This is a genomic window from Streptomyces sp. NPDC021212 (genome assembly GCF_044332925.1).
GTDB lineage: Bacteria > Actinomycetota > Actinomycetes > Streptomycetales > Streptomycetaceae > Streptomyces.
Genome location: NZ_JBIRPZ010000013.1, coordinates 1 through 115,343, shown reverse-complemented (window position 1 = coordinate 115,343; position 115,343 = coordinate 1). Strand labels below are relative to the sequence as shown.

Sequence of the window (115,343 nt, the reverse complement as noted above, 5' to 3'; positions counted from 1 at the left end):
CGCCGCGATCCGCACCGGGCGTGCGCACCCGGCGATGTTCAACAAGATCGTGGCGGACTACTACGGTGCGCTGACGCCGATCAACCAGCTCGCGTCGTTCTCGGTGCCCGAGCCGCGCATGGCTGTGATCACCCCGTTCGACAAGAGCGCGCTGCGCAACATCGAGCAGGCGATCCGCGACTCGGACCTGGGCGTCAACCCCAGCAACGACGGCAACATCATCCGGGTGGTGTTCCCCGAGCTGACCGAACAGCGCCGCAAGGAGTTCATCAAGGTCGCCAAGGGCAAGGGCGAGGACGCGAAGATCTCGATCCGCAGCATCCGGCGCAAGGCCAAGGAATCGATCGACAAGCTGATCAAGGACGGCGAGGTCGGCGAGGACGAGGGCCGGCGTGCGGAGAAGGAGCTCGACGATCTCACCGCGAAGTACGTCGCGCAGGTGGATGAGCTGCTCAAGCACAAGGAAGCCGAGCTGCTCGAGGTCTGATGAACGACTCTTCCTGGGGGGCCCCACCACGCGCCGGACTCTGGGGACCGACTGATCAGGGCACCTCCCCCGGCTACGGCTGGGAGGTGCCCCCTTCTTCGGCGGGTCCCGCGCACGAGGTGGCCGAAGCGGCGCAGACTCGCCCCATGCCCACCGTGCCGCACGCAGGCGGCGACCCCGGCGACGCCGCCGGCCGTGACCGGGGGGCCGCCCGGCCGGGCGGCCCCTTGTTCCGCGATGAGCACAAGCCGCGGCCGGGGCCCCGGCAGCCCCCGGGGCAGCCGCCGACGCCCCCCGCCCCCGGCCCCGAGTCCGCGGCCGGCGCGCCCGGCGACGGCGGCGGTCAGGGGACGAAGAAGAAGAGCGCGGGCCGTGATCTGCGCGCCGCGATAGGGGTGGGCGTCGGACTCGGCGTGATCATCGTCGCCTCGCTCTTCATCTACAAGCCGGTGTTCGTCGGCGTGATAGCGGTCGCCGTGGTGGTCGGGCTGTGGGAGCTGACCTCCCGGCTGGCCGAGCGGAAGGACATCCGGGTCCCCCTGGTGCCGCTCGCCGTCGGCGGCGTCGCCATGGTCGTCGCGGGCTATGTGCGCGGGGCGCAGGGCGCGTGGGTGGCGGTGTCGCTCACGGCGCTCGCCGTGCTCGTGTGGCGGATGACCGAGCCGCCCGACAACTACCTCAGAGATGTCACCGCGGGCGTCTTCGCCGCCTTCTACGTGCCGTTTCTCGCCACCTTCGTGGCGCTCATACTGGCCGCGCCCGACGGCGCGCAGCGGGTGCTGACCTTCCTGCTGCTGACCGTGGTGAGCGACACCGGTGCGTACGCGGTGGGCTGGCGCTTCGGCAAGCATCCGCTCGCGCCCCGCATCAGCCCCGGCAAGACCCGCGAGGGGTTGCTCGGCGCGGTGGCGTTCGCGATGGTCGTGGGGGCGCTGTGCATGCAGTACCTCATCGAGGGCGGCGTGTGGTGGCAGGGGCTCATCCTGGGCCTGGCCGTCGCGGTCAGCGCGACCCTGGGGGACCTCGGCGAGTCCATGATCAAGCGTGACCTCGGCATCAAGGACATGGGCAAGCTGCTGCCCGGCCACGGCGGGATCATGGACCGGCTCGACTCGCTGCTGCCCACCGCGCCCGTGGCGTGGCTGCTGATGGTGATCTTCGTGGGCGGCGGCTGAGCCGCCCGACCCGTACCTCTCGGGCCCCGCGCCGCCCGTGGCGCGGGGCCTTCCGCGCGTCTGCGACACTGGTACGGCCATGCCTAAGCCCGGAGAACTCACTTTCGCCGTGCCGCGTGGGGCCAAGAAGCCCCCGCGGCATCTCGCCGACCTCACTCCCGCCGAGCGCCGCGAGGCCGTCGCCGCCCTCGGGGAGAAGCCCTTCCGGGCCGGTCAGGTGTCGCGTCACTACTTCGCCCGCTACACCGACGACCCCGCCCAGTGGACCGACGTACCGGCCGCCGCGCGGGAGAAGCTCGCGGCCGGGCTGCTGCCGGACCTGATGAGCGTGGTGCGGCACATCAGCTGCGACGACGACACCACCCGCAAGACCCTCTGGCGGCTCTTCGACGGCACGCTGGTGGAGTCCGTGCTGATGCGGTACCCGGACCGGGTCACCATGTGCATCAGCTCCCAGGCGGGCTGCGGCATGAACTGCCCGTTCTGCGCCACCGGCCAGGCGGGTCTGGACCGCAACCTGTCCACCGCCGAGATCGTGCACCAGATCGTCGACGGGATGCGGGCGCTGCGCGACGGGGAGATCCCGGGCGGACCGGCCCGCTTGTCCAACATCGTCTTCATGGGCATGGGCGAGCCGCTGGCCAACTACAACCGGGTCATCGGCGCCATCCGTCGGCTCACCGACCCCGAGCCGGACGGCCTCGGCCTGTCCCAGCGCGGTATCACCGTCTCGACCGTGGGTCTGGTCCCGGCGATGCTGAGGTTCGCCGACGAGGGCTTCAAGTGCCGGCTCGCGGTCTCCCTGCACGCGCCCGACGACGAGCTGCGCGACACCCTCGTGCCGGTCAACACCCGCTGGAAGGTGCGCGAGGTCCTGGACGCGGCGTGGGAGTACGCGGAGAAGTCCGGCCGCCGGATCTCGATCGAGTACGCCCTCATCAAGGACATCAACGACCAGGCGTGGCGCGCCGACCTGCTCGGCCGGCTGCTCAAGGGCCACCGGGTGCACGTCAACCTCATCCCGCTCAACCCGACGCCCGGCTCGAAGTGGACGGCGTCGCGGCCCGAGGACGAGCGGGCGTTCGTGGCGGCCCTGGAGGCGCACGGGGTGCCGGTGACCGTCCGGGACACCCGGGGGCAGGAGATCGACGGGGCGTGCGGCCAGTTGGCGGCCACGGAGCGCTGAGCACCGGCTGATACGGTGCCTTCGCGCGATCGTCGTACAAGTGAACATTCCGACAGGGGAGCGCGACAGCGCTGAGAGTGCGGCACGGCCGCAGACCCTCCAACCTGATCCGGGTCATACCGGCGTAGGGAGTCAGCCTCACCATGAACAGCCATCTTCGGCGTGCCGTCACCGCCGTCCTCGTGGTCTCCCTCGGCACCGGCGTCCTCGCGGGCTGCGGTGGGGGCGCGGCCGACGGCAAGGACTCCAAGACCGTCACCCTGGTCTCGCACGACTCGTTCGCGGCGTCCAAGGCCGTCCTCAAGGAGTTCACGCGCAGATCCGGCTACAAGGTGCGGGTGCAGGCGGGCGGTGACGCGGGGGCGGCCGTCAACCAGGCGATCCTGTCCAAGGGCCACCCGCAGGGCGATGTGTTCTTCGGCGTCGACAACACCCTCCTCTCCCGCGCGCTCGCGGGCGGCCTGTTCACGCCGTACGAGGCGAAGGGCCTGGACAAGGTCCCCGCGGCCTTCCAGGCCGACCCGGCGAAGCACCGCGTCACACCGGTCGACTACGGCGACATCTGCGTCAACTACGACCGCGCCTACTTCGCGCGCAAGAAGCTCGCGCCGCCGAAGACGTTCGCCGATCTGACCAAGCCCGCGTACAAGAACCTTCTGGTCACCGAGAACGCCGCCACCTCGTCCCCCGGCCTGGCCTTTCTGCTCGGCACCGCCGCCCGCTACGGCGACGACGGCTGGAAGGGCTACTGGAAGAAGCTGAAGGCCAACGGCGTCGAGGTGGTCGACGGCTGGGAGCAGGCGTACTACGACCGCTTCTCCGGCTCGGCGGGCGGCGCCAAGGGCGACAAGCCGCTCGTCGTCTCGTACGCCTCCAGCCCGCCCGCCGAGGTGGCCGACGCGAAGGCGAAGCCCGCGAAGGCCCCGACCGGGGTGGCGGACGGCACCTGCTTCCGGCAGACGGAGTTCGCCGGGCTGCTGAACGGCGCGGGCAACACCAAGGGGGGCAAGGCGCTGCTGGACTTCCTGCTGACCAAGCGCTTCCAGGAGGACGTACCGCTGAACATGTACGTCAATCCGGTGCGCGAGGACGCCAAGTTGCCGGAGGTCTTCACCCGGTACGGGGTCAAGGTCACCGACTCGGCCACCCTGCCGCCGCGGAAGATCGCCGAGAACCGTGAGCCCTGGGTCAAGGCATGGTCCTCGCTCGTTCCGTAAAGCCCGCTGCCGACCGCGGCGGGTCGCGCGGCACCGTGCTGCGGCTCGCCCTGATGGCCGTGCCGCTGGCCTTCTTCGCCGTCTTCTTCGCGTATCCGGTGGGCGCGATCGTCACCCGCGGGCTGCGCGTCGACGGCCGGTGGCAGCTGGGGCGGATACCCGAGGTGCTGGGCGACCCGTCCGTCCTGCACACCCTGTGGTTCACCGGCTGGCAGGCGGCCGCCTCGACCGGCCTGACGCTGGCGGTCGCGCTGCCCGGCGCGTACGTCTTCGCCCGCTTCGCCTTCCCCGGCAAGGGGTTGCTGCGCGCCGTGGTGACCGTGCCGTTCGTCCTGCCGACCGTCGTCGCCGGGTCGGCGTTCCTGGGGCTGCTCGGGCGCGGCGGGCTGCTGGACGAGCTGTGGGGGATACGGCTCGACACCAGCGTCTGGGCGATCCTGCTGGCCCACGTCTTCTTCAACTACGCGGTCGTGATCCGCACCGTCGGCGGGCTGTGGGCGCAGCTCGACCCGCGCCAGGAGGAGGCCGCCCGGGTGCTCGGCGCGAGCCGCCTCGCGGCCTGGCGCCGCGTCACCCTGCCCGCGCTGGGCCCCGCCGTGGCCGCCGCCGCGCTGATGGTCTTCCTGTTCACCTTCACCTCCTTCGGCGTGATCCAGATCCTCGGCGGCCCGCGCTACGCCACCCTGGAGGTGGCCATCTACCGGCAGACCGCGCAGCTGCTCGACCTGCCCACGGCCGCGGTGCTGACCCTCGTCCAGTTCGCGGCGGTCGCGGCCGTCCTCGCCCTGCACGCCTGGACGGTGCGCCGCCGGGAGGGCGCCCTGCGGCTCGTCGACGCCGCCCGGACCGCGCGCCGCCCCCAGGGCCCGGCGCAGTGGGGGCTGCTCGCGGGGGTGCTGGCCGTCGTCGCGCTGCTGATCGTGCTGCCGCTCGCGGTGCTGGTGGAACGCTCGCTCCACGGGCCGGACGGCTACGGATTCGCGTACTACCGGGCGCTTGAATCCGCGGCCGACAGCGGCGGCACCTTCTTCGTGGCCCCCGTGGACGCCATCGGGAACTCCCTCCAGTACGCGGCCGTCGCCACCGGTTTCGCCGTCCTCGTCGGCGGGCTCGCCGCCGCCGCGCTCACCCGCCGGGCCGGGCGTCTGGTCCGCGGCTTCGACGCGCTGCTGATGCTGCCGCTGGGCACCTCAGCCGTCACCGTCGGCTTCGGCTTCCTCATCGCGCTCGACGAACCCCCGCTGGACCTGCGCTCCTCCTGGGTCATCGTCCCGCTCGCGCAGGCACTGGTGGGCGTGCCCTTCGTCGTCCGTACCCTGCTGCCCGTCCTGCGGGCCGTGGACCACCGGCTGCGGGAGGCCGCCGCCGTGCTCGGCGCCTCGCCGCTGCGCGCCTGGCGCGAGGTGGACCTGCCGCTGGTGGGGCGGGCGCTGGCGGTCGCGGCGGGGTTCGCGTTCGCCGTCTCGCTCGGCGAGTTCGGGGCCACGGTGTTCATCGCCCGCCCCGACCTCCCCACCCTGCCGGTGGCCGTCGCGCGTTTCCTGGGCCGCGCGGGGCAGCTCAACTACGGGCAGGCGATGGCCTTGAGCACGATCCTGATGCTGGTGTGCGCCTGCTCCCTGCTGGTGCTCGAACGCGTCCGCACCAACCGCCTGGGCGAGTTCTGACATGGTCGAGTCCGAAGTGGGGGAGTTCCGATGACGCTGCTGAAGCTGGACGAGGTGACGGTCCGGTACGGCCGCCACGACGCGCTCGACGCCGTCGATCTGGACGTCGCCGAGCACGAGACGGTCTGTGTGCTGGGCCCCAGCGGCAGCGGCAAGTCCACCCTGCTGCGCGTGGTGGCCGGGCTCCAGCGCGCTGCCTCCGGCCGGGTGTGGCTCGCGGGCCGGGACCAGAGCGGCATACCCACCCACCGGCGCGGGGTGGGGCTGATGTTCCAGGACCATCAGCTCTTCCCGCAGCGCGACGTGGGCGGCAACGTCGCCTTCGGGCTGCGGATGCGGGGGGCCGGGCGTGCGGAGGCGGAGCGCCGGGTCGCCGAACTGCTGGACCTGGTCGGGCTGCCCGGCGCGCAGCGGCGGCCGGTCGACTCGCTGTCCGGTGGTGAGCAGCAGCGCGTCGCGCTCGCCCGCGCGCTGGCGCCCCGGCCGCGGCTGCTCATGCTGGACGAGCCGCTGGGCCAGCTCGACCGCGGGCTGCGGGAGCGGCTGGTCATGGAGCTGCGGGAGCTGTTCGCCCGGCTGGGCACCACGGTTCTCGCCGTCACCCACGATCAGGGCGAGGCCTTCGCGCTCGCCGACCGGGTCGTGGTCATGGAGGACGGCGGGATCGCGCAGTCCGGCACCCCGCTGGAGGTGTGGCAGCACCCCGCGAACGAGTTCGTCGCCCGCTTCCTCGGCTTCGACAACGTGGTCGAGGCGACCGTGCACGGCGAGATCGCCGACACCGTGTGGGGCAAGCTGCCGGTGCCGCCCGGCTCCCGGCCGGGATCGGTCCGGCTGCTCGTCCGCCCCGCAGGGGTACGGCTCACGGCGCCCGAGGACGGGCTGCCCTGCGAGGTCGCGGCCCGTACCTTCCGCGGCGACCATGTGGCGGTCGTCCTCCAGCCGGAGCACGGGCCCCGCCTGGAGGCGTCCTGCGCGCTGCGGGACGCCCCGGAGGCGGGAGACAGGGTCGGGGCGGCCTTCGACGCCGCGGACGTGGTGGTGCTGGGGACGGCGTAGCCCGGCAGGCCGCTGGGGAAGTTCAGCCCGTCAGGGCGGCGAGGGCGTCCGGGGCCTCGTCCACCGAGTCCACCAGCGCGATGCGGGCCTTCATCGACCGGCCCTCCGCGAGCGCTTCGAGCAGCGGCCAGGCCGGGAGCCGGCGCGTCCAGTGGTCGCGGTCCACGAGCACCATCGGGGTCGGCTCGCCGCGCGACTCGTAGTAGTTGGGCGTGGCGTTGTCGAAGATCTCCTGAAGGGTTCCGGCGGCGCCGGGCAGGAAGACGACGCCCGCGTTCGAGCGGGCCAGCAGCCCGTCCTCGCGGGTCGCGTTGGCGAAGTACTTGGCGATGTGCGAGGCGAAGGCGTTCGGCGGCTCGTGCCCGTAGAACCAGGTCGGTATCCCGACCGACGCGCCGCCGTCCGGCCACCGCTCCCGCACTGTGAACGCGGCCCCGGCCCAGGCGCCGACCGACGGGCGGAACGAGGGTGTCCGGCCGAGGAGTTCCAGCGCCTCCTTCAGCGCCGCGTCCGGAAGGGGTGCCGTGTACGCGCCCAGGTTGGCGGCCTCCATCGCGCCCGGGCCGCCGCCCGTCGCGACCGTCAGCCCGGACCGCGCCAGCGCCTGCCCGAGCCGCGCGGCGCCCGCGTACCCCTCGGAGCCGCGCTCCAGCGCGTGCCCGCCCATCACGCCCACCACCCGGGCGCCGGTGAGCAGTTCGTCCAGCGCGTCGGAGACCGCGTCGTCGTGGATCGAGCGCAGCATCGAGGAGAAGATGTCGCCGTCCGCCTTGGTCCGCTGGAACCAGGCGTACGCGAGGGCGTCCGGGGTGCCCGCGTACCCGTCCACCCCGTCGTCCAGGCCCTCGAACAGCTCGGCCGCGGTGTAGAGGCCGCCGCGGTACGGGTCGAACGGCAGGTCCGGCACGGGCGGGAAGACCAGCGCCCCCCGCGCCCGCACCCGGGCGGCGGCCTCCGGCTCCATCGGGCAGCCGAGGAAGACCGCCCGGTCGGTGTCGGTGGACAGCAGCGCGGACGTACGGGCCGTCAGGTCGACGGACTGGACCCGGTATCCGGCCAGGGTGCCGCGGGCGACGACCTGGTCGAACTCCTCCAGGGACTCTATTTCGACGTCGGGTGCGGTGGGCGCGTCGGGCGCGGTGGTGTCTGCGTCATCGGTCTGCACGGCGTCATGCTAATCACATCGAACGCCGGTGCGGTCAGCGATGGGTGAACGGCATGGTGGTCAGCTGGGCCACGCCCCAGGTCACCGGCGCCAGGACGAGCAGCAGGGCCGCGCCGCGCAGCGCGGCCGCGCCCCGCAGCAGACGGGCCGACGCGCCGAGGCGCAGCAGCGCGGCCGTGGTGCGCCGGCGCCCGCTCCGCGCCTCCAGCACCGCGTTGAGCACCGTGGTGAACGCGCACATCAGGACCAGGGCCACGCCCAGGTCGGTGAGCGGACCGAAGGAGTGGGCGCCGGGGCGCCCGTGGGCCGCTTCGTGCAGCCGCAGCGCTCCGTACAACCCGGCGGCGACCGCGCACAGCACCCCCACCGGACGCCCGATCAGCCCCGCCTCCTGCTGCAGCATGCGCCCCGCCAGCAGCCGCAACGGGCCCGGCCGCCCCACGGCCAGCAGCCTGCCGCAGCCGTGCACGAGCCCGGGCCCGGCCAGGACCAACCCGGCGACCGTCAGCACCCAGCCGCCCACCACCTCGGGCACGCTGCCGCCGAACCCCCCGGACAGCGACACCAGGGCGCCGGGGGACGGATGCGCTCCGCGCCCCGCGTACGCCTCCAGCGCGAGCCCCGCCGCGGCGAGCGCTACGCCCCACGGCAGGGTGGACGCCGCGCGGTGCGGTGGCGGGGTGAGCGGGCCGGTCGCCACGGTGGGGAGGGCCGGCCGCTGCGCCCCGGCGGCCGGAGGGCGGGGCCACCGGCCCGCCGCGCTCGCCGCACCCGCCACCACCGGGACGACGGCCACCAGCGTGACGGCCCCCACCAGCGGCAACGGCCGATCCCCGCCGAGTGCGCGGCCCGCCGCACCGCTGCCCGCCCACAGCAGCCACGAGCCGCCCACATCACCGCGCAGATGAAGGAAGGTCAGCAGCGCCAGCGCGCTCCCGGCCGCGCAGACCGTCGCCGTCGCGACGCCCGCCAGCAGCGCCAGCCGGGCCGGGCCGAGCCCGGCCGCGGCGAACCCCGCGCCCGGGCGGGTGCTGGGGTCGGCGCGGGCGACGGACATGGCCAGCTGCACGGTCGCGGCCAGCGGGACGACGCACCACAGCAGCCGCGCGAGCGCCCCGTCGGGGTCGGCGGGGTGGCTCGCCGCGAACCCCAGGGCGGACAGCAGCAGGAAGCTCGCGCCCGCCGCCGCGACGCCCACCAGCGACCGTCGCAGCAGGACCAGCGGATGGGAGCCGCGGGCTAGGCGGAGGCTGAGCACGCCGCGATGCCCTCCGCGTCGGGGGACGCCGCCGGGTCCACCAGGCGGCCGTCCAGCAGGGTCACGGTGCGGTCGGCGAGCGTGGCCACCTCCGGGTCCTGGGTGGCCAGTACGACGGTGATGCCGTGGGTACGCGCCGCAGAGGTGAGCGCGCGCAGCACCTGGGCCCGGTCGGCGCGGTGCAGCGGCGCGGTGGGCTCGTCCGCGAACAGCACGCTGGGCGTGGAGGCCAGCGCCCGCGCGATCGCGACCCGCTGACGCTGCGACTGCAGCAGCGCGCCGGGGCGTACCCCCGCGCACTCGGCGACGTCGAGCCGCTCCAGCCACTCGCGCGCCGCGCTCTTCGCGGCGCGCCGCCCGGTGCCGCGCAGCATCAGCGGCAGCGCGGCGTTCTCCCACCCGGTCAGCTCGGGCACGAGCTGCGGCTCGGTGTCGATCCAGCCGAAGTGGTCGGCCCACAGCCGCTCGCGGCTCAGCGGCGTGAGGGAGTGCACGGCGGTGTCGTTGAACCACACCTCGCCGTCATCCGGGACGAACTGGCCCGACAGACATTTGAGGAGCGTGGTCTTTCCGCAGCCCCGGGGGCCGGTCACCGCCAGGATCTCGCCCTCGCGGGCGCCGACGGAGACACCGGCGAGGGCGGGCGAGCCGTCATGGGCGTACGACAGGGCGCGTGCCCGGAGCACGTCGTCTTCCGGCGGAGCCACCATCCAGAGCACCTCGCCTTACCTGCGATCGTCCCGTTCCCCCGACGGGGTGAACGAGTCCGGAACCAATGGGTCACTGGCACGGTAAGGACTCCGGCCGGGGCCCGCGCCTGAGGCTCGGCCGGGGCGCGGGCCCAGTTCCTCCGATCAGCCCTCCTCCGAGGTGCGGTCCGTGTGGGTGGGCGCGAACATGCGCAGGCGGGCGGGGAGGACGACGACCGAGGGGCCCGGGGCGGCCAGCGCCGCCGCGAGGTCGGTGCGCAGCCGGTCGGGTGCGGTCCGTACGGCGGCCACGCCGAAGGACTCGGCGAGCGCGACGAAGTCCGGGCGGTCCAGTTCGGTGGCGGCCGCCTCGCCGAAGGCGTCCGTCATGTACTCGCGCAGGATCCCGTAGCCGCCGTCGTCCACGATCAGCCAGGTCACCGGCAGGTCGTACTGGCGGGCGGTGGCGAGTTCGGCGATCGAGTACATGGCCCCGCCGTCGCCCGACACGGCCAGCACGGGCCCCCGCCGCGTACGGTCGGCCGCGGCGGCGCCCAGCGCGGCGGGCAGCCCGTAGCCGAGGCCGCCCGCGCCCTGTGCGGAGTGCAGCGCGCCCGCGCGCGGGTCGAACGCGGACCAGGCCCAGTACGCGAGGATCGTCATGTCCCAGAAGCTGGGCGCGTCATCGGGCAGCGCCTCCCGTACCGCGCCCAGGACCCGCTGCTCCAGGTTCAGGTCCTGGGCCGCGAGCCGTTGCCGTACGCGGGTCAGCAGGGTGGCCGCCGTCTCGGCGCCGGTGGTTTCCGGGCGGGGGGAGACGGCGCCGGCCAGGGCGGCCAGGGCGGGTTTCGCGTCGGCGTGGACGGCGAGGGCCGGGTGGTTGGACTCCAGCTTGCCGAGGTCGGCCTCGATCTGGACGACCTGACCGCGGGGCCGGAACGTGTGGTAGTTGGACGAGAGTTCGCCGAGGCCCGAGCCGACCACGAGCAGGACGTCGGCGTCCTCCAGCAGGTCGGTCGTGTGCCGGTCCTCCAGCCAGGACTGGAGGGAGAGGGGATGCTCCCAGGGGAACGCGCCCTTCCCGCCGAACGTCGTGGCCACAGGGGCGTCCAGGCGCTCGGCCAGCGTGCGCAGTTCCTCGCACGCCCCCGCGCGCACGACCCCGCCTCCGGCGAGGATCACGGGGCGTTCCGCGGTGCTCAGGAGGTGTGCGGCCCGTTCCGTGAGTTCGGGACGGGGCGGCAGCGGGCGCGGTGTGGCCTCCAGAGTGGTGACGGGCGGTACGGAGGTGGGGGCCAGCAGGACGTCCTGCGGTATCTCCAGCCACACCGGGCCCGCCGGTGCCTCCAGGGCGGAGGCCCAGGCGGCGGCGAGGGCGGACGGGATCTGCGAGGCCGCGCGGACCGTGTGGACGGACTTCACGATGTCGCGGAACGACGCCTTCTGGTCGGTCAGTTCGTGCAGATACCCCTTGCGGCCGCCGCCGAGCCCCGGGGTGGGCACCTGGCTGCCGATCCCCAGCACCGGCGCGGACGCCGCGGCCGACTCCTGCAGCGCGGCCAGCGTCAGGAGCGCGCCGGGGCCGGTGGACACCAGCAGCGGGGCGACGGAGCCGGTGACGCGGGCGAAGGCATCGGCCGCGAACCCCGCGTTGTTCTCCACGCGCAGGCCCACGTAGTCGAGGCCGGAGCGGCGCAGCGCGTCGAACGCGCCGAGCGCGTGCTGTCCGGGGAGCCCGAAGACGGTGGTCGCGCCGAGCGCGGTGAGGGATTCGACGACGAGATCGCCGCCGTGGCGCTCGCGCTGTGCGGTGCGCAATGGAGTGCCCTTCCTGGTGGTGATGTGGGGATTACGCGTTCGCCGGGGTGGGGGCCGGTTCGGGGACCGGGTCGCCGGCCAGGCGGCGCTGCCAGGCGTTCAGGACCGCCGCGTCCGTCGGCTTGGTGGACAGGCTCACCGCCACGTACGCCATGAGCGAGGCCAGCAGGCCGATGTAGATGGGCTCGCTGGCGAGGATGCCCTTCCAGAACATCAGCCCGATCACCGTCAGGCCGCCCACGGCCACCGAGGCCAGCGCTCCCGCACCCGTGCCGCGCTTCCACAACAGGCCGCCCAGGATCGGCACCAGCAGCCCGCCGACCAGCAGGTTGTAGGCGACGGTCAGCGCCTCGACGACATCGTTGAGCGCGATGGAGATCCCGACCACCGTGAGGCCCATGACGAGGATGAAGAGGCGGTTCCCCGCGACCTCGTCGTGCGAGGCGGTGGCGGGGCGGCCCCGGAGGCGGGCCCAGATGTCGTTGTTCGCGACCGTGGCGCAGGCGATGAGCGCGCCGGAGGAGGTCGACATCACCGCTGACAGGGCCGCGGCCAGGACCAGGCCCTTGACGCCGATGGGAAGGGCGTCCTTGACGATGGTCGCGAACGCGTCGTCGGGGGCGCCGAGGTGGGGGTAGAGGACCTTCGCCGCCGTGCCGATGGCGGCTCCGGCGACCGCGTACGCCAGACAGTACGTACCGGCCGCGGTGCCGCCGAGGCGGGCGACCTTGTCGTCGCGGGCGGTGAAGACGCGCTGCCAGATGTCCTGGCCGATGAGCATGCCGAAGGAGTAGATGAGCACGTAGGTGAAGACCGTCTGGGCGCCGATGCCCATCGGGGAGAAGTAGCCGGCCGGCAGCTCGGCCTTCATCGCGGCGAAGCCGCCCGCTTTGACGACGGCGATCGGGAGCAGGAGGAGGAGCACGCCGACGGTCTTCACGACGAACTGCACCATGTCGGTGAGCGTGATCGACCACATGCCGCCGAGCGTGGAGTAGCAGATGACGATGGCCCCGCCGAGCACGATCGCCACGACCCGGTCGAGACCGAAGATCACGTCGAAGATGGTGGCGTACGCGATGGTCGAGGTGACCGCGAGCATGAGGGTGTACGCCCACATGACGATGCCCGAGATCAGCCCGGAGGACCCGCCGTAGCGCAGGTCGAGCATCTGGCTGACCGTGTAGACCTTGAGCCGGGCTATGCGCGCGGAGAAGAAGACGGACAGGGCGAGCAGGCCGAGGCCGATGGCGAGGACCATCCAGGCGCCCGAGAGCCCGTACTGGTAGCCGAGGCCGACGCCGCCGATGGTGGAGGCGCCGCCGAGGACGATCGCGGCCATCGTCCCGGAGTACATGGCGGGGCCCAGGCGGCGGCCCGCGACCAGGAAATCGCTGGTGGACGTGGTGCGGCGCATCCCCCACCAGCCGAGCGCGAGCATGCCCGCGAGATAGACGACGATCACCGTGTAGTCGACAGCGGTCATGGTGGGGCTCCTCACGGGGGACGGTGACCGCGACATTAGGGTGTCGCCGAAGAGGCCGGGAAGTGTACGTTTCCTCCACTCGTGGTTCCCGGGATGGAGGAAAAGGCCATGCCGCCGACGGTGCCCGTGCCTCTGGCCGTCCTGCTGGACCACCCCGGTCTGGGGTTGCGGCAGGTCGCCGGGCCGCGCGGGGACGCGCCGGTGTACCTGGTGCACACGAGCGAGATGGAGGACCCCGTTCCGTATCTGCTGGGTGGGGAACTGCTGCTCAGCGCCGGGGTGCACGGTCCGGCGGCGACGGATGCGTACTGGGACCGCTATGTGGCCCGCACGGTCGAGGCGGGCGCCACGGCGCTGGGGTTCGGCATCGCGCCCGTGCACGAGGAGGTGCCGCGGGCGCTGGCCGAGGCGTGCGACCGGCATGGGCTGCCGCTGGTGGAAGTGCCACGGGAGACCACCTTCACGGCTGTCGCGAGCGCCGTGTGGGACGCGATGGCCGAGCGCCGCCACCAGGAGCTGCGGCGGATCACGGAGGTGCAGCAGTCGCTCGCGGCCGCCGCCGCGCGGCCCCATCCCGTACCGGCCGTGCTGCGCCAACTGGCGCGGCATCTGGGCGGGTGGGTGGTGCTGTACGGGCCGGACGGGGCGGAGCTGGCGGCGGCGGGGCCCCGGCCGGCCGGAGAGGTGCGCGCGGCGCTCGGCTCGCTGGCCGCCCGGCTGCGGGCGGGGCCCGCCTCGGCCGCGGGCACGCTGGACGGGGTCGCCTTGAGCGCGTACGGCCTGGGCGGGCCGGAACGGCCGCTCGCCCTGGGCGTGTGCGCGCCGCGGCGCGATGCGACGGAGAGCGCGGTGGTGGGCGTGGCCATGGTGCTGCTCGCCCTGCTGACGGGGCGGCGCACGGCCGACGCCGGGGCCGAGCGCACCGCGCTGGTGCGGCTGATGCTGGGCGCCGAACCTGCCGATGTCGCCGGGCTGTTGAGCGGTACGGACGCGTGGACCGTGGTGCGCGGGCGGCGCCGCGGCCGGGGCGGGGACGACGGGCTGTTGGCCGCGGCCGCGCTCGCCGCCGGGCTCGGTACGCCGCTGGTCGACCTGGACGGGGACGACCTGTGCGCCCTGGTGCCCGGCGACGCGGAGGTACGGGCGCAGCCCGGCTGGACGCTGGGCGCCGGTGCGCCGGTGCCCGCCGACGGCCTGGCGCACGGCGGCGCCGAAGCGGCCCGCGCGCTGCGCCGGGCGGTCGCGGAGCGGCTGCCCGTGGTGCGGCACGCCCCGGAGCGGGGCGGCGTCGCCTCCCTGGTCGACCCGGCCGAGGCCGAAGCGCTGGGCCGGACCCGGCTGGCGCCGCTGAACGACGCGCCCGCGCTGCGCGAGACGCTGCGGATGTGGCTGTCGCTGCACGGCAGCTGGGACCGTACGGCGGTGGCCCTGGACATTCACCGCAATACGGTCCGCCAGCGCATCGCCCGCGCCGCGGCGCTGCTGGAGGCGGACCTGAACGACGCGGACGTGCGGATGGAGTTGTGGTTCGCCCTCAAGTGGCAGTGAACCCGCGCCCCGGCCCCCAGTCCGCGGCTCTTCCGCGTATGACGACACCTCGACGCGGCCCCGGGCACAAGCCACCCGACGCCGGGACGGACGGCCCCGGCCCGTCGGCGAGGCGGGCACTGCCGACCGCGTACCGCCTCTACCTCTACGGCGGGCCCGGCGCGCCCTGGGGCAGGGGCCGCGCCGACGATCGAACAGCGGGCCGAAACCTGGCGGCGCCGCGGCCGCGCGTGGGCGGCGGGCCCCGGGGTGCCGGAAGCCCCATTCGGGAAGCGGCAGGCTTGGCGCGCCCTGGGGCCAGGACCCGCGCCGAGGCGGAACAGGCGGCCGGAGCCCGGCGGCGCCGCGGCCGTGCGTGGGTCGCGACCGCCTCTGCGGCAGGCCCGGGAACGCGGCGGGCGCCGGAGGCCCGTCGTGTGCCGCTCCGGGGCCCATACCCCGGGGACAGGGGCCGCGCCGACGGTGGAACAGGCGGCCGGAGCCCGGCGGCGGGGCTGGTGGGGCCCAGGCCCGCCGCTGCCGAGGGGTGACGCCGCCTCGGAGCCCGGGCCGCTGCCTCGCGCCTGCGCCGGGTCCAGGGGCGGAGCCCCTGGGTCGGGGAGGGGCGGGGTGGGGGAGAGCCACCCCGCCGCGGGGTCAGAGCTTCGCCCACGCCTCCGTGAGCACACCCCTGAGCACCTGCTCGATCTCGTCGAACAGCGCCTGGTCCGCGATCAGCGGCGGGGCCAGCTGGACGACCGGGTCGCCGCGGTCGTCGGCCCGGCAGTAGAGGCCGTTGTCGTACAGCGCCTTGGAGAGGAAGCCGTACAGGATCCGCTCGGTCTCGTCGGCGTCGAAGGACTCCTTCGTGGCCTTGTCCTTCACCAGCTCGATGCCGTAGAAGAAGCCGTTCCCCCGGACGTCGCCGACGATCGGCAGGTCGTGCAGCCGCTCCAGGGTCGACCGGAACGCCGCCTCGGTGTCGAGGACATGCTGGTTCAGCCCCTCGCGCTCGAAGATGTCGAGGTTGGTGAGGGCCACCGCGGCCGAGACCGGGTGGCCGCCGAAGGTGTAGCCGTGCAGGAACGTGTTGCCGTCCCGGTAGAAGGGCTCGGCGAGCCGGTCGGAGACGAGGCACGCGCCGATCGGGGAGTAGCCGGACGTCATGCCCTTCGCGCAGGTGATCATGTCCGGGACGTAGCCGAACTTGTCGCACGCGAACATCGTGCCCAGCCGCCCGAACGCGCAGATGACCTCGTCCGAGACGAGCAGGACGTCGTACTGGTCGCAGATCTCGCGCACCCGCCGGAAGTACCCGGGCGGCGGCGGGAAACAGCCGCCCGCGTTCTGCACCGGCTCCAGGAAGACCGCGGCGACGGTGTCCGCGCCCTCGAAGAGGATCTGCTGCTCGATCTGGTCGGCGCACCAGCGGCCGAACGCCTCGGGGTCGTCGCCGTGGATCGGCGCCCGGTAGATGTTGGTGTTGGGCACCTTGTGCGCGCCGGGGACCAGCGGCTCGAAGGGCGCCTTGAGCCCGGGCAGGCCGGTGATCGACAGGGCGCCCTGGGGGGTGCCGTGGTAGGCGACGGCCCGGGATATGACCTTGTGCTTGGTGGGCTTGCCGGTGAGCTTGAAGTACTGCTTGGCCAGCTTCCAGGCGGTCTCGACCGCCTCGCCGCCGCCGGTGGTGAAGAAGACCTTGTTGAGGTCGCCCGGTGCGTAACCCGCGAGTCGTTCGGCCAGTTCGACGGCCTTGGGGTGGGCGTAGCTCCACACCGGGAAGAAGGCCAGCTCCTGCGCCTGCTTGTACGCGGTCTCCGCGAGCTCGGCGCGCCCGTGGCCGGCCTGCACCACGAACAGCCCGGCGAGGCCGTCGATGTAGCGCTTGCCCTTGTCGTCGTATATGTACGTGCCCTCGCCGCGCACGATCGTCGGCACGGGGGCGTTCTCGTACGACGACATGCGGGTGAAGTGCATCCACAGGTGGTCGTACGCCGTCTTGGAGAGGTCCGCGCTCATGGCTATCTCGTTCCCCAGGTGTAGGTCTGCTTGCGGAGCTTGAGGTAGACGAAGCTCTCGGTGGAGCGCACGCCGGGCAGCGTGCGGATCCGCTTGTTGATCGTTTCAAGGAGGTGGTCGTCGTCCTCGCAGACGATCTCGATGAGGAGATCGAAGGAGCCCGCGGTGACGACCACGTACTCGACCTCGTCCATGGCGGTCAGCGCGTCCGCGACCGGGTCGAGATCGCCCTCGACGTTGATGCCGATCATCGCCTGGCGCCGGAACCCCACGGTGAGCGGGTCGGTGACGGCGACGATCTGCATCGCGCCCTGGTCGAGGAGCTTCTGCACGCGCTGCCGTACGGCCGCCTCGGACAGGCCCACGGCCTTGCCGATGGCGGCGTAGGGCCGACGGCCGTCCTCCTGGAGCTGCTCGATGATCGCCAGGGATACGGAGTCGATCGACGGCGTGCCGTTCTTGTCAGGTGTGGCCACGACCCTCACTGTGCACGAGCCTCGATGGTCTGGCAACCCTCGATCGATGAATTCCGTTGTTCGAGGGGTTTGAAATCACCGATTCCGTTGTTCTGGTGTGGCGGGTATGTTGAAAACGTCGTCCTCGCGGCTAGGGTGGTGTCTCACCCATCGGACAGCAGACAGGAGGGGTGGCAACGTGACCACCGAGCTGCGTCGTTTGCGCAACTACATCGACGGTGAGTTCCGGGACGCCGCGGACGGGCGCACCACGGAGGTGGTCAACCCGGCCACGGGCGAGCCCTACGCCACGGCGCCGCTGTCGGGAGCGGCGGACGTGGACGCGGCGATGAACGCGGCCGCCGCCGCGTTCCCCGCCTGGCGGGACCTGGTGCCCGGCGAGCGGCAGAAGGCCCTGCTGAAGATCGCCGACGCCTTCGAGGCGCGGGCGGAGGAGCTGATCGCGGCCGAGTCGGAGAACACCGGCAAGCCGATCGGGCTCACGCGGGACGAGGAGATCCCGCCGATGATCGACCAGATCCGGTTCTTCGCGGGCGCGGCGCGGATGCTGGAGGGCCGGTCGGCCGGTGAGTACATGGAGGGGCTGACCTCGATCATCCGGCGCGAGCCGATCGGGGTGTGCGCGCAGGTCGCGCCGTGGAACTACCCGATGATGATGGCCGTGTGGAAGTTCGCGCCGGCGCTGGCGGCGGGCAACACGGTCGTCATCAAGCCCTCCGACACCACCCCGGCCTCCACCGTGCTCTTCGCCGAGATCATCGGCGGGGTGCTGGCGGAACTGGGCCATCCGCAGGGCGTCTTCAACGTCATCTGCGGCGACCGTGACACCGGGCGGCTGATGGTCGAGCACGACGTGCCCGCCATGGCGTCCATCACCGGTTCGGTGCGGGCCGGTATGCAGGTCGCGGAGAGCGCGTCGAAGGACCTCAAGCGGGTCCACCTGGAGCTGGGCGGCAAGGCGCCGGTCGTGGTCTTCGAGGACAGCGACATCGCCAAGGCCGTCGAGGACATCTCGGTCGCGGGCTTCTTCAACGCGGGCCAGGACTGTACGGCGGCCACCCGCGTGCTCGTCCACGAGTCGATCCACGACGAGTTCGTGACCGCCCTGGCCAAGGCCGCGGCGGACACCAAGACCGGTGCCCCGGACGACGAGGACGTGCTGTTCGGCCCGCTCAACAACGCCCATCAGCTGGCCCAGGTCAGCGGCTTCATCGAGCGGCTTCCCGCACACGCCAAGGTCGAGGCGGGCGGCCACCGGGTGGGGGAGAAGGGCTTCTTCTACGCGCCCACCGTGGTCTCCGGGCTCAAGCAGGACGACGAGATCGTCCAGCACGAGGTCTTCGGCCCGGTCATCACCGTCCAGTCGTTCTCCGACGAGGCCCAGGCGGTCAGTTACGCCAACGGCGTGGAGTACGCGCTCGCCTCGTCGGTGTGGACCAAGGACCACGGCCGCGCGATGCGGATGTCCAAGGCCCTGGACTTCGGCTGCGTCTGGATCAACACCCATATCCCGCTGGTCGCGGAGATGCCGCACGGTGGATTCAAGAAGTCCGGCTACGGCAAGGACCTGTCGGCGTACGGCTTCGAGGACTACACCCGCATCAAGCACGTGATGACGTCGCTGGGCTGACCCCGCGTGGGGTCGGTCAGCGGCGGCTGAGCAGGGCGCAGAGGGTGCCGATGCGGTTCGTGGTGATCGCGTCGGCACCCGCGCGCAGCAGCCGCGCCATCGAGCGGCGGGTGTCGGCGGTCCAGGCGGAGACCAGCAGGCCGTCGGCGTGGGCGCGTTCGACGAGGCCGGGGGAGACCAGGCCGAAGCGGTAGTTGAGCCAGCGGGGCCGCAGATCGGCCAGCAGGGTCGGCCGGGGCGGCGCGAGGGTGGTCCAGGTCAGGGAGATCTCGGCGCCGGGCTCCGCGCGGCGCACCCGGCGCAGCGCGGACAGCTCGCCGCAGTAGTACACACGGTCGGCGGCCCCGGCCTCGCGCACCTCGGCGACGGCCGCGAGGGCGGCCGACGCGTCGGGCAGGTCGATCAGCAGCCGGGCCCGGCCGGTCGCGGCGAGCGCGTCGCGCAGCGTGGGTATGCCCCCGCCGGACAGCTGCCGCACCTCCTCGGCGGTCAGCGCGGACAGCGGCCGGTCGTGGCCCCACAGCCGTTTGAGGGTGGCGTCGTGCAGGAGCACCGGGACGCCGTCGCGGGTCAGCCGGACGTCGACCTCCACGGCGCTCGCCCCGGCGCGTATCGCCGAGCCGATGGAGGCCAAGGTGTTCTCGCGGTGGGTGTACGGGTCACCGCGGTGGCCGACCGGGACGAAGGCCGTGCCCGCCGTCGTCATCGAGCCGCGACCGCCGTGTAGGCGTCGATCTCCGCGGTCAGCCGCGCCTTGCCCGGCGCGTCGAGGAAGGACGCCTCGACGGCGTTCTTCGCGAGGGCCGCGACGCCCGCCGCGTCCAGGCCGAGCAGCCGGGCGGCGACCGCGTACTCGGTGTTGAGGTCGGTGCCGAACATCGGCGGGTCGTCGCTGTTGATGGTGACGAGCACTCCGGCCTCGACCATCTGCCTGATGGGGTGCTCGTCGAGGGTGGCGACCGCGCGGGTGGCGATGTTGGAGGTAGGGCAGACCTCCAGCGGGATGCGGGCTTCCGCGAGATGGGCGAGCAGCTTCGGGTCCTGGACGGCGCTGGTGCCGTGGCCGATCCGTTCGGCGCGCAGCTCGGTGAGGGCGTCCCAGATCGTCTGCGGCCCGGTGGTCTCGCCCGCGTGCGGAACGCTGTGCAGCCCGGCGGCGATGGCGCGGTCGAAGTACGGCTTGAACTGCGGGCGCGGCACGCCGATCTCGGGTCCTCCGAGACCGAAGGAGACCAGCCCCTCGGGGTGCAGGTCGCAGGCGATGCGGACGGTCTCCTCGGCGGACGGCAGCCCGGCCTCGCCGGGGATGTCGAAGCACCAGCGCAGCACGGTGCCGAAGTCGGCCTCGGCGGTCTTGCGGGCGTCCTCGATCGCCTCGGTGAAGGCGGTGTCCGGGATGCCACGCCGGGTCGAGCTGTAGGGGGTGACGGTCAGCTCGGCGTAGCGGATGTTCTGCCGGGCCATGTCGCGGGCGATCTCGTAGGTGAGCAGTCGCACGTCCTCGGCGTCCCGGATCAGGTCCACCACGGAGAGGTAGACGTCGATGAAGTGGGCGAAGTCACGGAAGACGAAGTAGTCGGCCAGCGCCTCCGGATCGGTGGGCACCTTGGAGTCCGGATGGCGCGCGGCCAGTTCGGCCACGATGCGCGGGGATGCCGAGCCGACGTGGTGGACGTGCAGCTCCGCCTTGGGCAGTCCGGCGATGAACGCGGTGAGATCGGTCAACGAAACCTCCGGGTGACGGCCGCATGCGGCGGGCTCCGGTCATCGTAGATGTGCCCGCACGGGGCGGTGTTCGCAGGCCGTAGCATGGGCGGACATCGCTGTGGGGGAGATACATGGCTGACCAGCCCGACCAGCACGACCAACCGCGGCAGCCGGAGCCGCGCGACCACGACCCCTGGGCCCCGCCGGCCTCGCACACGCCTCTGGATAAATCGGACAAGCCGCCGTCCCGGCCCTCGGTGGCCGAGCAGCAGACGCTCACCTCCCTGCCCACCGGGCCGCCCGCCCCGCCCCCGCCGCCCGTGCCGGGACCCCCGCCTCCCGCCCCCGGGCCGCCACCTGCCGCACCGGGCCCGCCGCCGGGCGGCGCGACGCTGCCGAGCGGCCCGACGCTGCCGGGCGGTGCGCCCCAGCCGGGCGCGGTGCCCCCGCCGCCGCCCGCCCCGACGGGCCCGGGCACCCCGAGCGCGTACCAGGGCTCGCCCTACGGCACCGGCGGCTACGGTCAGTCGGCCCCGCCGTACGGCGGCCAGGCTCCATACGGCGGTCAGGCCCCGTACGGCGGACCGGGGTACGGCTATCCCGGCGCGGCGTACCCCGCCTACCCCGGCACCGCCTACCCGGGGGCGGGCTACGCCCAGGGCTGGCAGCCGGGCGGCGCCTATCTGCCGAGCAACGGCACCGGCACGGCCGCCCTGGTGCTCGGCATCATCGGCGCCGTGTTCTTCTTCAGCGTCGTGTTCAGCATCATCCTCGGCGTGCTCGCGATCATCTTCGGGGTGCTCGGCCGCGCCAAGGCGAGCCGGGGCGAGGCGACCAACGGCGGCATGGCCCTCGCCGGACTCATCCTCGGGTCCACCGCCGTGGTGGCGAGCGTGGTGATGATCTTCGTCTATGTCGCGGCCGAGAAGCGTGACAGCTCGGAGGAATATGACGGATCCCGCTACGCGGATATGTCGGTGGTGCGGGTGGTCCCGCCCGCCGACATGAGCCGCTGACGCGCCTCCATCAGCGCGAAGCCCAGCAGATTGAGCCCGCGCCAGCGGGCCGGGTCCGCCGCCCGCTCGTCGTCCGCCGCCAGCCCGATGCCCCAAATCCGGTCCACCGGGCTGGCCTCCACCAGCACCCGGGAGTTGGTCCCCAGCAGATAGTCGCGCAGCGGCGGGTGCTGCCCGAACTTGTGCACGCTGCCCTCGACGACCAGCGCGAAGCGGTGCTCCCGCCACCGCGCCTCGTCGAAGCCGCGCACCGAACGCCCTGCGTCCTTGGCCTGCTTGGGGTGCGAGGCGGTGAGCGCCCGCCGCTCGGCGTCCGCGTCGCCGAACAGCCGCGCCTTCCCGGCCATCATCCAGTGCTCGGCGGTCGGGTAGGTCACGCCGTCCACCTCGAACGGAGCGGGCCACCACTGGCTGAAGCACTCGGCGCCCACGCCGCCGTCGCGCCGCGGCCGATGGCCCCAGAAGAACACGTACTTGATGGCCTCGCCGCGCGCCGCCCGTCGCACCAGCTCCTCGACCGAGCGCGGGCCGCCGTCCGCCCCGGCCGATGCCGTCACCCCGTTGGTTTCCATACCCGGGATTCTCGCACCGGCCACCGACAGCGCCCCGGGCAGCGCCCCGCGCGGCGAGACCGGTGAACCTCGGGTGTTGTCACCGAATCCGTCGAGAAACCAAAAAGCAACAACGGAATCCCTTGTTGAAGCAGGGGGTCTCTGCCAGGATCGGCATCCGATTCCGGTTGGAGCTACGCCGCCCTCCCGCGGGGAGAGCGGTCCGGCGGAGGAGATCAGGCGATGGATCAGCGATGCGGTCCGACGGAGCGGCGGTCCGCCGAGGGGACACAGCGTATGGAGTCACGGCACGAGGCCGAGAGCCTGTCCGCCCCGCAGCTCGCCGCGATCCGGCGCAGCATGACCGGCGGCCGCATGGCGCTGAGCCGCCGTGCGCTGCTCCGCGCGAGCGGCGCCGGAGCGCTCGCCACCGGCGGGCTCGGGGCGCTCAGCGGCTGCGGGATCCCGCCCGCCGGGCGCACCGGCGCCGGCAGCGCCGCCGACGACCACTCCGCCGAGGAGAAGCGGGTCGACTTCTCCAACTGGACGGAGTACATGGACGAGGCCAAGGGAGGCCGCCGGCCGACCCTGGAGGAGTTCCGGCGCCGCACCGGCATCACGGTGAAGTACACCGAGGACATCAACGACAACGTGGAGTTCTTCGGCAAGATCAAGCCGCAGCTCGCCGCGGGCCAGGACACCGGACGCGACCTCATCTGCGTCACCGACTGGCTCGCCGCCCGGATGATCCGGCTCGGCTGGGTGCAGACCCTGGACGCGGCCAACCTGCCCCACGCCTATACGCACCTGGCCGCGGAATTCCGCGATCCGGACTGGGACCCGGGCCGCGCCCACTCCTACCCCTGGACCGGCATCCCCGCCGTCATCGCGTACAACAAGAAGGCCACCGGCGGCCGCAGCGTCACCTCCGTCTCCCAGCTCCTGGAGGACCCCCGGCTGAAGGGCCGGGTCGGCCTGCTCACCGAGATGCGCGACACCGTCGGGCTGACCCTTCTCGACATGGGCAAACGGCCCGAGAGCGTCACCGCCGACGACTTCGACGCGGCGATCGCCCGCATCCAGAAGGCATCCGACCGCGGCCAGATCCGCCGCTTCACCGGCAACGACTACACCGGCGACCTCACCCGTGGCGACCTCGCCGCCTGCATGGCCTGGGCCGGAGACCTCGTCCAGCTCCAGGCCGACAATCCGGAGCTGGAGCTGGTCGTCCCGGACGCCGGCTACATGACCGCCACCGACAACCTCCTGATCCCGGCCAAGGCGCGCCACAAGAAGAACGCCGAACGGCTCATCGACTACTACTACGAGCCCAAGGTCGCCGCGAAGATCGCCGCCTACATCAACTACGTCTGCCCGGTCGACGGCGTACGCGCCGAACTCGCGAAGATCGACAAGAAGCTGGCGGACAACCCGATGATCCTCCCGGACGAGGAGATGGCCGCCAAGTCCCACGCCTTCCGCTCCCTGTCGAGCAAGGAAGAGACGGCGTTCGAGGACGCGTTCGCCAAGCTCACCGGCGCCTGACGGCCTGACACGCGAGGAAGTCCACCCATGACCCAGCCCACCACCACCGGCGGCGACGTCCGGCTCGACGGGATCGGCAAGACCTACGGGTCCTTCGCCGCCGTCCACCCGCTCGACCTGCACATACCCGCCGGCTCCTTCTTCGCCCTGCTCGGCGCCTCCGGCTGCGGCAAGACCACCACCCTGCGCATGATCGCCGGTCTTGAGGAGCCCACCACCGGCACCATCCGGCTCGCCGGGGACGACATCACCGCCCTCCCGCCGCACCGGCGGCCCGTCAACACCGTCTTCCAGAGCTACGCGCTCTTCCCGCACCTCGACATCTACGAGAACGTCGCCTTCGGGCTGCGCCGACGCGGCATCAAGTCCGTCAAGAAGCAGGTCGGGGAGATGCTGGACCTCGTCCAGCTCGGCGACTTCGCCCGCCGCAAGCCGCAGCAGCTCTCCGGCGGCCAGCAGCAGCGCGTCGCCCTCGCCCGCGCGCTGATCAACCACCCCCAGGTGCTGCTCCTCGACGAGCCGCTGGGCGCCCTCGACCTCAAGCTGCGCCGTCAGATGCAGCTGGAACTGAAGCGCATCCAGACCGAGGTCGGCATCACCTTCGTCCACGTCACCCACGACCAGGAAGAGGCCATGACGATGGCCGACACGGTCGCGGTCATGAACGGCGGCCGCGTCGAGCAACGCGGCGCCCCGGCCGAGCTGTACGAGAGCCCGGGCACCACCTTCGTCGCCAACTTCCTCGGCACCTCCAACCTCATCGAGGCCGAGATCACCGACAAGAGCGGCGGCGAACTCCTCCTCACGGCCGCCGGCGGCCGCCTCACCCTGCCCGCCGGGCGGTGCGCCGCCCCCGCCCGCACCGGCGCCGCGGTGCTGGTCGGGGTGCGCCCCGAGAAGATCTCCCTCACCCCCGCCGAGGACACCGACGCCGTCCCCGCGGCCCGCAACCGGATGACCGGCCGCATCGCGGACTCCAGCTTCATCGGCGTCTCCACGCAGTACGTCGTGACCACCCCGGACGGCGCCGAGGTCGCCGTCTACGAGCAGAACATCGAGCGCGACCCCCGGCTCGTCCCCGGCGCCGAGGTCGTCCTGCACTGGAACCCCGCCCACGCCTTCGGCCTCGACCCGGCCCAGGACGTCGACGCGGGCACCGACTCCGGCACGGGCGGGGAGGCGGCGTGACGGCCACGGAGACGCGCGAGGCGTCCTCCGTAGCCGGTGCCGCGCCCCGCAGAACCGCCGTACGCAAGCGGCTCGTGCCCTACTGGCTGCTGCTCCCCGGCATCCTGTGGCTGCTGGTCTTCTTCGCCGCCCCGCTCGTCTACCAGGCGTCGACCTCCGTCCAGACCGGCTCCCTCGAAGAGGGCTTCAAGGTCACCTGGCACGTCCAGACCTACTGGGACGCGCTCACCGAGTACTACCCGCAGTTCCTGCGCTCGGTGCTGTACGCGGCCACCGCCACCGTGCTGTGCCTGCTGCTCGGCTATCCGCTCGCGTACCTCATCGCCTTCCGGGCGGGCCGCTGGCGCAATCTGCTCATGATCCTGGTCATCGCGCCGTTCTTCACCAGCTTCCTGATCCGCACCCTCGCCTGGAAGACGATCCTCGCCGACGGCGGCCCGGTGGTGGGGGCGCTGAACTTCCTGCACATCCTGGACGTGACCAGCGGTCTGGGCATCACCGAGGGGCAGCGGGTGCTGGCCACCCCGCTCGCCGTGGTCTGCGGGCTGACGTACAACTTCCTGCCCTTCATGATCCTGCCGCTCTACACCTCCCTGGAACGCATCGACCCCCGGCTCCACGAGGCCGCCCGCGACCTCTACGCCCGCCCCGCCACGGTCTTCCGCAAGGTCACCTTCCCGCTGTCCATGCCGGGCGTCGTCGCGGGCACCCTGCTCACCTTCATCCCGGCCGCGGGCGACTACATCAACGCCGAGCTGCTGGGCTCCACCGACCAGAAAATGATCGGCAACGTCATCCAGTCGCAGTTCCTGCGGGTACTCGACTACCCGACGGCCGCGGCGCTGTCCTTCCTCCTCATGGCGGCGATCCTCGCGATGGTCACCGTCTACATCCGCAAGGCAGGGACGGAGGATCTCGTCTGATGGCCCTCATTCGCTGGACGCGGCGCAACCTGGTGGTCCTCGCGGGCCTCGCCACCCTCGCGTATCTGATCCTGCCGAACGTCGTCGTCCTGGTGTTCTCGTTCAACAAGCCGAACGGCCGCTTCAACTACGCGTGGCAGCGGTTCTCCACCGACGCCTGGACCGATCCGTGCGGCGTCCCCGACCTGTGCGGCTCGCTCTCCCTGAGCCTGCGGCTCGCGGTGTGGGCCACCCTCGGCGCGACCGTCCTCGGCACGCTGATCGCCTTCGCGCTGGCCCGCTACCGCTTCCGGGCCCGGCCCGCGGTCAACAGCCTGATCTTCCTCCCGATGGCGATGCCCGAGGTCGTCATGGCCGCCTCGCTCGCCACGCTGTTCCTCAACATGGGCGTCGGGTTCGGCTTCTGGACGATCCTCATCGCCCACATCATGTTCTGCCTGAGCTTCGTCGTCACCGCCGTCAAGGCGCGCGTCATGAGCATGGACCCCCGGCTGGAACAGGCCGCACAGGACCTCTACGCCTCCCCGGCGCAGACGTTCCTGCGCGTCACCCTGCCGATCGCCGCCCCCGGCATCGCCGCCGGTGCGCTGTTGTCCTTCGCGCTCTCCTTCGACGACTTCATCATCACCAACTTCAACGCCGGATCCACCGTGACCTTCCCCATGTTCGTGTGGGGATCCGCGCAGCGCGGCACCCCCGTCCAGATCAATGTGATCGGAACGGCGATGTTCGCCCTCGCGGTGCTGTGCGTCCTCGCCGGTCAGCTGGCCGGCGCCCGCCGCAAGAGGAGCTGACACCCCATGGCCGCAGACGCCATGCCTGGCCCTCCCGGAGGCGACTCTCAAGGAGGCGGCGACGCTCCCGGACCGCCCGTCCTGGAGGCCCTCGCCGACGTCGCCTACACCCCGTACTGGCTGGACGACCCCGGACGGCCGCGCCCGCACCCCGCCCTGGTCGGCGACGAGCGCTGCGACCTGCTCGTCATCGGCGGCGGCTACAGCGGATTGTGGACCGCCCTGATCACCAAGGAACGCGACCCCGGCCGCGACGTGGTCCTGGTCGAGGCCCAGGAGGCCGGCTGGGCCGCCTCGGGGCGCAACGGCGGCTTCTGCGCCGCCTCCCTCACCCATGGCCTCGGCAACGGCGCCGCCCGCTGGCCCCGTGAACTGCCCGAACTGGAACGGCTCGGCAACCGCAACCTGGACGCGATCGAAACCGCCGTCGCCCGCCACGCCATCGACTGCGACTTCGAGCGCACCGGGGAGATCGACGTCGCCACCCGGCCCCACCAGGTCGGCGAACTGCGCGAAGCCGCGGCCCAGGCCGCCGCGCTCGGCGTCACCGAGCCCGAGTTCCTGGACCGTGACGCGGTGCGCGCCGAGGTCGACTCGCCCACCTTCCTCGCCGGGCTGTGGGACCGCCGGGGCGTGGCCATGCTGCACCCCGCCAAGCTCGCCTGGGGCCTCAAGCGGGCCTGCGCCGAACTGGGCGTACGGATCTACGAACACACCCCGGCCGAACGACTGGCGAGCGCCGGGGCGGGGATGACCGTCCGCACCCCGTACGGCCGGGTACGGGCACGACAGGTCGCGCTGGCCACCAACGCCTTCCCGGCCCTGATCCGCCGCGTCCGCCCGTACATCGTCCCCGTCTACGACCACGCCCTGATGACCGAGCCGCTGAACCGTGCGCAGCTCGCCGCGATCGGCTGGCGGCGGCGGCAGGGCCTCAGCGACACCGCCAACCACTTCCACTACTTCCGCATCACCGCCGACCACCGCATCCTGTGGGGCGGCTACGACATCGTCTACCGCTACGGCGGCGGGGTGCGCGCCGAATACGACCACCACCCGGCCACCTACCGCACCCTCGCCCAGCACTTCTTCCGCTGCTTCCCGCAGTTGGAGGGCGTGCGGTTCAGCCACGCCTGGGGCGGCGCGATCGACACCTGCTCCCGCTTCTCCGCGTTCTTCGGCAGCGCGCACGGCGGGCGCGTCGCCTACGCCCTCGGCTACACCGGCCTCGGCGTCGGCGCGAGCCGTTTCGGCGCGGAGGTGATGCTCGACCTGCTGGCCGGCGAGCACACCGAGCGGACCCGGCTGGAGATGGTGCGCAGCAAGCCGCTGCCGTTCCCGCCGGAGCCGGTCCGCTGGGCGGGGATCGGCCTCACCCAGTGGTCGATGAGCCGGGCGGACGCCAACGGGGGACGGCGCAACCTGTGGCTGAAGGCGATGGACAGGATGGGTCTCGGCTTCGACAGCTGAGGTCCGATGCCTCTGATGCCGGGGGTCAGGCGGCCGGGCTCCCGCTCCGTTCGCGTGCGCGCACGCGGAGCACCGCCCACAACAGACAGCCGCACAGACACCAGCTCCCGACCACATCCAGCGGCCAGTGGTACGCCCGGCGCACCAGCCCCGCCCCCACCGCGAGGTTGAGCAGGACGACGGCGCCGATCAGCCATCCCCGCAGCCGCCCGCGCAGGAGGGGGAGCAGCAGAACGGCCGCCGCGCCATAGGCGACGGCGGCCGTCGCGGCATGCCCCGAGGGGAAGAACCCGGTCTCGCCCGCCAGCGGGCCGGGCGGACCCGGGCGGTCCAGCAGCGCCTTGAGCGGCGCGATCAGGGCCGGGACCGCCGCCATCGCCAGCGCGGCCGCCAGCGGCCCCGGCCACCGGCGCGCCGCGGTCGGGGTGCGCCACGCCGCGAAGGCGAGCGCGACGCAGAGGACCGGGAGCGCCACCGCCGTATTGCCGAGGTCGGCGAAGAACTCCGCGAGGGAGTCGGGGAAAGGCGATCCGGCGATCGCGCGGCCGAGCCGCTCGTCGAACGTGCGCAGCGGACCGTGGGCGGCGACCTGCCAGGCGCACAGCGCGAACACCGCCAGCAGTGCCACGGGGAGCGCGAGCGCGCGGAGGGCCGCGTTGCGGAGGAAGACAGACGTCGGCCCCGGAACAGGGGGGGTGGTTCCGGGGCCGACGTGGCGACCGGTGTGCCGCACGCCCCGGGGGGTTTGGGGCGGGCGGCCGTCCGATCGGTGAGGAGATCCGGAGCCGGAGGCTCCAGTGGTGTGCGCGAGGGCACAGCCGGGTCGGAGCTGGGGAAGCGCCGGCTCGGCATCGCCCGCAGTCTCCTGCGAGCGGGGTGTTTCTCTCATCTGGAACGACCGTACGGCAGCGAGAGGCTGTCGGACAGGCCGATCACCCACCTGTCATCGCCCCCGCACATCTTCTTCACGCTCCCGACGATCCACCCACAGTCACAACTCGCCGAAGGCGCCCTCGAGGACGTCCAGACCCTCGTTCAGCAGGTCCTCCCCGATCACCAGCGGCGGCAGGAAACGCAGTACGTTCCCGTACGTACCGCAGGTCAGAACCAGCAGGCCGGCGGCGTGGCAGGCCTTGGCGACGGCCGCCGTCGCCTCCGGGTTCGGGTCCTTGGTGCCCGGCTTCACCAGTTCGACGGCGATCATCGCGCCGCGCCCCCGGAGGTCGCCGATGATGTCGTGCTTCTCCTGCATCGCGGACAGGCGGCCCTTCATGACCTCCTCGATGCGCCTGGCCTTCGCGTTGAGGTCCAGCTCACGCATCGTCTCGATGGCGCCGAGCGCCGCCGCGCAGGCCACCGGGTTGCCGCCGTAGGTGCCGCCGAGGCCGCCGGAGTGCGCCGCGTCCATGATCTCGGCGCGGCCGGTGACGGCGGCCAGCGGAAGGCCGCCCGCGATGCCCTTGGCGGTGGTGATCAGGTCCGGGACGATGCCCTCGTCCTCGCAGGCGAACCACTGGCCGGTGCGGCAGAAGCCGGACTGGATCTCGTCCGCGACGAAGACGATGCCGTTGTCCTTCGCGAACTCGGCGATCCTCGGCAGGAAGCCCTTGGCCGGCTCGATGAAGCCGCCCTCGCCGAGGACCGGCTCGATGACGATCGCGGCCACGTTCTCCGCCCCGACCTGCTTGCTGATCATGTCGATGGCCTGGGCCGCGGCCTCCTCGGCGCAGTTCTCCGGGCCCGTCAGCCAGCGGTAGGGGTAGGCGACCGGAACGCGGTAGATCTCGGGCGCGAAGGGGCCGAAGCCGTGCTTGTACGGCATGTTCTTGGCGGTGAGCGCCATGGTGAGGTTGGTCCGGCCGTGGTAGCCGTGGTCGAACACGACGACCGCCTGGCGCTTGGTGTGCGCGCGGGCGATCTTCACCGCGTTCTCGACCGCCTCTGCGCCCGAGTTGAACAGCGCCGACTTCTTGGCGTGATCGCCCGGCGTGAGCCGCGCCAGCTCCTCGCAGACCTCCACGTACCCCTCGTACGGCGTCACCATGAAACAGGTGTGCGTAAAGTCCGCCAGCTGCGCCGACGCCCGCCGCACCACCGCCTCGGCGCTGGAGCCGACCGAGGTCACGGCGATGCCGGAACCGAAGTCGATCAGCGAATTGCCGTCCACGTCCTCGATCACCCCGCCGCCCGCACGCACCGTGAAGACCGGCAGCACACTGCCCACACCGCCGGCGACCGCCGCCGTCTTGCGGGCGAGCAGCTCCTGCGACTTCGGGCCGGGAATCGCGGTGACGACGCGACGCTCCTGGGGGAGGGACGGGCCTCCGGACAGTTCGGTCATGAGGTACTCCACGGAAAGAAAGGGACGTGACAGGGGCTTTACTCGCAGGCTAGGCGCGCGGCGAGCGAAGCGGCATGTTCCGTTCGGGAGCAGTGCGGGTGTTGCGTTGTCCGTGGCGGCCATAGCCGCCATCCCGGCACGTCGTGAGGTATCACCCCGGTGGGGTCGCTGAACTCCCCGGGCGGGAACACTAGATTGAGCGGTGGCGCGGTGGCGCGAAACGCAGAGGCATGGTCGGTCAGGGGGCAAGGGGTAGCAGATGGACACCGAGGGCACGTTCGACTCCCGCAACACCCAACCCACCCCCCCACCCCGCCCTCCCGCCCCGCCCCGGGTCCCTCCGGCGGCCCCGGCGGTGCCGCCGCCGATGCCCTCGGGCGCGCCCACGGCCCCCGGCGCTCGGCCGTCCTTCGTCGCCTGGCTGCGTGCCCCGCGGGCCGCGGGGGCGGGGCCGGGGGTGTGGATGTACGGGCACAGGCCCAAGCCGCCGGAGGATCCTGACCGGATTCCCGGGCGGCGCCTGATCAGCGGCGCGGTGATCGCCGGCCTCTGTGGGTGGCTGGTCTGGTCACTCCTCTGGAACGGATACCTCGGCTGGTACTGGCTGTGGCCGCTGGACCTGTTCACCCCTGACTCGTGGGAGCAGGGCGGTGACCGTGCTTATGTCATTGCTACATACATCTACTACGGTGTTTTCGCATGCGCCATCGCCGTCCTCTTCGGCCGCGTCGGCCACTGGCCCGAAGTCTGGCGCCGCTACGTCACCCCCCTCTTCCGGCGGGCCTGGGACGAGACGGACGCGGCGGCCGCGCCGAGTCGGCCCGAGGCCGATCCCGTCGAGTGGCCGCATCTGCGGGCCTCCGGGGCGCATGGGGCGGCTGATCGGCTGGCGGCCGAGGCGCGATCCGGGGCGATGAACGACGTCGATCACGCCCGGATCGAGCACGCCTGGCAGGCCGTGCGGGCCGGACGGAATTCGCTCGCCGCGTTCACCGACACCGTGCTGCGCCACGGCGCCGCCGCGCACGGCCATCCGTCCGGCGCCCGGGACCTGCCCGCGCGCACGGCCGAGCACGATCTGCTCGCCCACCAGGTCCGCCTCGGGACCGCCGTCGACGATCTGCGCAACCCCTACCAGCACCGCGGCATCGGGCTCGCGCTCGACCCCGATGTGCTGGCGACCTCGCTGCTCGCCGTCGGGCCGCCCGGGTCGGGGAAGACCGGGCGGCTGGTGCGGCCCGTCGTGGAGTCGCTGTGCCTGCAGGCGCTCGCCGGGCGGGTCGCCGTGGTGGCCGTGGGGGCGGCGGGGGCGGGGCTGGGGCCCGACGAGGCGTTCGACGTCGTCGTGAAGATCGGCCGCCCCGACTCCGTCTACGACTTCGACCTCTACGGCGGCACCACGGACCCCGACGAGGCCGCCGGCATCCTCGCCGAGGCGCTGATCGGCGACATGGCCGCCTCGCTGCCCGGCGGCGACAGCCGACGGGCAGCCACGGCGCTGGCCCAGCTGCTCGGCCCCTACCGCGCCGCGCACGGCCGCTTCCCGTCCGTGCCGGAACTGCGCGAGCTGCTGGACGGCGCGAAGACGGCGGTCGGCGCGCTGCGCGAGGCGCTCGACGCGGCGGGGGAGCGGGCGCAGGCACGCGAGCTGGAGGCGCGGGTGCGGCAGTCCGGTGCGCCCGGGGACGTGGGCGCGCTGCTGGCGGACCGGATCGCGCTGCTGGACCGGCCCGCGTTCGCCGACTTCTTCCACACCGCAGGCGATCGCCGGCCGTTCTCCCTCCGCGCTCTCGAACACCCGTTGCGGGTCCGGATCGACCTGCCGGAGCGCGGGCACGCCGAGGCGTCCCGCATGCTGGCCCGTCTCGTGCTCGCGCAGTTCACCGAGTGCGCCGTGGGCCGCGCCGACCGGTCGCTCTTCGCGTGCCTGGTCCTCGACGACGCGTCGCACACCATCACCCCCGAGGCGCTGCGCGGTATCCAGCGCCTCCGTGCCGCCCACGCGGGCGCCGTGCTCACCCTCCGTACCCTCGACGACGTTCCCGAGGCGCTGCGCAGCGCGCTGCTGGGGGCGGTCGGCTGCCGGATGGCCTGCGCCGGGGTGACGACGTGGGACGGGGCCCGGTTCGCGGAGGTGTGGGGGACGGAGTGGGTCGAGACCCGGGACGTCACCGACCGGCAGATCATCTCGGACGAGCCGTTCACCAAGGTCCTGCACTTCATTCGCAAGGTGGTGACGGGGAAGGCCGTCACCACCCAGTCCGTGACGGTGCGGAAGGTGGAGCGCGAGCGCTGGTCCGCCTCGGAGCTGGCGCATTCGGTCCCCGCCGGGCACGCGGTGCTGTCCGTGACGTCGGTGCGGGGCGAGGGCGGGCCGCCGGTGCTGGTGGATCTGCGCGGCTGAGCGGCCGAGGAGGTACGGCACCCGTACGGCGCGGATACCACGGATTCGTCCATTGAGGCAGAATCGGCAGTAGCCGTTCATACGGGGCGGTGAAGTCGCATTTCTCGTCGCATTCGTCGTCGTATCCGTCGCATCCGCATCGAAGGTGCCATGCCTCCCACGCTCGCCTCACTCGTTCACCACACCGCGCTCAAGCTGTCCGTCCTCGCGGGAGAGGACCGGCTGGAGAGGCCGGTGCGCTGGGCCCATGTCAGCGAGCTCGCCGACCCCGTGCCGTACATGGAGGGCGGTGAGCTGCTGCTCATCACCGCGATGAAGCTGGACGCCGAGGACCCGGACGCGATGGTCCGTTACGTCCGGCGGCTGGTCGGCGCGGGGGTGGTGGGGCTGGGCTTCGCGGTCGGCGTCGCCTACGACGAGGTGCCGACGGCGCTCGTGGCCGCGGCGAAGGAGGAGGGGCTGCCGCTGCTCGGAGTGCCGCGCCGTACGCCCTTCATCGCCATCAGCAAGGCCGTCTCGGCGGCGATAGCCGCCGACCAGTACCGCGCGGTGACCGCCGGGTTCGAGGCGCAGCGCGAACTGACGCGTGCCGCGATCGGCGCCGAGGGCCCCGCCGCGCTGCTCGCCCGGCTCGCCGCACACATCGACGGCTGGGCGGCGCTCTACGACGCCTCCGGCTCGGTGGTCGCCGCCGCCCCCGACTGGGCGGCCCGCCGCGCCGCCCGCCATACGGCCGATGCCGAGCGGCTGCGCGCCCGTCCCGCCCCGGCGAGCGTGGTGGTCGGCGGGGGCGGCGCGGAGGCGGGCGACGAGGCGACGGACCGGGTGGAGCTGCAGTCGCTGGGCACGGGGCGCCGTACCCGGGGCGTCCTCGCGGTCGGTACGGGCGCGCCGCTGGGCACCGCCGAGCGCTACGCCGTCCACTCGGCCGTGGCGTTGCTGACCCTGACCACCGAGCGCTCCCGGGCCCTGCGGGAGGCCGAGCAGCGGCTGGGAACGGCCGTCCTGCGAATGCTGCTCGCGGGGGAGCCGGACCACGCCCGGGCGGTGGCCGGGAGGCTGTACGGGGAGCTGCTGGACGCCCCGTTCCGGATGCTGGTCGCGGAGGCGGTGCCGGGCGGCGGTTCCCAGGCGTCGCAGGTGAAGAAGGCGTCACACGCGTCATCACAGACGTCGAAGGCACCGCACGCGGCCTACGCCGCGGACGAGACAGCGGCGGAGCCGACCGCCGAGGCCGATACGGGCGCCACCCCGTGCGACCCGGACCGCGCCGATCCCCTCGGCGTGCTCGTGGACGCCATGGAGGCGGCCGCGGCCCGCGCCGGCGAGGCGGTGCTCGTCGTGCCCGACGGCGAGCGGCTGATCGTGCTGGCCCCGGACGGCGGGGCCGCGGTCGAGGTCTGTACGGAGCACGCCGAAGCGCTCGAGAGCCGCCGCGGTACGTCGTCCCGCCCCCGCGACCGCGCCGCCGCGGGCCAGGGCGGCGACCTGTTCGTCGGCCTGTCCGCCCCGGCGGGCCCGATCGCGGCCGCGGCCGCCTACCGGCAGGCGGAGCAGGCCCTGTCGGTGGCCCGGCGGCGCGGCCGGGTGCTGGTCGAGCACGAGCACGTCGCGGCGGGTTCGCTGCTGCCGCTGCTCGCCGACGACGCCGTACGGGCCTTCGCCGACGGCATGCTGCGCGCCCTGCACGACCACGACGCGACGGGCCGCGGCGACCTGGTCGCCTCCCTGCGCGCCTGGCTGTCCCGGCACGGGCAGTGGGACGCGGCCGCCGCCGACCTGGGCGTGCACCGGCACACGCTGCGCTACCGGATGCGCCGCGTGGAGGAGATCCTGGGCCGTTCCCTCGACGACCCGGACGTCCGCATGGAGCTCTGGCTGGCCCTGAAGGCCACGGCCCCGGCGACGCCCACGCTGAAGTCCTGAAGTCGACCTGAGCAGGCCACAGCGCGTCACGCCATAGCGGTGCGCCGCGGGCGCCGACTGCGCCGACTCGGACAAACGCGTCGCGCGGCCCGCGCGCCTACGGTGGGAGGCAGGAGACATCCGCACCATCACCCCACCACTTCAGAAGGGTCGGGATCCGCTGTGCCAGACACAAACGAAGCTGTCACCCATGCGTTCTGGCTCGCCGGCCGCGAGGCGACGGGCGAGAGCACGCTCGAGGTCACGTCGCCGTGGGACGGCCGGCGCGTCGGCGCGGTGAGCGTTCCCACGGAGGCGCAGATCGAGGAGGCCGTGGCGGCCGCCGAGGCCGTGCGCGGGGAGTTCGCCGCGACGCCCGCCCACGTACGGGCCGCCGCCCTCGACCACGTTTCGCGACGGCTCGCCGAGCGCACCGAGGAGATCGCCCGGCTCATCTCGGACGAGAACGGCAAGCCCATGAAGTGGGCGCGCGGTGAGGTCGGCCGCGCCGTCTCCGTCTTCCGGATCGCGGCGGAGGAGGCCCGCCGGTTCAACGGTGGCGAGGCCCAGCGGCTGGACACCGACGCCGGCGGCGAGGGGCGGCTCGCGCTGACCCGCCGCTTCCCGCGGGGCACCGTGCTCGGCATCGCGCCGTTCAACTTCCCGCTGAACCTGTGTGCGCACAAGGTCGCCCCGGCCCTCGCCGTCGGTGCGCCGATCATTCTCAAGCCGGCGCCCGCGACCCCGCTGTCCGCGCTGCTCCTCGGCGAGCTGCTCGCCGAGACGGAGCTTCCGGCGGGCTCCTGGAGCGTGCTGCCGGTGCCGAACGACCAGATGCCCGCACTGGTCCAGGACGAGCGGCTGCCGGTCATCTCCTTCACCGGTTCGGACAAGGTCGGCTACGCGATCCAGGCGTCGGTGCCGCACAAGCACTGCACCCTGGAGCTGGGCGGCAACGGTGCGGCGGTGGTCCTGTCCGACTTCGCCTCCGACGCCGATCTCGACTGGGCGGCCACCCGCATCGGCACGTTCTCCAACTACCAGGGCGGCCAGTCCTGCATCTCCGTGCAGCGGGTGATCGCGGACGCGTCCGTGTACGAGCGGCTGCTGCCGAAGGTCGTCGCGGCCGTCGAGGCACAGGTCACCGGCGACCCGTCGGACGACGCGACCGATGTCGGCCCGCTGGTCAGCGAGGATGCGGCCAAGCGCGTCGAGTCCTGGGTGGACGAGGCGGTCCAGGCCGGTGCGAAGCTGCTGACCGGAGGCAAGCGCGAGGGCGCGAACTACGCCCCGACGGTGCTCGCGGACGTCCCGGCGGGCGTCACGCTCTCGTGCGAGGAGGTCTTCGGCCCGGTGCTCACCGTCCATCGGGCGGCGGACGAGGACGCGGCGTTCGCGGCCGTCAACGACTCCAAGTACGGGCTGCAGACGGGCGTCTTCACCCGCGATGTGCAGACCGCGTTCCGCGCCCACCGCGCGCTGGAGGTCGGCGGTGTGATCGTCGGCGATGTGCCGTCGTACCGGGCCGACCAGATGCCGTACGGCGGGGCCAAGAAGTCCGGCGTGGGGCGCGAGGGCGTGCGGTTCGCGATGGAGGACTACACGTACGAGCGGGTCATGGTCCTCACGGGGATCGAACTGTAGCCGTCATGGATGCGGCCCGCCCCGGGCTTCTTCCGGACACTCAACCGGAAAAGCCGAGGCGGGCCAGCCGGAGGGCCCCGCGCAGCGTGACGTGGAGGTCGTGCACACCGGCCGGGGATGTGGGCAGGCCGGCGCGGACGGTGGTGTACGCGTAGCGGCCGCCGGTGGGCGGGACGGCGACGGTGGCCAGTGGTGTGCCGTCGGCGAGGTGGAGTTCCACGGTTGCCCCGTCGGCTGCCCCCTCGCGGGCCGCCTCGACCGTGACCGCCGCCGCGCCCGCGCCGAAGTCGCAGGCGCGGAAGAGCAGCCAGCCGACCGCCTCGTCGCCGCAGGCCACCGCGTCACCGCGCACCTTGGAGCGGTCGACGAGCACCGTGCCGTCCGCGGCGTCGTAGTCCGCGGCCTCCAGCCCGCGCCGCAGCACCGGGCGCGGGGCGGGCGGCGGGCCGTCGAGGGTGAGGGCGGCGGTGCGGCGGATGTCCGTGCTGGACGCGCCCGCGTGGATCTCGTAACGGCCCGGGTCGACGGTCCAGCGGCCGTGCGCCACGTCCCAGAACCCCAGCGCCTCGTCCAGCGGCACGGTGAAGAACAGCCGCATCATCTCGCCCCGGCGCAGCCCCACCCGGCGGTGGGCGATCAGCCGGCGGTGCGGGCGCGGCACGCGCGCCCCGGGGGCGCTCATATAGATCTGCACCACCTCGTCCCCGTCGCACGGGCCGGAGTTGGTGACCGTGCACTCGACGGCCACAGCACCCTCTCCGGCCCGGCGCACCGACAGGCCGTCGTAGCCGAAGCGGGTGTACGACAGGCCGTGCCCGAAGGGGAAGAGCGGGGCGCCGTCGAAGTAGAGGTAGGTGGCGCGGGAGGCGATGATGTCGTAGTCCAGCAGGTCCGGCAGCTCGTCCTCGGACGCGTACCAGGTCTGCGGCAGCCGCCCGGCCGGTGAGACGTCGCCGAACAGCACCCGGGCCAGCCCGGTGCCCGCCGCCTGGCCGCCGTGGGCGGTCCACAGCAGGGCGGGCAGCGCGTCGGTCGCGTCCCCGACGGCGTACGGATAGCTGCTGGTCAGCACCAGTGCGGTGCGCGGGTTGGCGGCGTGGGCCGCGCGCCACAGCCGGTCCTGAGCGGCGGGCAGGGCGAGGGTGGTGCGGTCCTCGGTCTCGCGGCCGTTGATGTGCGGATCGTTGCCCAGGACGACGACGACCGCGTCGGCACCGGCGGCGGCGCGCGCGACGGCGTCCTCGCCGCGTTCGACGACGTGCCGGTGGAAGACCTCGGCCCGGGACCGGTCGGCAACCTTCAGGCCCTCGGCGGCGACACAGACATACCCGCCCGTCCCGCCGTGTCTGAGGAGATGTCCGTCCCCGTGCCGCTCCAGCGCGAATGTCTCCTGGACCACCCACCCCCCGGGCTGCTCGGCGGCGGCGCGTACGAAGCTGTCGTCGGCGACCGTCAGATAGCGGCCGGAGGGGGCGCGCAGCGTGCACACGCCCCCGCCCCAGTCGGCCAGGGCCAGGTCGGTGGGGGTGTCGCCGATGGTCAGCGGCGGCAGATCGGCGCGGATCGTCGCATGCGCCGGATTGAGCGACGGCTCCCGCGACGGCCCCCGCTTCTCCGCCGCGGCACCGGACGGCACCCGCACCCAGCCTCCCGCGGTGCGCAGCCGTACGGTGTCCGTCCCCTCCACGAACACCACACGGTCCGCGCCGAGCCGCGCGGCCAGCGCCTCGCGCGGCGTGCTGCGGCGCAGCAGGGAGCCGCTGTACCAGTCGAGCTTGCACTCGTCGGCGAGCGGGCCGACCACGGCCAGCGTGCCGGTAACGGACGGCGACAGCGGCAGCAGCCCGTCGTTCTTGAGCAGCACGATGGTCTGTTCGGCGGCCTCCAGGGCGAGCGCCCGGTGCGCGGGCGTGTCGAAACCGGCGCCGCTCGGGTCGGCGTACGGATCATCCTCCCCGCCGGGGCCGTCGAACTCGCCCAGCGCGCACCGCATCGTCAGCAGCCGCCGCACCGCCGTGTCGATCACGGAGGCGTCGATGAGCCCGCGGTCCAGCGCGCCCCGCACCCGGCCGATCGTCTTCGAGGCGTCCTGGTCGTGGTCGGTGAAGCTGTCCACCCCGGCCAGCAGGGCGGCCGCCACGCCCTCCTCGTGGGTGTCGAAGTAGTGCTCGGAGTCGACCAGGTTGGAGGGCGCGCCCGCGTCCGAGCAGACCACCAGCTCCTGGCCGGTCCAGGTGCGCAAGTGCTCCCGCAGATACGGGGAGACGTGGTTGGGCCGCCCGTTGACCAGGTTGTACGCGGGCATCACCCCGGCCACCGCGCCCGCCCGCACCGCGCCCCGGAAGGCCGCCAGGTCGTACTCGTGCAGGACGCGCGGGCGCACGGAGGACGACGTGGTGTCGCGGGCGGTCTCGTTGTTGTGCGCCAGCCAGTGCTTGAGGACCGGGGCGGTGCGCCGGCGGTCCGGGTGGTCGCCGCGCAGCCCGCGGGTGTAGGCGGCGGCCAGGGCGGAGGTGAGGTACGGGTCCTCGGCGTACCCCTCCTCGTTGCGGCCCCAGCGCGGATCGCGCAGCAGGTTGACCGTGGGCGCCCACACATTGAGCCCGACCCGGGGGTCGCGGGCGCGCATGGCCCGTACCTCGGTGCCGACCGCCTCGCCGATCCGCCGCACCAGGTCCGGGCTCCACGTGGCGCCGAGCCCGACCGCCTGCGGGAACACGGTCGCAGGACCCATCCAGGCGACGCCGTGCAGCGCCTCCTGCCCGGTGCGGAAGGCGGCGAGGCCGAGCCGTTCCACCGCGGGGGCGTATTGGTGGAGCATCGCGATCCGCTCGTCGGGCGTGAGCCGGGAGAGCAGGTCGTCCACGCGGGCGCCGACCGGCAGCCGTGGATCGCGGAAGGGCGGAAGGGCGGACGGCTCACCGGGCTCGCAACCGCTCACAGGTTCCCTCGCGGAGGTCGGAGGTGTGATTCGAAGCGCTTCGATGCTGAAGCACCGGCCCCGTCCTGTCAAGGCTCGGCGAGTCAACGTCCCTTTCTCGCCACCAGGTTGGGATAAGCAAGAATCAACGGGCTTTCAACGACTCCTTCCCGCCCGGCCCTTGCGCGACCTGACCCCCCGACTTAATCTCAGCGCAATATCGAAGCGCTTCGACCATGGGGCGCGCGGCGGGCTCGCCACGAAGGGTTGACGCAATGCCGAACTCCCAGGCTTCGGCCTCCACTTCCCCTCCCAGCCGGAGAACCTTCCTGGCCTCCACGGCGATCGCCGCGGCGGCCGTGACGGGAGGCGTTCCGCTGTTGTCCGCGTGCTCCACGGAGGACGGCGGCAACAAGAACGGGACCACCTCCGGCAAGGACCTGAAGAAGCTGCTGCCGACCTATGTGGCCTCGAAGGTGGCGGACCCGGATATTCCGAGTGTCAACGGCTCCAGCCCCGGCTACACCAAGGCCCCGCCCGCCGCCGACCTGGTCGCCTCCGTGAAGGGCAAGCCCGGCCACGGCGGCAGCTACACCATGTTCGAGCCGCTGTGGGGCACTCCGCCGCCCAAGAACAACGCCTATTACAAGGCCGTCAACGAGGCGCTCGGCGCGACGGTCAAATTCCAGCCGCAGGACGGCAACACCTACGGCGAAAAGCTCAGCGCGGTCCTCGCCTCCGGTGACATCGCCGACATCGTGATGATTCCGCTGTGGGAGATGGGCGGAAAGATCCATGGGGCGGTCAGCGCCAAATTCGCCGACCTCGGCCCGTATCTCTCCGGTGACAAGGTCAAGAAATACCCCAACCTGGCCGCCATTCCCACCGCCGCCTGGCAGATGTCCGTCTTCGGCGGCAAGCTCCGCGGTCTGCCGATGCCCTCCCGCCCGCTCTCCGGAGTCATCCCGTACTACCGCGAGGACCTGTTCAACAAGAACGGATATCAGGTCCCGAAGAGCCCGGACGAATTCCTCGCCCTCGCCAAGGAGATCACCCGGCCCAGGAGCAAGGTGTGGGCGTGCGACGACATGTGGTGGTCGGCGCAGCGAATCTTCGGCTGCCCGGGCGAGAAGCCGTACTACTGGGTCGAGAAGGACGGAAAGCTCGTCCACAAGGTGGAGACCGACAACTACCTCGAAGCCCTGGAATGGTGCCGCAAGATCTTCGCCAAGGGCTATGTCCACCCCGACGCGGTCGCGGGCAAGGCCAATGACGCGCTGACCCGCTTCACCTCCGGTCAGACCCTCATCTTCAACGACGGCGACGCCAAATGGTACGGCGCCACCTTCGAACAGGCCGGGCCCCACCCCGACTTCAAGATCCAGGGAATGGACTATTTCGGTCCCGACGGCGGCGACCCCGTCATCTACCTCGACCCGCCGGCCGCGATCTGGTCCTTCCTCAACAAGAACCTCGCCAAGGAGCAGATCGAGGAAATCCTCGCCCTCGCCAACTTCATCGCCGCACCCTTCGGCACCAAGGAGCAGCGCCTCATCGACTACGGCGTCGAAGGCGTGCACCACACCATGAAGGACGGCGTCCCGGTCAAGAACGCCACCGGCATCCGCGACGTCCAGGACACGTACCGCTTCATCGCGTCCCCGCAGGCGAGCGTCGCCTACCCGGACTTCCCGCAGATGGTGAAGGACTACTGCGGCTGGATGCAGCGCATGGGCAAGTTCGCGAAGAAGCCGCTCTTCTACGGCATGCAGATCCAGGAGCCCAACCGGTACGCCTCCCTCTACACCCCCTTCGAGGACCTGGCCAAGGACGTCACCCGCGGCCGTAAGTCGATCAAGGACGCCCAGCGGGCCATCAGCGACTGGCGCAGCGGTGGCGGCGATCGGCTCCGCGACTGGTACGCCAAGCTGCTGGAAGAGAACGGCAGCGGCGCCTGATGGCGGTGGACCTCCACGACCGGAATCGCCGCGACCGGAACCTCCACAACCGGACGGAAGCCCGCACCCGCCGAAGCACCCGCGGCCGCCCCGCGGACGGCGTCCGCTGGTGGCACCGGCTGCGCCGCGACCGCGCGCTGCTGCTGATGACGGCCCCCGCCGTCGGCCTGCTCGTGCTGTTCACCTACGTCCCGCTGCTGTGGACCACGGTCGCCTTCAAGGACTACGACCCGTTCACCCAGGGGCTGTGGACCAGCCCCTGGGTCGGGTTCGACAACTTCACCCTGCTCTTCCAGGACAGCCGCTTCTGGGACGCCTTCGCCAACACCCTCAGCATCACCTTCATCCAGCTGGTGCTGTTCTTCCCGATTCCGGTCGCGCTCGCGCTGCTGCTCAACAGCATGCTCAGCGACCGGCTCCGGGGCCTGGTGCAGTCGATCCTGTATCTGCCGCACTTCTTCTCCTGGGTGCTGGTCATCACGGTCTTCCAGCAGATGCTCGGCGGCGCCGGGCTCCTCGCCCAGCAACTGCGCTCCCACGGGTACGAGGGCTTCGACCTGATGACCGACCCGGGCGTCTTCAAGTTCCTGGTCACCGCGCAGCTGGTGTGGAAGGACGCGGGCTGGGGCGTGATCGTCTTCCTCGCCGCGCTGTCCGCCGTCAACCAGGACCTGTACGAGGCGGCAGCCGTGGACGGCGCGGGCCGATGGCGGCGGATGTGGCACGTCACGCTGCCCGCGCTGCGCCCGGTGATCGCCCTGCTGCTGGTGCTGCGCGTCGGCGACGCGCTGACCGTCGGCTTCGAGCAGATCCTGCTCCAGCGCGACGCGGTGGGGCCGGGCGCCTCGGAGGTCTTCGACACCTATGTGTGGTGGGTCGGCATCGCCAACACGGACTACGGGATCGCCGCCGCGGGCGGCCTGATCAAGGGCGTCTTCAGCCTCGTCCTGGTCCTGATCGCCAACAAAGTCGCCCATATGCTCGGCGAGCAGGGGGTTTACCGGAAATGACCGTGACCGAGCGGCCCGCCGCCCCGGCCGCCGCACCCTCCGTCCGGCCGCACCGCGGGCGCGGCCGGGAGAAGCGCCCGGCGTGGGAGGAGGAGCCCGGCAGGGTCGGCCAGGGGCTCAAGGGCATCACCCTCACCGGGGTGTGCCTGGCGATCCTCGGTCCCCTGTGGGTCGTGGTCGTCACCAGCCTCTCCGACCAGAAGACCATCACCGATGCCGGCGGCCTGGTCATCGTCCCCAAAACGATCACCTTCCGCGCCTACACCGAGCTGCTGAGCGGCGGCACGGTCACCCGCGCGACGCTCGTCAGCCTCGCGCTCACCGCCGTGGGCACCGCGATCAGCACCGTCGTCTCCGTGCTGTGCGCTTACGGACTGTCCCGTTCCGGGTCGTTCCTGCACCGGCCGATCCTGATGCTGCTGCTTGTCACGATGTTCTTCAACGCCGGGCTGATCCCCACATATCTGCTGGTCACCGGGGTCGGACTGGAGGGCAGCTACTGGTCGATGATCCTCCCGAGCGCCATCTCGGTCTTCAACGTGCTGGTGCTGCGCGCGTTCTTCCAGGACACCGCGCCCGAGCTGGTCGACAGCGCCCGCATCGACGGCGCGGGCGAGTGGCGGATCCTGTTCCGGATCGTGATGCCGCTGTCCAAAGCGGTGATCGCGGTGGTCTCGCTGTTCTATGCGGTCGGCTACTGGAGCCAGTGGTTCAACGCGATGCTCTACCTCAACGACCAGCAGATGTGGCCGCTGCAGATGATCCTGCGCCAGCTCGTCATCAAACAGCAGGCGCCGCAGGGCATGTCCCAGATGATCTCCACCCAGCAGATCCCGAGCCTCGCCGTGCAGATGGCCGTCATGGTGCTCGCGCTGATCCCCGTCGCGATCCTCTACCCCTTCGTCCAGAAGCACTTCACCAAGGGCATGCTCATCGGCGCCGTCAAGGGCTGACCGAGCCGCCCGCCCCCGTTCCCCCCGCCGGTCCGACCCGAAAGAGCAGGTATGCCCGACCTGAACGACGCCACCCGCGGCCGCATCCTCTACGGCGCCGACTACAACCCCGAGCAGTGGCCCGAGAGCGTCTGGCACGACGACATCCGGCTGATGCGCGAGGCGGGCGTCACCACCGTCACGGTCGGCGTCTTCTCCTGGGCGACGCTCGAACCCCGCCCCGGGGCCCGCGACTTCGGCTGGCTCGACCGGGCCATGGACCTGCTCCACCAGGGCAGCATCGAGGTGTGCCTGGCCACCCCGACCGCCTCCCCGCCGCCCTGGATGGGCGCCCGCCACCCCGAGACCCTGCCGCGCGACGAGACCGGCTCGGTCGTCTGGTACGGCTCGCGGAACCAGTACTGCGCCTCGTCCCCCGTCTACCGCGACTACGCGCTGCGCATCACCGGGGACCTGGCCGAGCGCTACGGCGGCCACCCCGCCCTGCGGATGTGGCACGTGGGCAACGAGTACGGCACCCACTGCTGGTGCGACACCACCGCCGCCCACTTCCGCCGCTGGTTACGCGCCAGGTACGGCCGCCTCGACGCGCTCAACGAGGCGTGGGGGACCGCCTTCTGGTCCCAGCGCTACAACTCCTGGGAGGAGATCATTCCGCCGCGCCGGGCCCAGTACCTGGGCAATCCCGCCCAGGCGCTGGACTTCCGCCGCTTCACCAGCGACGCGCTGCTGGAGTGCTTCACCGCCGAGCGCGACGCGCTGGCCGCGCGCACCCCGCACATCCCGGTCACCACCAACTTCATGCCGTTGTTCATCGGCCAGGACGGCTGGGCCTGGGCCGCCGAGGAGGACGTCGTCTCCGTCGACGTCTACCCCGACCCCAGGGACCCGCGCGGCGGCGCGTACGGCGCGATGATCCACGACCTGACCCGCTCCCAGGCCGGTGGGCCATGGCTGCTGATGGAACAGGCCGCGGGACCGGTCAACTGGCGCGGCGTCAACCATTCCAAGCCGCGGGGCCTGATGCGGCTGTGGTCGCTTCAGGCCGTCGCGCGCGGCGCCGACGGCGTGTGCTTCTTCCAGTGGCGGCAGTCCCGGCAGGGAGCTGAGAAGTTCCACTCCGGCATGGTCACCCACGCCGGGGAGCACAGCCGCACTTATGCCCAGGTGCGCGAACTCGGCGCCCAGTTACGCGAGCTGGGCGCCGCCGCGGGCAGCGACGTCCCCGCCCGGGCCGCCCTCCTGCACGACTGGCACGCCTGGTGGGCGAGCGTCCAGGACGGCCGGCCCTCCTCCCGGCTCCACTACGACCAGGTGCTGCGCGCCTGGCACCAGGCCCTGTGGGAGCGGAACCTCACCACCGACTTCGCCCATCCGCACGCCGACCTCGCCGACTACGCCCTGGTCGCCGTCCCTCATCTGTATCTGCTGACCGACGAGGCGCTGGAGAACCTGGCCGGTTACGTCCGCGATGGCGGCACCCTCGTCTGCGGATTCTTCACCGGCGTCGCCGACGAGGACGATCGGGTCCGTCCCGGCGGGGTCGACCAGCGACTGCGCGACATCCTCGGCCTGCGGACCGTCCACGAGTGGTGGCCGCTGGACGAGGGCGAGACCGTGACGGCCGAAGGCGACCGGCTCGGCCCGTTCACCGGCACCCTCTGGTCCGAGGACCTGGAAACGGACACCGCGGAACCCGTCGCCCGGATCAAGGGCGGTGAGCTGGACGGCCTGCCCGCCGTCACCCGCAACGCCTACGGCGACGGCACCGCCTGGTACGTCTCCACTCTCCCCGACCCCGCCGCCCTGCGCGCCCTGCTGGGCCGCGCGGCCGACGAGGCGGGGCTGGCGCCGCCGCTGCCCGGCATTCCCGAGGGCGTCGAGGCCGTACCGCGTGGCGGCCTCCTCTTCCTCCTCAACCACGGCCGCTCCCCGGCGGTCGTCCCCCTCCCGTCCGCGCGCACCGATCTGCTGACCGGCCGCGTGTACGACATCCAGGTCAGGCTGGACCGCTTCGCGGTCGTGGCCCTGGCCCCGCTCTGATCCCCGCGAGCCCAGCAATCCCCCCACCCGAAAGGACCGGCACCGTGCAAAGAGCCGTGCGCACGCTTCTCCTCACCCCGTTACTGGCGCTCCTCACCGTCATCGGCTTCGCCGCCGTCCCCGCCCAGGCCGCCACCTGGTCCTCCTCCGACCAGTGGGGCAACTGGTCCAGCGGCGGCTACACGCTCTACAACAACATCTGGGGCTCCGGCGCGGGCACCCAGACCATCTGGGCCAACTCCGCCAGTGACTGGGGGGTGTGGGCCAATCACCCGAACACCGGTGGCATCAAGTCCTACCCCGACGCCAAGAAGGTCGTCGGCAAGAAGGTCAGCGCCATCAACAGCCTCACCAGCAACTACAGCGTGACGGTCCCGTCCTCGGGCGCCTACAACACCTCGTACGACATCTGGGACAGCAACCACGCGTACGAGATCATGCTCTGGGTCAACAAGACCGGCGCGGTCGGCCCCCTCGGCACCTCCCAGGGCACCGTCACCCTCGGCGGCCACACCTGGACCGTCTACAAGGGCAGCAACGGCTCCAATCAGGTCTTCTCCTTCATCCGCAGCTCCAACTCCAGCTCCGGCACCGTGGACATCAAGTCCATCGTGAACTGGATCAAGAACACCAAGGGCTGGTTCGGCGACGTGACCATCGGCGACGTCCAGTTCGGCTACGAGATCACCTCGTCGGCCGGCGGCCTGGACTTCCGCACCAAGAGCTTCGGCGTCAGCGCGAGCTGAGGCCCCGCGCGTACCGCCGCCCCGCGGCGGCGGTACGCCCCGGACAGGTCAGTCCCGCACCGGCAGCCGGGCGCCGTCCCGCAGGAACAGCGGGATGCGGTCCAGGGGAGCGGGGACGGTCACCGTCCGGCCGCCGTCGTACTCCTCGCCCGTCCAGGCGTCCGTCCAGCGCGCGCCCGCCGGGAGATACGCCGTCCGCTCGACCGCGCCCGGCTCCAGGACCGGGGCGACCAGGAGGTCCGGGCCCAGCAGGTAGGAGTCGGCGATGTCCCAGGCGGCCGGGTCGTCGGGGAACTCCAGGAAGAGCGGGCGCAGCGGCGGCAGGCCCTCCTCGTGGGCGGTGCGCATCTGGTCCAGCAGATACGGCTTCAGCCGCTCGCGCAGCCGCAGATACGCGGCCAGGATCGCCTCCGCCTCCTCGCCGTACGACCACACCTCGTTCGGGCCGCCGGTCATCCGCGGGCCGAGCGGCAGCCCCGGGGCGCGGTAGCCGTGCAGCCGCATCACCGGGGACAGCGCGCCGAACTGGAACCAGCGGATCAGCACCTCGCGGTAGGCCGGGTCGTCCGGGTCGCCGCCGTGGAAGCCGCCGATGTCGGTGTTCCACCACGGGATGCCGCAGAGTGCCACATTGAGCCCGGCGGCGATCTGGCGGCGCAGGGTCGCGAAGTCGGTGCCGATGTCGCCGGACCACAGGAGGGCGCCGTAAGCCTGGCTGCCCGCCCAGGCCGAGCGGATGAGGGTGACGACGTCGTCCTCGCCCGCCGCCCGCATCCCGTCGTACACCGCGCGGGCGTTCTCGCGCGGGTAGAGGTTGCCGACCTCAAGACCGGGACCCGCGTGGTAGCGCAGGTTCGCGGCGAAGCCGGGCTTCAGCTCGGGCTCGCAGGCGTCCAGCCAGAAGGCGCGGATCCCATACGGCTCCAGGTAGTTCTGCCGCACACGGGACCAGACGAACTCCCGCGCCGCCGGGTTGGTGGCGTCGTAGAAGGCGACCTGGACGCGCTCGCCCTCCCGCTCGTCGGGCCAGTCGGCGTGCGCTACGGGTCCGTACTCGGTGCCGATCAGGAAGCCGCGCTGCTCCATGGCGGCGTGGTTCTCGCTCAGCGGCGAAACCGACGGCCACACGGACACCACCAGCCTGATGCCGAGTTCGTCCAGCTCCCGCACCATCGCGGCCGGATCGGGCCAGGCGACGGGATCGAATTGCCAGTCGCCCAGATGCGTCCAGTGGAAGAAGTCGCACACGATGACGGACATCGGCAAGCCCCGGCGCCGGTGCTCGCGGGCGACGGTCAGCAGTTCCTCCTGGGTGCGGTAGCGCAGCTTGCACTGCCAGAACCCGGCCGCCCACTCGGGCAGCATGGGGGCGCGGCCGGTGACCGCGGTGTAGCGGCGCTGGGCGGTGGCCGGGTCCCCGGCGGTGATCCAGTAGTCGATCTGGCGGGCGCTGTCCGCGACCCAGCGGGTGCCGGTCGCGCCCAGCTCGACGCGCCCGATCGCCGGGTTGTTCCACAGCAGCGTGTAGCCGCGGCTGGAGGTCAGGACGGGGATGGTCACCTCGGAGTTGCGCTGGACGAGGTCGACGACGGCGCCCTTCTGGTCGAGCAGCCCGTGCTGGTGCTGTCCCAGCCCGTACAGCTTCTCGCCGTCGTACGCGCGGAAACGCTGCTCCAGGCGGTGGTAGCCGTTGCCGGTCGCGGTGCGCAGCCGTGGGCCCGGCCACCAGAAGTGGGCGCGCTCCTCGGCCAGCAGCTCCACGCCGTCCGCGGTCCGTACGAAGCGGATCATGCCGTCGGTGCCGACCTCGGCGGTGAGCGTGCCGTTGGTCAGCGAGGCGCGCCCGTCCGCCACCTCGACGGTCGCGGTGGCCGGCGGCGGAGGGTCCTGGAGGGCCCCGGGCAGCCCGTCGAGGACCGGTCCGCCGAGCCGGGCGCGCACCCGGATGGCGTCGGGGCCCCACGGTTCGAGCCGTACGGTCTCCTGGCGGCCGCTCCACTCCAGGGCGCCGTCGCGCTCGGCGAAGGTGCCGACGGTGGGGGAGGACTGGGCGAGCGCGGAAGAGACGGACGTGGCGGAGGTGGCGGGGGTGGGCTGCGACGGGTTCACGGATGCGCTCCTCGGGGGGTGCGGCGGTGAGAGGTCGTACGGGCGGTGCGTACGGGTCGCGGTGTCGGCGTCAGGAGGGGGCCGGGCCCGAACTGGCCCGTACGGTCAGCTCCGGGGCCAGCAGCGCCACCTGCTCGGAGGCGTCGCCCTGCAGCTTGGCCACCACCAGCTCGACGGCCCGCCGCCCCATCTCCTGCGCGGGGATGGCGACCGAGGTGAGCCGCACGGACGCGCTCGTGGCGACCTGGTCGGGGCAGATGGCGACCACCGAGACGTCCTCGGGGACCGCCCGCCCCTGCCGCCGCAGCAGGCTCAGCAGCGGATCGATGGCGGCCTCGTTCTGGACGATGAAGCCGGTGGTGCCGGGGCGCTCGTCGAAGATCCGGGACAGGGTGCCGTCCATCGACTCGTAAGAGCCCTCGCACGGGCGGTGCAGCAGCCGCAGCCCCAGCTCGCGGGCGGCCGTGCGCAGCCCGTCCAGGGTCCGTTCGGCGAACCCGGTGTGGCGCTCGTAGACGGCCGCCGCCTCGCCGATCACGGCGATCTCCTGGTGGCCGAGGGCGGCCAAATGCTCAGCGCACAGCGCGCCGGTGGCGGTGAAGTCGAGATCGACGCAGGTCAGGCCGATGGTGTCGGCGGGCAGCCCGATGAGCACGGTGGGCTGGCGGGCCGCGTGCAGCAGCGGCAGCCGCTCGTCCTCCAGCTCGATGTCCATCAGGATCATGGCGTCGGCGAGCCCGCTGCCGGTGACCCGGCGCACCGCGGCGGGGCCCTCTTCGCCGGTGAGCAGCAGCACGTCGTACCCGTGCGCGCGGGCGGTGGTGGCGACCGCGATGGCGACCTCCATCATCACCGGTACGTAGATGTCGGTCCGCAGCGGCACCATCAGCGCGATGATGTTGGAACGGCTGCTGGCGAGGGCGCGGGCTCCGGCGTTCGGGTGGTAGCCCAGCTCCTTGATGGACCGCTCGACGCGCTCGCGGGTGGGCGCCGAGATGGAGCGCTTGCCGCTGAGGACGTAGCTCACCGTGCTGGCGGAGACTCCGGCGTGGCGGGCGACCTCGGCGAGAGTGACCATGCGGGAGACTCCGTCCGCTCTGAATGGGTGAAGCGCTTCGACGCAGACAGTAAGCCTATCGCTGCACTCTGTCCAGAGGCAGTCGAAGCGCTTCAACGCAACAGTTTCCCCGCTGCTTCCCCGCTGATCCTCCGCCGACCGCTTTGCCGACCCGGCCCACCGGGGGCACACTGAACAGCGGTACGTGCCGGTAATGTCACGAGATCGTCATTCGCGGCAAGGGAGCACCGATGACCGCATCATCCGTCAGGCCGGTGTCCGAGCGTGAAGCGCGCCAGGTCGCCGAAGCCGCACGCGAACAGAAATGGCACAAGCCGAGTTTCGCCAAGGAGCTGTTCCTCGGCCGCTTCCGCCTCGATCTGATCCACCCCCACCCCGCCCCCGCACCGGACGACGTGCGCCGCGGCGAGGCGTTCCTCGCCAAGCTCGGCGAGTTCTGCGAGACCCGGGTCGATGCCGCCCGCATCGAGCGCGAGGCGCAGATTCCCGACGAGACCATCAACGGCCTCAAGGAACTCGGCGCGCTCGGCATGAAGATCGACACCAAGTACGGCGGCATGGGCCTCACCCAGGTCTACTACAACAAGGCCCTCGCGCTGGCCGGCTCGGTCAGCCCCGCCATCGGCGCGCTGCTCTCCGCCCACCAGTCGATCGGCGTGCCGCAGCCGATCAAGCTGTTCGGCACCCAGGAGCAGAAGGACCGCTTCCTGCCGCGCTGCGCCCGCACCGACATATCCGCCTTCCTGCTCACCGAGCCCGACGTGGGGTCCGACCCGGCCCGGCTCGCCACCACCGCCGTCCCCGACGGGGACGACTACGTCCTCGACGGCGTCAAGCTGTGGACCACCAACGGCGTGGTCGCCGACCTCCTCGTCGTCATGGCCCGGGTGCCGAAGTCCGACGGCCACAAGGGCGGGATCAGCGCCTTCGTCGTCGAGACGGCCTCCGAGGGCGTCACCGTCGAGAACCGCAACGCGTTCATGGGGCTGCGCGGCCTCGAGAACGGGGTGACCCGCTTCCACCGGGTCCGGGTCCCCGCGGCCAACCGCATCGGCCCCGAGGGCGCCGGTCTCAAGATCGCGCTGACCACGCTCAACACCGGGCGGCTCTCGCTGCCCGCGATGTGCGCGGGCGCCGGGAAGTGGTGCCTGAAGATCGCCCGCGAATGGTCGGCGGCCCGAGAGCAGTGGGGCAAGCCGATCGCCCGGCACGAGGCCGTCGGCGCCAAGATCTCCTTCATCGCGGCGACCACCTTCGCGCTGGAGGCGGTCATCGACCTCGCCTCCCAGATGGCCGACGAGGACCGCAACGACATCCGCATCGAGGCGGCGCTCGCCAAGCTCTACGGCAGCGAGATGGCCTGGCTGATGGCCGACGAGCTGGTCCAGATCCGCGGCGGCCGCGGCTTCGAGACCGCGGCCTCGCTCGCCGCCCGTGGGGAGCGGGCGGTCCCCGCCGAGCAGATCCTTCGCGATCTGCGCATCAACCGGATCTTCGAGGGCTCCACCGAGATCATGCACCTGCTGATCGCCCGGGAGGCCGTGGACGCGCATCTGTCGGTGGCGGGCGACCTCATCGACCCGGACAAGTCCCTGTCGGACAAGGGCAGGGCGGCCGCCAAGGCGGGCGGCTTCTACGCCCGCTGGCTGCCGGGCCTGGTCACCGGCCCCGGCCAGCTGCCGCGCGCGTACGCCGAGTTCTCCCCGCCCGGCCACCGGGACCTCTCCCCGCATCTGCGCTACGTCGAGCGCTCGGCGCGCAAGCTCGCCCGGTCGACGTTCTACGCCATGTCCCGCTGGCAGGGCCGGATGGAGACCAAACAGGGCTTCCTCAGCCGGATCGTGGACATCGGCGCGGAGCTGTTCGCGATGAGCGCGGCCTGTGTGCGCGCCGAGATGCTGCGCAGCCGCGGCGAGCACGGCGCCGAGGCGTACCAGCTGGCCGACGTCTTCTGCCGGCAGGCCCGTATCCGCGCCGACGAACTCTTCGGCCGTCTGTGGACCAACACCGACGACCTCGACCGCAAGGTGGTCTCCGGGGTGCTCTCCGGCTCGTACGAGTGGCTGGAGGCGGGCGTCCTCGACCCCAGCGGCGAAGGACCGTGGATCGCCGACGCCACTCCCGGCCCGTCGGCCAGGGACAACGTCCACCGCCCCATCAGGTGACCGCGGTCCGGGCGGAGCCGGGGCCGGGCGGCGGGCCCGGCCCCGCCCGGACGGGCGCGCACCCGTCCCCGGGCCCGGTCACCCGCACCCGGCGGCACGGGCAACAATGGGCAGATGACGGATTCCCTGGCTGACCCGCATCTGCGCCCCCCGGCAGCCCCCGCCGACCCCGGAAGCCCCCGCGACCTCGTGATCCTGGGCTCCACCGGATCCATCGGCACCCAGGCCATCGATGTGATCCTCCGCAACCCGGACCGCTTCCGGGTGACGGCCCTGTCCGCCGCCGGAGGGCGGGCCGACCTGCTCGCCGAGCAGGCCCACCGGCTGAAGGCGGCCACCGTCGCCGTCGCCCGCGAGGACGCGGTGCCCGAGCTGCGCGCGGCGCTGTCCGCGCGGTACGGGGCGGGCGAGCCGCTCCCGGAGGTCCTGGCCGGACCCGACGCGGCCACCGAACTGGCCCGCTCCGAGTGCCACACCGTGCTCAACGGCATCACCGGCTCCATCGGCCTCGCGCCCACCCTGGCCGCCCTGGAGGCGGGCCGGGTGCTGGCGCTGGCCAACAAGGAGTCCCTCATCGTGGGCGGGCCGCTGGTCAAGGCGGTCGCCAAGCCGGGCCAGATCGTGCCCGTCGACTCCGAGCACTCCGCGCTCTTCCAGGCCCTGCTCGGCGGCGGCCGCCAGGAGGTCCGCAAGCTGGTCGTCACCGCGTCCGGCGGCCCGTTCCGCGGCCGTACGAAGCGCGAGCTGGCCGGGGTCACCCCGGACCAGGCGCTGGCCCACCCCACCTGGGACATGGGCCCGGTCGTCACGATCAACTCCTCGACCCTCGTCAACAAGGGGCTGGAGGTCATCGAGGCCCATCTGCTGTTCGACATTCCCTTCGAGGAGATTGAGGTGGTCGTCCACCCTCAGTCGTATATCCACTCGATGGTTGAATTCACCGATGGCTCGACGCTCGCCCAGGCGAGCCCGCCCGACATGCGGATGGCGATCGCGCTCGGCCTCGGCTGGCCCGAGCGGGTGCCGGACGCCGCCCCTGGCTGCGACTGGACCAGGGCCCACACCTGGGAGTTCTTCCCCCTGGACACCGAGGCCTTCCCCTCGGTCGACCTCGCCCGGCACGTCGGCGGTCTCGGCGGCACCGCCCCGGCCGTCTTCAACGCGGCGAACGAGGAGTGCGTGGACGCCTTCCTCGGCCGGAAGCTGCCCTTCAACGGAATTGTCGATACGGTCGCGGAAGTGGTTGCCGAGCACGGCGCCCCCTCCGCGGGAACTCAGCTCACCGTCGCGGACGTCCTCGAAGCCGAGACGTGGGCCCGTGCCCGCGCCCGTGAACTGGCCGCCCGCGCGGCGAAGGCGACCCCGGAGGGTCACGCATGACGACATTGATGACGGTCCTCGGCATAGTCGTATTCGCCGTCGGCCTGGGGATCTCGATCGCCTGGCACGAGCTGGGCCATCTCTCCACGGCCAAGTGGTTCGGCATCCGGGTCCCGCAGTACATGGTCGGCTTCGGGCCGACGGTCTTCTCCCGCAAGCGGGGGGAGACCGAGTACGGGATCAAGGCGATTCCGCTCGGCGGCTTCATCCGCATGATCGGGATGTTCCCGCCCGGCGACGACGGCAAGGTCACCCAGCGCTCCACCTCGCCGTGGCGCGGCATGATCGAGGACGCCCGGTCGGCCGCGTACGAGGAGCTGGAGCCCGGCGACGAGAAGCGCATGTTCTACACGCGCGCGCCGTGGAAGCGCGTGATCGTGATGTTCGCCGGGCCGTTCATGAACCTGATCATGGCCGTGGTGATCTTCGTCGGCGTGATGATGAGCTTCGGCGTCAACACCCAGACCACCAGCGTCGGCACCGTCTCCGCCTGTGTGGTCCCGGCCTCGTCCGCGACCGACAAGTGCCCCAAGGACGCCAAGGACTCCCCGGCCAAGGCCGCGGGACTCCAGCCCCGGGACAAGATCGTCGCCTTCGACGGCCGCCGGGTCTCGGACTGGGGCACGCTCCAGAAGGACATCCGCGAGACCACCGGACCCGCGACGATCACCGTCGAGCGGGACGGCGTCCGCAAGACCCTGCACGCCGACCTCATCACCAACAAGGTCGCCAAGTCCGACGGGAACGGCGGCTACGTCGAGGGCCAGTACGTCAGCGCAGGGTTCCTCGGCTTCACCCCGGCCAACGGCGTGGTGCGGCAGTCCTTCGGCCAGTCCGTGGACCGCATGGGCACCATGGTCGAGGACGGCGTCCAGTCCCTGGTCGACCTGCCCTCCAAGGTGCCCGACCTGTGGAACGCGGCCTTCGGGGACGCGCCCCGCAAGGCGGACTCCCCGATGGGCGTCGTCGGCGCCGCCCGGGTCGGCGGCGAGGTCGCCAACCTCGACATCCCGCCCTCGCAGCGCATCGCGACGATGCTCTTCCTCGTCGCCGGGTTCAACCTCTCGCTGTTCCTGTTCAACATGCTGCCGCTGCTGCCGCTGGACGGCGGCCACATCGCGGGCGCGGTGTGGGAGTCCCTGCGCCGGCGGCTCGCACGCCTGGTCCGGCGGCCCGACCCCGGGCCGTTCGACGTGGCCAAGATGATGCCGGTCGCCTATGTGATCGCCGGGATCTTCATCTGCTTCACGCTGCTCGTGCTGGTCGCCGACGTGGTGAACCCCGTACGAATTTCCTGATGATGTGAACTGTCCCGAAGTTCGCCTTTGGGTGGACTTCGGGGACGGAGTGTGCTGGGGCACCGCCCGGTGCCGTAATCTCGGACCCGGAGCCCGCCGATCTCGGGCCACTCAAACACCTTCTTGGGGCTACGAACCAGATGACTGCGATCTCGCTAGGAATGCCGTCCGTACCGACCAAGCTCGCCGACCGCCGGGTCAGCCGGAAGATCCAGGTCGGGCCGGTCGCCGTGGGCGGCGACGCGCCGATCTCGGTGCAGTCCATGACGACGACCGTGACCGCTGACATCGGGGCGACGCTGCAGCAGATCGCGGAGCTGACGGCGTCGGGCTGCCAGATCGTGCGGGTGGCCTGCCCCTCGCAGGACGACGCCGAGGCGCTGCCCGTGATCGCCAAGAAGTCGCAGATCCCGGTCATCGCGGACATCCATTTCCAGCCGAAGTACGTCTTCGCCGCGATCGACGCCGGGTGCGCCGCCGTGCGGGTGAACCCGGGGAACATCCGGCAGTTCGACGACAAGGTCAAGGAGATCGCGAGGGCGGCCTCGGACGCGGGCGTCCCGATCCGCATCGGCGTCAACGCGGGATCGCTGGACAAGCGGCTGCTGGAGAAGTACGGCAAGGCCACGCCCGAGGCGCTGGTGGAGTCGGCCCTGTGGGAGTGCTCGCTGTTCGAGGAGCACGGCTTCCGGGACATCAAGATCTCGGTCAAGCACAACGACCCGGTGGTCATGGTCAACGCCTACCGCCAGCTGGCCGCCCAGTGCGACTACCCGCTCCACCTCGGCGTCACCGAGGCCGGACCCGCGTTCCAGGGCACGATCAAGTCGTCGGTGGCCTTCGGCGCCCTGCTGAGCGAGGGCATCGGCGACACGATCCGGGTCTCCCTGTCGGCGCCGCCGGCGGAGGAGGTCAAGGTCGGCATCCAGATCCTGGAGTCGCTGAACCTGCGGCAGCGGCGGCTGGAGATCGTCTCCTGCCCGTCGTGCGGCCGTGCGCAGGTCGATGTCTACAAGCTGGCCGACGAGGTCACGGCCGGTCTTGACGGCATGGAGGTCCCGCTGCGGGTCGCCGTGATGGGCTGCGTCGTCAACGGCCCGGGCGAGGCCCGTGAGGCGGACCTCGGCGTGGCGTCCGGCAACGGCAAGGGGCAGATCTTCGTGAAGGGCGAGGTCATCAAGACCGTGCCGGAGTCGAAGATCGTGGAGACCCTGATCGACGAGGCCATGAAGATCGCCGAGCAGATGGAGAAGGACGGCATCGCCTCCGGCGAGCCCCAGGTCTCCGTCAGCGGCTGAGTGGTGGCCGGGGGAGAACCGAGCCTTCTCAGAAGGGGGCGGTACAGTGCGGGGATCGACTCCCCTCCGGCCCGCAGGCCCCGCAACCGGTGAGGCAATCCGACACGTGCTGACGACGTCCACCACCAGGGTCCTCGAGCCCCAAGAGCTCGACTCGGCCCTCGCGGTGCTCAACCGCGACCCCGTCTCCAACGCCTTCGTGGCCGCCCGCGTCCAGGTCGCCGGCCTGGACCCGTGGCGGCTGGGCGGCGAGATGTGGGGCTGGTACAACGGCGGACGGCTCCAGTCGCTCTGCTACGCGGGGGCCAACCTGGTCCCCATCTGCGCCACCCCCGAGGCCGTGCGCGGCTTCGCGGAGCGCGCCCGCCGGTCCGGGCGTCGTTGCTCCTCGATCGTCGGCCCCGCCGACACCACGGCCGAGCTGTGGTCCCTGCTGGAGCCCAGCTGGGGCCCGGCCCGTGAGGTCCGCGCGTGTCAGCCGCTCATGGTCACCACCCAGGTGCCCGCCGACGTCCCGCCCGATCCTCGGGTGCGCCGGATCCGCAAGGACGAGATGGACGTGATCACGCCCGCGTGCGTGGCCATGTTCACGGAGGAGGTCGGCGTCTCACCGCTCGCGGGCGACGGCGGACTGCTCTACCAGGCGCGGGTCGCCGAACTCGTCGCCGCCGGGCGCTCCTTCGCCCGCGTCGAGAACGGCCGCGTCGTCTTCAAGGCCGAGATCGGCGCCGCCACCCCGCACGCCTGCCAGATCCAGGGCGTCTGGGTCGCCCCCGAATACCGCGGCCGCGGGCTCTCCGAGACCGGCATGGCCGCCGTGCTGCACTACGCGCTGAACGAGATCGCGCCGGTGGCGAGCCTCTACGTCAACGACTACAACACCGCGGCCCGCGCCGCGTATCGCCGCGTCGGCTTCCAGGAGGTCGGCGCGTTCATGAGCGTGCTGTTCTGATCGCCGGACCGGGCCAGTAGGGTGCCGCCCATGCTGCAGATGCCCGGGGGCCATCCCCCGGACCCCCGAGGTGTCGTCGTCGGCCCGCTCGACCTCGCCGCACGCGTGGACGAGGCGCTCGCCGTGCAGGCCGTGGCCTTCGGGCTGACGCAGGAGGAGATCGGCGTACGGCGGCACATCGTGCTGCGCCACCTCACCAGCCCCGGCGCCCGCGCCCTCGGCGCGACCACCCCGGAGGGGCGGCTCGTGGGCTTCGTCTACGGCATGCCCAACGACCGCACCCACTGGTGGTCCACCATCGTCCAGCCCTATCTGCGCGCGGCCGGGCACGAGGACTGGCTGGACGACGCCTTCGTCATCACCGAGCTGCACGTCCACCCCGACTACCAGAACCGCGGCGTCGGCCGCCGGCTGATCACCGCCATCACCGACGGGGCAGTGCAGCCGCGCTCGATCCTCTCCGCCATCGACACCGACAGCCCCGCCCGCTGCCTCTACCATTCGCTGGGCTACCGCGACCTGGCCCGCCCGGTGCTCTTCCCGAGCGCGCCGAGCCCGTACGCCGTCATGGGCGCCCCCCTGCCGCTGCGGCGGTAGCGTGCCCTCACGGAGCGCATTTCCGGGTTGCGTCCCCGGGCGGCTAACCTCCTGACATCCGTCTCGTACGCAGGAGAAGACCCCATGGCCCACGCCGCCCACGTCCAGCGCATGTCCAATCTGATGCTGAAGACACTGCGCGAAGACCCGGCCGACGCCGAGACCGCCAGCCACAAGCTGCTCGTCCGGGCCGGCTACGTCCGCCGCGCGTCCGCGGGCATCTGGACCTGGCTGCCGGTCGGCAAGAAGGTCCTGGACAACGTCTCCCGCATCGTCCGCGAGGAGATGGACGCGATCGGCGCCCAGGAGGTGCTGCTGCCCGCGCTGCTCCCCAAGGAGCCGTACGAGGCGAGCGGCCGCTGGGAGGAGTACGGCGACCTGCTGTTCCGGCTCAAGGACCGCAAGGGCGGCGACTACCTCCTCGGCCCCACCCATGAGGAGATCTTCACCCAGACGGTCAAGGACCAGTGCACGTCCTACAAGGACCTGCCGGTGATGCTCTACCAGATCCAGACCAAGTACCGGGACGAGGCCCGGCCGCGCTCGGGCGTGCTGCGCGGCCGCGAGTTCCAGATGAAGGACTCGTACTCCTTCGACACCAGCGACGAGGGCCTCGCCGAGTCCTACCGGCTGCACCGCGAGGCGTACCAGCGGATCTTCGAGCGCCTGGGCCTCGACTACCGCATCGTCTCGGCGGTCTCCGGCGCGATGGGCGGCTCCGCCTCCGAGGAGTTCCTGGCCCCCGCGGCGGCCGGTGAGGACACCTTCGTGGACTGCCCGAACTGCGACTACGCGGCCAACACGGAGGCGGTCACGACCACCGTCCCGGCCGTCGAGGGTGCCGAGCACGGGCCGGTCGAGGAGCTGGACACCCCCGACACCCCCACCATCGAGACCCTCGCCGAGCACCTGGGCGTCCCGGCCTCCGCGACCCTCAAGAACCTCCTGATCAAGGTCGACGGCGAGATCGCCGCGGTGGGCGTCCCCGGCGACCGCGAGGTCGACCTCGGCAAACTGGGCGAGCACCTGGCCCCGGCCGAGGTCGAGCTGGTCACCGCCGAGGACTTCGAGGGCCGCCCCGACCTGGTCCGCGGCTACGTCGGCCCGCAGGGCCTGGCGGGCAAGTCCTTCCGCTACATCGCCGACCCGCGGGTCGCCCCCGGCACCGCCTGGGTGACCGGTGCCAACAAGCCGGACACCCACGCCCGCAACGTCGTGTGCGGCCGCGACTTCGAGGTCGACGACTACCTGGACGTGGTCGTCGTCGAGCCGGGCGACCCCTGCCCCAAGTGCGGCGCGGGCATCGCGCTCGACCGGGCCATCGAGATCGGCCACATCTTCCAGCTCGGCCGCAAGTACGCCGACACCTTCCAGCTCGACGTGCTCGGCCAGAACGGCAAGCCGGTGCGGGTCACGATGGGCTCGTACGGCATCGGCGTCTCGCGCGTCGTCGCCGCCCTCGCCGAGCAGACCCACGACGAGTCCGGCCTCTGCTGGCCCCGCGAGGTCGCCCCGGCCGATGTCCACATCGTGGCCGCGGGCAAGGCCCTCCAGACCGAGCTGGCCCTGGACATCGCCGAGAAGCTGGGCACGGCGGGCGTCCGCGTCATGGTGGACGACCGCGCCGGAGTCTCCCCGGGCGTGAAGTTCACCGACGCGGAGCTGATCGGCGTCCCGACGATCCTGGTCGTCGGCCGCGGTGCGAAGGACGGAGTGGTGGAACTGAAGGACCGCCGCACCGGCGACCGCGAAGAGCTCCCGATCGACGAGGCCCTGTCCCGCCTCACGTCCTGACCCGAGCGCAAGCCCCCGCCCCTTGCCGGGCAGGGGCTTCGCCGTACCCCGCGCCGCGGGCTCGGGGCTATGAGCCTGCCTGGCTGCCCCGCGGCGGGCGGCCTCCCGCAGGGCTCGGACTGCGCGCCGCGCCGGGGCTCGCGGCGCGGCGCCTGGGGCCTTACGGACCGCAGGGCACCGAATCCGGCGCGCTCGGGGCGGCGGGGTCCAGGGGCGGAGCCCCTGGGTCGGGAAGGGGCGGGGTGGGGGACTACAGCCAGCCCGCGAACTCCAGCAGCGGCTCGGCCCCCCGCCGATCACCGGCCGCCCCGTACCGCAGGCCCGTCTCCACGGCCCGGAAGAGCGACCAGCCCCGCAGCCGCTCGCGGTCGACGTCCAGCGAGTCGGCCAGCTTGGCGATCCGCCGCCGCGCGGCCGCGGCCGGGCCCGGGCCCGCGGCCAGGTCCTCGCAGCGGTCGAGGACCAGCCGCGCCAGGTCGTACGCGCGCTCCCCGACCACCGGCGCCGGCCCCACCGCGAGCCATGGCGCCCGCTCCCCGGCCAGCACCTTGCCCTGCCGGAAGTCGCCGTGCAGCAACAGCCGTTCGGGGGGCTCGGCGGTCAGGCCGGACCGCAGCTCCAGGGCCTCGTCGGCCAGCGGGCGCACGTCGGCCGCCCACGCCCCCGAGGCGAGCATGGGCAGCACCTCGGCGGCCGCCTCCGTACGCCCCTCGACGGAGTCGAAGGAATCCTCGGCGGGCGGCGGCACCCACAGCCGCCGTACCGTGCCCGCCGCCTCCAGCAGCGCCTTCGCCTCGGGCAGCGAGCGCAGCGACACGGCGGACTGCAGGCGCTCGACCAGCAGCGCGCCGTCCTCCTGGCCGGCGCGCAGGAGCCGGGCCGCGCCCCAGCCGTTCCAGTGCGCGAGCGCGGCCGCCTCGTCGCCCCCACCCGGACCCGGTACGGGGAACTTGAGCGCGGCCGGGGTGCCGTCCGCCTGCCGTACGAGCACGACCAGGCCGCGGCGGCCGCCGGGGGTGACCACGCGCTCGGGGGTCAGCTCCCATTCCCGCAGCCGCCGCGCGGCCAGCCGCGGCAGGGCGGTCAGCCAGCTCCGTACGGGCTCCGCCGGGTCCTCGCCCACCGCGTCCAGCAGCCGCTTCGGCACCTGGAGGGAGGCCGTGTCCCCGGCGTCGGGTTCGTGTGCCGCTGCCATTCCCGTGCTGCCCCCTGTCACCCACGCACGTCAACGCACGTACATCGTCTCGAACTGTCAGACCCCGTCGGCGGCTCCGCTCGCCGACGCGGACGGGGCGGCCGGCGCGGCGCGCTCGGTGAGTCCAGGGAAGGCTACGCCGCCGCCCCGCCAGCGCACCGACCGGACCGCCGCCTCGCGCAGCGCGCCCGCTGCCTGCCGCCGCAGGGGGCCGTCGGAGGTCCGTACGAGGTCGGCGTAGACGGCGGCCACCCGGTTCTCCAGTTCGGCGGCGAGCCGGACCGCGGCGGCCGAGTCGGGCACCGCGAACGGCAGCGCGTACGCGGGGGCCGCGCTCTGCGGCGTACCGCCCAGGTCGCGCACGGTGCGGACGAGGTCGTCGCGGCGGGAACGGTGCGCGGCGTACCCCTCGCGCGCCTCCGCGAGACGGTCGTCGCCGATCCGGCCGCCGACGACGCCGTATCCGTACACGGCGGCGTGCTCGGCGGCGAGCGCGGCCTGCGCCGCCTTGAGCGTCGCGGCACGGTTCATCCGGGTACTCCTTCCGCGCTGAAGGTCGTATCAGAGGGGCTGACGGGGACCGTCATGAGGCCGGGTCGGACCGGGTGAGGAGATACACGTGGGCGGCACCGCAGGCCGCGACGGAGGCCAGCAGCCGGGCCAGCTCCGGCGGCGCGCCGACGAGCGCCGTCGTGCGGCTGTCGGCGGTGTGCCGCTCGGCCTGGGCGAGGGCGCCGAGGGCCTTCTTCTCGTCCGCGGGCACCGCGGGCAGCCGCCGCCCGCCCGCGGCCGGTGAGCGGGACGCGGTCGCGGAGGCGGACGCGGAGGGGTCCTTGGAGCCGAACGCCGCCATGTGCGCGGCCGTCTCCGCCCGCAGCGGCTTCAGCCGCTCCGCGAGCCCGGCGTGGGCGTCGATGGTCGCGTCGTAGCGCGCGAGGAGCGCGGCCGAGTCCCGTACGCCCCGGGCGCGCAGCGCAGCGTCGTCCGCGGAACCGGATGAGCGGGATCCGTCGTCCGAGTCACCGGAACAGCCGACCAGCAGCGCGGCGGCCCCGGCCGAACCGCCGGCCAGCAGCAGGCTCCGCCGCCGCGGGGACGCGGCCTGGGGGAGGGACGGGGACGTGGGGCGAGGTGGGGGATTCGTGATCGGCACGTTCCTCTTTCCGGGCTGCGGCCGCTCTTGGCCGCCGTTAGTGATCACAGCAGGCGAGCGTACCCGCGCGGGGCCGGAATCCCCGGCAGCGGCCACCGAATCGTCAGCCCGCCGCCGGAACAGATAGGCTTTGAGCTGACACGCGACCTTCCCACAACAGCACACGCGGCCGAGGAGTCACCCGGATGAGCACGACCCAGAGCGAAAGGCTGCGCGGACTGCTGGAACCGCTCGTCAGCGCACGGGACCTGGATCTGGAAGAGGTCGAGGTGACCCCGGCCGGGAAGCGGCGCGTCCTTCGCATCGTGGTGGACTCCGACGACGGCGTGCAGCTGGACACGTGTGCGGAGCTGAGCCGGGAGATCTCGCAGACGCTCGACGAGTCGGACGCGATGGGCCAGACCCCGTACGTCCTGGAGGTCACCTCCCCCGGCGCCGAGCGCCCCCTGACCGAGCAGCGCCACTACCACCGGGCCACCGGCCGGTTGATGAAGGCGCAGCTGGTGGAGGGCGGCGAGCTGATCGCCCGGATCATCGCGGTCGATGACGAGGGGCTGGATCTGGAAGTCCCCGGCGTGAAGGGGCGCAAACCCACCGCCAGGCGGCTGGCCTTCAAGGAGATCTCCAAGGCACGGGTGGAGATCGAGTTCAACCGCAAGCCCGAGGGCGACGAGAGCAAGGAGGAGGCGTAGCCGTGGACATCGACATGAGTGCCCTGCGGGGTCTGGTGCGGGAGAAGGAGATCTCGTTCGACCTGCTGGTCGAGGCGATCGAGTCGGCTCTCCTCATCGCTTACCACCGCACCGAGGGAAGCCGCCGGCGGGCCCGCGTGGAACTGGACCGCACCAGCGGCCATGTGACGGTGTGGGCCCAGGAGGACGCCGACGACCTCGAGGAGGGCGAGGAGCCCCGCGAGTTCGACGACACCCCCTCCGGGTTCGGCCGGATCGCCGCCATGACCGCCAAGCAGGTCATCCTGCAGCGGCTGCGGGACGCCGAGGAGGAGATCACCTTCGGCGAGTACGCGGGCCGGGAGGGCGATGTCGTCGCGGGCGTCGTCCAGCAGGGCAAGGACCCGAAGAACATCCTGGTGGACATCGGCCGGCTCGAGGCGATCCTGCCGGTGCAGGAGCAGGTGCCCGGCGAGGACTACGCGCACGGCACCCGGCTGCGTACGTACGTCGTACGAGTGGTCAAGGGCGTGCGCGGGCCGTCGGTGACTCTTTCGCGTACGCATCCCAATTTGGTGAAGAAGCTCTTCGCACTCGAGGTGCCGGAGATCGCGGACGGCTCGGTCGAGATCGCGGCGATCGCCCGTGAGGCGGGTCACCGCACCAAGATCGCCGTCCGGTCCACCCGTTCGGGCCTGAACGCCAAGGGCGCGTGCATCGGCCCGATGGGCGGCCGGGTGCGCGCCGTGATGGCCGAGCTGCACGGCGAGAAGATCGACATCGTCGACTGGTCGGACGACCCCGCCGAGCTGGTGGCGAACGCGCTGTCGCCCGCCCGGGTGAGCAAGGTCGAGGTGGTGGACTTGGCGGCCCGGTCCGCGCGGGTCACCGTGCCCGACTACCAGCTGTCGCTGGCGATCGGCAAGGAAGGGCAGAACGCCCGGCTCGCGGCCCGGCTCACGGGCTGGCGGATCGATATCCGGCCGGACACCGATCAGTCCGCGGAGCAGGGCTGACCAAGCCCGATCAAGGCTTGTTCAAGCCGCGGACACCCGGGATCCAGCCGAAAATGTGTGACGGTTCGATCACTCCCCCCAAGGGGTGAGGTCGTCGCAGGGAGGTAGACTTAAGCAGTGTCTGGCCGCACGCGCGCTCGTGCCTGCCCTGAGAGAACCTGTGTGGGATGCCGGGATCGGGCGGCCAAAGACGATCTGCTGCGCATCGTGGCGGTCGAGGGCGTTTGCGTCCCCGATCGGCGCGGTACGCTGCCCGGTCGGGGAGCTTATCTGCACCCCACACGGGTCTGTTTCGACCTGGCGGTCCGCCGCCGGGCCTTTCCCCGGGCCTTCAGGGGACCGGGGGCGCTCGACACCACGGCACTGCGCCGTTATGTCGAGCACAAGGGTGAGCAGTCACCACCGTAAGAAGAACGGCACGGGACAACCGTGCGGTCAGGTACCTCGCGAGTCGGAAGTAGGTCGAGATTGCGATGAGCACTCGATGAGTACGCGATGAGTACGCCCATGAAGTAGCGACGGTCCGGCGGTAACCCGGACCTAAAAGGAGCGATGTGGCTAAGGTCCGGGTATACGAACTCGCCAAGGAGTTCGGCGTTGAGAGCAAGGTCGTCATGGCCAAGCTCCAGGAGCTCGGTGAATTCGTACGTTCGGCGTCCTCGACGATCGAGGCGCCGGTGGTCCGCAAGTTGACTGACGCTTTCCAGGGCGGCAACGGCTCCGGCCGTGCCTCCGGCAAGCCCTCGGCGCCGCGCAAGGCGACGCCCAAGCCCCCGACGCCGGGTCCGGCGTCGGCGGCCCGTCCCGCTGCCCCGAAGCCCCCGACGCCCGGCCCCAAGCCGGCCGCCGCCGAGGGCCCGAGCAGCACGCCGTCCGCGGCGCCCACTCCGGGCCCGCGCCCGACCCCGGGCGCCCGCCCGACTCCCGGCCCCAAGCCGGGTCCGGCGCAGCCCGCGGCTCCGGCGCAGCCCGAGTTCACGGCCCCGCCGGCCACCCCCGGCCCCAAGCCCTCCCCGGCCAAGCCGGGCGCGCCCAAGCCGGGCGCGACGCCCGGTCCGCGCCCCGGCGCCCGTCCCGGCCCCGGTGGCCAGGGTGGTCAGGGCCAGGGCGGTCAGGGTGGCCAGGGCGGCCAGGGTCAGGGCGGCCAGGGCGGCCGTTCCGGCGCCCCGCGTCCGGGGCAGGAGCGCCCGCGTCCGGGCGGCGGCCGTCCGTCCGGTCCGCGTCCGGGTAACAACCCCTTCACCTCCGGTGGCTCCACCGGCATGGCGCGCCCGCAGGCGCCCCGTCCCGGCGGCGGCGCCCGTCCCGGCCCCGGTGGCCAGGGCGGTGCCGGTCCGCGTCCGCAGGGCGGCGGCCAGGGTGGTCCCGGTGCGGGCCGCGGCCAGGGTGGCGGCGGTCCCCGTCCCACTCCGGGTTCGATGCCGCGTCCGCAGGGCGCCCAGGGTGGCGGACCCCGTCCCGGCGGCGGCTCCGCCGGCCCGCGCCCGAACCCGGGCATGATGCCGCAGCGTCCGGCCGCGGGTCCGCGTCCGGGCCCCGGCGGCGGTGGCGGTCGCGGTCCCGGCGGTGCCGGTCGTCCCGGTGGCGGCGGTGGCCGTCCGGGTGGCGGCGGCGGTTTCGCCGGTCGTCCCGGTGGCGGCGGCGGTGCCGGTCGTCCGGGTGGCGGCGGCGGTTTCGCCGGTCGTCCCGGTGGCGGCGGTGGCCGTCCGGGCTTCGGCGGTCGTCCGGGTGGTCCCGGCGGCCGTGGTGGTACGCAGGGTGCGTTCGGCCGTCCCGGCGGTCCGGCGCGTCGTGGCCGTAAGTCGAAGCGGCAGAGGCGCCAGGAGTACGAGGCCATGCAGGCCCCGTCCGTCGGCGGCGTGATGCTGCCGCGCGGCAACGGCCAGACGGTCCGGCTGTCGCGGGGTGCGTCGCTCACCGACTTCGCGGAGAAGATCAACGCCAACCCGGCGTCGCTCGTCGCCGTGATGCTCAACCTCGGCGAGATGGTCACCGCGACCCAGTCCGTCTCCGACGAGACGCTGCAGCTCCTCGCCGACGAGATGAACTACGTCGTCGAGATCGTCAGCCCGGAGGAGGAGGACCGCGAGCTTCTCGAGTCCTTCGACATCGAGTTCGGCGAGAACGAGGGCGGCGAGGAGATGCTCGTCGCGCGTCCGCCGGTGGTGACCGTCATGGGTCACGTCGACCACGGTAAGACGCGACTGCTGGACGCGATCCGCAAGACCAACGTGGTCGCGGGCGAGGCCGGCGGCATCACCCAGCACATCGGTGCGTACCAGGTCTCGACCGAGGTCAACGACGAAGAGCGCAGGATCACCTTCATCGACACCCCGGGTCACGAGGCGTTCACCGCCATGCGTGCCCGTGGTGCCAAGTCGACCGACATCGCGATCCTCGTGGTGGCGGCCAACGACGGTGTGATGCCCCAGACGATCGAGGCGCTGAACCACGCCAAGGCGGCCGACGTGCCGATCGTGGTCGCGGTCAACAAGATCGACGTCGAGGGCGCGGACCCGACCAAGGTGCGCGGTCAGCTGACCGAGTACGGCCTGGTGGCCGAGGAGTACGGCGGCGACACCATGTTCGTCGACATCTCCGCCCGTCAGGGTCTGAACATCGACGAACTGCTCGAGGCCGTGGTCCTCACCGCGGACGCCTCGCTCGACCTGCGCGCCAACGCGGAGCAGGACGCGCAGGGCATCGCGATCGAGGCGCACCTGGACCGCGGCCGCGGCGCCGTGGCCACCGTGCTGGTCCAGCGCGGCACCCTGCGGGTCGGCGAGACGATGGTCGTCGGCGATGCGTACGGCCGCGTCCGGGCGATGCTCGACGACAACGGCAACCAGCTCCAGGAGGCGGGTCCCTCGACCCCGGTCCTGGTGCTCGGTCTGACCAACGTGCCGGGCGCGGGCGACAACTTCCTCGTCGTCGACGAGGACCGCACCGCCCGTCAGATCGCCGAGAAGCGCGCCGCGCGCGAGCGCAACGCCGCCTTCGCCAAGCGCACCCGCCGGGTCTCCCTGGAGGACCTGGACAAGGTGCTCAAGGCCGGTCAGGTCCAGCAGCTCAACCTCATCATCAAGGGCGACGCGTCCGGTTCGGTGGAGGCTCTCGAGTCCTCGCTGCTCCAGCTCGACGTCGGCGAAGAGGTCGATCTGCGCGTCCTGCACCGCGGCGTCGGTGCGGTCACCGAGACCGACATCGACCTGGCGACCGGCTCCGACGCCATCGTCATCGGCTTCAACGTGCGCGCCGACGGGCGTGCCACGCAGATGGCCGAGCGCGAGGGCGTGGACGTCCGCTACTACTCGGTCATCTACCAGGTGATCGAGGAGATCGAGGCGGCCCTCAAGGGCATGCTCAAGCCGGAGTACGAAGAGGTCGAGCTGGGCACGGCAGAGATCCGCGAGGTCTTCCGCTCGTCCAAGCTGGGCAACATCGCGGGTGTGCTCATCCGCTCCGGCGAGGTCAAGCGGAACACCAAGGCCCGCCTCGTCCGCGACGGCAAGGTCATCGCGGAGAACCTCAACATCGAGGGCCTGCGCCGCTTCAAGGACGACGTCACCGAGATTCGCGAAGGCTTCGAGGGCGGTATCAACCTCGGCAGCTACAACGACATCAAGATCGACGACGTCATCGCGACGTACGAGATGCGCGAGAAGCCGCGCGGCTGACGCGCTGCCTCTCATCCGGGGCCGGTCGGCGGAGAATTTCCGTCGATCGGCCCCGGCCCTTGCGTGTACGGTTCGAGAAGTCTCAACCTCGAAGGCCCCACGGGTGGCTTGACCCGGACTGCATGTATGTAGGGACGTTGTCCTTCGACCTGCTCCTCGGCGACATACGGTCGCTGAAGGAGAAGCGCTCCGTCGTCCGCCCGATCGTCGCCGAGCTGCACCGCAAGTACGCGGTGAGCGTGGCGGAGGTCGGCGACCAGGACCTCTACCGCAGGGCCGAGATCGGCCTCGCGGCGGTCTCCGGGGACGCGGGCCACCTCCGGGACGTCCTCGACCGCTGCGAGCGGCTGGTCGCGGCGCGGCCGGAGGTGGAGCTGCTGTCGGTACGACGGCGGCTCCACGGCGGCGACGACGAGTGAGGGCCGGGGACCGGCGATCGGCCGATGACCGTCCCTGACCATCGATGACTGAAGCGAAGAAGAGAGAAGAAGACGCATGACCGACACCGCGCGGGCACGCAAGCTGGCGGACCGCATCCGGGTCGTGGTCGCGGAGACGCTGCAGCGGCGGATCAAGGACCCGCGGCTCGGCTATGTGACCATCACCGACACCCGGATCACCGGTGATCTGCGGGAGGCGACCGTCTTCTACACGGTCTACGGCGACGACGAGGAGCGCGCGGCATCGGCCGCCGCCCTGGAGAGCGCCAAGGGCGTGCTGCGGTCGGAGGTCGGACGGCAGACCGGGGTGCGGTTCACCCCGACCCTGACGTTCGTCCCTGACGCGCTGCCGGACAACGCCCGTACGATCGACGACCTGCTCGCCAAGGCCAAGGCGGCCGACGCCGAGGTCCGGGAGGCGTCCTCGGGCGCCACGTACGCCGGTGACGCCGATCCGTACCGCAAGCCCGGCGAGGAGGCCGAGGCGGACGACGAGTCTCCTTCCGACGGCTCGGACAGCTCCGACGGCAAGGGCTCCGCGGGCGCATGACACGCAAGGGCAGGGCCGGCTCCGGTGCGCCGGACGGCCTCGTGATCGTCGACAAACCGGCCGGGTTCACCTCGCACGACGTCGTCGCCAAGATGCGCCGCTTCGCCGGTACGCGCCGGGTCGGGCACGCCGGGACGCTGGACCCGATGGCCACGGGCGTGCTCGTGATCGGCGTCGAGAAGGCGACCCGGCTGCTCGGCCATCTGGCGCTGACCGAGAAGGAGTACACGGCCACGATCCGGCTCGGCCGGACCACGGTCACCGACGACGCCGAGGGGGAGATCACCTCCTCGGACGGCGCGGCCGGGACCGCGCTCGACGCCGTGCGGACCGGGATCGACGAGCTGACCGGCGACATCCAGCAGGTGCCGTCCAAGGTCAGCGCCATCAAGATCGACGGCAAGCGGTCCTACACCCGGGCCCGGGAGGGCGAGGAGTTCGAGATCCCGGCCCGGCCGGTCACCGTGTCGTCATTCGTCCTCCACGAGGCCCGCGAGGCGAAGGCGGAGGACGGCACCCCCGTCCTCGACCTCGACGTCACGGTCGTGTGCTCCTCGGGCACGTACATCCGCGCCCTGGCCCGCGACCTCGGCGCCGGGCTCGGCACCGGCGGACATCTGACGGTGCTGCGCCGCACCCGGGTCGGCCCGTACGGGCTGGGGGCCGCGCGGACGCTGGAGCAGCTGGAGGAGTCCCTCCAGATCATGCCCATCGCCGAGGCCGCGGCCGCCGCCTTCCCGCGCTGGGACGTCGACGCGCACCAGGCCCGGCTGCTGGGCAACGGCGTACGGATCGACATGCCGCCCCGCGAGGGCGCCGGAGCGGGCCCGGTGGCGGTCTTCGGGCCGGACGGGCGTTTCCTGGCCCTGGTGGAGGAGTCGAAGGGCAAGGCCAAGAGCCTCGCCGTCTTCGTATGAGGGTTCCGCGAGTCCCCCGCCGACCGGCCTCCGGTGCACGGCGGGGGCGGGCGGCATGGCAGTCTTAGATCTGCGAAAGCGATAAGTCGGCAGTCAAAGGTTCGGGCGAGGAGCGGGCATAGTGCAGCGCTGGCGTGGCTTGGAGGACATCCCCGAGGACTGGGGGCGCAGCGTCGTCACAATCGGTTCCTACGACGGAGTGCACCGCGGGCATCAGCTGATCATCGGCCGCGCGGTGGCCCGCGCGCGGGAGCTGGGCGTACCGGCGGTCGTGGTCACCTTCGACCCCCATCCGAGCGAGGTCGTGCGGCCCGGCAGCCATCCGCCGCTGCTCGCCCCGCACCAGCGGCGTGCGGAGCTGATGGCGGCGCTGGGCGTGGACGCGGTGCTGATCCTTCCGTTCACCCAGGAGTTCTCGCGGCTCACCCCCGCCGACTTCGTGGTGAAGGTGCTGGTCGACAAGCTCCACGCGCGCGTCGTGGTGGAGGGCCCCAACTTCCGGTTCGGCCACCGGGCCGCCGGAAACGTCGACTCGCTGCGCGAGCTGGGCACCACGTACGACTACGAGGTCGAAGTGATCGATCTGTACGAGCGCGGCGCGGCGGGCGGCGGCGAGCCGTTCTCGTCCACCCTGGTGCGCAGGCTGGTCGCGGAGGGGGACGTCACGGGCGCCATGGAGGTCCTGGGGCGGCCGCACCGCGTCGAGGGCGTCGTGGTCCGCGGCGCGCAGCGCGGCCGCGAACTGGGCTTCCCCACGGCCAATCTGGAGACACTGCCGCACACCGCGATCCCGGCCGACGGCGTCTACGCGGGCTGGCTGACGGCCGAGGGCGAGTCCATGCCGGCGGCCATCTCGGTCGGCACCAACCCGCAGTTCAACGGCACCGAGCGGACCGTGGAGGCGTACGCGATCGACCGGGTCGGTCTGGATCTGTACGGGCTCCATGTCGAGGTGGACTTCCTCTCCTTCCTGCGCGGCCAGGAGAAGTTCGACTCGATCGAGGCGCTGCTGGAGCGGATGGCGGCCGATGTGAAGCGGGCGAGCGAGCTGGTGGAGGAGTACGACAGCCACCGCTGACGCTCCCCCCCCGTGTACGAACGGCGATCGCCCCGCCGGACCGGTGGAACCACCGGTCCGGCGGGGCGATCGCCGTTCGTACGGGCTACTGCGGGGGCGGGGGCGGCGGCTGATGCTGCCACGGCTGCCCCTCTTGCTGAGGCGGCTGCGGCCGGCCCTGTGGCTGCCCCTGTCCCTGCTGTGGGCCGGGCGGCCACGGCTGGCCGGGCTGGGGCTGCTGCCCCTGGTTCGGCTGCTGCGGAGGCTGCCAGCCCTGCTGCGGCCCGGGCTGACCGGGCTGACCGGGGTGGCCCTGCTGGGGGTATCCCGGGTGCTGCGGCGGAGGTCCCTGTTGCGGATAGCCGTACCCGTACGGCGGCGGCTGCTGGCCCTGCTGCTGCGGCGCGTACGCCCCCGGGTAGGGCTGCTGGCCCTGCCCGGGCAGCGGCGGGGCCATCTGCGGCGGCTGGGCGCCGCCGTCGGCCGTCCACAGTCCCTGCGCCTGCTGCGCGCGGGAGAAGTCCTCGGCGACCATGGCGGAGAGGTTGAAGTACGCCTCCCGGGTCTTCGGGCGCATCATCTCGAGGTCCACCTCGGCGCCCGCCGACAGATGCTCGTCGAACGGCACGACGACCACCCCGCGGCAGCGGGTCTCGAAGTGCGACACGATGTCCTCGACCTTGATCATCTTTCCGGTCTCGCGGACCCCCGAGATGACCGTGATGGAGCGCTGGACGAGGTCGGCGTAGCCGTGCGCGGACAGCCAGTCGAGCGTGGTGCTCGCGCTGCTCGCACCGTCCACGGAGGGCGTGGAGATGATGATCAGCTGGTCGGCGAGGTCGAGCACTCCGCGCATCGCGCTGTAGAGCAGACCGGTGCCCGAGTCGGTGAGGATGATCGGGTACTGCTTGCCCAGGATGTCGATCACGCGGCGGTAGTCGTCGTCGTTGAAGGTCGTCGAGACCGCCGGGTCCACGTCGTTGGCGAGGATCTCAAGACCGGAGGCCGCCTGCGAGGTGAACCGCCGGATGTCCATGTAGCTGTTGAGGTACGGGATCGCGGTGACCAGGTCGCGGATGGTCGCGCCGGTCTCGCGCCGCACCCGGCGGCCGAGCGTGCCCGCGTCGGGGTTGGCGTCGATCGCGATGACCTTGTCCTGGCGCTCGGTGGCCAGGGTCGAGCCGAGCGCGGTGGTCGTCGTGGTCTTGCCGACGCCGCCCTTGAGGCTGATCACCGCGATGCGGTAGCACGAGAGCACCGGGGTACGGATCAGCTCCAGCTTGCGCTGCCGCTCCGCCTCCTCCTTCTTGCCGCCGAGCTTGAACCGCGAGCCGGCGGTGTTGTTCTTCTTGGGCTTCTGCTTCCCGCGGATGAGCCGGTCCGACGACAGCTCGACCGCCGCCGTGTACCCGAGCGGGGCGCCCGCGTTGCCCTGCCCGGCGCTCGGGCGCGGCCGCTGGTCGGGCGTGGCGACGGGCCAGCCGCCCGTACGGGGGTCGGCCGGAGCGGCGGCGTCGGGGCGCGGGTACCCGTAGCCGTCCTGCGGCTGTGGCTGCTGCGGCTGTTGGGGCTGTGGCTGCTGCGGGGCGTGCGGCGGGTACGGCCCCTGGCCCTGCTGGGGACCGGGGTACGGCTGCTGCTGCCCGGGCGCGCCCGCGTCGGGGCGTGGATAGCCGTAGCCGTCCGGCGCGGGCGCCGGGGGCTGCCCGGCCTGCGGGTACCCGTACTGCGGGGCCTGCGGGGCCGGGGGAGGAGCCTGGGGCCCCTGCGGAGCCTGCGGGTTCTGCGCACTCTGCGGCCCCTGCGGACCAGGCGCGGCGGGGCCGGGCGCGGGAGGACCGGGCGTAGCAGGGCCCGGAGCGGCGGGACCGGCAGGGCCCGGAGCGGTAGGACCGGGCGCGGCAGGGCCCGGCGCGGCGGGACCGGGCGCGGCGGGACCGCCCTGAGGGTAACCACCCTGCGGGGCAGCCGCATTCGGTGCCCCGGGCGGACCCTGCGCGCCCGCCGCCGGCGGCGCCCAGGGACCGGCCTGCGGCGGCAGCGGGCCACCGGCCGCGCCGGGCCCGCTCGTACGCTGCTCCGGGACCTGGCCCGGGCCACCGCCCGTACCGCCCGACTCCGGAGCGGCCGGCTGGAAGTCCGGCGGCAGCGGCGGCAGCCCGGACTGCGGAGCGGCGGGCGGCGCCCAGCCGCTGCCAGTCCCCTGTGACGGCGTGGAGTCGGGCGCCGAGTCCTGCCGCTCACCCTCGGCGCTCGCCGCCTTGGCGCGCTCCTCGGCCTCCTGGCGCAGCGATGCCGCGGAGAAGCGCATGGTGCCCTCGCTGCGCACCTCACCGCTCCCGGCCTCGGCATCGCCGTCCGCCCCGGCGGCGCCGGATTCCGCGTCGGCGGCCTGCTTTCGCTCCGCGATCTCGCGCCGCAGCGAGGCGGTGGAGAACCGCACCGTGGAACTGCCCGCCACGGCACCGCTGTCGGGCGCCTCGGCGTCACCGTTGGCATCGACCTCGGGGGCGGCGGCCGGCGGGGCCGGGGGCGCGGCGGGCGCCAGCGCGTAGTCGTCGTCCTCGGCGGCGTCGGGAAGGTCGGACGCATGCTGCTCGACCCGGTCGCCTCCCCGCTCGCCGTCGTTACCCGTCGCGGCGTCAGCGGGAGCGGGAGCGGCCGGGTTCGGGGAGAAACCGGGCAATGAGGGTGTTCCGTCGTTCTGGTCGCCCCGCGGCCTGGCCTCCGCCTCCGCACGGCCGGCGTCCTCGGTCGTCCCGTCCGGCGCGGCCTGGTGCACGGAAGCATCAGCCTGCGCGGGCTCTGGGGAAGGCGCCGCGGGCGGAGGCGTCCACGCCTCCGGGAAGCCCACCGGCTCCGGCGGCCCGGGCACGGGTACCGGGTCGCCGACCGGCGGCGGGGGCGGCGGAGGCGGCGTCGCCCCGCTCCCCGTGTCCGCCCCGGTCCCCGCGGCGGGCGCCGACGGCGAAGCGTTCTGCGTGTACCAGGCAGGTGGGGTGTAGTCGATGGTGAACTCGCCCGTGTGCTCGGTCTCGGCGTCGGACCGATCATCGCCGGGTGTGGTTCCGCCCGTGCGGATCTCGTCCCGATCGCTGCTCACAATGCCTCCTGGTGTGGTCGAACACCCTTGAAATTCATGGCGAGGCCGATCTGTTGCCGATCGCTACTGTCGTCCGACCGTTCGGCTTTCCCCTTTTGTGACGCCGGGGACCCCTGATCAGGTTCGTCACCGTGCACACACCAAGCCTAATCACCATGCGCGGCCCTATGGCAGGCCCTCCCGCTACTCGCCCTGTCCGCTACCTCACGGCCTTCCGGAGGGTCCGTGCCCAGGCCGCGCCGGACGACCGTGGGACCACCGGGTAGGGGCCCATGACCTGTCGATAATCGCACGGCAGGGTACGAGATCCCGCCACTGCGCACCCGTCGGCAAGGTGAGAGGCAAGGCCGTCCGGGAAGAAATCGCCGCGCGCGAGGGCGACAGCGGCGGAATGAGGGCAAAAGCGGTGGAAAGTGATGGACCGCGTACATCGGCGGCAGGTACGCCGCGAAGGAGAAGTATCCGGTGGCCTGCCCCTGACTCCGGCCTTCCACCATCAAGGGGGCGTACCCCATGGTGTCCGCCCCCTCAACCCGTCACCGAACCGGTTCAGCGCACGTCGAACTCACCGTCACGCGCACCGAGCACGAACGCACGCCACTCGGCCTCCGTGTAGCGCAGCACCGTGCCGGGGTCGGCGGAATTCCGCATGGCCACGGCGCCGTTCGGCAGATAAGCGATCTCCACACGTTCTTCGGTGGTGCTGTCCGGCGCGCTGTGCCACGTGACATCGGAGATGTCGAGCGCGTACAGCTCAGCCTTCTCTTTGGCGTCAGCCATCGGTGGAGAATCCCTTCCCGTTACTGCGGGCGCACGCGCCCGCACAGACCTTGCCGACAGTCTCATCCACCCCGTACCCGGCGGCAATCGAACACCGTCAGTCCATCCGCCGAGCCGCCCCCAGCAGGCCGGATTCCACGTCGGTCGGATGCGTCGCCACGTACACCCGCGACTGACGATCACACCAAAGAGTGACTCCGTCCGGCAGGGCGGACAGCGACTCGACGTCTGCCGACGGCAGCCCCATGATCCGCCCCACTTGGGCGGCCTCATCAGGAGACACCCGCTGGATGCCGACCAGGTCGGCGTTCTCCAGCAACCGCGGGGCGACCGGGCTGAGGTACGGCAACAGGGTCAGCACCGACTGCCAGGGAGCCGATGTCACCCGCCCGCGCGGTGGTCGCATACCCGCGTCACGGATCACCAGTACCGGGCTGCCGATCGAGGGCCCCTGCGGTGGCACCCGGCCCACGTCATGCAGCGTGAGGCTCTGGTGGCCGCTGTTCGCCGCCTGCGCCAGCGATGTCCACATGTGCTGGCGACCGGTCTCGACGGTGACCCGGGCGCCCGTGGCGACCGTGCGCAACCCGATCACTTGCGCCGTCCACAGCCCCCCGATCAGCGCGACGTTGAAGGGCATGGGGCGGTGCAGGCCGAGCACGGCGGGTTGGTCACGAGCACCGATCCCGATGATCACGCCGTCGTCGCCGACGGGCAGCGTCAGCGCGTCGAACTCCTCCGGGGACAGCTCGTGCCGCTGCCGCCGCGGCCCGATGAGTCCGAACCCCCTCCGCTGCCTGCGTGGCGCGGCGTCCGCCTGACCGGAAGGCTGGTCGGGCCCGGTTGCCGAGGCGGGCGACGGCCCGTTGAAGACGCTCGTGGGCGTGGCCATCAGCGAGTCCCTCCCAGGGGCAGAGTGGCGAGCACACCGGGCACTTGCTCGCGATCCAGCCGTACGAGCCCCATCCTCACCCCTCGAGCGGTGCGCTGCAGCTCCCGCCGCAAAGCGACCAGGTCATCCGCGCTGCGGCCGGTGATCCGTACGTGCCCGGCCATCGTCGGGGCGTGCCGACCGCCCTGCGTGCCGCCCCGACGCAGGGTGAGGCTCAGGGTTGTCGCGAGTGCGGGCAGCGACGTCAGCAGTGCCGCCAACTGAGGCAGTGGCGTGCTGCCCGGCCCCAGCTGCGGCCAGCGGCCGATCCAGTACGTGGTGTGCCAGCGGTCGTCGCAGCGCCAGGCCCGTGCGCTCTCCAGCGTGCGCCGGTTGTGCGTGTTCGTCTGCCGGGCCTGTGCGGTGGCCCTCGGATTCACGCTCGCCGCGGTCGCGACCGCGGCGGTCACGCCCTCCTCCGACAGGAGCGTCACGCGGAAACCAGCCCCTTGGAGCCTGCTCGACAACTGATCCGCGGCACGCAGCACGCACCGCTGTGCGCCTTCCATGCCCCCGCCGCGCGCGGCAACGGCCTCCGGGCACAGCTCCGGATCGAACTTCAGGGCCACCCAGGTCAGACGGATCGAGGGTGCGCCGGTCCGTTCCTGCAGCGGCGCGTAGTTGCGCACGGGGACGGTCTGTGCCGACAGGTCGGGCGTGGGCGCGGGCAGTGCGTGCTGCACGACCTGCACCGACTCCAGGAGAATGCCGTCGACGTCCATGGCGTCGCGCAGCAGCGCCAACGGCAGGGGGGACTGCGAGCGTTGCGGACGCAGCGGCGAGTCCACCGCCTCGACCTGCAGCACGGTGGTCAGGAAGGTGCCGTCCCCGACCAGGCCGACAGCCCGCCGCTCCCGATCGGTGAACGTAAGGGTGTGCAGGGCCGGTTCGCACTCCACGGCGGGAGTGAAGCCGGGGTCCGCGTCCGCGTCGACCGGCTTCGAGGCCTGTCGCTGCCGTGCGCGCAGCGCACTCGCGGTGCTCAGCCACTCCGGTACCGGCTGCTGATGACGGCGGAGCACGGCAAGGAGTACGAGGATCACGCCGATGACCGAGGCGGGCACCAGGAGCAGCTTGTCGATGATCCAGGCGACGAGCACGAGCGCGGCCGCCACTTCCACCAGCACGAGCTGCTGCAGCCGCACGGGCCCCAAGCTGCCCGGACGGGACATCAGCCGCGGAGTGACGGAGGCCGCGGCCGCCCCCTCCGGGGGAGTCGGGGCAGGTGATCCGGAGCCGTATCCGCTCGGCGTTCGTCGGCCGGACGCGCTCCTCGCGCTGCGTCCGCGCGTGGCGGCAGCCATCCCCGTCAGCCCCTTAAAGTCAAACCCGCCCGAACAGCCCGGGCGTTGAGTGTGCTCACGTGTGTCCCCGGGCTCCATGAGTCAATTCACTACCGGCATAGTAGAGGGTCGGTACGACACCAGGACCGAGGGCAGGCCACCTGACTACCGAGGCCGAAAACCGGGGAGAAGCGGCTAAACATGGCATCACGGCGGGATGAACTCAACGCCTATACCTTTGCGAAGAAGCGGACAGTCGCCGCATTTCTGCAACCCACGCCCAGCGGTACCGAGGAGGGCGCGCCGCGTCCAGTGCGGGCGGCCCTCCCCGGCGTCATCGTCGGCGCCCTGATTCTCGCGGGGTTCGGGGCCTGGGGGATGTTCAAGCCCGTCGCCCCGAAGGGCTGGGACGACGTCGCCTCCCATGTCATCGTGGGCAGTGATTCGACCACCCGGTACGTCGTCCTGAAGACCGACGGGAAGGTCCAGCTCCACCCGGTACTCAATTTCGCCTCCGCCAAGCTCCTCCTCGAGCCGGAAAAGTCGTCCACCATCCTCAAGGTGAAGGAGTCCGAGCTGGACAACGGGCACATCCCGCGCGGCCCTACCATCGGTATCCCGTACGCACCGGACCGCTTGCCTGCGAACGATGAGGCGAAGCGGCAAAAGGCGTGGGCGGTCTGCGAACAGCCGGGCGGCAATGGGAAGACCACGCAAAAGGCGGTCTTCGTTTTCTCGGAACGTGACCCCAAGCTGAAGAAGCTGCGTGGCCCCCAGGCGCTGCGGGGTGGCCAGGCCCTCTACGTACAGGGCCAGGACGGCGCCCGTTATGTGGTGTCCCCGAGCGGCACCAAGTATCTGATCGGCGGCCCGGACTGGAAGCAGAAGCCCACCGCGGACATGAGTCTCCTGCTTCGCTCGATCTTCCATGACGGCGCACAGCCCCAGCAGGTGACCAGCGACTGGCTGGGCACCCTCCGGGACGGCTCCCCTATCGACTTCCCGCAGGTCCCGGGCTCGATCGGCGGCGACGCCGGAATCCCGAGCCTGGGCGAGAAGGCCAACCGGGTCGGCATGGTCATCGAGGCGCCGAGCGGAACCGGAACGCAGAAGTACGTGGTGCTGCGGGGCAAGGTGCAGCGTGTCTCGGAGTTCGTCGCCAAGCTCCTCATGCGCAGCAAGAGCTCCATCAATGACGCGAGTTCGGCGGTGCGCGTGAAACCGGGCTCGTTCAACCCGGACCCCGACGAGTTCTACGGCACGTACCACTGGCCCGGCGAAATCCCGGAGCAGTCCAACTCCGTCGACCGCGCTGCGGGCGGGAGTACCCGCGACACCAGCTGCAACATCTTCAACGGAGTGACCCCCAAGGGTGATCCGAAACTGACCACCTGGGCCGGCACGAACTTCCCCGCCACCATCCCGGACGGTGCCACCAGCGCCTACGTCACTCCGGGGTCGGGGCTCCTCTACCGCCAGGTCACCGGTCGCCAGGTCAAGGACGGACCGGTCTTCCTGGTGACGGACACCGGCCTTCGGTACGCGGTTCCGTCCAACAACGACAGTGATTCGGGGAAGTCGAAGATCGGCGGGGAGGACAAGTCCGAGAAGGCCGCGACCGCCCAGTCCCAGGAGAATGTGAACAGGGCTCAGCGGAGCCTGGGTTATGAGAGCGTGAAACCAGTTCCGGTGCCTGCCAACTGGTCCGGGTTCCTTCCGACGGGGCCACGGCTCGATTACAACAGCGCCAGGCAGCCGCAGGGGTCGTGAGACATGGGGCACTCGATGAACACGAAGTCGGTATGCGCCCTGTCGGCGGCCACGATCCTCACAGCACTGACCGCGGCAGCCGGCCCGCCCCCGGCGGTGTCGGCGCCGCGCGTCCAGAACATGTCCCTCTCGGGCAGCGGTGAATGCACCTACCCCGCCAAGCAGATCAAGGGCACGCCCTGGTCGCTGCAACGTGTTCTCCTCGATCAGCTGTGGCAGGACACCAAGGGGAAGGACGCCGAGGGCCGTCCCGTCAAGGTCGCGGTGATCGACACCGGGGTGGACAACACCAATCGACAGCTCAAGGACGCGGTCGACACCAAGGACGGTGGCGAGGTCCGCAAGGGCGGCAAGAAGAGCTTGTCCAAGGGGAAGAAGGGCGACGGCACGGACGATTCGGTCGGCCATGGCACCAAGGTGGCCGGCATCATCGCGGCACGTCCTCACTCCGGCACCGGATTCGTCGGCATCGCACCCGAAGCCAAGATCATTCCGATTCGGCAGAACGACGAAAAGGGCTCCGGCACGACCGACACGATGGCCATCGCCATCGACCGGGCGGTCCAGGCGGGGGCCGGCGTCATCAACATCTCGCAGGACACCGTCAAACCGCTCGAGGGCAACAACAAACTCCAGCAGGCGGTCCAGGGCGCGCTGAACGCGAATGTCGTCGTGGTCGCCTCGGCCGGGAACGACGGACTCGACGGCAAGGTCAAGAAGACCTACCCGGCCGCCTACGACGGCGTCCTCGCCGTCGGCGCCTCGGACCGCAACAACGAGCGCGCCCCCTTCTCCCAGTCCGGCAACTTCGTCGATGTGGCCGCGCCCGGTGTCGAAATGGTCTCCACGGTCCCCAAGGGCGGCCAGTGCGTCGACAACGGCACCAGCTTCTCCGCGCCCTACGTCGCCGGAGTCGCGGCTCTCATCCGGGCCAAGCACCCCGACTGGAAGCAGCACCAGGTGGTCGCCCAGATTGAGCAGACAGCCGAACGGGTGGTCAACCATCACGACAGGTTCACTGGTTGGGGCGTCGTCGACCCCGTCCGCGCCCTCACCGAGGACGACGCCCCCATCGACCGCGTCAACCTCGACAAAGGCGCCGACCACAACGCCAAGGCCCCCGACGCGACGCCCATGGCCCTGGGCGAGACCCCCCAGGAGCGGAAGGAACGCCTCGCGACCTACACCCTGGGCGGCGCCGCCGTCCTCATCGCCTTCCTCGCGGGCAGTGCGGCGGTCGTCAACGAACGGAATCGCCGCCGCCGTTCATCCGCCCCATCTGAGTAAAAGTACTCATGGGCTTGTCTGACCTCGGCCGTACACTGAGCGCTTTGTGGTCATCGTGAACTGTGCAACAGGGGGATGGGGAGAGGATGTCGTCATTCGAGGCGGAGTGGGCCCAGATGAAGCGCGAGTCGTCCGGTGACACCGGGATGAGCCTCGCGAGCGCCGACAACAAGCCCGACTGGGGGCAAGGGGGCGCGGGCGGGGTGAAGTCCAGCAAGAAGGCATGGACGACAGCGGGCAGTGATGTGGGCAAACTCCGGGGAGACATCAAGACGGCTCTGACGACGCTGGAGGAAGACCAGGCATCCTTAGGCGCCGGCAGCGACTCCGGGAGCATCCAGAGCGCAGCGGCCCAGCGTGAGCTGTACAGCTCCTGGAAGCGCTATCTGAACGGTGTGAGCGGGAAGTGTGGTGCGGTCCAAGACCGCATGCAGCAGGCAGGGGAACACCAGTACAAGAACGATGAGGCCATCAAGTGTGCCTTTGACGGGATGGATGTCGTCTACGACGACACCAAGCCCGTCGGTGGCGAGAGCCGGGGTCGGTGACGCGGCCTCATGGATTACGCGACGCTTAAGTCTCTCAAGCCCTCCACGTTCGAGGACGCCGCGAGCGGCTACCGCACGGTCGGTGACATGGCCGGCCAGGCCAAAAGCGATCTCGAGAACCAGATAGCCGCAGGCATGCGAAAGACCCTCAAGGGTCAGGCCGTAGAAGCAGCCGTGCAACAGCTCCGGAAGTTAGCAACGAACTTTCATTACACCCAGGTCGAATGCGCTCTCATCAGCACAGCGCTGAATTCGCTGGCCTTCGAGCTCCGGGCAGCCAAGGACAAGCTCACTGCCGCCGTGGATGACGCGGAGGCCAACAAGTGCACGGTCGGCTCCGATGGCTCGGTCAGCTACCCAGCCGGCGGCGACAAGGTCGACGGCAAAGTGCCGGAGGGCGGCACGGTCACCGGCAGCGCGAAGGGAAAGCCGTCGAACAAGCCGATCGACCCGACCGGCGACGCCAACGACACGGCCAAGGCCCTGGAGCGCCAGGCGTCCAACAGCCACTCCAATCCCAACTACGGCCACGCGGTGGCCTACGCCAACCGCATCGCCCAAGCCGTCTACGAGGCCACACAAGCCGACGAGAAGTGGGCCCCGAAGCTACGAAAGCTCAAGGCCGACGACGATCTGACGGTTTCTGAGGGGGACTGGGCCGATGCCAAGAAGGACACATCTGGTGTCCGCAGCGGCGCGAAAGATCAACTGGACACCATTAAGCATCCGCCCAAGGACGGCAGTTCCAAAGACAACGCCAAATGGTGGAAGGGACTATCCGAGGAAGAAAAGGCCGAGTATGCCGCTATGTACCCTGCCTCTCTCGGCAAGTTGAACGGCATACCTTCGGAAGTTCGCGACCAGGCCAATCGTGTGGTTTTCGAAGAGAAGCGAGCCGAATACGGGATCAAATTCGAGGGCATACCAGCCGAGCCTGAGCCTAGGTGGGTCACCAATAATCGCGCAGAAGGCACGAAGTTCCAAAATCCTGAATGGACTGTGTGGCGGAGGGAGTACGGAGCTGAGCGAGATAGGTTAAGGGCCGCTCTGCAAGGCATGCAAGGGATTCAGAGTCGCTTCGATCGAACAGGTGAGGAGGGGGTGCCTCCGGCATATCTTCTCGGATTCGACCCCGAAGGCGGCGGACGGGCGATCGTCGCTAACGGTAACCCCGACACTGCTGATCACACTGCTGTATATGTCCCTGGCACCTTTGCGAACTTGGGCAGCATCGATGGGGACATCAAGCGAATGACCAACCTTTGGCAGGCTTCTGATCCTCTTGCGCCTGGCCAAAACGTCTCGACCATCACCTGGTTGGGCTACGATGCGCCGCAGAGCATCGCGCCGGGAGCCATGAAGAGTGGTTATGCTGATACTGGAGGCCCCGAATTCGGAGACTTCATCGATGGTTTGAACACTACGAACAAATCTGGGTCAGATAGTCATGTGACCGCCATCGGACACTCCTATGGCTCCACGCTCATCGGCTCGGCAGCCCGCCAGGGTGATCTCAACGCGGATGATGTCGTGTTCGCGGGTAGCCCGGGAGTGCAAGTGGATAGGGCCGAGCAAATGGATGTGCCCAAGGGGCATGTGTGGAACGAGTACTCCGACAAAGATGTGGTACCGGAAGCGGGCCGCCTCATCCATGGCGGTAGGCAGGGCTTGTCCCTAGGCGTCTATCCGAGTGACGAAATATTCGGTGCCAACCAGATGAGGACCGACACCGACGGGCATAGTGGCTATTTTGACTATGACCAAGATAGGCAGAAAAGCTCGCTCAGTTTGTTGAACCAGGCAAATGTCGTCGTAGGTCGGCACGACAAGGTGGTTCCCGATGAGGTTGACATAGTGAGGTAGTTTTCGATGAATTCTGTGCTTCCGATTCGGAAAGGCGTGCCGAAATGTCTTGTGCTGATGTCCGCGTTTACCATAGCGATCACACTGTTTGGGTGTTCAGGGATGCGCGATAACAAAAAAGACGATCTGGGTTATACGCCAAAAGGGCGAGAAGTTTCTCGCGCGAAGAATGATGCGAAGGAAGCCTCCAGTGAGATTTTGGAAATAATTGATCTTCGCGGCGAGGTAAGTGAACCAGGTCCGGGAATCGCGCAGTGTGGCGGCAAAGACCCGGAAAAGTTCTACAGGGTTAATCACATGTGGTCCCTTTCGGGTGTGCCGGTGCCGGAGATGCAACGTGCCATGACTCGACTCAAAGAGGGTTTGCCTAAAAAAGGATGGAAAATTGCAAAATACGGTCCGGATGGGAGTCGGAGTAAGAGCCCAGAGTTGGTTGCGGTCTCTGTTCCAAGGCAGTTTTCGGTCAACATTCATCTGTATGACGAGAGCAAGAAGACTGAGCCCAACGCTCCTAAGTCGCTGATCTACGTATTCCTGACCTCGGACTGCTTCCAGGTCCCCGAAGGGGGGACCGTGGGCGACTCTTGACTTGCCTCAGTCACACTGACTTGAGGCCAGCTGTCCATCCGGAGGATGCCGACCCAGCCTGCAGGCTGTCGAGTTCCCGGGAGAGCCGACCCGGGAAGCGGTTCGGTAATCGAATCTGCAACAGGATGGGTGATTTGCGCCCTTTATTATCGTCTCCTGCATTAAGTGCGTGAATGGGTGTGCGTCCTGAACTGGGGCTGACGAGGGACATCCGGAGTCCCGGGTGGTCTTCAAGTGTCTACGAGACGGCTCTGTCACAGAATCGCCAAGTTTCCGAGACCGTTATGTAGTTGGGGGACATGTACTCCAAAGCTAGAGTGGTAGCTCAGCTGGCGTACGTCGTAAGGGGAGGGCGAAGAGCCGTGAACGGGGGGAGTCGTGGGTGAGGCGGGGGCACGGCCTGGGCTCAACGCGGGCTCGGGCATATCGAAGAAGGCCGAGACGCTGGCCTACTTCAAGAAGCAGCTCGACAAGATGCTGAAGGACCTTGAGGAGTCGCCGGCGGCGAAGAGCGAGATCGGTCGGCACCGGATCTCGGCGGCTGCCTACGGGAAGTTCCCAGCGGCTGAGGAGCTGGCGGGGAGCTACCAGAAGGTCCACACCCGTCTCGAAGAACTCTCACAGATTCTGGGTGACCAGCTCGAAGCGCTTGGCATCGCCGTTCAGATTTCCGACCGTGGCTACGACAGTGTCGACGCTGAGCAGGCAGCCCGGATGCGAGAGATCCACAAGCGGGCGCAGGACTACTACGACAAGACGGATCCTCAGCGCGGGCGGTCGGCCGACGACGATGCCGACGCTGCCGGTACGGGCAAGAGCGGTACGTCGGACGAGACCTTCGGCTAGTAGCGGAGAGTGGGGCAATGGCAAGCTCGGATTTCGAGGGCATGTCTCTTGCGGAGCTGCACGCGTTGGTCGCTGACGCTGACCCGGATAAGCTGACCAGCGCGGGGGACGCAGTAGGCGACGCAAGTCCCAGGATTGACGCCATCGGGCTTGGCTTGCGTGGGTACGCGGAGCGCGTGGAGTGGGAGGGCGAGGGCGCGGAGGGGTTCCGTGACTGGACGCGTGAGTTCGCCGGGGAGGTTCTTAAGCTCGCTGAATACGCCGCGGTCGTGGGCGATCAGATGGCCGCGGCGGGTCAGGCGTTGAGGGAAGCGCAGAAGGCCATCCCTAAACCGGTGGACGTGGCCGAAGCTCATGGCGATCCGGACCTGGACGATGCGCTCCAGAAGGACGCGACGACCAACCGCCAGGCGGCCATTCACCAGTTGGAGAGGGTGACCTCTTACTACCGGTTTGCGAACGATGAACTCAAGGCGCGGGAGGAGCCCCGCTTCAAGCCTTTGAAAGTCGATTCCGGTAGATTTACCGCAGGTGGTCAGCCAAGCGGCCCGACGTCATCCGCGTCAGCCGATACTAGGGCGCAGTCACCTGCTGAGCCGAATGTCGATCGCCCGGTTCGTGAAAGCGTCTCTCCAGGAGATCCCCGGGAGTACGCCGGTAACAAACTTGACCAGGAAACACAGACCGCAATCGATTCAGCAAAGATGGCACCACCTCCAGACGCTGCCGAGCGGCGTGTTGGTGACGCTCCGCCGACGACACTTTCTCCCGAGGGACGGCGGGAAGCGACGTTGCCGCCTGCCCCAGTGAGGCCAGGGCCATCCGTCCCGACCGTGAGACCGCCTTCGCCGAGTATCGGTCCACCTGCGAGGAGCATTGGATCTTCGGGCGAAAAACCCCTGACCAGTACGTCAACTCCCAGGGGCCCTGTTCTGCCTCGAACGGGGAACGCTGAGGGAATTGTCGGCGGGAAGCAGCGTCCGTTGAACAGTGGGCCCCCAAGGTTGCCTCGCGCGACGGTGATCGGTGAAGAGAGAACGCCGATGCGGCGGGGGCCGGTGGTGGGGGGTGGCCCCCCCAACACCCGTGGTGGGCAGTCGATTACTGGTAACTCCATGCCGGAACGTCGACTTTCCTCGGAATCCGGTGGACGAGTGAATCCGCCGCGGGCTCCGTTTGTCTCCGAGGGAGGCAGGCACGGCAATCGGGCGGCTGATCGGCATGGGCCGGAACGTCGCTCGGTACTGGAATCCGGAGGCTCCGTTGCGGCGCCTCGTCACCCCAATCGGGAGCGAAGTGAGTTCACTCCCGGTGGCGCGGGCCTTGTCAGGGGAGGCCAGGCAGGAGTGCCAGGGCCCTCTTCGCGCACCAGCACAGCCAGGGCCAATCAGGAGACGGGCGAGGCGCCCGACTACCTGGTCGAAGATGAAGAGACCTGGGCTTTGGGACGGCGTGACACTGTTCCTCCAGTCGTCGACTAACGACATGAGTCCCGCAGGAAGTTGAGGAGAGCCACACGCCATGCCGATCTCGATTCGCGCCGCGCGGAGTAACGCACAGCGCTCGCTGGTACTGCTTACGGCGGCGCTGACTTGTTGGGCTGGCACAGTCCCGGCGGCATCGGCTGAAGACGTGCGGTCGCGTCAGTGGTATCTCGATGCCATGAGGGTAGATCAAATGTGGAAGGAGACAGCGGGGGCTGGTGTATCAGTTGCTGTGGTAGATAGTGGTGTCGACAGTTCGATTCCAGAGCTTCGTGGGCGAGTCTTGCCAGGTAAAGACGTGGCGAGCAACCCTACAAAGGCGAATGAAGATGCCGAAGGGCATGGCACGGAAATGGCTTCTCTCATCGCAGGTACGGGTAGCGGTGGTGGCATTCAGGGCCTAGCTCCGAAGGCGGAGATCATCCCTGTGAAAAATCCACGGAAGGGGCCATTTGCGGCAGATGAGTTGATGGGGAAGTCCATCAGGTATGCCGCTAATAGTGAGGCTAAGATCATCAACATCTCGATGGGTGCTTCTAATTCTGCATCAGAGGCCCCAGATACGCGTCGAGCGGTGAAATTCGCCCTCTCCAAAGGCAAGTTGATCATTGCGGCAACTGGAAATGATGGACTTAAGGGTAATTTGTCGGCGTATCCGGCAAATATTCCAGGCGTCGTTGGCGTGGGAGCAGTTGACTCGTCTGGTGCTGTGACTAAGGAGTCAACGCACGGACCCCAGGTTGCTTTGGCTGCTCCGGGTGACAAAATCCCGGGACGCTGTAAGCCCAGGACTACCTTCTGCTCCACCCACGGGACCAGTACAGCGAGCGCCCTCGTCTCCGCTTCCGCAGCGTTGATCTGGTCGAAGCATCCCAGCTGGACCAACAACCAGGTCCTCCGGGTCATGATGCAAACCGCAAACAAGCCCAAGGGAAAGATCCCGAGCCGGTACATCGGGTACGGCATCATCCGACCCGCTCAGGTCTTGCTCGACGGTAAGGGGAAGCCGGGCCCGGCGGACGTGAATCCTCTACTCGAGCGCGAGGGAGCGACCACGCCGGACCCGTCCCCTTCCGCTTCGAAGTCCGGTGGCGCCCAACCGCAGTCCTCCGACTCGAACAAGCCGGCTTCCGATCAGCGGGCGGGCAAGAAGCGCACTGCTGGCGCCAAGGCGAGCGAGAGCGGCAATACCGGTCTTTGGATCGCCTTGGGGGCAGGAGCTGCCGTCGTGATTGCTGCGATAGCCGTTGTCATGGTGAGGCGCCGTGGCAACCAGCACTGACATCGCCTCGCTTGCCACCGGTGAAAGACGTATGGATGGAGAGCGAGGGGTTGCTGCTTCCCGCCGGACTCGGTAGGAAGCTCTGACAGGGTGAGCTGAGAAGAGAAACCCCATCTCGACTCACCAACACATCATGGGGGAAGGTGGAACATGTCGGGCTCTCAGCACGTTAGCGATGCAGCATTCCAGAGCTTCGAGGCGTCAATCGAGCAGATTGGCTCCGAGCTTGCGACCAACCTGAAGACTCTGGCGAATGCCGTTGCCACGGTAGAGGCAGCCTGGAAGGGCTCCGGTGCCAGCGCGTTTCAGAAAGCGCAGACGGACCTGAATCTCGACCACGAGGCCCTGCAGAAGTTGATCAAGGGCATTCATGAGGCAGTGGTTCTCACCCACCGCTCCAGTGGTGCCAACGACAGCGAGATTGCAGGAAAGCTTCAGAAGGTCGACGTCAACGGTAGCGCCGCCGGAGGACAGCTGGACCCTGGTAGCTCGTCTGGTGTCAGCAAGATCGATCTGTACGGCTAGTAAAGATTGAACGCGGTCGTCGCGGTCCTCTAGGGCCAGGTCGATCAACACATCCGACACAACACCGGAGATGGCATGGACCTCAAGGTCAATTACAGCTCACTGGACTCGACCGCCAGCGACATCGAAAAGGGCGCACAGGTAGTGCGCAAGCAGATCGATGACATCGTGGCTGCGGTGAAGAAGGTTACCGACGGCTGGGAGGGCGAAGCCCACACGATGATGCTGGCGGCTGAGAAGCAGTTCAGGGCCAGGGCTGACCACATCAATCACACCCTGACGCACGTCGCGAAGATCATCCATGAAAGTAAGGTGGACTACCACCTTACTGACAAGAAGTCGGCCCAGATGTTCGAGGACATCACCTTTTAGCCTGTCAGGGGGGTGGGCAGCCGTCGCACGGCTGCCCACCCCCATTTTTCTCAGTTGGCCTGGCCGCCTGTGCTCCCCTACGGAGTCTGGAGTCCGCTACATCCGTGGAGCTTGGCGGACTGCTGGGCGAACGCCTTCAGCGCGGCCCGCTCGAACGCGGGGTCGGGCTTCTTGAGGGAAGGTTCGCTCTGCGTGCTCCAGGAGAGTCCCGACAGGGTGCAGAGACCCGTATCCAGGCCCGCCGGGCAGCGGACATTCCCGTAAGCGCGGTGGGAATTCGCGTCGGCGCCCGAGTCCTCACCGGCGCCGAGGGAATCGTGGAGCTCGAAGCTCGACGATTTGTAGCGCACGCTCTTGGCGAAGCTCCCGTAGAGGGCGGTCAGCCTGTACACCGGCTCGCCCTTGGCGTTGTTCAGGTAGCAGTTTTCCGCCGGGGAAGTCGGGTCCGCTGGGGCTTCCGCGACCGACTCCAGCTTGCGGCGCTTGGGGTCCAGCTTGGTCACCGCGGAGCAGGTTCCCTCGGCCTGGGCGATCGGGGTCGGGTTCCGCAGTGGGTTGGGGGCGATTTTCTTGATCGCGTCGCCCGAGGGGGCGTCGCAATGGAACTTCTCAGCCGCGTTCTTCGCTATGCCGCTCGTCACCCGGGCGAAGGCCGCACGGCCTTCGCCCGGGTTCTCGGGGTCGAGGAGATCATCGAAGGCGAGGTGCTGACGAGGAGACTCTCGCCCTTCTTGTTGCGGCATCCGAGGTCCATGCCACCGTACAGGCCTTCATCCGACACCACGGCGCCCGGCCATCCTCGCCCCATGGGGGCGGCGGCGCCGCCCGCTGTGGTGAGGGAGTCGTGCTTGATGGCCGAGGCAACCCGATCCGCTTTCGAAGCCCAGTGCAGGTCCACCGTGATGGTCTTGCCCTTGTCCGGGCCTTCCACATAGCAGTTCGTGATGCGCCCGTCCTCGCCGTCCGGGAAGTACCGAGTGGTATCGGATGCGGCGCGGGGATGATCGTCACCCAGCGCGGAGCGCATCTCGCTCTTCGGGACGACGCCTCCGCAAGCCTCGCTCAGGGATTTGTCGTCACGCCAATTCTCGTACCCTCCCGTGAAGTAGAAGGTTGCGCCGGCGACGCCCAGCAGACATACGGCGCCTGCTGACCCGATGATGAGTCGGCGGCGATGAGAAGTTTTCAAGGCATGGTCCCCGAGGTGTGCTGTTGCGAGAGACCTGCTCTACGGCTCACGGTCTAGCCATATGTAGGCTTGCTTCCGGCTGTCGAAATGTTTGCCATGTGCGTCGCTGACGATGTTCCTCATGAGATTGTCATCAGGGGATTCCTCATGGCCGTTCTTCTTGCCCCATTCCCAGATGAGACTGTCGACTTGACCGGAAGGGCAATTTCGTGGTCATGGCCTGGTGATAGGTAAGCATTTACTTGCCTTCCCAGTACTGCGCCACGCGCGACGGATACGGGGTGCCCGCTGGGTACGTTCCGTTCGTGTCGGCGGTGTACGGGGTGAATGGGGACCTGGTGGTGAGATCGGTGCCCGTGACGTTGTTGTGCGTTCCCGTCAGCGCGTTCTTCTCCGCTGCCAGTCGGCCGCGCAGAGCCTTGACCGAGGCGTGCCACTCTTTGAGAGCGGCGGTGATGCCCTCTCCCGTTGCCCAGTCCGTGAACTCTTTTCCGGCTTTTTCAGTGGACTCGTCCGCCCATTCGCCCGCTTGCTTCGTGTCATGCTCGATGCCGTGCGGCCCCTCCAGGGCCTTTATCGCGGCCTTCTTCTTCTCCGGAGAGGAGGCAAGGTTGGGGGTGGGAGTCTTGTTGCCGAGAGGCGGCGTCGGCGCGAATTTCGCCCCACTCTTTATCGAATGTCAAATTCCCCCGTAGATAGGTCAAAGCCGCACATCATTGCAGCGCACTCGACGTTCGCAAGGATGTGCGGCTCGGGTGAACCCGTTTCGATATCGCTATTTCGAGACCGTTACTGCTCGGGCAGCCAGCCCACCTGCGTGAGCGGAATGCCCCTCTTGCGGGAGACGAAGTAGCCGCGGCCGGGGGGCATGGGGCGCGGACGGACGCCGCCGAGGACATCGCCCTCGCCGGGGTCTCCGGACAGCACCATTCCCTGTGCGCCGAGTTCCTTCACCCGCTGCATGAAGGACTCGAACATCGAGCGGGAGGCGCCGGCCGAGCTGCGGGCGATGATGAAGCGCATGCCGACGTCGCGCGCGAAGGGGAGGTTCTCCGTGAGGACGGACAGGGGGTTGCCACTGCCGCTGGAGACGAGTTCGTAGTCGTCGATGATGACGAAGAACTGGGGGCCGCTCCACCAGCTGCGGTCGCGGAGCTGCTGGGGGGTGATGTCGGGCTTCGGGGCGCGCCGTTCCATGAGGCTGTTGAGCGCACCGGTGTGGAGTTCCAGCGCGGAAGCGATCGGCGCGTATTCCAGAAGATGGCTGTCGGGGATGACGCCGAGGAGGGAGCGGCGGTAGTCGCCGACCACGATCTTGGCCTCGTCCGGACCGTAGCGTTCGGTGATCTGCTTGGCGATGAGGCGGATGAGGGATGTCTTTCCCGATTCACTCTCACCGAAGATGAGGAAGAAGGGGTCGGTTTCGAAGTCGACGAAGACCGGCTCGAGGTTGTTCTCGTCGATACCGATCGCGATGCCGTGCTGCGGGTATTCGAAGCCCTTCGGGAGTTCGTCGGCGCGGAACTTGCGCGGCAGCAGGCGGACGCCGGGAGCCGGCGGGCCGGACCACGCGGCGCCCACGGCGCGGACCATCTCGGTGGTCGCGTCCGTCATGCCGTCGGGGTCCTGACCGGTGTCGATGCGCGGCTGGGCGCCCATGAAGTGCAGTTTCTCCGGCATCTGGCCGCGGCCCGGCACGCCGGCCGGGACGTTCGCGGCGACCTTGCGGTCGAACTCCGAGTCCATCGTGTCGCCGAGGCGCATTTCCAGTCGGTTGAGGAGCTGATCCTTGAGCGACGCCCGGACCTCCATGTTGCGGGAGGCGGTGATGACGATGTGAATGCCGTAGCCCAGGCCGCGGCCGGCGATGTCGGTGATGATGCCTTCGAGGATGTCGTACTCGGCCTTGAAGTTGGCCCAGCCGTCGACGATCAGGAAGACGTCGCCCCACCTCTGATCGGCGTGCTGCCCGGCCGCCCGCTGCCGCCGGTAGGTGCTCATGGAGTCGATGTTCTGGGCGCGGAAGTACTCCTCGCGCCGTGCCAGGACACCGGCGACCTCGGCGACGGTGCGCCGGACCTTCTCCGGATCCAGTCGCGAGGCGATTCCGCCCACGTGCGGCAGGTCGGCGATGGTGCTCAGGCCGCCGCCACCGAAGTCGAGTCCGTAGAACTGCACCTCGGCCGGGGTGTGGGTGAGGGCGAAGGCCGAGACAAGGGTGCGCATCAGGGTCGACTTGCCGGACTGCGGGCCACCCACCACCAGCATGTGGCCGGCGGCTCCCGAGAAGTCGCGGTAGAGGATGTCGCGGCGCTGTTCGACCGGCTTGTCGATGAGGCCGATGGGGACGACCAGCCCGCCGGGCCGGGCGTAGTCCAGCGACTGCAGACCACGGTCCGGGGTGGTGGCGAGGGGCGGCAGCAGTTCGTCCAGGGACGGGGCCTTGTCCAGGGGCGGCAGCCACACCTGGTGGGCCGGCTGCCCCTGGCCTTCCAGGCGGCCCACGATCACGTCCAGGACCGTTTCGGCCAGCGCGTCGTCCTCCTGCTGCGCCGGGGAGAGCAGCGCCGACGGGTCGGGCGTCGTGTACGTCACGGGGACAGCGGCGGCGGTGAAGAGCACCGGCCGCCGTTCGACCGGCAGCGACGCGCCGTTCAGCTCGGTGGTGGTGCGGCTGCGGTAGGTGTCCGAGACGTATGCCGCCTTGAAGCGGGTCATCTCGTCCGTCCCGAACTTCAGGTAGCCGGAGCCGGGCACGGACGGCAGGTGATAGGCGTCCGGTACCCCCAGGGCCGTACGCGACTCCGAGGCGGAGAAGGTACGCAGACCGATGCGGTAGGAGAGGTACGTCTCCAGACCGCGCAGCCGCCCCTCCTCCAGCCGCTGTGAGGCCAGGAGCAGGTGCACGCCCAGCGAGCGGCCGATACGGCCGATCTGGATGAACATCTCGATGAAGTCCGGCTTCGCCGTCAACAGCTCGCTGAACTCGTCGATCACCAGGACGAGTGAGGACAGCGGCTCCAGTGGGGCTCCGGCGGCACGAGCCTTCTCGTAGTCGTGCACGTTCGCGTAGTTGCCCGCCGACCGCAGCAGTTCCTGACGCCGCTGGAGCTCACCGCTGATCGAGTCGCGCATGCGGTCGACCAGTGTCAGGTCGTCCGCCAGGTTGGTGATGACCGCGGCCACATGGGGGAGTTCGGACATACCGGCGAAGGTGGCGCCACCCTTGAAGTCCGCCAGAACGAAGTTCAGGGTCTCCGACGAGTGGGTCACCGCGAGACCCAGCACGAGAGTCCGCAGCAGCTCGGACTTTCCGGAACCCGTCGCGCCGACGCACAGGCCATGCGGGCCCATACCCTCCTGGGCGGCCTCCTTGAGGTCCAGCATGACCGGTGAGCCGTCCTCCGTGATGCCGATCGGCACCCGCAGCCGCTCGGCCAGGGAGCGTGGCCGCCAGGTACGCGACACATCCACGGAGCCCGCGTCCCCCAGCCCCAGCAGATCGGTGAAGTCGAGGTTGGCCAGCAGCGGCTCGTCCTCGTCGCCCCCGCCCATGCGCAGCGGCGCGAGCTGACGGGCCAGCGCTTCCGCGGCCTCCAAACGCAGCAGGTCCGGGGTGCCGTCGTACGCAGCGACCTGCGAAAGCAGTTGCAGCTTGCCCGGGCGTACGACGACCGACAGACCGCCGCGCGGCTCGTCGAGCTCACCCGCCACCACCTCGATGACGGTCACGCCCTGCAGGCCCTCGGGCGCCGCGAACGCCGAGTCCGGCGGCACGATCCCGCCGTCCAGCACGACCACGACATGCGGCTGGTCGAGGGCCGGCTGTGCGTCCCGGTTGAACCGGCTGCGCCCGTCCAGCCGGCTTTGGAGCAGCTCTTCCAGTTCGGCCAGCGAGTCGCTGAACAGCCGCCGCGAGCCGGCCCCGTCGACCGCGCCCGCCACCTGCACATGCGGGAGCCACTTGGTCCACTCCCACTGCTCCGCCGACCCGCGGGCGGCGACCACGGCGATGACCATGTCCTCCGGCGAGTGCAGCGTGGCCAGTTGGGCGATGAGCGCTCGCGTCGCCCCGTGTACGTACTCCGGCACTCCGGACACTGTCATGTGGTAGAAGGCGCGTAGCGAGACGGCCATGGGCATGCCGTCCAGCGACCCCTGGGTCGCGAGGAACTTCTGCATCGCGCCCGCCGTCAGCGGCTCCAGGTCGTCGACGGTGGCGGTGTCGGGGGCGACCAGGGGAGTGGCGAGCTGCTGCGGCCCGAGCCCGATGCGTGCTTGGCCGAAGTCGTTGTCGGTCGAGCGCCGTTCCCACACCCGGCTGCCCTCGGCGACGACGGCCCACAGCTGCTCCGGGGCGGGGTGCAGGTAGTACTGCGCGTCACGCTGCCGCCGGGCCGTCTTCCGTACGGTTCTGCGGGTCTGCGCGAGGTACTTGAGGTAGTCGCGACGCAGGTCCGCCATCTGCCCCTGGGATCCCCGACGGTGCCGCACGATCATCGCGATGGTCATGCCGAGCGTGGAGAACATCATCATCACGCCCATGATCTTCATCATGGGCTGGGCACCCGGCATGAAGAAGTAGACCATCGACGAGCCCATGCCGAGCGTCGGCAACAGCTGCATCAGGATGCCCTCTTGCTGCCCTCGCGGCAGCTCGGGGGGTGGTTCGAGGCGGAACTCCTCGGTCGGGACCTCGGGCGGCAGCGCCCGCGGCTGGCGCTTGACGACGACCTGGCTCACCGGATCCCTCATCCCTCCGCGCGGCGGGACAGTTCTCGTCCGACACCCCCGTGGCGACGGCCTCCCTCCGCGAGGGGCGATCCTATCGACGTATGGGCTGCACGGCCCGGGTAGGGTGGCCGCCGCGCGCGCATGTCATGAGCGAGGCGGAAGACCGAACGAGGGGGACCTGAAAGTGAGTACGTCCGCTACGACCGGCTTCTGCAGAGTCACTGTGGTGGCTCCCGACAGCCGGATCGACGTCGCACTTCCCGAGGACGTCGCCGTCGCCGACGTGTATCCGGAGATCTTGCGGCTGACCGGCCAGACCCAGCCCGCGGGCGCACCCACCGGATACCACCTCGTGCGACGCGACGGTACGGTCCTGGACGGCTCCCGCTCCTTGACGGCCCAGCAGGTGCTCGATGGCGAGCTGCTCTCCCTGCGCCCCTTCGCCCAGTCATTGCCGCCCGCCGTCTACGACGACGTCTCGGACGCGATCGCCTCCGCCGTCACCCGCGACCGGACCTTGTGGAACGACCAATTCCTGCGAGCGTCCGGTCTCTTCGGCGGCTCCCTGCTGCTCATCCTCATGGGCTTCGTGCTCTGGTTCGCCGACCCCGTCAAGCACGACATGCACGGCCTGCCGGGCATCATCGCCGCAGCCGTCGGCGTTCTGCTGACCGCGCTCGCCGGGGTGCGGGCCCGGGTGTACGAGGACCGCGCGTCCGCCATCGCGCTCGGGCTGGGGGCCCTGCCCCACCTCATGATCGCGGGTTCCGGCCTCCTCGCCCTCGAACAGGATGAGGGCGTCGGCCGCCTGCAGTTCATGCTCGGCTGCGTCGCCGTGCTCGTCGGTTCCGTCGCCCTCGTCGTCGCCATGCCGGGCGGTGACGCGCCGTTCGTCGCGGCCGTCTTCGCCTCCAGCGTCGGCACCATCGCCACGTTCTGCGCGATCCTCACCGAAGCCGCGCCCACCGGGACGGCCGCCGTCTGCGCCGTCGTCGCGATCGGCGCCATCGCCTTCCTGCCGGGCCTGTCGGCACGCGTCGCCCGGCTGCCCATCGGATACGCGGCGCCCCACGCGGCCACCGACGACAGCCTGGACCCGAACGCCGCCCACGCCGCGGAACCCCTCGACGCCGAGCGCGTTGCCGCCCAGGCCCGTCGTGGCCACGAGATGCTGCTCGGACTGGTCGGCGGCTGCTCGGCCGTCGTCGTCGGGGCCGCCGCCGTCCTGGGCTTCTCCGACAACATGTGGGGTCAACTGCTGGCGCTCGCCTCCGGCCTCGCGATGCTGCTGCGCGCCCGGCTCTTCCGCTACACCGCCCAGGTCGCCGCCGTCCTGGGCGCGGGCTTGGCTTCGCTCGCCCTGCTCGTGCTGGGGCTGTCCCTGAACCCGCCGGCCGACGCGGTGCTGAAGCTGCTGACCGAGAACGACCGGGGGCCGCTCGACCTCCGCACCATCTGGCTGGCCGCGGCCGTCACGGCGGGTGCCGGTCTGCTCCTGGCCATCGCGCTGATCGTCCCCAGGGCCGGGGTGTCCCCCTTCTGGGGCCGCCTCTCCGACCTCGCCGAGAGCACCTTCCTGCTCTCCCTGGTACCCCTGTGCCTGGCCGCGCTGGACGTCTACAGCACGGTGCGCGGGCTGACCAGTGGCTGACGGGCGGCATGGCCCCCGCGGCCACCGAGGGGGACGCTCGTGGAACCGCTGAGCCAGGACGATCCGCGGCGGCTCGGGCCGTACCACGTGATCGCGAGGCTGGCTCCGGCAGCGGGCGAGATCACCGCGCCCGCCCGCCAGTTCATCGCGCGCGGCGCGGACGGGGCCCGCACCGTCGTGGTCACCACACCACTCGCGGAACGCGGGGACGACGCCGCCCATCGGGCCCGCTTCCTGGCCGAGGCGGAGAGCGCACGCCTGCTGGGCAACGCCCGGCGGTTCCCCTGGCTCGCCCCGGCGGCGGAGGTCTCGAAGGCGGACGGCGGGTCCCCGTGGAGTGCTTCCCCGTACCGCCCGATGCTGCCGCTGCCCGCCGCGCTGGAGGCATGCGGAGGCCCGCTCCCGGTCCGCACCGTGCGCGCGCTGGGCGCGGCCCTGGCCGAGACGCTGGCCGGGATCCACGAGACGGGCGCCACGCACGCGGGGATCGCGCCGGGCACGGTGTTCATCACGGACGACGGTCCCCGGCTGTCCGGATTCGGCGCGGTCCGGGCTGCGGTTCCGGAAGGCGGGGACCGGTCCGACGTCCCGGGACTGCCGGCCGACGCGCTGCCCCCGGAGCAGATCGCGGGCGGGCGGCCGCGCCCCCTGGGGGACGTCTTCGCGCTCGGCGCGGTCCTGGCGTACGCGGCAACGGGGACGCTGGGGCCCGAAGCGGAGGCGCTGCCGGGGGAGTTGCGGGACACGCTGCGCTCGTGCCTCGCCCCCGACCCGGTGGACCGGCCGACGGCGCGGGCACTGCTGGACGAGCTGATGCGCGGCGTACGAGCCCAGCTGCCCGCCGCGACCGCAACGCAGGCCCCTGCGGGGGCGATGCCCACGGTCGTGGACGGCGCGGCGGCCGGTCCGCCCGCGCGGAGCGGCGGCCCGGGGGCGACTGAGCTGGACGGCGGTGTGAGCCGGGCCGTGAGCGCGCTGGGGCCGGGCTGGCTGCCGGCGCGGCTGGTCGTCGCGCTGGCGGAGCAGTCCTCGGCGGTGCTGGCGGCGGAGAGCGAAACAATAGCGACGGAGAACGCAGCGGCGGAGACGGCCTCCCCACAGGAAGGGGCGGCACCGGCCACGACCGGCCACACGGCCACGACCGGCCACACGGCCATGCCCGAGCAGACCACCGTCGGCAGGCGCGGACCGGTCGGAATCCCGCATCCGCCGACACGGTTGCCCGGCCGCTCGGGCACCGTCAACGGCATCGGGGCGCGGGCCATCGCCCGCCCCTCCAGGCGATCCCTGCTCATCGGGGCTGCCGGTGGCACGGCGGGCATCGCCGCAGGAGCGACCGTGGCGGGGGTGGCGACGGCCGGGGACGCCCCCGCACCGCTCACCCCGGCCGAGCGCCTGGCGGTGGCGCACCGCTCCAGCCGTCGGCTTGCGGGTGCTCCTCCGACCCCGTTGTGGCGGTTCGACGCCGAGGGCACACCGCTTGCGTACCCCCCGCTCATCTGCGCGGACAAGATCGCTGTCATCGCGACCGGCGATGCCGTCACCGGGCTCGACCTGCGTACCGGGAAGCGGCTGTGGACCAGGGACGACGTCCGCGCACGGGGGCGGCTGAGGGCCGTCGGGAAGAACCTGGTGCTCGTCCCGGGCACCAAGATCGCCGCTCTCGATGCCCGTACCGGGGACATCGAGTGGGAGCCGGAGGAATTCCGTTCCGGCGGCCGGAACCCGTACGCCGCGCTGCTCGCGGCGGAAGGCGGCACCGTCTGGATCGCCGCCGAACGCCATGGGAAGGGCTCCGACAACCAGGTGCTGATCGCCTACGACCTCACCCGGCGCGAGGAACTGTGGGCCAGCCCGCTGCCCGGCGGCTTCGACCGGGGGTACCTGATGGAGGACGTCCTCGTGGTGCGGGGCAAGGAGTTCATGGCGTTCGACCGCACCCATGGGGCGCGACGCTGGACGCGCTCCTACAAGGGCGTGACGGGCAGTCGGGCGGTGACCACCGGCGGCGGCATCCTTATCGCCGCGATCGGCTCCGACCTGTGCGGCTACGACGTGGCACGTGGCGGTGGGCCCGCATGGACCGTACCGGCGAAGGGCGAGGTCTCCTACAAGCATCTCGCCGACTTCGGCCCCCCGGTTGTCCACGGGAACACGGTGTACGCCACCGATGGCGCCTACGCGGTCCACGCGCTCTCGGCGAGGACCGGCGCGGTGCGCTGGCAGCGCGTCTACGGCCTCGTCACGAAGGCGCTGTCCGGAGCACGCACGCCCGATACGACGGTGAGTCCTTCCGGGCACACGGTGCTGATGAGCAATGACGTGGAAGTCGATGCCATCGACGCCGTGGACGGCACACTGCGATGGCGCTTCACGGACAGCGGCGCCGCGGGAGCCAAGGGGGTCGTGGCGCGTCGCAGAGTCGCCCTCACGGACAAACTGGCCGTCGTCATCAGTGGGAAGAGCGTCTATGCCCTGCCGCTGCGGTGAGCCGCGGACGTCCTGGAGGAGTGAATGAGTGTGCAGGCGGCCGAAACGGCGCGGCTCGGCCCGTTCCGCATCGTCGCAGCGGCTGATACCCCCGGTCGCTTCGACGGTGCGCGTCGCCGTATCGCCCGGGACGATCGCACGGGCCGCATGGCCGTGTTGATGCTGCCCGCCGAAGAGCTCGCCGAAGACCCCGGCTACCGGGTGCGGTTTCGCGCGGAGGCCGAGAACTCCCGTCGGCTCACCGGCTTCTGGGCGGCCCCGGTCATCGATATCGCCCCGGCTCATGAGGACCTCCCGTGGGTCGCCTATGACTGTTTCCCGGCTCTGTCGCTGGAAGAGGCGCTCGTCGCGTCCAAGGGGCCGTTGCCCGAGCCCACCGTGCGTGCGCTGGGCACGGTGCTCGCACAGGCCCTCGCCGGCTGGCATGCGAGCGGGCTGGTGCACGCGGGCATCTCGCCCGCGACCACCCTCCTCATGGCGGACGGTCCCCGGCTGACCGGTTACGGACTGGTGCGAGCGGCGGCCTTGGACGGTTCCGAACGTGCTCCCGGGGTCGACTTCTTCAGCTTGCCGCCGGAGCAGCGAGCGGGCGGCCGGCCCCGCCCGGCCGGAGACGTCTACGCGCTGGGCGCCGTGCTCAGTTACGCCGCGACGGGACGCGCGGACCTCTCGTACGCGTCACGCGCGGCATTGCCGGGCTCGATGGGCGACCTCATCGCCGCCTGCCTGTCGGCCGATCCCGAGGCGCGGCCGCAGCCGGTCACCGTGGCCCGGGAGTTGCGGGTTTCAGGGACCACGGACGACTCGGGCGGACTACCGCCCCCCGTTGTGGCGGCCCTCGGAGAGCTGGCAGCGGCGTATCCCGCGGAGCCCCCGGAGGGCGGCGCCGAGACCGTGGCCGAGCCGCGCACGGCGGCGCGGCCGGGGCCCTCCCGGCGCGCCGTGACGATCGGTGCCCTCTCCGGTGTGGCCGGACTCGGCCTCGGGGCGGGTGGGGTCGCCGGGTGGCGCGCGGCGGGGAAGGAGCCGGGGCCTCGCGCCACGAATCTCCGAGGGATCGCGCCCGCCCCGTTGTGGCGGCATGACTTCGGAAGCGAACTGCAAGAAGACCCGCTTCTCTGGCAAGGAAGGCTCGCGCTCGTCAACACGGCCCAATCCGTGACCGCTCTGACGCTGCGGACCGGCAGGGCGCTCTGGTCGCGCAACGACCTCTATCCCGATCCCCTGTCCACCATCCTGCTGCTCGGCAACGGAACGTTCATGTCTCCGGACACATCCTCCTTCTCTGCGGTCTCGCTGAGCACAGGCCGGATCAAGTGGGCGGAGAGGCGGTACAACGGTGTGGACGCCCCCTCGGTCGTCGCGTATCTCGCGGCCGACCAGAACACGCTGTGGCTCCTGATCAAGGGGAACTCCGAGGAAGGGGTGGGAGGCGACGAATACGCGGTGGTCGCCTATGACCTCAAGAAGCGCAAGGAGAGATGGCGTACTCCGCTGCCCGAAGCGTTCCGAGGCGACGATAGTGACACCGTCGCGTTCCTGCTCAAGAGCATGATCCTCATTCCCAGGTCTCGTGAGATTTTGCAGGACGGGCCCGTGTCCTATCTGGCACTGGACCGCCGCACCGGCCGGAAGCTGTGGACCCGGACGTACCGTGGGGAAGACGATTCGCCCGAGTCGCGCCTGGTGACCCCCGGGAATCTACTGATCACCCGCGACGAGAACGGCATGAGGGCCCACGACATCGTCGGCGGCAAAGAGCGCTGGCGGGCCAGGACCGGAGGAGCGCCGCATGGTGCAACACCAGTGATGCACGGGCATTCGGTCTACGTCACCGATTGGGACGCCATCACCCACGCCGTCGACGTACGCAGCGGAAAACCACGGTGGCGGCGTCGAAGTCCGGTGCCTCTCAACTCCTCCCGGACCTCGGGTGAGACCGCGGTGAGCCATGCGGGCACCACCGTGTTTCAGTCGACCGAAGCCGAGATCGAGGCGTTGGACGCGTCGAACGGTGCGCTGAGGTGGAGGTTCGCCCCTGCTGACAGAGGGCAGGCGACCGGCCTTCCCGGCCGCGTCGTGGGCACGGCACCCGGCATGGCGTTCGTCCTGAGCGACCGTGTCCTCTACGCGCTTCCGGTGGACTGATACCGATGGTTTCCCCCCTCGCACACGATGATCCGCAGGCCATCGGCCCGTACACCCTCGTCGCCCGGCTCGGCAGCGGAGGAATGGGCACGGTCTATCTCGGGCGTTCGGCCAAGGGCTGTACGGTCGCGCTGAAAACCGTGCACCAGCACTTCGCCGCGCAGAACGAGTTCCGTACCCGCTTCCGTCTGGAAGCCGACGCCGCCCGGATCATCGGCGGGCAGTACGGTGCTGAAGTCATCGATGCCGACTCGCTCGCCCCGACGCCGTGGCTGGCGACCGAATACGTCCTCGGCCCGCCGCTCGACGAGGCGGTGGTGCTCTGCGGTGTGCTGCCCGAGACCGCCACGCGCGTCCTGGGGGCCGCGCTGTGCGATGCGCTCGCCCAGCTTCACCGTTCCGGCGTCGTGCACCGCGACCTCAAGCCCTCCAACATCCTGCTGACCGCCCTCGGACCGAAGGTCATCGACTTCGGCATTGCCCGGGCAGCCGGAGACGACCGGCTGACCCGCACGGGAGCGACGGCCGGAACGCCCGCCTACATGTCACCGGAGCAGGCGATCGGCGGCGAACACACGGCGGCGGGCGATGTGTTCGCGCTGTCCGCCGTGCTCGCCTTCACGGTGAGCGGCAGCCCTCCCTTCGGCACTGGACAGCCCGCCGATCTGCTCTACCGGGTGCGGTACGCGGAGCCCGACCTGTCCGGTGTGCCAGAGGGGCTGCGTCCCGTGCTGGCGCGAGGCCTGGCCAAGGACCCTGAGCAGCGTCCGAACACGACGGAGTTCAGGACTCTGCTCCATGACGGGGGCGGCGCTTTCGCGGACCATCTTCCGGACGCCGTGCTCGCGGAGATCGGACGGCGTGCGGCGGCGGTGTGGGAGGAGCGGCCTTCCCGACTGTCAGCGCCGGACGCCGACCGCACGACCTCGGCGGCCGAACCGAGGCGACCGCAGGTGGGGCGACGGAAGCTGCTCGTTGCCGGAGCCGTGATCGCCGCTGGTGGCGCGGCCGGTGCCGCGTACTGGCTTCGTAACGACCGCGAATCCGTGCGGGGCGACGACGACCGGGCGGGTGCGACGCGGCGCTCCCCGGGAGGAGCGTCGCGTATGTCGTGGAAGGCGTCCGTGGGCGATTCCGGTCAGGAAGCGGATTTGTGCACGGTGGGAGACGTCGTCGCCATGGTCTCCGCAGATGGGCTGTACTGCCTGGACGCGAGGACGGGCAAACGACGCGGTGTGAACGAGCAGGTCATCAGCGCCGTCGTGTCCGACGGCCAGGGGCTGTTCGCTCTGGACAACGCTGATTACGAAAAGTTCCGGATCGTCCCCGTCAACCTCACCACGGGGGCCTTCGGGACCCCGATCGCCGAGGTTCGCCGTTTCTCGACGAACTGGAAACTCCGGGCGGCGGTCGGCCGTGCGCTGGTCCTGGAAGGCGAGACACGTGACGGTTGGCAGCGCATCGCCATCCATTCCCGGACCGGCAAGGAGCTGTGGCGCCGTCCAATACGCGAGCCGGGCAGCGGGGACATCACCATCACCCCCGTGGGCTCCTCGTTCATCCGGTCGGAAGGCGAGCACGTCTCCTTGATCGACGCTCGCGACGGCACCACACGATGGACGACGAAGATTCCCGAAAAGGAATCGGGCGGACTCTCCCCGGGGGCACGTCACTCCTTCTCGGCGGACCATCTGTTCATCGGCACATGGCAGCTCCTCGCGCTGAGGCTTTCCGACGGCGAGCTCGCGTGGAGCTTCGGCAAGGGCAGGAAGTTCGGCGCGAGCTACGAACCAGGTGCCCAGCACTACGGTCCTCCGGTCGTCAAGGACGGGGTGGTCTACGCGATGGAGCGGCTGAACGGGCTCGTCGCCGTGGACGCCGGGAGCGGTCGCCTCCTCTGGGAGCAGAAGGGGGACGCTCTGGAGTACGACTTCTCGGCCACTCCGGCCATGGGCGATCGGTACTTCTACGCCTCCCCGAGCAACGGCAGCCAGTGGATCGCCGCGATCGATCTGCGGACCCACCGGGTGGCGTGGACCTTCTCGAGTCCCTGGGGTGACGTCGGCGGACTGTCCCCGACGATCATGGCGCTTCCCGAGGCCCGAAGGGTCGTCGTCGTGCGCGCCGTATCCGTATGCGCCGTCCCACTCGAATGACCTCCCCGGTTCGATGACCTGTCCCGCCACCGCGGCCCCGTTCCCCGTAGCGCCCACCGACCAGGAGACCCGACCCCATGAACCCCCTCGGCACCGGCGACCCCCTCCGCCTCGGCCCGTACCGCCTCACCGGCGTGCTCGGGGCCGGCGGGATGGGGCAGGTGTACCTCGGGCGGGACGCACAGGGCCGGACCGCGGCCGTCAAGGTGCTGCGGCCCGAGCTGGCGCACGATCCGGAGATGGCCCGGCGCTTCCTGCGCGAGGCGTACGCGGCGCAGGCCGTGCGGAGCGCCGGGGTGGCGCGGGTGCTGGGGGCACAGACCCAGGGGGGACGGCCGTGGATGGCCACGGAGTTCCTGGTGGGGCCCACGCTCGACCAAGCCGTCGAGCGGTACGGGGCGCTGGGCGAACCGGCCGTCAGGGCGCTGGGCGCGGCACTGGTGACGACGCTTCGGGAGATCCACGCGGCCGGGCTCGTGCACCGCGACCTCAAGCCGTCGAACATCGTGCTGACCTCCCGCGGCCCCAGGATCATCGACTTCGGCATTGCCCGTCCCGAGCACGGGCTCACCCTCACCACCACCGGACAGACGATCGCCACCCCCGGCTACGCCGCGCCCGAGCAGGTCCTCGGGCGGCGGACCGGCCCGGCCGGGGACGTGTTCTCGCTGGGCGTGGTCCTGGCGTACGCGGCGGGCGGGCGGCCGGTCTACGAGGGCGGGCACGTGGCCGCGGTGCAGTACCAAGTGGTGCACGGCGAACCGGAGCTGGGCGCGGTGCCGGAGGGCCTGCGGGCCCTGGTCGCACCCTGCCTCGCCAAGGAGGCCGAGGCCCGGCCCGCCCTCGACGCGCTCGCCGGGCAGCTCGCGCCGCCCCGCGGCGCCGGGCGGATCTGGCGGACCGGGCCGCTCGCGGAGGACATCGCACGGCGCGAGACGGACGCCCGTCGGATGGCCACCATGCCCGGCGACGAACCATCCGGTCCCTCCCGGCGCAGGCTGTTCACCACCCTCGCCGCGGGCGGCGCCGTGCTCGCGGCGGGCGGTGGGGCCGGGGCGTGGTGGCTGCTGGGCGACGACGAGGCCGCGGCGGACGGTACGCGGCCCTGGGACGCCAAGCCGCTGACGCGCTACGACGAGGGCGCCGCGCCCTCGCCCCTGTGGGGCCCCGTCGACCTCGGTTCCCTGAAACTCGCCGACCGGGCCGTGCCCGACCCGCTCCCCGTCCGCGACCTGGTCGTCGTCGCGGTGACGGGCGGCCGACTGCGCGGCTATGGCGTGACCGACGGGAAGCCGCGGTGGACAACGTCGACCGCCGGGCTGAGGGGGCGGCTGCTGGCACTCGGCGACGAGGGGGTACTGGCGGCCGACGCCAAGGGCGTGGTGCGGATGCTGAGTGCGAAAGACGGCACTCAGCTGTGGAAGGCCGAAGATGCCGACGCAGCGGCGCTGCTGGCCGTGGACGACAGCGCCGTCTACGTGGTCACGCGGGCGGGCCGGGTGCGTGCCGTCGGTCTCGACTCGCACCGCCCCCTGTGGACGGCTCCGGTGCCGGTGCGGTCCTCCGGTGACAGCCCGGCGACGGCCGCGGTGGCCGACGGCCACCTGGTGGTGTACGGCTCCTCCGGCGAGGTGGTGGCTCTCGACACGACGAACGGCAGGACCGTCTGGGGGCCCGACAAGCGGGGCACCACGCCCCTCACTCCGGTGATCGTCGAGGGCACGGTTTACCTGGGCGGGCGGTCCCTGGCCGCTCTGAAACTGTCGGACGGCAAGCAAAAGTGGGCGCGTGCCGCCGTCGGCGAAAGCGGATGGAGCGCCCCGGCCGTACGGAAGGGCATCGTGTACGCCGTTGACGACACCGATCTCTCCGCCCGCCGGGCCGATGGCGGCTCGGACATGTGGACCCTGCCCTTCGCTTCCCAGGAGCATTCCCTGGAAGCCCCGGTGATCGCGGGGAACAGCGTGTGGGCGGTGGCCGACACGGAATACACGGGAGGCGTACAGGTCGTGGACGTCCGGCAGGGGAAGGAGGCCTGGCCGTTCACCGCCGGCACCGCGGGCAACTGGCATCTGGCCGCAGCCGGGAACCGCGTCTTCCTCCTGCACAACCGGACGCTGACAGCCATGCCGGTGTTCTAGGACAGCCGTTCCGCAACCACCGCCCGATGCACCGCCACCCCGACGCGAACACGAACGTGCGGAGACACCCTTGGACAGCGACACGCTGGACGCGTACATACGGGCCCGACTGGCACTGGCCGGGGTCGACATCGACCAGCTCCCCGACGTGGCCGACCCCGAGACCGGCACACCCACCCGGGCCGTGATCATGCTGGCGCTGCGCGAGTTCGTCGCCACGACGCCCGGCGCGCTGGCCGAGTGGACGCCGCCGACGGGCGGTGTGGGCGGTGCCCTGGGGGCGGCGTACGCGCAGCAGGAGGCCGCCCCGCTCGCGTACCCGTCGATCACCACCGCCTGGACCGGGGAGGCGGACGGCTGATGGGCCGGGACCTCAACCGCCGTACCTTCCTCGCCGCTTCGGCCGCCGCCGGGGCCGGTGGCGCCCTGGCCGCGTCCGCCGCACCGGCCGCCGCGGCCCCGGCCCGTACCCCCGCCGCGGCCCCCGCACGTAAGTCCGAAGCCCCCGCCCCGCCCGCCGTCGACGTGCCCGATCTGCCGGTGCGGGAGGCGGTGCGGCACGATCCCACGGAGGCCACGCTCGCCGAGGCCGTCGTCCTGATCCGCACCGGCCGCCTCACCTCCGCGGACCTCGTTCAGGCGTATCTGGACCGGATCGAGAAGTACGACAAGACCTACCAGGCGTACGCCGAGGTGACCGGGAAGCACGCGCTGCTCGCGGCCTACGCGGCGGACCGGGCGAACCGCGGCGAGGGCAGAAAGGCCGCGCCGCTGGCCGGAGTTCCGCTGTGCGTCAAGGACAACTACTTCACCAAGGGCGTGCCCACCCGCGCCAACTCCTTCATCTTCAAGGACTTCGTGCCGGTCACCGACGCCACCGCCGTCGCCCGCCTCAAGGCGGCGGGCGGCATCCTGCTCGGTAAGGGGCAGATGGGACCGCTGGCCACCACCCGTGCCACCACGCCCAACGGCCTGATCACCACCGTCAACGCCTGGACCCCCGACAATCCGCTCATCGACCCCGGCGGTTCGTCCACGGGACCGGCCTGCGCGGTCGCAGGCCGGATGGCGTCGTCCTCCATCGGCACCCAGACCGGCGGATCCATCGTCAACCCGGCCAACCGGCAGAACCTCACCGGTCTGAAGCCCACGATGGGCCGGGTCTCGCTGAACGGCGTCATCCCGCTCTCGTACACCCGGGACCACTGCGGCCCGATCGCCCGCGACGCGATGGACGCGGCGATCATGCTGACCGTCATGGCCGGGCCGGACGCCGAGGATCCGCGGACACAAGGCCTGCCGCGCCTGCCCGACCTGGTGCGCGCGGCCACCCCCGTGGTCTCGCCCAAGGGGAAGGTACGGCTCCGCCGGCCCACCCGGATCGGCGTGCCGCCGGGCTTCACCGACGGCATCGCCCGGCGCCAGGCGCTGCTGGACACCCTGGCCGATCTGCCCGGCGTCACCCTCATGGAGGTCCGTTACCCCTCCGACTGGTCCCTGCTCACCGGCGACGCGTTCAACGCCGCACGCCTGAGCGAGCGCACCGAGCCGTTCCGCCACTGGCTGCGCGAGGATCTGACGAAGTTCGGCGTCTCGGTGCTGGGCTGGCTCCAGGGGCTGATGATCTCGGGCGACGAGTGGATCACCGCGCAGCGCGCCAAGCACCACTTGCTGCGCGCGGTGCTCGACGGCCCGTTCGACCACTGCGATGTGCTGCTGCAGACCAGCCCGGTACCGTTCGACATCCTGGGCCTACCGGAGATCGGCTTCCCCATCGGCTTCACGGCGGGCATGCCGACCGGCGCGATCCTCGGCGGCGCCCCGTACGAGGAAGACCGCCTGCTGGAGGTGGTCGCCGCCTACCAGGCGGTCACCGACTGGCACCGGCGGCGCCCGGTGGATCCGGCCCTGGAGCCCGTCAAGCGGGTCGTCCGCCCGCTGCTGAACGCCGTGGAGGCCGCGGCGGCCAGCGCGTAGGGGCGTCCCACGGCGGCCTTGAGGACCCGGCCCCGGACACTGGTACTCTGTGTGCTGGCCGTTTGCGTACGCGCCCCCGGAGCCTTCCCCGAAGGTCCTGGAGACAGCGCCCAGCGGACCCCGCCTTCCGAGTCATGGAAGATCCCCTGAGACACCGACCAGGGGCACTCGGCGGCTGAAACTGAGAAACCTAGGAGTACGTGTGTCGCTCGACGCCGCTACGAAGAAGCAGATCATGACCGAGTTCGCCACGAAGGAAGGCGACACCGGCTCCCCGGAGGTCCAGGTCGCGCTGCTTTCGCGTCGTATCTCCGACCTGACCGAGCACCTCAAGACCCACAAGCACGACCACCACTCCCGCCGTGGTCTGCTGCTGCTCGTCGGCCAGCGCCGCCGGCTGCTGCAGTACCTGGCGAAGAAGGACATCACGCGCTTCCGTGCGCTGGTCGAGCGCCTCGGCATCCGTCGCGGTGCGGCGGGCGCCAAGTAAGTCGTCGTGAAGGGAGCGGTTCCCGCGTCAGGGGGCCGCTCCCTTTGCCGTACGCGGCCACCTGCGCCGCGTCACACCCTCGGCACGGAGCGTATTTTGTCCGCTACATCCCGTACGCGCCAGACCACACACCCATCGAGATGATGGCCGAAGCTTTGTAGTCTGGTCCCAACAACGCCATAACGCACGAGGAGGAGCGCCTCATTCCCGCCGCACCGGCGCCATAGGAGCCGGTCCTCGGTAGTGGCTCCCGGAACTGGCAATTCCGGTGGCTTCGATCGAAGACCGGCCCGGAAGCCGGACAGCAAGGCCAGGGGGCGCTGCTCCACCACCGTCCACCGTCATCCGGACGGGGACGCAGACGAGGAGATTTCCCTGGTGGAGAACGAGACCCACTACGCCGAGGCCGTCATCGACAACGGCACCTTCGGCACCCGCACCATCCGTTTCGAGACGGGCCGCCTGGCCCGTCAGGCCGCCGGCTCGGCCGTGGCCTACCTGGACGACGACACCATGGTGCTGTCGGCCACCACCGCTTCGAAGAACCCCAAGGACCAGCTCGACTTCTTCCCGCTGACGGTCGACGTCGAGGAGCGGATGTACGCCGCCGGGCGCATCCCCGGCTCGTTCTTCCGCCGTGAGGGCCGCCCGTCCGAGGACGCGATCCTCACCTGCCGCCTGATCGACCGCCCGCTGCGCCCGTCCTTCAAGAAGGGCCTGCGCAACGAGATCCAGGTCGTCGAGACGATCATGGCGCTCAACCCCGACCACCTCTACGACGTGGTCGCGATCAACGCCGCCTCCTGCTCGACCCAGCTCGCCGGCCTGCCCTTCTCGGGCCCGATCGGCGGCACCCGCGTCGCCCTCATCAAGGGCCAGTGGGTCGCCTTCCCGACCCACAGCGAGCTCGAGGACGCCGTCTTCGACATGGTCGTCGCCGGCCGCGTCCTGGAGGACGGCGACGTCGCGATCATGATGGTCGAGGCCGAGGCCACCCAGCAGACCATCCAGCTGGTCAAGGACGGTGCCGAGGCGCCGACCGAGGAGATCGTCGCGGCCGGCCTCGAGGCCGCCAAGCCGTACATCAAGGTGCTGTGCAAGGCCCAGTCGGACCTCGCCGCCAAGGCCGCCAAGCCCACCGGCGAGTTCCCGATCTTCCTGGACTACCAGGACGACGTCCTGGAGGCGCTCACCGCCGCCGTCCGCGACGAGCTGTCCCAGGCGCTGACCATCGCGGGCAAGCAGGAGCGCGAGGCCGAGCTGGACCGCGTCAAGGGTCTGGCCGCCGAGAAGCTGCTGCCGCAGTTCGAGGGACGCGAGAAGGAGATCTCCGCCGCGTACCGCTCGCTGACCAAGTCCCTGGTGCGCGAGCGCGTCATCAAGGAGAAGAAGCGCATCGACGGCCGCGGCGTCACGGACATCCGTACGCTCGCCGCCGAGGTCGAGGCGATCCCACGGGTGCACGGTTCGGCGCTGTTCGAGCGCGGCGAGACCCAGATCCTGGGCGTCACCACGCTGAACATGCTCCGCATGGAGCAGCAGCTCGACACGCTCTCGCCCGAGACGCGCCGCCGCTACATGCACAACTACAACTTCCCGCCGTACTCCACCGGTGAGACCGGCCGCGTCGGCTCCCCGAAGCGCCGCGAGATCGGCCACGGCGCGCTGGCCGAGCGGGCGCTGCTGCCCGTCCTGCCGACCCGCGAGGAGTTCCCGTACGCCATCCGCCAGGTCTCCGAGGCGCTCGGCTCCAACGGCTCGACCTCCATGGGGTCGGTCTGCGCCTCCACGATGTCGCTGCTGAACGCCGGTGTGCCGCTGAAGGCCCCGGTCGCGGGCATCGCGATGGGCCTGATCTCCCAGGAGATCGACGGCGAGACCCACTACGTCACCCTCACCGACATCCTCGGTGCGGAGGACGCGTTCGGTGACATGGACTTCAAGGTCGCCGGCACCAAGCAGTTCGTGACCGCCCTCCAGCTGGACACCAAGCTGGACGGCATCCCGGCGTCGGTCCTGGCCGCGGCCCTCAAGCAGGCCCGCGACGCCCGGCTGCACATCCTCGACGTGATGATGGAGGCCATCGACACGCCGGACGAGATGTCCCCGAACGCGCCGCGGATCATCACCGTCAAGATCCCGGTGGACAAGATCGGTGAGGTCATCGGCCCCAAGGGCAAGATGATCAACCAGATCCAGGAGGACACCGGCGCCGAGATCACCATCGAGGACGACGGCACGATCTACATCGGTGCCGCCGACGGCCCGGCCGCCGAGGCCGCCCGCGCGACCATCAACGGCATCGCCAACCCGACGATGCCCGAGGTCGGCGAGCGCTACCTGGGCACGGTCGTGAAGACCACCACCTTCGGTGCCTTCGTCTCCCTGCTCCCGGGCAAGGACGGGCTGCTGCACATCTCGCAGATCCGCAAGCTCGCCGGTGGCAAGCGCGTGGAGAACGTCGAGGACGTGCTCGCGGTGGGCTCCAAGGTGCAGGTCGAGATCGCCGAGATCGACCAGCGCGGCAAGCTGTCGCTGCACCCGGTCATCGAGGGCGAGGACGACAAGGACGACGAGGCGAAGGCCGAGGCGCAGCCCCAGACGAAGGACGAAGCCGCCAAGTGACGTCCCGCGACGACGCGACGACGGCCCGCACCTCCTCGGAGGGGCGGGCCGTCGCCCGTACCCAAACGCTTCTCGCGGGCGAGAACGGCATCGGGACGGTCCGCAGGACCACTCTCCCGAGCGGCCTGCGCATCCTCACCGAAACCCTGCCGTCCGTGCGCTCCGCCACCTTCGGCATCTGGGCGCACGTGGGCTCCCGCGACGAGACCCCCACGCTGAACGGCGCCACCCACTACCTGGAGCACCTGCTCTTCAAGGGCACCCGGCGGCGCAGCGCGCTGGACATCTCCGCGGCCATCGACGCGGTCGGCGGCGAGATGAACGCGTTCACCGCCAAGGAGTACACCTGCTACTACGCGCGGGTGCTCGACACCGATCTGCCGCTGGCCATCGACGTCGTCTGCGACATGCTGACCGGCTCGGTGATCGACGCGGCGGACGTGGACGCCGAGCGCGGCGTCGTTCTCGAAGAGATCGCGATGACCGAGGACGACCCGGGCGACTGCGTCCACGACCTGTTCGCGCACACCATGCTCGGCGACACCCCGCTCGGCCGCCCGGTCCTGGGCACCGTCGACACCGTCAACGGGCTCGGCCGCGACCAGATCGCCCGCTTCTACAAGAAGCACTACGACCCGACCCACCTGGTCGTCGCCGCCGCGGGCAACGTCGACCACGACACGGTCGTGGCGCAGGTCAGCGACGCCTTCGAGCAGGCGGGCGCCCTCACCCGTACCGACGTGGTCCCGGTCGCCCCGCGCGCCGGGTCCCGGGCGATCCGCACCGCGGGCCGGGTCGAGCTGCTGAACCGCAAGACCGAGCAGGCGCACGTCATCCTCGGCATGCCCGGCATCCCGCGCACCGACGACCGGCGCTGGGCGCTCGGCGTGCTCAACACCGCGCTCGGCGGCGGCATGAGTTCCCGGCTCTTCCAGGAGGTCCGGGAGAAGCGCGGGCTCGCCTACAGCGTCTACTCCTACAACTCCGGCTTCGCCGACTGCGGTCTCTTCGGCGTCTACGCCGGCTGCCGCCCGAGCCAGGTGCACGACGTCCTCAAGATCTGCCGCGATGAGCTGGACCAGGTCGCCCGGGACGGTCTCACCGACGAGGAGCTGCGGCGCGCCATCGGCCAGCTCTCCGGTTCCACGGTGCTCGGCCTGGAGGACACCGGCGCGCTGATGAACCGCATCGGCAAGAGCGAGCTGTGCTGGGCCGACCAGATGTCGGTGGACGACATGCTCGCCCGGATCCAGTCGGTCACCCCGGACGAGGTGCGCGAGGTGGCCCGCGATGTACTGGGGCAGCGTCCTTCGCTGTCGGTCATCGGCCCGCTGAAGGACAAGCAGGCAGCCCGGCTGGACGAGGCCGTCGCCTAGCCGAAAGAAGCCGCCTGGCCGGAGAAGACGAAGGAAGTGGAACGATGAGCAAGCTGCGCGTGGCCGTCCTCGGTGCCAAGGGCCGGATCGGCTCCGAGGCCGTACGGGCCGTCGAGGCCGCCGAGGACATGGAGCTGGTCGCCGCGCTGGGCCGGGGCGACAAGCTGGAGACCATGGTCGAGGCGGGCGCCGAGGTCGCGGTCGAGCTGACCGACCCGGGCTCGGTGATGGGCAACCTCGACTTCTGCGTACGGCACGGCATCCACGGCGTCGTCGGCACCACCGGCTGGACGGACGAGCGTCTCGCGCAGCTGCACGGCTGGCTCGACGCCTCGCCCCGCGTCGGCGTGCTCATCGCCCCGAACTTCTCCATCGGCGCCGTGCTGACCATGCGGTTCGCCCGCCAGGCCGCCCGCTTCTTCGAGTCGGTCGAGGTCATCGAGCTGCACCACCCCAACAAGGTGGACGCCCCCTCGGGCACCGCGGCCCGCACCGCCCAGCTGATCGCCGAGGCCCGCCGCGAGGCCGGCCGCGCCCCGCAGCCGGACGCGACGGCCACGGGGCTGGACGGCGCACGGGGCGCCGAGGTGGACGGGGTGCCGGTGCACTCGGTACGGCTGCGCGGGCTCCTCGCCCACCAGGAGGTCCTGCTGGGCGGCGAGGGTGAGACGCTCACGATCCGCCATGACTCGATTCACCACAGCAGCTTCATGCCGGGCATTCTGCTCGGCGCGCGGCGTGTGGTCACCACCCCCGGCCTGACCTTCGGCCTGGAACACTTCCTGGATCTGGACTGAGGGCACACCGGTGCGCGCAAAGATCACGTATTTCGTCCTCGCGGCCGTCCTGGTCGTCTACTTCGTGCTGGTCGGCGACCGCGGGGTGCTGCTCATCCGGCAGGGCACCCCGGTGACCATCGCCTATGGCGCTGCCGTCCTGGTGCTGCCGCTCATCGGCGGCTGGTTCCTGTGGAAGACCACCCTGTTCGCGCGCAACGCCGACCGGCTCGCGCGCGAGCTGGACGCCGAGGGCGGCCTTCCGGTCGATGAGCTGGTACGGACGCCCGGCGGGCGCATCGACCGGGACTCGGCGGACGCGGTCTTCGCCAAGCGGCGGGCCGAGACGGAGGCATCGCCGGAGGACTGGCGCACCTGGTTCCGGCTGGGCATCGCCTACCACGACGCCCGCGACACCGCCCGCGCCCGCAAGGCGATGCAGCGCGCCATCGCCCTCCACGACGGCAAGCCGGTCCGGGCCGGAGACGGCGTCGGCTAGCGGCTGCGGTCCGCCCACCCGCCGAGGGCGTCGGCGGCCGCGCGGAAGGCCTCGGGGCGCCCCAGGAAATCCGTGTCGTGGCTGGTGAACAGGGTCAGCGGGGTGCCGCCGGACGTCCGCTCGGCGAGCACTGCCTGCCCCTGCACCGTGCGCGGAAGGCCCAGCAGCCGCACCGGCTGCTGGACCGTACGTATCGACGCGACGTCCTGCCAGGCGACCGAGGTGGACGAGAGCAGCCCGGTCCGCCGCAGCTCCCGCCCGCTCGCCCGGACGCCCGCCCCCACCAGCCGGACCGCGAAGCCGATCACCAGCGCCGCCACGGCGACGCACACCCATGCGGCGGACCCGGAGCCCGCCAGGGAGATGATCAGCGCCGAGAAGAGCAGGTACGAGGCGAGCAGCAGGAGCACCGCCGACCCGCCGACCCGCCAGGGGCCCGGCCGGTACGGGCGGCGCCGGCGCTCCGGGTCCTCGTACGTGACCTCGGCAGGCGTGACGCCGGCATGCGTGAGCGGGGCCGCTTCGGGCCCCGCTCGGTCTTCGTCATGTGCGCGGTCTGCGGTCAGGAAGGGCAGTGGCACGGGATGTCCTCACTCACACACACGTCCGTTGGTCTGTGCTGAGTGAGGCTATCTCAGCACAGCTCAGCGGCCGTTAGATGCCTCCTGCACCTGCTGAGTGGGGTGCGACTGACTGTCGAGCGCGGGCATTCCGAACATCAGGGCGCCGACGAAGCCGGCGACGATGGTCAGGCCCATCAGCGTCCGGCCGGTTATCTCGGTCCGGGACGCCCGGGGGCGGGGCGGAGGGGTGACATTGCTGCGGAAACGGTCGGCTTCGGCGACGAAGGCGAACGGGACGGGCTCTCGCCGGCGGAACATGAGCGGGCTCTCCTTGGAACCTCGAGCGCGGGTACTTCAGTGTGTAGGACGTGTGAACGACCTTCCTGGTGCCCTGTTTGAAGAACTTCAGTCAAAATTTTCTGCGGGTCCGTACGGGGGTGCGGTCGGGCGGACCTGTCGGTGGTGGCCCGTAAGCTGGGCCCGCCCCGAGCGATGCGACATGGAAGGACCCGTCGGTGAGCGAGACCCCCGCCGAGACCCCGGCCGAAAGCCCGGCCGAGACCGAGAAGGCCAGTTTCCGCAGCGATGTGACCGTCGAGCTGGTGAAGCACAGCGCCGCCGACTCCGACGTCCTGTGGGCCGCGAGGGTGTCCACCGCGGGTGAGCAGTCCCTCGACGAGCTGACGAAGGACCCGGAGCGCTCCAAGGGCCTGATCAACTTCCTGATGCGCGACCGGCACGGCAGCCCGTTCGAGCACAACTCGATGACCTTCTTCATCAGCGCCCCGATCTTCGTCTTCCGCGAGTTCATGCGGCACCGCGTGGGCTGGTCGTACAACGAGGAGTCCGGCCGCTACCGCCGCCTGGAGCCGGTCTTCTACGTGCCCGGTGAGGACCGCAAGCTGATCCAGCAGGGCCGCCCCGGCAAGTACGAGTTCGTCGCGGGCACCCCCGAGCAGCACGCGCTGACCGGCCGCGCGATGGAGGACGCCTACCGCCACGCGTACGAGGCGTACCAGGAGATGCTGGCCGCCGGGGTCGCCCGCGAGGTGGCCCGTTCGGTGCTCCCGGTCGGCCTGTACTCCTCGATGTACGCGACATGCAACGCACGCTCGCTGATGCACTTCCTGGGCCTGCGCACCCAGCACGAGCAGGCCGCCGTGCCGTCCTTCCCGCAGCGGGAGATCGCGATGGTGGGGGAGAAGATGGAGCAGGCGTGGGCCGGGCTGATGCCGCTCACGTACGCCGCGTTCAACGCCAATGGCCGGGTGGCTCCGTAGCGCGAGCGAAGTGTCCGTATTGCGGCGTTTCGAGAAGTTCATCTAGGCTGAACAAAGGGGCCCGGCACTGCTTGAACCCCCGAGCAGGCAGTGCCGGGTCCTCTCTGGAGGCGCCGTTCCGCCGCCCCGAGCGAGCGCCGCGGGGCGCGCTACGAGTAGCGTGGTGCCCATGGCACCGACATCCACATCGCAGACCCCTTTCGGGCGGGTGCTGACCGCCATGGTCACGCCATTCACCGCTGACGGAGCGCTCGACCTCGGCGGCGCCCAGCGGCTCGCCACTCATCTGGTGGACGCCGGCAATGACGGCCTGATCGTCAACGGCACCACCGGCGAGTCCCCGACCACCAGCGATGCGGAGAAAGCCGAGCTCGTACGAGCCGTGGTGGAGGCGGTCGGCGACCGCGCCCACGTCGTAGCCGGAGCCGGCACCAATGACACTCGGCACAGCGTCAGGCTGGCCCGCGAGGCGGAGCAGGCGGGTGCCCACGGCCTGCTCGCGGTCACGCCGTACTACAGCAAGCCCCCGCAGGAAGGCATCCTGCAGCACTTCACCGCCATCGCGAACGCCACCGGCCTGCCGGTCATGCTCTACGACATCCCCGGCCGCAGCGGCGTCCCGATCAGCACCGAGACCATGGTCCGGCTCGCCGAGCACCCGCGCATCGTCGCCAACAAGGACGCCAAGGGCGACCTCGGGCGGGCCAGCTGGGCCATCGCCCGCAGCCGCCTCGCCTGGTACTCCGGCGACGACATGCTGAACCTGCCGCTGCTGTCGGTCGGCGCCGTGGGCTTCGTCTCCGTGGTGGGCCACCTCGTCAGCCCCGAACTGCGCGCGATGCTCGAAGCCCACCTCCAGGGCGACGTCGCAAAGGCAACGGAGATCCACCAGCAGCTGCTCCCGGTCTTCACCGGGATGTTCCGCACCCAGGGCGTCATCACGTCGAAGGCCGCGCTCGCCCTCCAGGGCCTGCCCGCGGGGCCGCTGCGCCTGCCGCTCGTCGACCTGAGCCCCGAGGAAACGGAACAGCTCAAGCGCGATCTTGCCGCTGGCGGGGTACATCTCTAGTCAAAGACGCGATAGTCGCACCTTCATACTTCACAACTGCATACAGACACATCAGCAAGTGCACGAATGTCACGCGCGCCATGTGCCCCAGGGGGCATGTGGCGCGCGTGGTGAGGAGAGTCTTTTGAGTCATCCGCATCCTGAGTTGGGTCCGCCGCCGAAGCTCCCGGAGGGTGGCCTGCGCGTCACCCCGCTCGGCGGCCTCGGCGAGATCGGCCGCAACATGACGGTCTTCGAATACGGAGGCCGGCTGCTGATCGTCGACTGCGGGGTGCTCTTCCCCGAGGAGGAGCAGCCCGGAGTCGACTTGATCCTGCCGGACTTCACGTCCATCCGGGACCGCCTCGACGACATCGACGGCATCGTGCTCACGCACGGCCATGAGGACCACATCGGCGGCGTTCCGTTCCTGCTCCGCGAGAAGCCGGACATCCCGCTGATCGGCTCCAAGCTCACCCTCGCCCTGATCGAGGCGAAGCTTCAGGAGCACCGGATCCGCCCGTACACCCTGGAGGTGGAGGAGGGGAATCTGGAGCGGATCGGCCCCTTCGAGTGCGAGTTCGTGGCGGTCAACCACTCCATCCCGGACGCCCTCGCGGTCGCCATCCGCACCCCGGCCGGCCTGGCCGTGCACACCGGCGACTTCAAGATGGACCAGCTGCCGCTGGACGGCCGCCTCACCGACCTGCCCGCCTTCGCCAAGCTCGGCGAGGAGGGCATCGACCTGCTCCTGGTGGACTCCACCAACTCCGAGGTCCCCGGTTTCGTCCCGCCGGAACGCGACATCTCCAACGTCCTGGGCCAGGTCTTCGCGAGCGCCCAGAAGCGCATCATCGTCGCGAGCTTCGCCAGCCATGTGCACCGCATCCAGCAGATCCTCGACGCGGCCCATGAGTACGGGCGCCGGGTGGCCTTCGTCGGCCGCTCGATGGTCCGCAACATGGGGATCGCCCGTGACCTGGGCTATCTGCGGGTCCCGGCGGGCCTCGTGGTGGACGTGAAGACCCTCGACGACCTCCCGGACGACGAGGTGGTGCTCGTCTGCACCGGCTCCCAGGGCGAGCCGATGGCCGCGCTGTCCCGGATGGCCAACCGCGATCACCAGATCCGCATCGTCCCGGGCGACACGGTGATCCTGGCGTCGTCGCTCATCCCGGGCAACGAGAACGCGGTCTACCGGGTGATCAACGGGCTCACGCGGTGGGGCGCGAACGTCGTCCACAAGGGCAACGCCAAGGTGCACGTCTCGGGCCATGCCTCGGCCGGTGAGCTGCTGTACTTCTACAACATCTGCAAGCCCAAGAACCTGATGCCGGTCCACGGCGAATGGCGCCATCTGCGCGCCAACGCCGAACTGGGTGCCCTGACCGGGGTCCCGAAGAACCGTTGTGTCATCGCCGAGGACGGAGTGGTGGTCGACCTCGTCGACGGCATCGCGAAGATCACCGGCAAGGTGCAGGCGGGCTATGTGTATGTGGATGGCCTCTCGGTCGGCGACGTCACCGAAAGCTCGCTCAAGGACCGCCGGATCCTGGGCGAGGAGGGCATCATCTCGGTCTTCGTGGTCGTGGACAGCACGACCGGCAAGATCGTGGGAGGTCCCCACATCCAGGCGAGAGGCTCCGGCATCGAGGACGGAGCCTTCTCCGCGGTCCTCCCGAAGATCGAGGACTCCCTGGCCAAGGCGGCTTCCGACGGCGTCGCGGACTCGCACCAGATCCAGCAGCTCGTGCGCCGCGCCGTGGGCAAGTGGGTGTCCGACAGCTACCGCCGGCGGCCGATGATCCTCCCCGTGGTGGTCGAGGTCTGACACGGCCTCAGCCCCAGGAGGGCGCCGAACCCCGGGCGGGGCTCCTCGATTTGCATCGAGGAGCCCCGCTCCAGTACGTTTACGGCTCCGCCAGAGGGGAACCCGGAGCACTCAACGCCGCTTCGGAGGGACCCGGAGGCGGGGGTGGAAATCCGGCTCAGAGAATTCTGATAAAGTCGGAGACACCGAAAGGGAAGGCCCTCCAACGGCCACCGGAAACGGAATTCGGACCGGAAACGGAACGGAAAACGGATCTGGTAAGGTTGGAAACACGAAAGGCCGAAAGGCCCGGAGGGAAGCGCCCGGAGAAACCGGTGATACGGTTTCAAAGGAAGCGTCCGTTCCTTGAGAACTCAACAGCGTGCCAAAAGTCAACGCCAGAT

General features: G+C 70.9%; 88 protein-coding genes and 1 riboswitch (1 of these 89 running past the window's edge). Of the genes, 61 read left to right on the top strand and 27 right to left on the bottom strand.

All coding sequences use genetic code 11. The features are described 5' to 3' along the window. From frr to ACH4SI_RS31235, 6 genes are all read left to right on the top strand, one after another. On the top strand, positions 1 to 487 hold the 3' portion of the coding sequence (frr, locus tag ACH4SI_RS31260) for a ribosome recycling factor (protein ID WP_398301606.1). It extends 71 nt beyond the left edge of the window; 487 of the gene's 558 nt are visible here — the last part of the coding sequence; its start codon lies off the left edge, out of view; it ends in the stop codon at positions 485 to 487. After that, the gene (locus tag ACH4SI_RS31255) at positions 487 to 1,662 is read left to right on the top strand and encodes a phosphatidate cytidylyltransferase (RefSeq protein ID WP_398301604.1); all 1,176 of its coding nucleotides are present in this window, start codon (positions 487 to 489) and stop codon (positions 1,660 to 1,662) included. The genes frr and ACH4SI_RS31255 overlap by 1 nt, the downstream gene beginning before the upstream one ends. Before the next feature lie 79 nt (positions 1,663 to 1,741). Then, a complete protein-coding gene (gene rlmN / locus ACH4SI_RS31250) occupies positions 1,742 to 2,848 on the top strand; it encodes a 23S rRNA (adenine(2503)-C(2))-methyltransferase RlmN (RefSeq protein ID WP_398301601.1) in 1,107 nt (368 codons plus the stop codon). A gap of 44 nt (positions 2,849 to 2,892) precedes the next feature. After that, positions 2,893 to 2,996: riboswitch (TPP riboswitch) on the top strand. Continuing rightward, a complete protein-coding gene (locus ACH4SI_RS31245) occupies positions 2,992 to 4,065 on the top strand; it encodes a thiamine ABC transporter substrate binding subunit (RefSeq protein WP_398301599.1) in 1,074 nt (357 codons plus the stop codon). It overlaps the preceding riboswitch by 5 nt. Positions 4,066 to 4,118: 53 nt before the next feature. Next, a complete protein-coding gene (locus tag ACH4SI_RS31240; protein WP_398301876.1) occupies positions 4,119 to 5,732 on the top strand; it encodes an ABC transporter permease in 1,614 nt (537 codons plus the stop codon). Positions 5,733 to 5,762: 30 nt separating this feature from the next. After that, positions 5,763 to 6,791, top strand: coding sequence for an ABC transporter ATP-binding protein (locus ACH4SI_RS31235; protein ID WP_398301597.1), 1,029 nt, complete (start codon positions 5,763 to 5,765; stop codon positions 6,789 to 6,791). 22 nt (positions 6,792 to 6,813) lie between these two features. Here the strand turns inward: ACH4SI_RS31235 and ACH4SI_RS31230 are convergent, their stop codons facing one another. From ACH4SI_RS31230 to ACH4SI_RS31210, 5 genes are all read right to left on the bottom strand, one after another. Then, positions 6,814 to 7,956, bottom strand: a complete 1,143-nt coding sequence (locus ACH4SI_RS31230; RefSeq protein WP_398301594.1) for an LOG family protein — start codon at positions 7,954 to 7,956, stop codon at positions 6,814 to 6,816. 34 nt (positions 7,957 to 7,990) lie between these two features. After that, positions 7,991 to 9,214 carry a hypothetical protein gene (locus ACH4SI_RS31225; RefSeq protein ID WP_398301592.1) on the bottom strand — a complete coding sequence of 408 codons (1,224 nt, stop codon included), beginning with the start codon at positions 9,212 to 9,214 and terminating at the stop codon, positions 7,991 to 7,993. After that, complete coding sequence (locus ACH4SI_RS31220) at positions 9,196 to 9,924, bottom strand: ABC transporter ATP-binding protein (protein ID WP_398301590.1); 729 nt, start codon at positions 9,922 to 9,924, stop codon at positions 9,196 to 9,198. The genes ACH4SI_RS31225 and ACH4SI_RS31220 overlap by 19 nt, the downstream gene beginning before the upstream one ends. Positions 9,925 to 10,068: 144 nt before the next feature. Continuing rightward, a complete protein-coding gene (locus tag ACH4SI_RS31215; protein ID WP_398301588.1) occupies positions 10,069 to 11,721 on the bottom strand; it encodes a thiamine pyrophosphate-binding protein in 1,653 nt (550 codons plus the stop codon). Between the two features lie 31 nt (positions 11,722 to 11,752). Continuing rightward, positions 11,753 to 13,207, bottom strand: coding sequence for a sodium:solute symporter (locus ACH4SI_RS31210; RefSeq protein ID WP_398301586.1), 1,455 nt, complete (start codon positions 13,205 to 13,207; stop codon positions 11,753 to 11,755). A 108-nt stretch (positions 13,208 to 13,315) separates the two neighbouring features. Between ACH4SI_RS31210 and ACH4SI_RS31205 the strand changes: the two genes are divergently transcribed. Next, positions 13,316 to 14,755 carry a PucR family transcriptional regulator ligand-binding domain-containing protein gene (locus ACH4SI_RS31205; RefSeq protein ID WP_398301584.1) on the top strand — a complete coding sequence of 480 codons (1,440 nt, stop codon included), beginning with the start codon at positions 13,316 to 13,318 and terminating at the stop codon, positions 14,753 to 14,755. 636 nt (positions 14,756 to 15,391) lie between these two features. On the opposite strand, the gene ACH4SI_RS31200 is transcribed toward ACH4SI_RS31205, so the two are convergent. Beyond that, entirely contained in the window at positions 15,392 to 16,753 is a 1,362-nt protein-coding gene (locus ACH4SI_RS31200) for an aspartate aminotransferase family protein (protein WP_398301582.1), read from the bottom strand. A 2-nt stretch (positions 16,754 to 16,755) separates the two neighbouring features. Beyond that, positions 16,756 to 17,229: an Lrp/AsnC family transcriptional regulator gene (locus ACH4SI_RS31195; protein ID WP_398301578.1), complete on the bottom strand. Its 474-nt coding sequence runs from the start codon at positions 17,227 to 17,229 to the stop codon at positions 16,756 to 16,758. A gap of 178 nt (positions 17,230 to 17,407) precedes the next feature. On the opposite strand from ACH4SI_RS31195, the gene ACH4SI_RS31190 reads away from it, so the two are divergent. Further along, positions 17,408 to 18,859, top strand: coding sequence for a gamma-aminobutyraldehyde dehydrogenase (locus ACH4SI_RS31190; protein WP_398301576.1), 1,452 nt, complete (start codon positions 17,408 to 17,410; stop codon positions 18,857 to 18,859). A 16-nt stretch (positions 18,860 to 18,875) separates the two neighbouring features. Here ACH4SI_RS31190 and ACH4SI_RS31185 read toward each other — a convergent pair whose 3' ends face one another. Continuing rightward, positions 18,876 to 19,565 carry a glycerophosphodiester phosphodiesterase gene (locus ACH4SI_RS31185; RefSeq protein WP_398301574.1) on the bottom strand — a complete coding sequence of 230 codons (690 nt, stop codon included), beginning with the start codon at positions 19,563 to 19,565 and terminating at the stop codon, positions 18,876 to 18,878. Continuing rightward, positions 19,562 to 20,584 carry an adenosine deaminase gene (locus ACH4SI_RS31180; protein ID WP_398301571.1) on the bottom strand — a complete coding sequence of 341 codons (1,023 nt, stop codon included), beginning with the start codon at positions 20,582 to 20,584 and terminating at the stop codon, positions 19,562 to 19,564. The genes ACH4SI_RS31185 and ACH4SI_RS31180 overlap by 4 nt, the downstream gene beginning before the upstream one ends. A gap of 113 nt (positions 20,585 to 20,697) precedes the next feature. Here ACH4SI_RS31180 and ACH4SI_RS31175 point away from each other — a divergent pair, with 113 nt between their 5' ends. Beyond that, on the top strand, positions 20,698 to 21,582 hold the full coding sequence (locus ACH4SI_RS31175; RefSeq protein ID WP_398301569.1) for a DUF4190 domain-containing protein: 885 nt from the start codon (positions 20,698 to 20,700) through the stop codon (positions 21,580 to 21,582). On the opposite strand, the gene ACH4SI_RS31170 is transcribed toward ACH4SI_RS31175, so the two are convergent. Next, positions 21,528 to 22,154 (bottom strand): NADAR family protein, encoded by a 627-nt coding sequence (locus tag ACH4SI_RS31170; protein WP_398301567.1) that lies wholly within the window; start codon positions 22,152 to 22,154, stop codon positions 21,528 to 21,530. The two genes, ACH4SI_RS31175 and ACH4SI_RS31170, sit on opposite strands and share 55 nt — an antisense overlap. Positions 22,155 to 22,430: 276 nt before the next feature. On the opposite strand from ACH4SI_RS31170, the gene ACH4SI_RS31165 reads away from it, so the two are divergent. Genes ACH4SI_RS31165 through ACH4SI_RS31145 form a run of 5 tightly spaced genes read left to right on the top strand, consistent with a single transcriptional unit; the run spans position 22,431 to position 28,053 of the window. Beyond that, entirely contained in the window at positions 22,431 to 23,678 is a 1,248-nt protein-coding gene (locus tag ACH4SI_RS31165; RefSeq protein WP_398301565.1) for a spermidine/putrescine ABC transporter substrate-binding protein, read from the top strand. Between the two features lie 27 nt (positions 23,679 to 23,705). Then, complete coding sequence (locus tag ACH4SI_RS31160) at positions 23,706 to 24,866, top strand: ABC transporter ATP-binding protein (protein WP_398301563.1); 1,161 nt, start codon at positions 23,706 to 23,708, stop codon at positions 24,864 to 24,866. Then, positions 24,863 to 25,789, top strand: a complete 927-nt coding sequence (locus tag ACH4SI_RS31155) for an ABC transporter permease (RefSeq protein ID WP_398301561.1) — start codon at positions 24,863 to 24,865, stop codon at positions 25,787 to 25,789. The genes ACH4SI_RS31160 and ACH4SI_RS31155 overlap by 4 nt, the downstream gene beginning before the upstream one ends. Beyond that, positions 25,789 to 26,583 carry an ABC transporter permease gene (locus tag ACH4SI_RS31150; protein ID WP_398301558.1) on the top strand — a complete coding sequence of 265 codons (795 nt, stop codon included), beginning with the start codon at positions 25,789 to 25,791 and terminating at the stop codon, positions 26,581 to 26,583. Before ACH4SI_RS31155 ends, ACH4SI_RS31150 begins: the two co-directional genes overlap by 1 nt. Positions 26,584 to 26,589: 6 nt before the next feature. Next, positions 26,590 to 28,053 (top strand): NAD(P)/FAD-dependent oxidoreductase, encoded by a 1,464-nt coding sequence (locus ACH4SI_RS31145; protein ID WP_398301556.1) that lies wholly within the window; start codon positions 26,590 to 26,592, stop codon positions 28,051 to 28,053. Positions 28,054 to 28,078: 25 nt separating this feature from the next. On the opposite strand, the gene ACH4SI_RS31140 is transcribed toward ACH4SI_RS31145, so the two are convergent. Together ACH4SI_RS31140 and gabT are read right to left on the bottom strand one after the other, a co-directional pair. Then, on the bottom strand, positions 28,079 to 28,681 hold the full coding sequence (locus ACH4SI_RS31140) for a phosphatase PAP2 family protein (protein WP_398301554.1): 603 nt from the start codon (positions 28,679 to 28,681) through the stop codon (positions 28,079 to 28,081). A 363-nt stretch (positions 28,682 to 29,044) separates the two neighbouring features. Beyond that, positions 29,045 to 30,394, bottom strand: a complete 1,350-nt coding sequence (gene gabT / locus ACH4SI_RS31135; RefSeq protein ID WP_398301552.1) for a 4-aminobutyrate--2-oxoglutarate transaminase — start codon at positions 30,392 to 30,394, stop codon at positions 29,045 to 29,047. Positions 30,395 to 30,653: 259 nt separating this feature from the next. On the opposite strand from gabT, the gene ACH4SI_RS31130 reads away from it, so the two are divergent. The 3 genes from ACH4SI_RS31130 (at position 30,654) to ACH4SI_RS31120 (ending at position 36,347) form a co-directional block, all read left to right on the top strand. Next, positions 30,654 to 32,798 carry an ATP-binding protein gene (locus ACH4SI_RS31130; RefSeq protein WP_398301550.1) on the top strand — a complete coding sequence of 715 codons (2,145 nt, stop codon included), beginning with the start codon at positions 30,654 to 30,656 and terminating at the stop codon, positions 32,796 to 32,798. 150 nt (positions 32,799 to 32,948) lie between these two features. After that, positions 32,949 to 34,724, top strand: a complete 1,776-nt coding sequence (locus tag ACH4SI_RS31125) for a PucR family transcriptional regulator (protein ID WP_398301548.1) — start codon at positions 32,949 to 32,951, stop codon at positions 34,722 to 34,724. A 162-nt stretch (positions 34,725 to 34,886) separates the two neighbouring features. Next, positions 34,887 to 36,347, top strand: a complete 1,461-nt coding sequence (locus tag ACH4SI_RS31120; RefSeq protein ID WP_398301546.1) for an aldehyde dehydrogenase family protein — start codon at positions 34,887 to 34,889, stop codon at positions 36,345 to 36,347. Positions 36,348 to 36,387: 40 nt separating this feature from the next. Here ACH4SI_RS31120 and ACH4SI_RS31115 read toward each other — a convergent pair whose 3' ends face one another. Next, positions 36,388 to 39,288, bottom strand: coding sequence for a glycoside hydrolase family 3 C-terminal domain-containing protein (locus ACH4SI_RS31115; RefSeq protein ID WP_398301543.1), 2,901 nt, complete (start codon positions 39,286 to 39,288; stop codon positions 36,388 to 36,390). A gap of 254 nt (positions 39,289 to 39,542) precedes the next feature. Here ACH4SI_RS31115 and ACH4SI_RS31110 point away from each other — a divergent pair, with 254 nt between their 5' ends. From ACH4SI_RS31110 to ACH4SI_RS31090, 5 genes are read left to right on the top strand one after another with little or no spacing between them, the layout of a single operon-like run. Further along, entirely contained in the window at positions 39,543 to 41,225 is a 1,683-nt protein-coding gene (locus ACH4SI_RS31110; protein ID WP_398301541.1) for an extracellular solute-binding protein, read from the top strand. After that, positions 41,225 to 42,235 (top strand): ABC transporter permease, encoded by a 1,011-nt coding sequence (locus tag ACH4SI_RS31105; RefSeq protein ID WP_398301539.1) that lies wholly within the window; start codon positions 41,225 to 41,227, stop codon positions 42,233 to 42,235. The genes ACH4SI_RS31110 and ACH4SI_RS31105 overlap by 1 nt, the downstream gene beginning before the upstream one ends. Continuing rightward, a complete protein-coding gene (locus ACH4SI_RS31100; protein ID WP_398301537.1) occupies positions 42,232 to 43,188 on the top strand; it encodes a carbohydrate ABC transporter permease in 957 nt (318 codons plus the stop codon). Before ACH4SI_RS31105 ends, ACH4SI_RS31100 begins: the two co-directional genes overlap by 4 nt. 51 nt (positions 43,189 to 43,239) lie before the next feature. Then, entirely contained in the window at positions 43,240 to 45,231 is a 1,992-nt protein-coding gene (locus ACH4SI_RS31095) for a beta-galactosidase (protein WP_398301535.1), read from the top strand. 44 nt (positions 45,232 to 45,275) lie between these two features. Further along, on the top strand, positions 45,276 to 45,977 hold the full coding sequence (locus ACH4SI_RS31090) for a hypothetical protein (RefSeq protein ID WP_398301533.1): 702 nt from the start codon (positions 45,276 to 45,278) through the stop codon (positions 45,975 to 45,977). Positions 45,978 to 46,025: 48 nt separating this feature from the next. Here the strand turns inward: ACH4SI_RS31090 and ACH4SI_RS31085 are convergent, their stop codons facing one another. Then, complete coding sequence (locus ACH4SI_RS31085; protein WP_398301531.1) at positions 46,026 to 48,086, bottom strand: TIM-barrel domain-containing protein; 2,061 nt, start codon at positions 48,084 to 48,086, stop codon at positions 46,026 to 46,028. Between the two features lie 70 nt (positions 48,087 to 48,156). Next, positions 48,157 to 49,164: a LacI family DNA-binding transcriptional regulator gene (locus ACH4SI_RS31080; RefSeq protein WP_398301529.1), complete on the bottom strand. Its 1,008-nt coding sequence runs from the start codon at positions 49,162 to 49,164 to the stop codon at positions 48,157 to 48,159. A 230-nt stretch (positions 49,165 to 49,394) separates the two neighbouring features. Here ACH4SI_RS31080 and ACH4SI_RS31075 point away from each other — a divergent pair, with 230 nt between their 5' ends. From ACH4SI_RS31075 to ACH4SI_RS31045, 7 genes are all read left to right on the top strand, one after another. Next, entirely contained in the window at positions 49,395 to 51,329 is a 1,935-nt protein-coding gene (locus tag ACH4SI_RS31075) for an acyl-CoA dehydrogenase family protein (protein ID WP_398301527.1), read from the top strand. Between the two features lie 114 nt (positions 51,330 to 51,443). Further along, positions 51,444 to 52,709 (top strand): 1-deoxy-D-xylulose-5-phosphate reductoisomerase, encoded by a 1,266-nt coding sequence (gene dxr / locus ACH4SI_RS31070; RefSeq protein WP_398301525.1) that lies wholly within the window; start codon positions 51,444 to 51,446, stop codon positions 52,707 to 52,709. After that, positions 52,706 to 54,007, top strand: coding sequence for a M50 family metallopeptidase (locus ACH4SI_RS31065; protein WP_398301523.1), 1,302 nt, complete (start codon positions 52,706 to 52,708; stop codon positions 54,005 to 54,007). Before dxr ends, ACH4SI_RS31065 begins: the two co-directional genes overlap by 4 nt. Before the next feature lie 140 nt (positions 54,008 to 54,147). After that, the gene (gene ispG / locus ACH4SI_RS31060) at positions 54,148 to 55,305 is read left to right on the top strand and encodes a flavodoxin-dependent (E)-4-hydroxy-3-methylbut-2-enyl-diphosphate synthase (RefSeq protein ID WP_398301521.1); all 1,158 of its coding nucleotides are present in this window, start codon (positions 54,148 to 54,150) and stop codon (positions 55,303 to 55,305) included. Between the two features lie 106 nt (positions 55,306 to 55,411). Beyond that, the gene (locus ACH4SI_RS31055) at positions 55,412 to 56,257 is read left to right on the top strand and encodes a GNAT family N-acetyltransferase (protein WP_398301519.1); all 846 of its coding nucleotides are present in this window, start codon (positions 55,412 to 55,414) and stop codon (positions 56,255 to 56,257) included. Positions 56,258 to 56,287: 30 nt separating this feature from the next. Then, positions 56,288 to 56,854 (top strand): GNAT family N-acetyltransferase, encoded by a 567-nt coding sequence (locus tag ACH4SI_RS31050; protein ID WP_398301517.1) that lies wholly within the window; start codon positions 56,288 to 56,290, stop codon positions 56,852 to 56,854. Positions 56,855 to 56,938: 84 nt separating this feature from the next. Beyond that, positions 56,939 to 58,648, top strand: coding sequence for a proline--tRNA ligase (locus ACH4SI_RS31045; RefSeq protein ID WP_398301515.1), 1,710 nt, complete (start codon positions 56,939 to 56,941; stop codon positions 58,646 to 58,648). A gap of 250 nt (positions 58,649 to 58,898) precedes the next feature. On the opposite strand, the gene ACH4SI_RS31040 is transcribed toward ACH4SI_RS31045, so the two are convergent. Genes ACH4SI_RS31040 through ACH4SI_RS31030 form a run of 3 tightly spaced genes read right to left on the bottom strand, consistent with a single transcriptional unit; the run spans position 58,899 to position 60,996 of the window. Next, the gene (locus ACH4SI_RS31040; protein WP_398301513.1) at positions 58,899 to 59,843 is read right to left on the bottom strand and encodes an aminoglycoside phosphotransferase family protein; all 945 of its coding nucleotides are present in this window, start codon (positions 59,841 to 59,843) and stop codon (positions 58,899 to 58,901) included. A gap of 57 nt (positions 59,844 to 59,900) precedes the next feature. After that, entirely contained in the window at positions 59,901 to 60,374 is a 474-nt protein-coding gene (locus tag ACH4SI_RS31035) for a ferritin-like domain-containing protein (protein WP_398301511.1), read from the bottom strand. A gap of 52 nt (positions 60,375 to 60,426) precedes the next feature. Further along, positions 60,427 to 60,996 carry a hypothetical protein gene (locus ACH4SI_RS31030; RefSeq protein ID WP_398301509.1) on the bottom strand — a complete coding sequence of 190 codons (570 nt, stop codon included), beginning with the start codon at positions 60,994 to 60,996 and terminating at the stop codon, positions 60,427 to 60,429. Between the two features lie 185 nt (positions 60,997 to 61,181). On the opposite strand from ACH4SI_RS31030, the gene rimP reads away from it, so the two are divergent. The 8 genes from rimP to ACH4SI_RS30990 all read left to right on the top strand — a co-directional run bounded on the left by rimP (position 61,182) and on the right by ACH4SI_RS30990 (position 69,345). Further along, positions 61,182 to 61,688, top strand: a complete 507-nt coding sequence (gene rimP, locus ACH4SI_RS31025) for a ribosome maturation factor RimP (protein ID WP_398301507.1) — start codon at positions 61,182 to 61,184, stop codon at positions 61,686 to 61,688. Positions 61,689 to 61,690: 2 nt separating this feature from the next. After that, positions 61,691 to 62,683, top strand: coding sequence for a transcription termination factor NusA (nusA, locus tag ACH4SI_RS31020; protein WP_398301505.1), 993 nt, complete (start codon positions 61,691 to 61,693; stop codon positions 62,681 to 62,683). Positions 62,684 to 62,800: 117 nt separating this feature from the next. Then, a complete protein-coding gene (locus ACH4SI_RS31015) occupies positions 62,801 to 63,091 on the top strand; it encodes a YlxR family protein (RefSeq protein WP_398301503.1) in 291 nt (96 codons plus the stop codon). A gap of 146 nt (positions 63,092 to 63,237) precedes the next feature. After that, positions 63,238 to 66,360: a translation initiation factor IF-2 gene (gene infB / locus ACH4SI_RS31010; protein ID WP_398301501.1), complete on the top strand. Its 3,123-nt coding sequence runs from the start codon at positions 63,238 to 63,240 to the stop codon at positions 66,358 to 66,360. Positions 66,361 to 66,482: 122 nt separating this feature from the next. After that, positions 66,483 to 66,779, top strand: a complete 297-nt coding sequence (locus ACH4SI_RS31005) for a DUF503 domain-containing protein (protein WP_398301498.1) — start codon at positions 66,483 to 66,485, stop codon at positions 66,777 to 66,779. A 76-nt stretch (positions 66,780 to 66,855) separates the two neighbouring features. Next, the gene (rbfA, locus tag ACH4SI_RS31000; RefSeq protein WP_398301496.1) at positions 66,856 to 67,350 is read left to right on the top strand and encodes a 30S ribosome-binding factor RbfA; all 495 of its coding nucleotides are present in this window, start codon (positions 66,856 to 66,858) and stop codon (positions 67,348 to 67,350) included. Continuing rightward, complete coding sequence (gene truB / locus ACH4SI_RS30995) at positions 67,347 to 68,267, top strand: tRNA pseudouridine(55) synthase TruB (protein WP_398301494.1); 921 nt, start codon at positions 67,347 to 67,349, stop codon at positions 68,265 to 68,267. Before rbfA ends, truB begins: the two co-directional genes overlap by 4 nt. Positions 68,268 to 68,388: 121 nt before the next feature. Further along, positions 68,389 to 69,345, top strand: coding sequence for a bifunctional riboflavin kinase/FAD synthetase (locus ACH4SI_RS30990; protein WP_398301492.1), 957 nt, complete (start codon positions 68,389 to 68,391; stop codon positions 69,343 to 69,345). Between the two features lie 85 nt (positions 69,346 to 69,430). Here ACH4SI_RS30990 and ACH4SI_RS30985 read toward each other — a convergent pair whose 3' ends face one another. The 4 genes from ACH4SI_RS30985 to eccE form a co-directional block, all read right to left on the bottom strand. After that, positions 69,431 to 72,427, bottom strand: a complete 2,997-nt coding sequence (locus ACH4SI_RS30985) for an SCO5717 family growth-regulating ATPase (RefSeq protein ID WP_398301490.1) — start codon at positions 72,425 to 72,427, stop codon at positions 69,431 to 69,433. Positions 72,428 to 72,976: 549 nt separating this feature from the next. Next, a complete protein-coding gene (locus tag ACH4SI_RS30980) occupies positions 72,977 to 73,207 on the bottom strand; it encodes a DUF397 domain-containing protein (RefSeq protein ID WP_358633906.1) in 231 nt (76 codons plus the stop codon). 97 nt (positions 73,208 to 73,304) lie between these two features. Beyond that, positions 73,305 to 74,099: a hypothetical protein gene (locus tag ACH4SI_RS30975; RefSeq protein ID WP_398301487.1), complete on the bottom strand. Its 795-nt coding sequence runs from the start codon at positions 74,097 to 74,099 to the stop codon at positions 73,305 to 73,307. After that, complete coding sequence (gene eccE / locus ACH4SI_RS30970; protein WP_398301485.1) at positions 74,099 to 75,442, bottom strand: type VII secretion protein EccE; 1,344 nt, start codon at positions 75,440 to 75,442, stop codon at positions 74,099 to 74,101. The genes ACH4SI_RS30975 and eccE overlap by 1 nt, the downstream gene beginning before the upstream one ends. A gap of 180 nt (positions 75,443 to 75,622) precedes the next feature. On the opposite strand from eccE, the gene eccB reads away from it, so the two are divergent. The 9 genes from eccB (at position 75,623) to ACH4SI_RS30925 (ending at position 85,986) form a co-directional block, all read left to right on the top strand. Then, positions 75,623 to 77,191, top strand: coding sequence for a type VII secretion protein EccB (gene eccB / locus ACH4SI_RS30965; protein ID WP_398301483.1), 1,569 nt, complete (start codon positions 75,623 to 75,625; stop codon positions 77,189 to 77,191). A gap of 15 nt (positions 77,192 to 77,206) precedes the next feature. Further along, positions 77,207 to 78,478, top strand: a complete 1,272-nt coding sequence (gene mycP / locus ACH4SI_RS30960) for a type VII secretion-associated serine protease mycosin (protein ID WP_398301481.1) — start codon at positions 77,207 to 77,209, stop codon at positions 78,476 to 78,478. A gap of 86 nt (positions 78,479 to 78,564) precedes the next feature. Continuing rightward, complete coding sequence (locus ACH4SI_RS30955; RefSeq protein ID WP_398301479.1) at positions 78,565 to 79,026, top strand: hypothetical protein; 462 nt, start codon at positions 78,565 to 78,567, stop codon at positions 79,024 to 79,026. A 9-nt stretch (positions 79,027 to 79,035) separates the two neighbouring features. Continuing rightward, on the top strand, positions 79,036 to 80,889 hold the full coding sequence (locus ACH4SI_RS30950; protein ID WP_398301477.1) for an alpha/beta hydrolase: 1,854 nt from the start codon (positions 79,036 to 79,038) through the stop codon (positions 80,887 to 80,889). Positions 80,890 to 80,895: 6 nt separating this feature from the next. Next, complete coding sequence (locus ACH4SI_RS30945) at positions 80,896 to 81,477, top strand: hypothetical protein (RefSeq protein ID WP_398301475.1); 582 nt, start codon at positions 80,896 to 80,898, stop codon at positions 81,475 to 81,477. A 378-nt stretch (positions 81,478 to 81,855) separates the two neighbouring features. Beyond that, a complete protein-coding gene (locus tag ACH4SI_RS30940) occupies positions 81,856 to 82,323 on the top strand; it encodes a hypothetical protein (protein WP_398301474.1) in 468 nt (155 codons plus the stop codon). 1,521 nt (positions 82,324 to 83,844) lie between these two features. Then, a complete protein-coding gene (locus tag ACH4SI_RS30935) occupies positions 83,845 to 85,089 on the top strand; it encodes a S8 family serine peptidase (RefSeq protein WP_398301473.1) in 1,245 nt (414 codons plus the stop codon). Positions 85,090 to 85,239: 150 nt separating this feature from the next. Then, positions 85,240 to 85,614: a WXG100 family type VII secretion target gene (locus tag ACH4SI_RS30930; RefSeq protein WP_398301472.1), complete on the top strand. Its 375-nt coding sequence runs from the start codon at positions 85,240 to 85,242 to the stop codon at positions 85,612 to 85,614. Between the two features lie 75 nt (positions 85,615 to 85,689). Beyond that, positions 85,690 to 85,986, top strand: a complete 297-nt coding sequence (locus ACH4SI_RS30925; protein ID WP_398301471.1) for a WXG100 family type VII secretion target — start codon at positions 85,690 to 85,692, stop codon at positions 85,984 to 85,986. 77 nt (positions 85,987 to 86,063) lie between these two features. Here ACH4SI_RS30925 and ACH4SI_RS30920 read toward each other — a convergent pair whose 3' ends face one another. The 3 genes from ACH4SI_RS30920 to eccCa form a co-directional block, all read right to left on the bottom strand. Further along, positions 86,064 to 86,627: a hypothetical protein gene (locus ACH4SI_RS30920; RefSeq protein WP_398301469.1), complete on the bottom strand. Its 564-nt coding sequence runs from the start codon at positions 86,625 to 86,627 to the stop codon at positions 86,064 to 86,066. Next, entirely contained in the window at positions 86,624 to 87,175 is a 552-nt protein-coding gene (locus ACH4SI_RS30915; RefSeq protein ID WP_398301467.1) for a hypothetical protein, read from the bottom strand. The genes ACH4SI_RS30920 and ACH4SI_RS30915 overlap by 4 nt, the downstream gene beginning before the upstream one ends. Before the next feature lie 789 nt (positions 87,176 to 87,964). Beyond that, on the bottom strand, positions 87,965 to 91,918 hold the full coding sequence (gene eccCa / locus ACH4SI_RS30910; protein WP_398301465.1) for a type VII secretion protein EccCa: 3,954 nt from the start codon (positions 91,916 to 91,918) through the stop codon (positions 87,965 to 87,967). A gap of 175 nt (positions 91,919 to 92,093) precedes the next feature. On the opposite strand from eccCa, the gene eccD reads away from it, so the two are divergent. The 12 genes from eccD to ACH4SI_RS30850 all read left to right on the top strand — a co-directional run bounded on the left by eccD (position 92,094) and on the right by ACH4SI_RS30850 (position 110,238). Next, positions 92,094 to 93,560, top strand: coding sequence for a type VII secretion integral membrane protein EccD (gene eccD, locus ACH4SI_RS30905; RefSeq protein ID WP_398301463.1), 1,467 nt, complete (start codon positions 92,094 to 92,096; stop codon positions 93,558 to 93,560). A gap of 39 nt (positions 93,561 to 93,599) precedes the next feature. Then, a complete protein-coding gene (locus ACH4SI_RS30900; protein ID WP_398301461.1) occupies positions 93,600 to 96,050 on the top strand; it encodes a PQQ-binding-like beta-propeller repeat protein in 2,451 nt (816 codons plus the stop codon). Between the two features lie 24 nt (positions 96,051 to 96,074). Beyond that, a complete protein-coding gene (locus ACH4SI_RS30895) occupies positions 96,075 to 98,198 on the top strand; it encodes a PQQ-binding-like beta-propeller repeat protein (RefSeq protein WP_398301459.1) in 2,124 nt (707 codons plus the stop codon). A 5-nt stretch (positions 98,199 to 98,203) separates the two neighbouring features. Then, positions 98,204 to 100,354 carry a PQQ-binding-like beta-propeller repeat protein gene (locus ACH4SI_RS30890; RefSeq protein ID WP_398301457.1) on the top strand — a complete coding sequence of 717 codons (2,151 nt, stop codon included), beginning with the start codon at positions 98,204 to 98,206 and terminating at the stop codon, positions 100,352 to 100,354. Positions 100,355 to 100,431: 77 nt separating this feature from the next. Beyond that, positions 100,432 to 102,495 carry a PQQ-binding-like beta-propeller repeat protein gene (locus tag ACH4SI_RS30885; protein WP_398301455.1) on the top strand — a complete coding sequence of 688 codons (2,064 nt, stop codon included), beginning with the start codon at positions 100,432 to 100,434 and terminating at the stop codon, positions 102,493 to 102,495. A gap of 70 nt (positions 102,496 to 102,565) precedes the next feature. Next, positions 102,566 to 102,856 (top strand): hypothetical protein, encoded by a 291-nt coding sequence (locus ACH4SI_RS30880; protein ID WP_398301453.1) that lies wholly within the window; start codon positions 102,566 to 102,568, stop codon positions 102,854 to 102,856. Beyond that, a complete protein-coding gene (locus tag ACH4SI_RS30875) occupies positions 102,856 to 104,472 on the top strand; it encodes an amidase (protein ID WP_398301452.1) in 1,617 nt (538 codons plus the stop codon). The genes ACH4SI_RS30880 and ACH4SI_RS30875 overlap by 1 nt, the downstream gene beginning before the upstream one ends. A gap of 202 nt (positions 104,473 to 104,674) precedes the next feature. Further along, positions 104,675 to 104,962 (top strand): 30S ribosomal protein S15, encoded by a 288-nt coding sequence (rpsO, locus tag ACH4SI_RS30870; RefSeq protein WP_009714645.1) that lies wholly within the window; start codon positions 104,675 to 104,677, stop codon positions 104,960 to 104,962. 378 nt (positions 104,963 to 105,340) lie between these two features. Beyond that, complete coding sequence (locus tag ACH4SI_RS30865; protein WP_398301449.1) at positions 105,341 to 107,587, top strand: polyribonucleotide nucleotidyltransferase; 2,247 nt, start codon at positions 105,341 to 105,343, stop codon at positions 107,585 to 107,587. Further along, the gene (locus ACH4SI_RS30860) at positions 107,584 to 108,963 is read left to right on the top strand and encodes a M16 family metallopeptidase (RefSeq protein ID WP_398301447.1); all 1,380 of its coding nucleotides are present in this window, start codon (positions 107,584 to 107,586) and stop codon (positions 108,961 to 108,963) included. The genes ACH4SI_RS30865 and ACH4SI_RS30860 overlap by 4 nt, the downstream gene beginning before the upstream one ends. A 44-nt stretch (positions 108,964 to 109,007) precedes the next feature. Continuing rightward, on the top strand, positions 109,008 to 109,760 hold the full coding sequence (dapB, locus tag ACH4SI_RS30855; protein WP_398301445.1) for a 4-hydroxy-tetrahydrodipicolinate reductase: 753 nt from the start codon (positions 109,008 to 109,010) through the stop codon (positions 109,758 to 109,760). Between the two features lie 10 nt (positions 109,761 to 109,770). Further along, a complete protein-coding gene (locus ACH4SI_RS30850; RefSeq protein ID WP_398301443.1) occupies positions 109,771 to 110,238 on the top strand; it encodes a hypothetical protein in 468 nt (155 codons plus the stop codon). On the opposite strand, the gene ACH4SI_RS30845 is transcribed toward ACH4SI_RS30850, so the two are convergent. Further along, entirely contained in the window at positions 110,235 to 110,819 is a 585-nt protein-coding gene (locus tag ACH4SI_RS30845) for a hypothetical protein (RefSeq protein ID WP_398301441.1), read from the bottom strand. The two genes, ACH4SI_RS30850 and ACH4SI_RS30845, sit on opposite strands and share 4 nt — an antisense overlap. A 63-nt stretch (positions 110,820 to 110,882) precedes the next feature. Further along, the gene (locus ACH4SI_RS30840) at positions 110,883 to 111,119 is read right to left on the bottom strand and encodes a hypothetical protein (RefSeq protein ID WP_398301439.1); all 237 of its coding nucleotides are present in this window, start codon (positions 111,117 to 111,119) and stop codon (positions 110,883 to 110,885) included. Positions 111,120 to 111,316: 197 nt separating this feature from the next. On the opposite strand from ACH4SI_RS30840, the gene thyX reads away from it, so the two are divergent. From thyX to ACH4SI_RS30825, 3 genes are all read left to right on the top strand, one after another. Further along, complete coding sequence (gene thyX / locus ACH4SI_RS30835; RefSeq protein WP_398301437.1) at positions 111,317 to 112,081, top strand: FAD-dependent thymidylate synthase; 765 nt, start codon at positions 111,317 to 111,319, stop codon at positions 112,079 to 112,081. A 169-nt stretch (positions 112,082 to 112,250) separates the two neighbouring features. Beyond that, positions 112,251 to 113,150, top strand: a complete 900-nt coding sequence (dapA, locus tag ACH4SI_RS30830; protein WP_398301435.1) for a 4-hydroxy-tetrahydrodipicolinate synthase — start codon at positions 112,251 to 112,253, stop codon at positions 113,148 to 113,150. A gap of 124 nt (positions 113,151 to 113,274) precedes the next feature. Then, positions 113,275 to 114,960 carry a ribonuclease J gene (locus tag ACH4SI_RS30825; RefSeq protein ID WP_398301433.1) on the top strand — a complete coding sequence of 562 codons (1,686 nt, stop codon included), beginning with the start codon at positions 113,275 to 113,277 and terminating at the stop codon, positions 114,958 to 114,960. The last annotated feature ends 383 nt before the right edge of the window (positions 114,961 to 115,343 follow it).

Bases quoted from the DNA above. Each gene is read 5' to 3' on its own strand.
- ACH4SI_RS31255 (WP_398301604.1), top strand. From the start codon at position 487: ATGAACGACTCTTCCTGGGGGGCCCCACCACGCGCCGGACTCTGGGGA.
- rlmN (WP_398301601.1), top strand. From the start codon at position 1,742: ATGCCTAAGCCCGGAGAACTCACTTTCGCCGTGCCGCGTGGGGCCAAG.
- ACH4SI_RS31245 (WP_398301599.1), top strand. From the start codon at position 2,992: ATGAACAGCCATCTTCGGCGTGCCGTCACCGCCGTCCTCGTGGTCTCC.
- ACH4SI_RS31240 (WP_398301876.1), top strand. From the start codon at position 4,119: ATGGCCGTGCCGCTGGCCTTCTTCGCCGTCTTCTTCGCGTATCCGGTG.
- ACH4SI_RS31235 (WP_398301597.1), top strand. From the start codon at position 5,763: ATGACGCTGCTGAAGCTGGACGAGGTGACGGTCCGGTACGGCCGCCAC.
- ACH4SI_RS31220 (WP_398301590.1), bottom strand. From the start codon at position 9,924: ATGGTGGCTCCGCCGGAAGACGACGTGCTCCGGGCACGCGCCCTGTCG.
- ACH4SI_RS31210 (WP_398301586.1), bottom strand. From the start codon at position 13,207: ATGACCGCTGTCGACTACACGGTGATCGTCGTCTATCTCGCGGGCATG.
- ACH4SI_RS31205 (WP_398301584.1), top strand. From the start codon at position 13,316: ATGCCGCCGACGGTGCCCGTGCCTCTGGCCGTCCTGCTGGACCACCCC.
- ACH4SI_RS31200 (WP_398301582.1), bottom strand. From the start codon at position 16,753: ATGAGCGCGGACCTCTCCAAGACGGCGTACGACCACCTGTGGATGCAC.
- ACH4SI_RS31185 (WP_398301574.1), bottom strand. From the start codon at position 19,565: ATGACGACGGCGGGCACGGCCTTCGTCCCGGTCGGCCACCGCGGTGAC.
- ACH4SI_RS31175 (WP_398301569.1), top strand. From the start codon at position 20,698: ATGGCTGACCAGCCCGACCAGCACGACCAACCGCGGCAGCCGGAGCCG.
- ACH4SI_RS31170 (WP_398301567.1), bottom strand. From the start codon at position 22,154: ATGGAAACCAACGGGGTGACGGCATCGGCCGGGGCGGACGGCGGCCCG.
- ACH4SI_RS31165 (WP_398301565.1), top strand. From the start codon at position 22,431: ATGGAGTCACGGCACGAGGCCGAGAGCCTGTCCGCCCCGCAGCTCGCC.
- ACH4SI_RS31160 (WP_398301563.1), top strand. From the start codon at position 23,706: ATGACCCAGCCCACCACCACCGGCGGCGACGTCCGGCTCGACGGGATC.
- ACH4SI_RS31150 (WP_398301558.1), top strand. From the start codon at position 25,789: ATGGCCCTCATTCGCTGGACGCGGCGCAACCTGGTGGTCCTCGCGGGC.
- ACH4SI_RS31145 (WP_398301556.1), top strand. From the start codon at position 26,590: ATGGCCGCAGACGCCATGCCTGGCCCTCCCGGAGGCGACTCTCAAGGA.
- gabT (WP_398301552.1), bottom strand. From the start codon at position 30,394: ATGACCGAACTGTCCGGAGGCCCGTCCCTCCCCCAGGAGCGTCGCGTC.
- ACH4SI_RS31130 (WP_398301550.1), top strand. From the start codon at position 30,654: ATGGACACCGAGGGCACGTTCGACTCCCGCAACACCCAACCCACCCCC.
- ACH4SI_RS31125 (WP_398301548.1), top strand. From the start codon at position 32,949: ATGCCTCCCACGCTCGCCTCACTCGTTCACCACACCGCGCTCAAGCTG.
- ACH4SI_RS31110 (WP_398301541.1), top strand. From the start codon at position 39,543: ATGCCGAACTCCCAGGCTTCGGCCTCCACTTCCCCTCCCAGCCGGAGA.
- ACH4SI_RS31105 (WP_398301539.1), top strand. From the start codon at position 41,225: ATGGCGGTGGACCTCCACGACCGGAATCGCCGCGACCGGAACCTCCAC.
- ACH4SI_RS31100 (WP_398301537.1), top strand. From the start codon at position 42,232: ATGACCGTGACCGAGCGGCCCGCCGCCCCGGCCGCCGCACCCTCCGTC.
- ACH4SI_RS31095 (WP_398301535.1), top strand. From the start codon at position 43,240: ATGCCCGACCTGAACGACGCCACCCGCGGCCGCATCCTCTACGGCGCC.
- ACH4SI_RS31080 (WP_398301529.1), bottom strand. From the start codon at position 49,164: ATGGTCACTCTCGCCGAGGTCGCCCGCCACGCCGGAGTCTCCGCCAGC.
- ACH4SI_RS31075 (WP_398301527.1), top strand. From the start codon at position 49,395: ATGACCGCATCATCCGTCAGGCCGGTGTCCGAGCGTGAAGCGCGCCAG.
- dxr (WP_398301525.1), top strand. From the start codon at position 51,444: ATGACGGATTCCCTGGCTGACCCGCATCTGCGCCCCCCGGCAGCCCCC.
- ACH4SI_RS31065 (WP_398301523.1), top strand. From the start codon at position 52,706: ATGACGACATTGATGACGGTCCTCGGCATAGTCGTATTCGCCGTCGGC.
- ispG (WP_398301521.1), top strand. From the start codon at position 54,148: ATGACTGCGATCTCGCTAGGAATGCCGTCCGTACCGACCAAGCTCGCC.
- ACH4SI_RS31050 (WP_398301517.1), top strand. From the start codon at position 56,288: ATGCTGCAGATGCCCGGGGGCCATCCCCCGGACCCCCGAGGTGTCGTC.
- ACH4SI_RS31045 (WP_398301515.1), top strand. From the start codon at position 56,939: ATGGCCCACGCCGCCCACGTCCAGCGCATGTCCAATCTGATGCTGAAG.
- ACH4SI_RS31040 (WP_398301513.1), bottom strand. From the start codon at position 59,843: ATGGCAGCGGCACACGAACCCGACGCCGGGGACACGGCCTCCCTCCAG.
- ACH4SI_RS31035 (WP_398301511.1), bottom strand. From the start codon at position 60,374: ATGAACCGTGCCGCGACGCTCAAGGCGGCGCAGGCCGCGCTCGCCGCC.
- rimP (WP_398301507.1), top strand. From the start codon at position 61,182: ATGAGCACGACCCAGAGCGAAAGGCTGCGCGGACTGCTGGAACCGCTC.
- ACH4SI_RS31005 (WP_398301498.1), top strand. From the start codon at position 66,483: ATGTATGTAGGGACGTTGTCCTTCGACCTGCTCCTCGGCGACATACGG.
- rbfA (WP_398301496.1), top strand. From the start codon at position 66,856: ATGACCGACACCGCGCGGGCACGCAAGCTGGCGGACCGCATCCGGGTC.
- truB (WP_398301494.1), top strand. From the start codon at position 67,347: ATGACACGCAAGGGCAGGGCCGGCTCCGGTGCGCCGGACGGCCTCGTG.
- ACH4SI_RS30980 (WP_358633906.1), bottom strand. From the start codon at position 73,207: ATGGCTGACGCCAAAGAGAAGGCTGAGCTGTACGCGCTCGACATCTCC.
- ACH4SI_RS30975 (WP_398301487.1), bottom strand. From the start codon at position 74,099: ATGGCCACGCCCACGAGCGTCTTCAACGGGCCGTCGCCCGCCTCGGCA.
- eccE (WP_398301485.1), bottom strand. From the start codon at position 75,442: ATGGCTGCCGCCACGCGCGGACGCAGCGCGAGGAGCGCGTCCGGCCGA.
- eccB (WP_398301483.1), top strand. From the start codon at position 75,623: ATGGCATCACGGCGGGATGAACTCAACGCCTATACCTTTGCGAAGAAG.
- mycP (WP_398301481.1), top strand. From the start codon at position 77,207: ATGAACACGAAGTCGGTATGCGCCCTGTCGGCGGCCACGATCCTCACA.
- ACH4SI_RS30955 (WP_398301479.1), top strand. From the start codon at position 78,565: ATGTCGTCATTCGAGGCGGAGTGGGCCCAGATGAAGCGCGAGTCGTCC.
- ACH4SI_RS30950 (WP_398301477.1), top strand. From the start codon at position 79,036: ATGGATTACGCGACGCTTAAGTCTCTCAAGCCCTCCACGTTCGAGGAC.
- ACH4SI_RS30945 (WP_398301475.1), top strand. From the start codon at position 80,896: ATGAATTCTGTGCTTCCGATTCGGAAAGGCGTGCCGAAATGTCTTGTG.
- ACH4SI_RS30935 (WP_398301473.1), top strand. From the start codon at position 83,845: ATGCCGATCTCGATTCGCGCCGCGCGGAGTAACGCACAGCGCTCGCTG.
- ACH4SI_RS30930 (WP_398301472.1), top strand. From the start codon at position 85,240: ATGTCGGGCTCTCAGCACGTTAGCGATGCAGCATTCCAGAGCTTCGAG.
- ACH4SI_RS30925 (WP_398301471.1), top strand. From the start codon at position 85,690: ATGGACCTCAAGGTCAATTACAGCTCACTGGACTCGACCGCCAGCGAC.
- ACH4SI_RS30895 (WP_398301459.1), top strand. From the start codon at position 96,075: ATGAGTGTGCAGGCGGCCGAAACGGCGCGGCTCGGCCCGTTCCGCATC.
- ACH4SI_RS30890 (WP_398301457.1), top strand. From the start codon at position 98,204: ATGGTTTCCCCCCTCGCACACGATGATCCGCAGGCCATCGGCCCGTAC.
- ACH4SI_RS30885 (WP_398301455.1), top strand. From the start codon at position 100,432: ATGAACCCCCTCGGCACCGGCGACCCCCTCCGCCTCGGCCCGTACCGC.
- ACH4SI_RS30875 (WP_398301452.1), top strand. From the start codon at position 102,856: ATGGGCCGGGACCTCAACCGCCGTACCTTCCTCGCCGCTTCGGCCGCC.
- dapB (WP_398301445.1), top strand. From the start codon at position 109,008: ATGAGCAAGCTGCGCGTGGCCGTCCTCGGTGCCAAGGGCCGGATCGGC.
- ACH4SI_RS30840 (WP_398301439.1), bottom strand. From the start codon at position 111,119: ATGTTCCGCCGGCGAGAGCCCGTCCCGTTCGCCTTCGTCGCCGAAGCC.
- dapA (WP_398301435.1), top strand. From the start codon at position 112,251: ATGGCACCGACATCCACATCGCAGACCCCTTTCGGGCGGGTGCTGACC.